The sequence below is a fragment of the Pseudomonas graminis genome, assembly GCF_900111735.1.
Taxonomy (GTDB): domain Bacteria; phylum Pseudomonadota; class Gammaproteobacteria; order Pseudomonadales; family Pseudomonadaceae; genus Aquipseudomonas; species Aquipseudomonas graminis.
Genome location: NZ_FOHW01000003.1, coordinates 129,983 through 245,325 on the forward strand (window position 1 = coordinate 129,983; position 115,343 = coordinate 245,325).

Sequence of the window (115,343 nt, forward strand, 5' to 3'; positions counted from 1 at the left end):
TGCCGACTTCGCCGCCCTCAGCACGCGATCCGACAGCTCGCCGGGGCCCAGGGCTCGGGCGAGTGCCAGCCCGCCGACCATCAATGCGATGTCCGCCAGGGTCTTGTCGGTTTCTTCAGGGCTGGCAGCGAGCTGCGCCACCATCAGTTCGACGTGTTCCGCCAGTGCGTTGCGGAAGTCGTCGGACAGACGCGCCATCTCCCCGATCGCCGTCGGCAACGGGCATGCGCGGTCTTGTGCATCGCGGTGCCTTCGCGACAGGTAGAACGCCGCCAGCAGCGCACGGCGCTCTTCACCCGGCAATCGGTCGTCGATGCTCGCCACCATCTCGCGGCGTTCGGCCAGCAACTGGCTGAACGCTTCCAGCATCAGCGCTTCCTTGCTGTCGAAATGCGCGTAGAAGCCGCCCACCGTTAGCCCGGCTGCGCCCATGATCTCGTTGACGCTGGGCTCGATCGGGCCGCGCGCGATCAATGCGGTGCTGGCAGCAGTGAGAATACGTTTGCGGGTCTGTGCTTTTTTGTCATTCATGACCGCCTCCGGGAGGATGGCGATAATATTATCTTCATCATGTGCCTTGGCAAGAACGCATCGGGCATTTGAGATGACTGACAGGCGGACGGGATGAGGGATGAACGAAGACGAGATCAACCAAGAAGGGACTGAGAACTCAAACCCCGGAAAAACAAAAGGCCATTCAATAATCGAATGACCCTTGGTCTCGCAGAGCGAGAAATCGTGGCGTCCCCTAGGGGACTCGAACCCCTGTTACCGCCGTGAAAGGGCGGTGTCCTAGGCCACTAGACGAAGGGGACGCAAAACCTTCAGTCAGGTTCGTCGTGCCGCAATGACGAACCCTGGCGAAATTGGTGGAGCTTAGCGGGATCGAACCGCTGACCTCCTGCATGCCATGCAGGCGCTCTCCCAGCTGAGCTAAAGCCCCGAATTTACGCCTCTCGGCGGAGATCAGCTTTAACAACGGCCTCACTCGGTAAAACTGGCGTCCCCTAGGGGACTCGAACCCCTGTTACCGCCGTGAAAGGGCGGTGTCCTAGGCCACTAGACGAAGGGGACGTAACCCTTGTGTACCGCATCGGTGCTGGTTCCGAAGCGGGACAAACTTCAAGGCATTGAAACTAACCTTGAAGCTTCTAATTTGGTGGAGCTTAGCGGGATCGAACCGCTGACCTCCTGCATGCCATGCAGGCGCTCTCCCAGCTGAGCTAAAGCCCCACAATACACTTACGTAGAACGCCGCGTTACCGCGTGTTTCTGCGTTGCCGTGTGGACGGGGCGCATATTAAGTGCGACCCACAAAGCTGTCAAACTCTTTTTCAAACAATTCCAAAAGAATTTTCCGGGATAACAATCACTTACCGCCTCCCGGAAAAACGCCGCACGCCGGGCCATCGGGCGATCGCTCAATGGCCCGGGCTCGCCCAGGTAGCCAATCAGCCGATGGCGCCGAGCAGCTTTTCCCACTCTTTGTTCTCTTTCTTGGACACGCCGCCCAGCATGTCCAGCGCCTGGCGCAGACGGAAACGGGTCAGGTCCGGGCCCAGAATCTCCATCGCATCGGTGACCGATACCGAGTTCGCCTGACCGGTAATGGCCGCAAACATCAGTGGCATGGCGTCACGCAGTTTCAATTCCAGGTGCTCGACCACTGCCTGAATGCAACCGGTGATCTTGTCCTTCTCCCACTGACGCAGGGATTCCAGCTTCCACAAAATCAGCTGAATGATCTGGCGCACCTGTTCCGGCGACAGCTTCTTGTGCTCGAACAGCTTGGCGTCCGGGGTCACGCCACCGGCGAAGAAGAAACCGCCCAGCGGTGCGATCTGGCTGAAGGTCTCGACCCGGCCCTGAACGTGGGGGGCGATCTTCATCATGTAGTCGCTGTTGAACGCCCACTTCTGCACACGGGTGGCGAACTCTTCCACCGGCAGTTCACGCAGCCACTGACCGTTGAGCCACGACAGTTTCTCGATGTCGAAAATCGGGCCGCCCAGGGACACGCGGGTCAGGTCGAAGTGCTCGACCATTTCGTCCAGCGAGAACTTCTCGCGCTCGTCGGGCATCGACCAGCCCATGCGACCGAGGTAATTGAGCATCGCTTCCGGCATGAAGCCCATGCGCTCGTAGAACGTCACCGAGGTCGGGTTCTTGCGCTTGGACAGCTTGCTCTTGTCCGGGTTACGCAGCAGCGGCATGTAGCACAGCGCCGGTTTTTCCCAGCCGAAGTATTCGTAGAGCAGGATCAGCTTGGGCGCCGACGGCAGCCACTCTTCGCCGCGCAACACGTGAGTGATGCCCATCAGGTGGTCGTCGACGACATTGGCCAGGAAGTAGGTCGGCAGGCCGTCGGTCTTCATCAGGACCTGCATGTCCATGCGGTCCCACGGGATTTCGACTTCGCCACGCAGGAGGTCCGGCACTACGCAGACGCCTTCGCTCGGCACCTTCATGCGGATCACATGGGGTTCACCGGCGGCCAGGCGGCGCTCGACTTCTTCTTTCGACAGCAGCAGCGCGCGGCCGTCGTAGCGCGGGGTTTCACCACGGGCGGTCTGCTCGGCGCGCATCTGGTCAAGCTCTTCAGCGGTGCAGAAGCACGGGAAGGCATGGCCGGCGTCGACCAGTTCCTGCACATACTTCTTGTAAATGTCGCCGCGCTCGCTCTGGCGATACGGACCATGGGGACCGCCGACGTCGGGGCCTTCGCTCCACTCGATGCCGAGCCAGCGCAGGGCGTCGAAAATCTGTTGTTCGGACTCGCGGGTCGAGCGCAGTTGATCGGTGTCTTCAATGCGCAGGATGAATTCGCCGCCATGCTGCTTGGCGAAGCAATAGTTGAACAGCGCGATGTAGGCCGTGCCAACGTGGGGGTCGCCGGTGGGCGATGGCGCGATGCGGGTGCGAACGGTGGTCATGGAAAATCCCGGATAGGTCGAACAAGCCGCGAATATTAACAGGCGCGGCCTGCGCGGCTCCAGCACCGGCGCTTGATGGACCGCAGAATCGTGGCGATGGCAGGACAAGCGGCCCCGCCCTCGCCGCCCGGCACACGTTGCGACGCGTGTTAAAACGAATGCCTCGCCATCAGTGGCGGTCATGATCGCGACGATGGCTAGGTGCCAGAGCCGTAACCCTGATAAATTTGCTTACATTCCAATAATCCAGAACGCCCATGCCCGCCCAACTCAAGCGCCGCCTGTTCATTTTCTTCGTGGTGGTCCTGCTGATCGCCCTCGCCTTCTTCGCCCAGTGGTACCTGAAGGGACGCTTTCACGAGTCCACCGACAACGCCTACGTGCAGGGTGAAATCACCCGGGTGTCCAGCCAGCTCGGCGCGCGGATCAACGAGGTGTTGGTGCAGGACAACCAGCACGTGGAAAAAGGCCAGTTGCTGGTGCGGCTTGAGCCGGATGATTTCCGCCTGGCCATCGACCGGGCTCAGGCGACACTGGCAACCCGCGAAGCGGAGCGTCTGCAAGCGCAGAGCCGTTTGACCCAGCAGTCGAGCCTGATCGCCGCCAGCGATGCGCAGGTGCAAGCGAATCAGGCGACCCTCGGGCGCACGCAACTGGACCTGGCGCGGCTGCAAAAACTGCGCACGCCGGGCTTCGTTTCGGAAGCCCAGGTCACGACCATGACCGCCGACAGCAACGTCGCCCGCTCCCAGGTCACCAAGGCCCAGGCCGACGCCCAGAGTCAGCGCCAGCAGGTCAACGCGCTGAACGCCGAGATCAAGCGCCTCGACGCGCAGATCGCCACCGCTCGCGCCGACCTGGCCCAGGCGCAGATCAATGTGCAGCGCACCGAAATCCACTCGCCCCTCAGCGGGCTGGTCGGCCAGCGGGCGGCGCGCAATGGCCAGTTCGTTCAGGCCGGCGCGTACCTGCTGTCGATCGTGCCTGACGAAGACATCTGGGTGCAGGCCAATTTCAAGGAAACCCAGATCGAGCACATGGAGATCGGTCAGGTCGCCCAGCTGACGTTCGACAGTTTTCCCGGCACGCCCATCGACGGCCGCGTCGACAGTCTCTTTGCCGCCTCCGGTGCCCAGTTCAGCCTGCTGCCGCCTGACAACGCCACGGGCAACTTCACCAAAGTCGTGCAGCGCATACCGGTCAAGCTGACGTTCGCGCCGGACAACCCGCTGCACGGCAAGATCCGCCCGGGCATGTCGGTGACCGTTTCAGTCGATATCCGGCCGCCGAACGACGCCCGACATGGCCAGTGACGAGCTGATCCGCCCGGTCGGCGAGCCGACCCGGCGCGACTGGATTGCCGTGATGAGTGTGATGCTCGGCGCGTTCATGGCGGTCCTCGATATCCAGATCACCAACTCGTCGCTCAAGGACATTCAGGGCGCGCTGTCGGCGACCCTGGAAGAAGGCTCGTGGATTTCCACCTCGTACCTGGTGGCGGAAATCATCATGATCCCGCTGACGGCCTGGCTGGTGCAGCTGCTCTCGGCGCGGCGCCTGGCAGTCTGGGTGTCGGTGGGGTTTCTGCTGTCGTCCCTGCTCTGCTCAATGGCCTGGAGCCTGGAGAGCATGATCGTCTTTCGCGCCATGCAGGGTTTCACTGGCGGCGCGCTGATCCCCCTGGCGTTCACCCTGACCTTGATCAAACTGCCGGAGCATCACCGGGCCAAGGGCATGGCGCTGTTTGCCATGACCGCCACCTTCGCCCCCTCCATCGGCCCGACCCTGGGCGGCTGGCTGACGGAGAACTTCGGTTGGGAGTACATTTTTTACATCAACATCCCGCCGGGGCTGGTGATGATTGGCGGCCTGCTGTACGGCCTGGAGAAAAAGGCGCCGCACTGGGAATTGCTCAAGAGCACCGACTACGCCGGCATCCTCACCCTGGGCGTCGGGCTGGGCTGCCTGCAGGTGTTTCTTGAAGAGGGGCATCGCAAGGATTGGCTGGAATCGAACCTGATCGTCGGGCTGGGCAGCATTGCGCTGGTGAGCCTGATCAGCTTTGTGATCATTCAGTTTTCCAAGGCGAAACCGCTGATCAACCTGGGCATTCTCGGCAACCGCAATTTCGGTCTGTCGAGTATTTCCAGCGTGGGCATGGGCGTCGGCTTGTATGGCTCGATCTATCTGCTGCCGCTGTATCTGGCGCAGATTCAGGGCTACAACGCCCAGCAGATCGGCGAGGTGATCATGTGGATGGGCGTGCCCCAGCTGTTTCTGATTCCGCTTGTGCCGCAACTGATGAAGGTTATTTCGCCGAAGTTGCTGTGTACGCTGGGGTTTGGTCTGTTCGGGCTGGCAAGCTTTTCGTCCGGCGTGCTCAATCCGGATTTCGCCGGGCCGCAGTTCAATCAGATTCAGCTCGTGCGAGCGCTGGGTCAGCCGCTGATCATGGTGACCATTTCCCTGATCGCCACAGCGTTCATTCAGCCCCAGGATGCGGGGTCGGCGTCGAGCCTGTTCAACATTCTACGCAATCTGGGCGGCGCCATCGGCATTGCGCTGCTGGCAACGTTGCTGGATGCGCGAACCAAGACCTACTTCGACTATTTGCGCGAATCGATCTCCCCTGCCAACCCGCAAGTCGCCGAACGCATGGCAATGCTCACCGACCGGCTGGGCAGCGAAACGGCGGCCCTGGGCAAGCTCAGCGAGATCGCCCATCAACAGGCAGCGATCATGGCCTACAACGACGCGTTTCATTTTGTCGGGATTGCCTTGGGGGTCAGCATGCTGGCGGTGCTGTTGACGCGGAAGTTGCCGTCGGGGGTCAAGAGTGGCGCGGCGCACTGACACGCGCCGCCCCTTGAATCAAACTGCCAGCAAGCGCTCTCGAAGTTTGCCGATCTCGTCCCGCATCTGTGCTGCGGCTTCGAATTCCAGGTCGCGGGCCAGTTGGTACATCTTCTCTTCCAACTGACGAATGCGCTTGGTGATTTCGCTCGGCGAGCGCAGTTCGGCTTCGTACTTGGCGTTTTCCTCGGCGGCCTTGGCCATGCCCTTGCGCTTCTTGCTGCGCGAGCCGGGCACGGTGGCGCCTTCCATGATGTCGGCGACGTCCTTGATCACGCTTTTCGGCGTGATGCCGTTGGCCAGGTTGAAGGCGATCTGCTTTTCGCGACGGCGATCGGTTTCGCCAATCGCGCGCTCCATGGAGCCGGTGATGCGGTCGGCGTACAGGATCGCACGGCCGTTGAGGTTACGCGCGGCGCGGCCGATGGTCTGGATCAGCGAGCGCTCGGAACGCAGGAAGCCTTCCTTGTCGGCATCGAGAATCGCCACCAGCGACACTTCCGGCATGTCGAGGCCCTCGCGCAGCAGGTTGATCCCCACCAGCACGTCGAAGGTGCCCAGGCGCAGGTCGCGGATGATCTCGACGCGCTCGACGGTGTCGATGTCCGAGTGCAGGTAACGCACGCGCACGCCGTGGTCGGCCAGGTAATCGGTGAGATCTTCGGACATGCGCTTGGTCAGCGTGGTCACCAGCACACGCTCCTCGATCGCCACGCGCTTGTGGATTTCCGAGAGCAAGTCGTCGACCTGGGTCAGCGCCGGACGGATTTCGATCTGCGGGTCCACCAGACCGGTCGGTCGCACCACCTGCTCGACGATGCGGCCCGCGTGCTCGGCCTCGTAGTTACCCGGCGTCGCTGACACGAAAATGGTCTGCGGGCTGACATTCTCCCACTCATCGAAACGCATCGGCCGGTTGTCCAGCGCGGACGGAAGGCGGAAACCATATTCCACCAGCGTCTCTTTACGCGAACGGTCGCCCTTATACATGGCGCCGACCTGGGGCACGCTGACGTGGGATTCGTCGATCACCAGCAGCGCATCAGCGGGCAAGTAATCGTACAGCGTCGGCGGCGGCGCGCCGGAAGGACGGCCGGACAGGTAGCGCGAGTAGTTTTCGATGCCGTTGCAGTAACCCAGTTCGAGGATCATCTCCAGGTCGAAACGGGTGCGCTGCTCCAGACGTTGCGCCTCCACCAGCTTGTTGGCGCCGCGCAGGTATTCCAGACGTTCCTGCAGCTCGACCTTGATGCCTTCCATCGCGTCCAGCAGGGTTTCCCGCGGGGTCACGTAGTGGCTCTTCGGGTAGAAGGTGAAGCGCGGCAGTTTGCGAATGACCTCGCCGGTCAGCGGGTCGAACGCCGAAAGGCTTTCGACTTCGTCATCGAACAGCTCGATGCGGATGGCTTCCAGATCAGATTCAGCCGGAAAAACGTCGATGACGTCGCCGCGCACCCGAAAGGTCGCCCGGGCGAAATCCATGTCGTTGCGGGTGTATTGCAGGTCGGCCAGACGGCGCAGCAAGGCGCGCTGGTCGAGCTTGTCGCCGCGATCCACGTGCAGAACCATGCGCAGGTAGGTTTCCGGACTGCCCAGACCGTAGATGCACGACACCGTGGTGACGATGATCGAGTCCTTGCGCTCCAGCAACGCCTTGGTCGCGGACAGGCGCATCTGCTCGATGTGGTCGTTGATCGACGCGTCCTTCTCGATGAAGGTGTCCGACGACGGTACGTAGGCTTCCGGCTGATAGTAGTCGTAGTAGGAAACGAAGTATTCGACCGAGTTGTTCGGGAAAAACGCCTTGAACTCGCCGTACAGCTGGGCGGCCAGGGTTTTGTTCGGCGCCAGCACCAGGGTCGGGCGCTGCACTTGCTGAATGACGTTGGCGATGCTGAAGGTCTTGCCCGAACCGGTCACGCCGAGCAGGGTCTGGTGCGACAGGCCGGCGTCGATGCCTTCGACCAACTGACGAATCGCCTCCGGTTGATCGCCGGCCGGCTCAAAACGGGTAACGAGCTGAAACTCGGACATAACGTACCTCTGGAGGGGCCACTGCCAGATACATCCGGCAGCAACGCAATTGAGCACGAACGGCTGATCCCGCCAGGGAAAAGACGTACATAGAAGAAAGTGATGGGACTACAAGTGGAGTCGACTGCGCCACCTTTCAAGCCACCCTCCGCAGATTAGTCCGCGGCACGGGACTAACGGTCGAAAAATTTCGCGAAAAACCCGGAAAAACCGGTCCCGGCCTGTCGCCCGCACTGGCGAGGGGCTTTATACTTGCTCCCCGTTTGTGCACCGCTCTAGTGCAATCGGCTGGAGCGACGCGACCCATTCACTCCCCACTCAGAGCCCCCGCACAATGAGCCTGTTCTCCGCTGTCGAAATGGCACCACGCGATCCTATCCTGGGCCTCAACGAAGCATTCAACGCCGATACCCGTACGACCAAGGTCAACCTGGGTGTAGGCGTCTACAGCAACGAAGAAGGGAAAATTCCGCTGCTGCGCGCCGTTGTCGAAGCGGAAGAAAACCGGGTAGCTCAACATCTGCCCCGCGGCTACCTGCCGATCGATGGCATCGCTGCCTATGACAAAGCTGTGCAAACCCTGCTGTTTGGCGCCGAGTCGCCGCTGCTGGCCTCGGGCCGGGTGATGACGGTCCAGGCGGTCGGCGGCACTGGCGCTTTGAAAATCGGCGCTGACTTCCTCAAACAGCTCTCCCCTGACGCCGTCGTGGCGATCAGCGACCCGAGCTGGGAAAACCACCGCGCGCTGTTCGAGACTGCCGGTTTCCCGGTGCAGAATTATCGTTACTACGACGCCGCCACCCATGACGTGAATCGCACGGGGATGCTGGAAGATTTGCAGAACCTGCCGTCCGGCTCGATCGTCGTGCTGCACGCCTGCTGCCACAACCCGACCGGCGTTGACCTGACCCTGGAAGACTGGAAGAAGGTCCTAGAGGTACTCAAAGCCAAGGGGCATGTGCCGTTTCTGGACATGGCCTATCAGGGCTTCGGTGACGGCATCGACGAGGACGCTGCGGCGGTACGTTTGTTCGCGCAGAGCGGCATGACGTTTTTTGCTTCCAGTTCGTTTTCGAAGTCGTTTTCGCTGTATGGCGAGCGGGTCGGTGCGTTGTCGATCGTGACCGATTCGAAAGAAGAGACGGCGCGGGTGTTGTCGCAGGTGAAGCGTGTGATCCGCACGAACTATTCGAACCCGCCGACCCATGGTGCGTCGATTGTGGCGACGGTGTTGAACAGCCCGGAGTTGCGTGCGAAGTGGGAGGCGGAGCTGGGCGAGATGCGCCTGCGGATTCGCGGGATGCGTGAGGAGATGACCCAGCGTCTGGCGAATAATGCGGCGGGGCAGGATTTCAGTTTTGTCGCGCGGCAGCGGGGGATGTTTTCGTATTCGGGTCTGACGACGCCGCAGGTTCATCGTCTGCGCAATGAGTTCGGGATTTATGCGTTGGATACCGGGCGGATTTGTGTGGCGGCGTTGAATCAGGGGAATATCGGGGCGGTTACAGCGGCGATCCTGGCCGTTATCTAAAAAGCAGCGCTGGCGCTTGGGAGATCAAGATCAAGATCAAGATCAAGATCTGGATCACAAGCGTCTGCCTGGGGGCAGACGTTTCGCCTTCGGCGAGTTACTTGGAAAAGCACCCCAAGTAACCAAGGGTGCTTGCTCCTGGTTGGGTTCCTCCTGCGTCGGAATACCCTCACTCCGACGACGCTCCGTGGGCCCGCGCCGAACGGACATCCATGTCCTGACGGCGCTCTCGCCGCATCCATGCGGCTCGGCCCACTCCGCGTCGTCTGCGTTCAGCCTGCACCCAAGTCGCGATTGGCGGTGTCTGGACTTTCTGTGTACGAAGATCAAAAGCAGATCAAAAGCAGATCAGAAGCAGATCAGCAGCAGATCGACAGCTTCCTGGTTGAAGCCGGTCCCACAGGGGTACGCGGTGTTTAGTGGGACTGGCTTTGGCCGGGAAGGCGTCGGTGGGCACGCTACGAAATTGCCGATCAGCACTTTGATCGAACCCTTGCCCTTAGTTGCCCTCGATATCTGTACGTCCCGTGAACGGGATATGACAGAAGAGGTGCATATGGCTACCCAGAACAGTGATCAAACCGTCAACCGCAACGATCCAGCGATTAATCCAGAAACGCCGGACAGTACCCTGGCGCAGAACGATGCGTTGAGGAACCAGGGCGGGTCGCAGAGCCAGTCCGAGGACGGCGCGCAGAGTCAGGAGAACGATGGCAACCTGACGGGCGAGAACAGTTTCACACCTGATTTCGAGCCTGAAGAGCATGAGTCTCCGGACACCACCAAAGAGGAACGGCAGACCGGTGAGCTGGATAAGGACATCGATACGGCGGGGGGTTGAGGTGATTCTCTGAATGCTTGCCTGATCCCACCCGAGCCGGCTTGCTGGCGAATGCCGAGTGTCAGCCGACCGTTTCATAACTGAACTGACGCGTTCGCCAGCAAGCCGGCTCCTTGTCAGGTGGAGCGCAGCCATTCCCGCACATCCACAACCTTGTGCCGTCGCCATCCGCTCACTCTCGCGGATCTTTCATTGCGTAGCACCCTAACAAAACGGCACCATCACGCCTTCGTCTGCGCCCGCAGACCTGCCTGAAGTTCATCCCCGGAGCGTTGTCGATAATGGTCCAGCCCGCCACTCAGGATGCCCCGCGCGTCGGTAATAAGCTCACGCCCCGCGAATTTCGCGGCATGGCGGCGATTCTGATGTCCATCGCCTTGGCGACCCTCGACACCGCCATCGCCAACACTGCCCTCCCCGCCATCGCGGCTGATTTGCACGCCTCGCCGGCAGCGTCGGTATGGATAATCAACGCTTACCAGCTCGCCGCCGTCGCCACGCTGTTGCCGTTCGCGGCGTTGGGGGGTGTGCTTGGCCATCGCAAGGTGTATCTGGGCGGGCTGATTCTTTTCGTGGTGTCTTCGGCACTGTGTGCGCTGTCCTGGTCATTGCCCACGCTGACCATCGCCCGCGTCCTGCAGGGCATCGGTGCCAGCGCGATCATGAGCGTCAACGCCGCGCTGATCGGCTCGATCTTCCCCCACGAACGGCTCGGCCGCGGGCTGGGCATGAATGCGCTGGTGGTGGGCACCTCGTTCTCCATCGGTCCGACGGTTGCCTCACTGGTGTTGTCGGTGGCGAGCTGGCCGTGGCTGTTCGCAATCAACCTGCCCATCGGCCTGTTTGCCCTCGTGTTCGCCTGGAATTCGCTGCCCGCCACCCGCCTTGGCAGTCTGACCTTCGACCGCTTCACTGCGGTGCTCAACGTCATCACCTTTGGCGCGCTGATCTTTGCCCTGAGTCAGGCGGCGCAACTGGGCTCCATGACCAGCGTGCTGATCGCCCTGGCGGTTTTTCTGGTGGGCGGCGCATTGATGCTCAAGCGCGAGGCCGGGCACCCTGCGCCGATGTTTCCCCTGGATTTGCTCAAGCGGCCGCTGTTTGCGCTGTCGGCACTGACGGCGTTCTGTTCGTTCGCCACCCAAGGCCTGGCCTTCGTCTCGCTGCCGTTCTTTTTTGAAAGCACCCTGAGCCGCGACCCGATCCAGACCGGGTTTCTGATGACGCCGTGGTCGGTAGTGGTGGCGATGATCGCGCCGTTCGCCGGGCGCCTGTCTGACCGTTACGCCCCTGGGCTGCTGGGCGGGATTGGCCTGGCCATGCTCTGCCTGGGAATGATTTCCCTGGCAACCATGCCCGCCGATGCCAGCGTGATGTCCATCATCGCGCGGATGATGCTGTGCGGCATCGGCTTCGGTTTCTTCCAGGCGCCGAACCAGAAAGCGTTGATGACCAGCGCGCCGAAGGAACGCTCCAGCGGCGCCAGCGGCACGATTGCAACGGCACGCCTGATCGGCCAGGCCACGGGCGGGGCGCTGGTGGCCTTGAGTTTCGGCATTTCCAGCACCCACGGCCCCGTGCTGGCCTTGAGCATCGGCGCGGGCTTTGCCGCAGTGGGGAGTGTCGCAAGCGGTTTGCGTCTGGTGACCAAAAACACCGCCAACCCGCGGGTGTGAAGTGCAGGCCTTCTGCACCTTGTAGGAGAGAGCTTGCTCGCGATCGCGGTGTGTCAGTTGATTCACCTGTAACTGGCACGCCCTGATCGCGAGCAAGCTCACTCCTACAGGATGACCGGCAGTTGCGCCGGGGCAGCGCCGGGCCAGGGCAGGATCAGGCAATCATCGCGTAGGACTGGGTGATCGGTTTGGCGCGCAGGGTTCCTACCATGGGGGACTTCAAGCATCGACCATCGATCAACGGCTTCGGCCCCGAGAGGAAACCCACAATGAGCACATCAAAAACCCTGTTCATCACCGGTGTCAGCAGCGGCTTCGGTCAAGCGCTGGCGCAACAGGCGCTGGCGGCGGGTCATACGGTGATCGGCACCCTGCGCAATGAAGACGCCGTGCAGGCATTTCAAGCCCAGGCACCCGGTCGCGCCCACGGCGTGCTGCTGGACGTCACTGATTTCGACGCCATCGACCGCGTGGTGGCCGAGGTCGACAACGCGTTCGGGCCCATCGACGTGCTGGTCAACAACGCCGGCTATGGTCACGAAGGCATTCTGGAAGAGTCGCCGCTGGAGGACTTGCGTCGGCAGTTCGACGTCAACGTGTTCGGCGCGGTGGCGATTATCAAGGCCTTCGTGCCGCTGTTCCGTCAGCGCCGCCGCGGGCACATCCTCAACGTCACCTCCATGGGCGGCTTCATCACGATGCCGGGGATTTCCTACTACCACGGCAGCAAGTTCGCCCTGGAAGGCATTTCGGAATCCCTGAGCAAAGAGCTGAAGCCTTTCAATGTGTTTGTCACGGCGGTGGCGCCGGGTTCGTTTCGCACGGACTGGGCCGGCCGCTCGATGCAGCGTACGGCGCGGCAGATTACCGAATACGACGCCAGCTTCGACCCGATCCGCAAGGCCCGCGAAGAGCGCAGTGGGAAGCAGCCGGGGGATCCGGTCAAGGCTGCCGACGCGATGCTCAAACTGATCGACAGCCCCAACCCGCCGGCGCATCTGTTGCTGGGCAGCGATGCGTTGAAGCTGGTGCGGGAGAAGCTCGCGCAGCTGGAGGCTGAGTTTGCGGAATGGGAAGAAGTGTCGCGGTCGACGGATGGGTGAGTGAGGACTCATTCGGTCGCGTGTGCTGATACGCTGATATTTCAGCCGCCACCGCAACACGTGTAGGAGCGCGCTTGCCCGCGAAATGGCCGATACACGATGCATGTGTGTCGTCTGTACCCAAGCCTTCGCGGGCAAGCGCGCTCCTACAGGGTGCGCGTCAGCCAACAAGAGTGACGTCTGGTCCGACAACAGACCTCAGCTACACCCCACCGCGGCTGAATATCCGGATCACTTCATCCAGATGCTCCGCCATCGCCTGCCTCGCGGCTTCTGCATCCCGGTTTTGCAGGGCGTCGAGGATCAGGCGGTGTTCGTGCTCGGAGCGGAACGGCATGTCGTCGGAGGTGTAGTGCGCCTGCAAGCGCTGGAACATGCTGCCGTACTGATGCCCGAGCAGGTGCTTGATCATCAGCGCATAGGCCGGATTGCCCGAGGCCTGGGCGATGCGAATGTGGAACAGGCGATCGCCGGGGTGGGTGTGGGAATGCTCGCGGTTGTCCCGGGCGTTGCGTTCGAAGGCCTCGCGGATCGCGTCGAGTTCTTCATCGCTGGCGTTTTGCGCGGCAAGCGCCGCCGCTTCCGGTTCGATCAGCCGACGCGCCTGAAGCAGGGCAAACGGCGGAATCTCCGCGCTGAAATCCACCTCGATGCCCAGCTCCGGGTCGACGTCCTTCCACTGATCCCGGGTGACCTGGGTCATCACCGGTTCATCGGACAGCTTCTGCCCCGGCGGTTCGCAGACCAGCACGCCATTACCGACGCGCACATCCACCAGCCCGATCACCTCCAGCGCGATCATCGCCTCGCGCACCGACGCCCGGCTCACCCCCAGCATCTTGGCCAGTTCACGTTCGGCCGGCAGGCGGCTGCCCGGCGGAAATTCACCGCTGTCGATCAACGCGCGCAGCTGATCGGCGATCTGGCGATAAAGTCTCTGGTTATCAATTACTTGGATTGGCATCGGGCATCGGCTCGGAAATTTTCAGCGCACTGGATCGACAAATGGCCTTGTTGCGGTCAAAGACAAGTGCTAAAAACAGGACCAATGGCCTGACCATTGGAGCGCTGCAGTGAGCGGAGCATAGCAAAACCCAACGGGGTTCGGCGTGTTTCAGACCCAACTCGATGCGCTGCACTGGTTCGATCAACAGACCTCGAAAGCCCCGTACGCAGACAGGTCGTCTCAACAATAAAAACAAGGGATCAACATGGACCTCACCGGTAAGCGAGTGCTCATCACAGCCGCCGCCCAGGGCATCGGTCAAGCCAGCGTCCAGGCGTATCTCAAAGCCGGCGCGGAAGTCTTCGCCGTCGACATCAACGGTGCAGCGCTGGACCACCTCCAAGGCGTGCAGAAACGTGTGCTCGACGTCACCGATCACGCCGCCATCGAACGGCTGGCCGCCGAAGTAGGCGCGCTGGACGTGCTGTTCAACTGCGCAGGCGTGGTGCACAGCGGCAATATCCTCGAATGCTCCGAAGACGACTGGCGCTTCGCCTTCGATCTCAACGTCACTGCGATGTACAAGATGATCCGCGCGTTTCTGCCGGCGATGCTGGCCAACGGCGGCGGCTCGATCATCAACATGTCGTCGGTCGCCTCGGCCATCAAGGGCGTGCCCAACCGCTTCGCCTACTGCGCGAGCAAGGCCGCCGTCATCGGCATCACCCGCTCGGTCGCCGCCGACTTTGTCGGGCAGAACATCCGCTGCAACTGCATATGCCCCGGCACCGTGGAATCCCCTTCCCTGCGTCAGCGCGTAGCCGATCAGGCGGCGCGCGAGGGCCGTGAGGAGGCCGAGGTGTACGCGGCGTTCGAAGCGCGCCAGCCCATGGGACGCCTGGGCACGCCCGAGGAAATTGCCCAATTGGCGCTGTACCTCGGTTCGTCCGCCAGCGGTTTTACCACCGGCACTGCGCAGATCATCGACGGTGGCTGGAGCAATTGAGCCCGCCGCCCATCCCGCGTATTCGTTACACCGAACTCTGATCAATCACCTTTAGAGGACACCCCATGAAATTGCTGCGTTACGGCGAACCCGGTCAAGAACGCCCTGGCCTGCTGGACAGCGACGGCCGCATTCGCGATCTCACCGATCTCATCGGTGACCTGTCGGGCACCGCGCTGAGCCCGGAAAGCATCGCGCACTTGCAGTCCCAAGACGTCAACAGCCTGCCGCTGGTGGAAGGCAGTCCGCGTATCGGCCCTTGCGTCGGCCAGATCGGCAAGTTCATCTGCATCGGCCTCAACTACGCCGACCACGCCGCTGAAACCGGCGCGGACATTCCTAAAGAGCCGATCATTTTCAACAAGTGGACCAGCGCCATCGTCGGCCCCAACGACAATGTGGAAATCCCGCGCAATTCGAAGAAGACCGACTGGGAAGTCGAGCTGGGCGTGGTCATCGGCAAGGGCGGTCGTTACATCGACGAGGCCGATGCGCTGGAACATGTGGCGGGTTATTGCGTGATCAATGACGTCTCCGAGCGTGAATTCCAGCTCGAACGCGGCGGCACCTGGGACAAGGGCAAGGGTTGCGACACCTTCGGGCCGATCGGTCCGTGGCTGGTGACCCGCGATGAAATCGTCGACCCGCACCAGCTCAACCTGTGGCTGGAAGTCGACGGCAAGCGCTACCAGAACGGCAACACGCGAACGATGATTTTTCAGATCCCCAAACTGGTCAGCTACCTGAGCCAGTTCATGAGCCTGCAACCGGGCGACGTGATTTCCACCGGCACGCCGCCGGGCGTGGGCCTCGGCATCAAGCCGGAGCCAGTGTTCCTGCGCGCCGGCCAGACCATGCGTCTGGGGATTGAAGGGTTGGGTGAACAGCAGCAGCTTACTGTCGACGCATGACCTATAGGAGTGACCGGTGTGGCGCTCCACCTTGCTCCTACAGGTCATCGGGTCAAAATTCGGGGCACACGCAAATCCACTGTAGGAGCAATCGGAGGTTACGACGGTCGCGAAAACTATGGGTCTGGCGCATCCGCGTTGCCTTATCCACAGCGTTCGCGAGCAAGGTGGAGCGCCACCCCGGTCACTCCTACAAGGATCTCCATCCCGCGGAGATCCATGGGGTAGCAAGTAGACAGATTTTTCCCAAGTTCCAAAGCAAACCGCGCTGCCCATAACAATGCCAAAGGGACCCGCCATGACCACCATCACCGCCTTGCGCGTTGAAGACATTCGTTTCCCCACGTCGCAATTCCTCGACGGCTCCGACGCGATGAACCCGGACCCCGATTACTCGGCGGCCTACGTCATCCTTGAAACCGATCACCCCACCCTGCAAGGCCACGGCCTGACCTTCACCATCGGGCGCGGCAACGAGATCTGTTGTGCCGCGATCAACGCACTGGCCGGCGTGATGGTCGGCTTGAAGCTGGAGTGGATAGCCGAAGACATGGGCCGTTTCTGGCGCCACGTCACCAGCGACAGCCAGTTACGCTGGATCGGCCCGGACAAGGGCGCGATTCACCTGGCGACCGGCGCCGTGGTCAATGCCACCTGGGACCTGTGGGCCAAGTCCGAGGGCAAACCGGTGTGGCAACTGGTGGCGGAAATGACCCCGGAGCAACTGGTGCGCTGCATCGATTTCCGCTACATCACCGACTGCCTGACACCGGACGAAGCCCTGGCTCTGCTGACCGAGCGCGCCGAGGGCAAGGCGCAACGGCTGCGGACGCTGCTCGCCGACGGTTACCCCTGCTACACCACCTCGGCGGGCTGGCTGGGCTACCCGGACGACAAGTTGCGCCGACTGTGTCAGGAAGCGGTCGATGGCGGTTTTTCCCACATCAAACTCAAGGTCGGTCGCGACCTGCAGGACGACATTCGCCGCGTGCGCATCGCCCGGGAAGTGCTGGGGCCGGATCGCCATCTGATGATCGACGCCAATCAGGTCTGGGAGGTCAAAGAAGCCATCGACTGGGTCCGCGAGCTGGCGTTCGCCAAGCCCTGGTTCATCGAAGAGCCGACCAGCCCCGACGACGTCGAGGGCCATCGCACGATCCGTCTTGGCGTCCACCCGGTGAAGGTAGCGACGGGTGAGATGTGCCAGAACCGCATCGTCTTCAAGCAACTGATCATGCGCGGCGCCATCGACGTGGTGCAGATCGACGCCTGCCGCCTCGGCGGGGTCAACGAGGTGCTGGCGGTGATGTTGATGGCTGCCAAATACCAGCTGCCGGTCTGTCCCCATGCCGGCGGCGTCGGCCTGTGCGAGTACGTGCAGCACCTGTCGATGATCGACTTTCTGTGCATCGCCGGCACCCATGAAGGTCGGGTGGTGGAGTACGTCGATCACCTGCATGAGCACTTTGAAGACCCGTGTGTGATTCGCGATGCGGCGTATCTGCCGCCGGCCGCACCGGGTTTCTCGATTCAGATGAAGGCCGCTTCGCGGGAGCGGTATGCGTACGTGAAATGAGCATAAATCTCTGTGGGAGCCGGCTTGCTGGCGAATGCGTGCGTTCAGACGCTGCCGGGGCGCCTGGCCCATCGTATTCGCCAGCAAGCCGGCTCCTGCAAATGCGCGCCCGCGCGTAACTTGCGCCAGGCATGAAACGGACGGAGTACAACAACAATGTCGTCCCGACACTCAAGCGTTCCGGCACCGCCCTTGCGGGTGGATGCCCACCAGCATTTCTGGACTTACGAAGCCAGGAATTACCCTTGGATTGACCAGCGCCATGCCGCGTTGCAGCGGGATTTTCTGCCGGGGGATTTGAAACCGCTGCTCGATCAGCACGGGATCGACGGCTGCATCGCGGTGCAGGCGCGGCACAGTATCGATGACACGGATGCACTCCTGTCCCATGCGGCTGAGCATCCGTGGATCTTCGGGGTGGTCGGCTGGGCGGATCTGCGCGCGGATGATCTCGACGTGCAACTCGCACGCTGGGGCGACCCTCATAAAGGCGCGCAAAAACTGGTCGGCCTCCGTCACCTGGTCCAGGACGAACCGGCGCCCTCGCTGTTTTTGCAGGACCCGGCGTTCGCCCGGGGTATGCGGCAGCTGCAAACCCTCGGGCTGACGTACGACGTGCTGATAAAAGACAAAGACCTGCACGCCGCCACTGACTTCTGCCGGCGGCACGATCAGCATCACTTGATCCTCGATCACCTCGGCAAACCCGACCTGTCCCTGGAAGATCCCATCGCCTGGGCCGATCGGCTCGCCCCGCTGGCCGCCCTGCCCCACGTCGCCTGCAAACTCTCCGGGTTGATTACCGAAGCCGACTGGCAACGCTGGCGACCGGTGGAACTGCTGCCGTATTTCTATCTGGCGCTGGAATTGTTCGGGCCGCAGCGACTGATGTTCGGTTCCGACTGGCCGGTCTGTCAGATCGCCGGCAGCTACAGCGACGTTCACCAGCTGTTTGAATCCGCCATCAGCACACTCTCCGTCGATGAGCAAAACGCGCTGCGCGGCGGTACCGCCATTCGCCTCTATGGCCTGCAAGGAAACTGCCCATGAATCTGCACCTGCAAGACAAAATCATCATCGTCACCGGCGGCGGCTCGGGGATTGGCGCGGCCATCTCGCTGGGGCTGGCCGAAGAAGGTGCGATCCCGGTGATCTTCGCCAATCAGCCGCTGCCTGCCGAATTGGCCGCCGAGCTGGACAGACGCCAGCCGCAGACCCTGTTCGTCCAGGTCGAGCTGCGCGATGAGGCCGAATGTGCGGCGGCGGTGAGCCAGGTGCTGGAGCGTTTCGGGCGCATCGACGGGCTGGTCAACAACGCCGGGGTCAATGACAACGTCGGACTGGAGGCCGGTCGCAGCGCCTTTATCGAGTCGCTGGAGAAGAACCTCATTCACTACTACGTCATGGCGCATTTGTGCGTCGACGCGCTGAAGGCCAGCAAGGGTGCCATCGTCAACATCGGCTCCAAGACCGCCCTCACCGGTCAGGGCGGCACCAGCGGCTACACCGCGTCGAAAGGTGCGCAACTCTCGCTGACCCGGGAATGGGCGGCGTCTTTGTTGAGCGATGGCGTGAGGGTGAACGCGGTGATTCCGGCCGAAGTCATGACGCCGCTGTACGAGCGCTGGATTGCCAGCTTCGACAACCCTGACGCGAAGCTGGCGAAGATCGTCGAAAAAATCCCCCTCGGCCAGCGCATGACCACGCCGACGGAGATCGCCGACAGCGTGCTGTTCTTGCTGTCCCCGCGGGCGTCCCACACCACCGGGCAATGGCTGGTGGTCGACGGCGGCTATACCCACCTCGACCGGGCACTGACATGAGTACCGGCATGGCTGCGCAGCGGTTCTGTCTGGCCCTGGACCTGGCCGATGACGAGGCGTTGATTGCCGAGTATGAGCAGTTGCATCGGCGCATCTGGCCGGAGATTGCCGGGCACCTGCGCGGCCAGGGCGTGCTGGACATGCAGATCTGGCGACTGGGCACGCGGCTGTTCATGGTCATGGACACGGCGCCGGGCTTCAGCGCGGACGCGATGGATCAGGCGTCAGCGGACAATCCCAAGGTGCAGGAATGGGAGGCGTTGATGTGGCGGTTTCAGAAGCCGACGCCGTGGACCGATCCGGGCAATAAATGGCAGCCCATGGCGCAGATTTTTAGCCTGGCGGATCAGCCGCCTTGAAGCGCCTCAATTGTGGGAGCGAGCTGGCTCGCGATTGTGCCGGCCCATTCAACATCACTGGCGGCTGATGTATTGCAATCGCGGGCAAGCGCGCTCCTACAGGTCCGTGGATTGATGCGATCTCGGCATTAACCAGGCACCTGCTTCATCACGCTGCACGCTTGAACAACAACAAAAAGGAGAGCGTTATGTTGACCAAACAAAGCAAAGTCCAGACTGGGGTGTACCGGCACGCTGAGCCGTCGGTGCGGGTGGCGTTGATGCTGGTGACCAGCCTGTTTTTTCTCTGGGGCCTGTCGTACGGGCTGCTCGACGTATTGAACAAGCACTTTCAGGAAACGCTGCACGTCAGCAAGGCTCAGTCCGGGCTGCTGCAGGCCGCCTACTTCGGCGCGTACTTCATCATCGCCCTGCCCGCCGGCTTTTTGATGGACCGCTTCGGCTATAAAGCCGGGATCCTGCTGGGCCTGTGTCTGTATGCGGCTGGCGCGTTGCTGTTCATGCCGGCGGCCAACGCGGCGAGCTTCCCGTTCTTCCTGCTTGCGCTGTTCGTCATCGCCCTGGGGCTGGGTTGTCTGGAAACGGCGGCCAATCCCTACGCCACCGTGCTGGGGGATCCGAAAGGCGCCGAGCGACGACTCAATCTGGCGCAGTCGTTCAATGGCCTTGGCCAGTTCGTCGGGCCGCTGCTGGGTGGCGCGCTGTTCTTCGGCAACAACGCCAGCAGTGACAACAGTTCGCTGCAAACCACCTACGTGGTGATCGCCGTGATCGTCCTGCTGGTGGCGGCGCTGTTTGCCCGCACGCCGATGCCCGATCTGCGCGAGCAGGAATCGAGCATTCAACGCCACGACAACAAGACCCTCTGGCAGCACCGCGAATTCGTCGGTGGCGTGGTCACGCAGTTCTTCTACGTGGCGGCGCAGGTGGGTGTCGGCGCGTTCTTCATCAACTACGTCACCGAGCACTGGGCCAGCATGACCAGCCAGAGCGCCGCGTACCTGCTGTCGGTGGCGATGATCTGCTTCATGTGCGGGCGTTTCTTCAGCACCTGGCTGATGGGTCGTATTTCGGCGCAGCGGTTGTTGATGGTGTACGCGTGGATCAACGTCGCGCTGTGCGCGGTGGTGGTCAGTGGGGTGGAAAGCCTGTCCGTGGTGGCGCTGGTCGCGGTGTTCTTCTTCATGTCGATCATGTTCCCGACCATCTTCGCCATGGGTGTGAAAAACCTCGGCCCGCACACCAAACGCGGCAGCTCGTTCCTGATCATGGCTATCGTCGGCGGCGCGCTGATGCCGTATTTCATGGGACTGGTGGCGGACCACTTCTCCACGGCGCTGGCGTACCTGCTGCCCCTGGGATGTTTTGTGGTGGTGGCGTTTTATGGGCGTGCCGGGTTGCGTGGGCGGGAGGCGTGATCTTGCTTTTGCGGTGTGACGACTGACGCTTTCCCGGCTGAAGCCGGTCCTACTATCGAGTTTCAGCCAGTCCCAATGATCGTGCCCGCGCTCTGCGTGGGTATGCATCCCGTGACGCTCCGCGTCGCCTCGCGCAAAACCCGGAATGTGCGTCGTTTCATCGACGCAGAGCGTCGGGGCCTGCATTACCACGCGGAGCGTGGGAACGATCAGACGCCTTCCCGGCTGAAGCCGGTCCCACTATCAGGTTTCAGCCAGTCCCAATCGGTGTGCGCGACGCCTTTGTGGGACCGGCTTTAGCCGGGAAGAGGCCGGTGGTATCACCCTTACTTTTGTAGCGTGACGACGGGCGCCTTCCCGGCTGAAGCCGGTCCCACAGTGTGTACGCGGTCAGTCAGGAGAGCGGGCAGTTGCCGCAGTAGTCAAGGCCGTTTACCCGGTAACGGATGCAGCACACGCGGCGTTGGCGCTTTGGTTCGTCTTGCCCTTCGACCTTGAGGTAGCGCACGGGTTGGTAGAGCGGATTGCGGCGTCCGTCGGGGAGAAGTTGCGCGTTGAGTAACTGGTGAAAATGGGTCAGATCGGCGTGGGGCATCGCAGTGGCGAGCACGCCCAACAGCCATTCGAAATAGTTGCCGGCGTTGCTCCACAGCACTTTCGGCGACAGGCGCACATGCCGGGCCAAGGCCTCGATGAACGGCCTGAGGTGATGTTCGAGCAACTCATCGAAACGCTCGAAAGCATCGGCCGGGGTGGGCCTCCAGCGCTGTCCCGCGTGAGGCAATTTGAACCCGGCAGGCAGGCTATCGTCGTTGAGGATCAGTTGTACTTGATCCAGGTGCAGTGGCAGGCGCTGGTCAAGGATCAACGACGCCGCCACCACCGGCGGAATCAGTTTGATGAAGTAGTACTTGCTCCAGATCGACGCCAGTCCGCGCGGGTCGCTGTCGGGATAGGCGCTGCCGAATCGCGTCAGCACCTCGTCCAGGTATTCGCTGGTCAGAAACGTGCGCAGGGGCACGCCGACGCGGGGATCGTCCGGCAGCACGAGCACGTCGCGGTAATGCTCGAAATCGGCAATGAACAACGGCGCCAGCGCAGGAATCATGGTCTGATTGCCTGCGCCGACGGGCTGTTCAATTGAGCGCAATCAATGGGACTGTTGCCGTGCCAGCACCCACAACCCCTGCTCCAGTGCTGGGAACAGGCTGTTGTTGAAGTTGTTCCAGCGCAGTTCGAGGATGGTCTCGTCGGGGGCGATGGGCGTGTCGAGCACGTCGAACACCACCTCACCGGAATCGATACCGGTGTCGACGTAATGGAACGACGCGCCGGTCATGTTCACCACCGGAATGTCGACCGTCTCCCGTGTGGTCCAGTCGATCACCTTCTTGCCCCGGGCGCCGTACAGCGCGTCGAGGGTGGCATAGGCGCCGCGCCGCTCATAAGGCGACTCCAGGCGCGTGATGCCCGGGTGCACGTTGAAGATGCGCCGATGGAAATCAGCGCCTTCGCGCACCAGTTCGTCGAGGATCACCAACAGCCCGTCGAGCACCACAATGTCGGCGCCCAACGCGTGCAGCCGCTCGCCCAGACGTCGCTCGAAATCCGACTTGCCGGCCGGCCGTGCGCTGTGGTCCAGGGGCAAGGCGCGGTAGCTCGACGGCACGTTTTCCAGCAGGTCATCGACCTTGCGCCCCTGCACCGTGAGGCCCGTCGGGTAGAACCAGTGGGCGCCCTGCCCCGGCTTGAAGCCGTAATCCTTGATGCTCTCGCGATCCCGGGCGGACTCGGGGTTTTCGTCGTAGATGATCGCTTCCAGCGAGTAGTGATCGCCGAGGGCGGTGTCGTTGAGCGCCTTGACCAGGTACTCCAATGGCGAAGTCATGTAACGCTGCTCGCCGTGGTAATCGACATATTGACCGGCCTTGTCTGCCGCGGCGTTACGCAACGACCAGACGTACACAAGTTTGGTTTTCTGCATGAATATCGGACTCAGGAAAGGGTGTGCAGGGTGTTGCCGCTGACGCCTTCGGCCATGGCAACCACGACTTTTCGTTCGCCGCTGAACGGCTTGCGCGAGTGCGCCGTGAGCATGTTGTCGAGCATCAGCACATCACCCGTCTGCCACGGAAAGACCACTTCGCATTCGCTCAGCACGCCACGAATTTCCGCCAGGGCGTCGGCCTCCAGCGGGCTGCCGTCGCCGTAGTAGACATTGCGCGGCAGGCCTTCTTCGCCGACGGTGTCGAGGAGGATTTCCTGCATCTCCTCGTCGAGGTTCGACAGGTGGAACAGATGCGCCTGGTTGAACCAGACCCAGTCCTTGGTGCGCGGATGCTGGGCCACGCCTTGCACCAACTGTCGGGTGTGCAGGTCGCCGTCCTCGTTCCAGTCGCAGTGGATGCCACGGGGGCGGCAGTAGGCTTCGACGTCACTGTGGCGGTCGGTGTTGAAGACCTGCTGCCAGGTCAGGTCCAGGCCATTGCCGTAGTTGCGCACGTACATCAGGCGCTTTTCTTCGAAGCGTTTGCGCAGCGCGGGGCTGATGCGCTGGAACACCCGGCGGCTGTCGGCAATCGGCGTCTCGCCTCCGCTGATGGCGGCTTTGGCGCAGTAGAAGAAGATGCGCATGGGCCATTCAGTGGTGTAGGCCTGTTCGTTGTGCAGCGGGATCGAGCGGTGCGCCGGGTATTCGGTGGAGGTGTAGACGCCTTTGCCATCGACCTGGCTGCGCGGGGTGGAGCCGAATTCGTAGTTGAGCAGCGGGTGGCCAAACGAGGCGGCGAATTGCTGGAAGCCTTCGACGCCTTCGGGGGTGAAGCCGCTGAAGAGGATGGCGCCGTCGCGCTCCAGGGAGTGGTCGACGACGCTGCGCAGGGCGTCGATTTCGGCGGCCAGGGAGACGCCGGTCTGGCCGGGCTGGACGCGCAGGGGAAAGCCGGCTTCGAGGCGCAGGCGTTCGGGGGTGAGCATGCGCATGTTCATGGGCGTTACGCTCCTGATACGTCGGAAAGAGGGGGAATCAGGCCATGGCCTTGCGCAGGCTGAGGGGGCGCATGTCGGTCCAGACGGTTTCGATGTGGTTGAGGCAGGTCTGTTTGTCGCCTTCGACGCCGACGCTTTTCCAGCCGTCCGGGATGGCTTTGTAGTCGGGCCAGATGGAGTACTGTTCTTCGTGGTTGATGACGACCCGGAACTGTGTGTTTTCGCTGTCGAAGCTCATGTGTAATCCCTCGTGGTGTTGGAACGGCGCAGGTGAGCGCGCCTTATCTGAAAGACGAACGAGGGGGCTGGATGGTTAGTGGTTTTCAGTAAAAAATCTGTTGCGCGTGAAGCTTGAAGATCAAAGTCAGGGGCGTCTGCCTGGGGGCAGACTGTTTCGCCTTCGGCGACTTACTTTTGAAAAGCACCAAAAGTAAGCAAAAGTGCCTGCTCCTGGTTCGGCCCTTCGTTCCTCAGGGTTCCTTCACTCCGGTCTCGCTCCGTGGGCCCGCCGCCATCCGCCATCCATGGCGGGGGGCGGCTCTCGCGGCATCCATGCCGCTCGGCCCACGGACCGAGACCTGCGTTCAGCCTGCACCCAAGTCGCGTTTGGCGGTGACTGGGCTTTTTGTGTACGAAGATCAAAAGCAGATCGAGGGCGAATTTGATCGTGATCGTTCCCACGCTCCGCGTGGTAATGCCGCCCAGGACGCTCCGCGTCCCTTCGGTGGGGTGACGCGGAGCGTCAGAGGATGCATGCCCACGCGGAGCGTGGGCACGATCAGTACAGGGAGGGGGTGCAATCAGCAAAAATTGTTGGCGCCTGGGCTGGCCTCTTCCCGGCTGAAGCCGGTCCCACTAATTAGACCGCGCACGACTGTAGGACGGCTTCAGCCGGGAAGCCGTTGCCGTTGCCGTTGCCGTTGATTTTGATCTTCATACGCAGAAAGTCCAGGCGACACCCATCGCGACTTGGGTGCAGGCTGAACGGAGGTCTCGCGCAGTGGGCCGAGCCGCATGGATGCGGCGAGAGCGCCGTTGCGGACATGGATGTCCGTTCGGCGCGGGCCCACGGAGCGGGACCGGAGTGAAGGAACCCGACGAAGTCGCGCCCAACCAGGAGCAGGCACTTTTGCTTACTTTTGGTGCTTTTCAAAAGTAAGTCGCCGAAGGCGAAACAGTCTGCCCCCAGGCAGACGCCTTTGATGTCAAGAGCGGGTTACCAGCGGAACGCCACAGTCCCCATCACGGTCCGCTCTTCGCCCCAATAACACCGACCCGCGTTATTGCAGCCGCTCACATATTCCTTGTCGAACAGATTCTTCGCATTCACATCCACAGACCAATGCTTATCGATGTCATACCCCACCAACGCATCCACCAGCGTCACATCACCCGTCTTCAACTTCCCGTACAACGTCGGCGCGGTATACGCGAACGTATTATCGAAATAACGCACCCCGCCGCCCACACGGAAACCGCTCATCGGGCCATCGAGGAAGCGATACGTCGCCCAGGTACTCGCCTGGTTACGCGGTATGCCGGTCAACTGATGATCCTCGTACAACGAACCCGGACTGTCCTTCGTCACCCGCGCATCGGTGTAGGTATAAGACGCCGTCAGGCTCAGGTTCTTCGTCACATCACTGTTGACCTCCAGCTCCACGCCCTTCGACTCGCTCTTGCCGATCTGACGGCTGAACCCGTTCGAGCCGGCAATCACGTCGTGGGTCTTGGTCAAGTCAAACACCGCCGCGCTGAACGTCGTGTTCCAGCCAGCCGGCTCGTACTTCAGGCCCATCTCGTACTGCTCGCTGAGGATCGGGTCCAGCAACTCGCCGTTCGGTTGCGACGACTGCTGCACCGGCGTGAACGCCGTCGAGTAACTCACGTACGGCGAAATACCGTTCTCGAACTGGTACATCAAGCCGGTCTGCCAGCTGAAACGATGGTCCCAGCCGTCCAGGTCCGATACGCCACTGATGGTGCCGGCGCGGTTGCGGTACTGGCTGTTGACGAAGTCCTGACGCCCGCCCAGCAGGTAGATCCAGTTGTCGTACTTGCTCTGAAGCTGGCCGTAAACGCCGTACATCTGCTGATCCAGCTGCGAGTTCTGAACCGTCGCGAGCATGCGCGGTTTACCCGACGGGAACACCGGGTTGAAGGCGTTGTAGGTACCGCCGTTGCCGGCCGCCCAGTCCTGGTTGTACGAAGTGCGGTCGTAGCTCGCGCCCAGCAGCACGGTGTTGTCCAGCGCGCCGGAGGTGAAGTGGCCTTCGAACTGGTTGTCCAGCGAGTAAGTGATCGACTTGTTGTCGCGATCGTACGCGGTGCTGGTCAGGGTGCTGCCAAAACCGGCGTTATTCAGGTTGTTCGGCCAGGTCTCGTGACGGTCCAGGCGCGATTCCATGAAGCGCGAGTTCTGGCGGAACTGCCAGGTGTCGTTGAACTGGTGCTTGAACTCGTAACCCAGGGTCCAGGTTTCGCGTTCGAAGTCGTCCCAGTTCGGGTTGCCGTTGAACTGGTCCTTGCCGATCTTGCCGTTGACGTTGTTCAGCAAGGTGCCTGCAGCGGGGTAGCCGAGCAGCAGCTTGGTGCGGTCGCGCTGGTAGGACGAGAGCAGGGTCAGCGCGGTGTCTTCGTCGAAGTTGAAGGTCATCGACGGCGCGATGTAGATGCGGTCGTCAGGCACCGAATCCACCTGGGTGTCGGCGTTGCGGCCGAGCATGACCACACGGCCGAGGATGCGGTTGTCGTCGGTCAGCGGGCCGGAGACGTCGAGGGACAGCTGACGGCGGTTGTTGCTGCCGTAGGAGAATTTGGCTTCACCCTGGGCGGTTTCGGTCGGGCGCTTGCTGACCAGGTTGACCAGCCCGCCCGGCGCGTTTTCGCCGTAGAGAATCGAGCTCGGGCCGCGGAACACTTCGGTGCGTTCCAGGCCATAGGGTTCGGTGGTGGTGTCGTAGCGGTTGCCTTGCAGACGCAGGCCGTCCTTGAGCAGGCCGTAACCGTAGTCGGTGGCGTTGTAGCCGCGAATGGAGAACAGGTCGCCCGCGAGGCCGTCGCCGACGGCGAATGGCGGGGCGAAGATGCCGGGGACGTAACCAAGGATGTCGGTCAGGGTTTGCGAGCCCTGATCCTGAATGCGCTGGCGTGTGACGACCGATACCGAGCGTGGGGTTTCCGACAGCGGTGTGCTGGTCTTGGTACCGGCCGTGCTGTTTTTCACCTGATAGCCAACGGTTTGCTCCCCTTCGGGCGCTTCGCCGGTGACCACCGAATTCTGCAGTTCGATAGTGGCGCCCTGCTCGGCCTTGACCGGAGCGTCCGCCGCCCATGCCGCGCCGTGGCAGGCGACCGTTGCGATCAGCGCTGCCAAGGCATTGACCTTGAATTGACCCTTGTTATTGCTCGCCATCCGAACTCCCCCTCCCTTTGATATCACACGGGGCAACGCCCCAAAATTGACCGCTTATGTCAAAAAAGCGTGAAAATGTAACAAAGAACGTTTCTCATTACCATTCTTATAATAAAAAAAGGGCGAAGGGCCATCGCGGCTCCTACGCCCTGTTTCAACGCTGTTACAACAAGGCTTTAAGGCTGTTTGACGGCCGCTGAAACGGCGGCGGCAAAGATGTCGGCGATCTGGTCGATCTGCGCGGCGGTGACGATCAGCGGCGGCAGGAAGCGGATGACCGACGAGTGCCGGCCGCCCACTTCGATGATCAGTCCCCGTTGCAGGCATTCACGCTGAATCTTCGAGGCCAGCGCGCCGCTGTGGGGAAAGTGACCGAGGGCGTCCGGGCGGCCGTCGAGATCGACCATTTCCACCCCGAGCATCAAGCCCATGCCGCGCACATCGCCCATCTGCGGAAAGTCTTTCTGCAAAGAGCGCAGGTGGCCAATCAGGCGCTCGCCCATGGCGGCGGCGTGCAGGTCCAGTTGCTGCTCGCGGACGATGCGCAGGGTGGTGGAACCGGCGACCATCGCCAGTTGGTTGCCACGGAAGGTGCCGGCGTGGGAGCCCGGTTTCCACACGTCCAGGGATTTGTTGTAGACCACCACCGCCATGGGCTGGCTGCCGCCGATGGCTTTGGACAGCACCAGCACGTCCGGCACGATACCCGCGTGTTCGAAGGCAAACGGTTTACCGGTGCGGCCGACGCCACACTGGATTTCGTCGAGAATCAGCGGCACGCCGGCGTCGCGGGTGATGCGGCGGATTTCCCGCAGCCAGTTGGCCGAGGTCGGCACCACGCCGCCCTCCCCCTGCAGGGTTTCCAGAATCATCCCGGCGGGGGGCAGGACGCCGCTTTCCGGGTCGGTCAGTTGGTTCTCGATGTAGTGCAGGCCGATGCGCTCGCCGGCCTCTCCGCCGACGCCGAACGGGCAGCGGTAGTCGTAGGGAAACGGCAGGAACTGCGCGCCACCGGCCATGCCGTCCAGATAGGTCTTCGGCCCGAGGTTGCCCATCAGCGCCAGCGCGCCCTGGGTCATACCGTGATAGGCACCGTGGTAGGCCATCAGGTTGCTGCGCCCGGTGGCGGTGCGCACCAGTTTCAGCGCCGCTTCCACCGCATCGGTGCCGGCCGGGCCGCAGAACTGGATGCGCGCGTCCTTGGCGAATTCTTTCGGCAGCAACGCGAACAGCTCGTTGATGAAATCGTCCTTGGCTTCGGTCATCAGGTCCAGGGTGTGCAGCGGACGCTGACCGTCGAGGGTGGCGCGCATGGCCTGGATCACCTCGGGGTGGTTATGCCCCAGCGCCAGGGTGCCGGCGCCGGCCAGGCAATCGATGAACCACCGCCCTTCGCTGTCCTGCACGTGAATGCCCTGGGCGCGCTTGAGTTCCAGGGGAATGCGCCGCGGGTAGCTGCGCGCATTGGATTCCACGGCGGCCTGCCGCTCCAGTCGCGGGGTTGGCGCAAAGTGGTAGTCGGCGTTGGCCACGGCGGCGTCCGGGCTGCTCGACAGCGCCTCGCTGTGGCGGGCGGCAATCGGCGTCACGTTGTGTTGGCTATGCATGTTCGTGCTCCTGGAAATCGTAGGAATGAGGGCGTTCGTTGACCTGCGCGAGGGCCTCGGCAAGTTGAGTGATGAACAGCTGATCACGGACGATCGAAAGGTGGTCGGCGTCGATCCAGGCCGAAACCTGCAAGCGAACACCCATGCCCTGCTCCAGAAGAGCCGGTGCGTTATCGTTATTTTCCGGCGAGCGCTCGGCCCACCAGGCGTAGACCGGCACGCTGAGGGCGTGGATCTGGCGGCATTGATTGGCCAACTGGCGCATGTGCCGCTCGACGCCGAGCAACTGTTGCCAGTGCGCGTCGGCTTCCAGGCCTTCATCGCCAGCGTCCAGAGCCGGGCTTTCCGGGGCGGTTTCTGGAAGGACAGGACGCGGCTGGCCAGCGCCCGGCACGTAGCCGTCGATCAGGCCGACGAACTCGACGCGCTTGCCGAGTCGGGTCAGCAGCCGGGCCATTTCCAGGACCATGGTCCCGCCCATGGACCAGCCGATCAGCCGGTAGGGGCCGGACGGCTGTTGTTCGAGCAGCGCCTTGACGTAGTCCCGGGCCATTTGCTCGATGGCACTGTCGCGCCATTGGCCGTCCAGCACTTGGCGGTTCTGAATGCCCCACACGTCCCACTGCGCAGACAGCCGACGGGCCAGCGCGTAGTAACCGACCACCGTGCCGCTGACCGGGTGCACGCAGAACACCGGCGGTTTGTCGCTGGCGCCGCTGCTCAGACGGATCAATGGATTCGGCGCGCCGTCGCGGCTGACCGGCAGGCTTTGCGGTGCAACCGGTTGCGCCGACGGCAGGCTTTCCAGCAACGCCACCAACCCGTCGCGATAGGCCGTTTGCAGGCGTTCGATGGTCTGGCGCTGATAGCGCTGACCGCTGAAGCGGAAGGTCAGCCCCAGTTGCCCGGCGAAGACCTGGCCGTTGATTTCCAGCTCGCGATTGAGCGGCGTGGACGGGTCGACGAGCGCGCCGGCCGACACCTTCGACGGCGAGAAGCGACCATCGCCCAGGTCCTGATCGAACTGACCGAGGTAGTTAAACACCACCTTGGGTTCCGGCAGCGCGGCCAGTGACTGACGCGCCGAACCGTTGCCCAGATAGCGCAGCAGGCCGAAGCCGACGCCCTTGTCCGGCAAGCCCCGCAGGCTGTCGCGCACGCTGGCGAGGGTCTGGCGGATGTCGCCGGCGGCACGCACCCGCAGCGGGAACAGACTGGTAAACCAGCCCACCGTGCGACCGACATCCAGACCTTCCGCCAAGGCTTCGCGGCCATGGCCTTCCAGCGCGATGAGGGTGTCGGACTGGCCACTCCAGCCCTTCAGCGCTTCAGCGAGCACCGCCAACAGAATTTCATCAGTGCGCGCCGCCAGTGCCGCCGGGGCTTCGCGCAGCAGACGACGGGTCAGCCCGGCGTCCAGCAGCAGCTCGCACTGTTCAAGGTCCTGTTGCGTGGCGCGGCCTTGCGGGTGGTCCACCGGCCAGACCGGCTCGGTGCTGCCGACCTGCTTCCGCCATTGCGCAACTTCGCCTTGACGCTCAGGCGCCTGTGCCGCATCAACCAGATGCCGCGCCCAGCGCTGGAAGCTGCTGGATTTCGGCCCCAGATCAACTGCACTGCCCGAAGCAATCTGGGCGTAAGCCCGCGCCAGATCCTCCAGCAACACCCGCCAAGAGACGCCGTCGACCACCAGGTGATGGGCGACCAGCAACAGCTTTTGCCCTTCCCGCATGTGCGCCAGCACCACGCGCAACAGCGGACCTTCATGCAGATCAAGGCTGCGCTGAGCCTGTTCGCACAGCGCAGTCATGGCGCGCTCGTCGGCCACGTCACGCACCCAGAGGCTGTCGGCAGCCGGTGTCGCTCGGTAGCGCTGCTGCCAGCGACCGTCGGCGTGCTGATGGAAACTCAGGTTCAGGGCATCGTGATGACCCAGCAGCGCGTCCAGCGCCTGGCTCAACAGCGGCGCGTCCAGCGGCCGCTGCACGTCCAGCAACAGCGCCTGGTTGAAGTGCGCGCGGTTGCTCATCGGCTGCTCGAAGAAATGCGCCTGAATCGGCGTCAACGGCAACTCGCCCTTCGGCGCGTCTTCAATCAACGGCGCTGCGCCGGCCTCGATGACCGTGAGGCGCGGGGCCAGATCCTTGAGCCGCGGATGGCTGAACACGTCTTTGGGCAGCAGCTTGAAACCGACCTGACGCAGACGGGTGATCACGGCCAGCGACTGAATCGAATCGCCGCCCAGTTCGAAGAAGCTGTCCTGACGGCTGATGGTTTCAACCCCCAGCAACTGCTGCCAGACCCGCGCCAGCTCGACTTCGCGCTCACTTTCCGGCGCTTCGAAGGCCTGACTGCCGACGTGGGGATCAGGCAAGGCGTTGCGGTCCAGTTTGCCGTTGGGCAACTGCGGCAGACGTTCCATGACCACGATGTGCGCCGGGACCATGTACTCCGGCAGGGTGGTTTTCAGCTGGTCCTTGAGGCTGTCTTCCGACAGGTCATTACCACCGACGTAGCCGAGCAACTGCTTGCCGTTGCCTTTGTCGCGGACGATCACCAGCGCTTCACGCACGCCCTCGCAGGCCTTGAGCGCCGCTTCGATTTCACCGGCTTCGATGCGGAAGCCACGGATCTTGATCTGATGGTCGATACGGCCGAGGTATTCCAGCAATCCTTCGCTGTTGAGGCGCACGCGGTCGCCGCTGCGATAGATGCGTTCGCCAGCGCGGAACGGGTGCGGCAGGAAACGCTCGGCGGTTGCACCGGGACGGTCCAGATAACCCCGCGCCACCGCGCCACCCAGATAGAGTTCGCCCGCAATCCCATGGGGCAGCGGATTGAGGTCCGCGTCCATCACATAACCCTGACGATCGCCCACCAGATCACCAATCGGCGCGTAGGCGGTGGTGAAATCGGCGGCCTCGGCGGAGGCCAGCCACAGGGTCGGTGTGACCACGGTTTCCGTCGGGCCGTAGCCGTTGATGATCCACAGCGGCTGCAAATTGCGGATCACGTCATGGAGCATCTCGCGGCTGAAGGCTTCACCGGCGAAGCAGTAGGTTTTCACCCCCGGCCCCTTGCCCTGCACACCGGCCCAGTCGGACAGCTGACGCAGGTAGCTCGGCGGGAACGAGGCCACGGTGATGCCTTCTCGAATCAGCGTGTCGTAGGTCTGCTCGACGCTCCACAGTTCCTGATCGCGCAAGACCACTCGAGCGCCGTAGCACAGCGGCATCATCCAGCCTTCGTGGGCGCCGTCGAAGCTGATCGAGAGGAAGTGAAACTTGCGGTCCTCCGGCGTGAAGCGGTAGCGCTCGCCGATGGTCTGGATGTGCATCGAGATATCGGCATGGGCAATGGCCGCGCCCTTTGGCTTGCCGGTCGAGCCCGAGGTGTAGATCAGGTACGCGAGTTGCTGCGGATGAATCACTACATCCGGTGCCGTAGTTGGCTCGGAAGAACAATCCAGTTCATCGATATTCAGCAGCGGCACGTCACCCACCGGCACACGATCCAGCGCTGCATCGTGGCTGATCAGCAGTTTCACGCCGCCGTCTTCCAGCATGTAGCGCAGGCGCTCGGTCGGGTAGTCCGGGTCGAGCGGGATGTAGGCGCCACCCGATTTCAGCACGGCATAAAACGCCAGCCACAGATCAATCCCCCGCTCCATCGCGATCGCCACCCGAACTTCCGTGCCGATGCCCCGGGCACGCAAGGCGTGGGCCAGTTGGTTGGCGCGACGGTCGAACTCGGCGAAGGTCAGGCGCTGCTCGCCATGGACCAGCGCGATGGCGTCAGGACGAATGAACGCGTGGTCGGCGATCAGCTCGTGAATTGGCCGATCCACGTAGGGCGAGAACGGCGGCGTGTTCCATTGATCCAGCGCGGCCAGGTCGGTCTCGCCGAGCAACGGCAGATCGCCGATGGCGGCATCGGGCTGCGCGCAAATCGCCCGCAGCAGCGTGACCAGTTGCTCGAACAAACGCGCCACGGTCGAGGCGTCGAACAGGTCGGTGGCGTAATCGAGATAGCCACTGATACTGCCGTCGCGGTGCTCGAAGGTGCCGAGGACCAAGTCGAATTGCGCGCCCTTGATGTCCCACTGGAGGGCTTCGCAGCTCAGTCCGTCGAACTGCAGCAGCGACATATCCGGCTGTTGCTGATGGTTGTAACTGACCTGGAACAGCGGGTTGACGCTGAGGCTGCGCGCCGGTTGCAGCGCTTCCACCAGTTGCTCGAACGGCAGGTCCTGATGGGCGTGGGCGCCGAGCAGGTTGTCCTTGACCTGGGCCAGCAGCGTGGTGAACGGCTGGTCGCCGCTGACCTCGGCGCGCAGCACCAGGGTGTTGACGAAGAAGCCGATCAGGCCCTGGGTCTGCACCTCGGCGCGGCCGGCCACCGGCACGCCGATGCGCAAGTCGCGCTGGCCGCTCAGGCGATACAGCAGCGTGTCGAACGAGGCCAGGAACAGCATGAACAGCGTGGCGTCGTGGGCTTTCGCCGTCTGGCGCAGCGTGTCGGCCAGATCTTGCGGCAGCACAAAGGCGTGGCGCCCGCCCTTGCCATCGCGTTCGGCCGGACGCGAACGGTCCGCCGGCAGTTCCAGCACCGGCTGTTCGTCACCCAGGGCCTCGCGCCACCAGTTCAACTGGCGCTCGCGCTCGGCGCCGCTCAGGTGTTCGCGCTGCCAAGCGGCGTAGTCAGCGTATTGGACACTGAGCTCTGTAAGTTGCAGCTCAGCCAGCTGCACGTCGCTGCCTTGGGCGAAACGCCGATACAGCGCGGCGAAGTCTTCGAGCATGACCTGCACCGACCAGCCGTCGGAGATGATGTGGTGCATGCACATCAGCAGGCGCCACTGATCGTCCGCCACCCGCGCCAGCGCCACCCGCCACGGCGCGCGCTCGGCGTCGAGGTCAAACGGCTGGTTCATGAACGCCTCGGCCAGCGCCTGGAAGGCGGCTTCCGGCGCGGCGTTGTCGCGCAGATCGTGACGGGCGATGTGCACGCTGCTGATCGGCAAAATCCGCTGCTGCGGCACCGCCTCCCCGTTTTGCATCGGGGATGGGCGGAAACAGGTGCGCAAGGTTTCGTGACGGGCCGCGAGGGCATCGAAGGTCTGCTGCAGGGCGTCGAGTTTCAGTGCGCCGCTGAGGTTGAGCACGCACGGGAGGTTGTACGCGACGCTCTCGGGCTCCAGTTGCGCGAGGAACCACAGGCGCTGCTGGGCGAAGGACTGCGGCGCGAATTCCCGGTCGGCACGACGATGCAGAGCCGGCATCGCCGTGGCGGGCGCCTGGGTGTTCAGGTAGTGAGCGAGGTCAGCCAGCACCGGCGACTCGAACAGCGCGCGCAGGGGCAGCTCAAGTTTCAGGTCGCGGCGGATCTGCGCCACCAGTTGAATGCCCATCAGCGAATGCCCGCCCAAGGCGAAGAAGTTGTCCTGACGACCGATCTGCGCGACGCCGAGCAGGTTCTGCCACAGGGCGGCCAGTCGGGTTTCGACTCCCGCCAGTGGTGCTTCGAAAGCCCGTTGCTGGATCTGTGGGTCTGGCAGGGCTTTGCGGTCGAGCTTTCCGTTGGCCGACAGCGACAGCTTTTCCAGCGTGACGAAGTGTGCCGGGACCATGTAGTCCGGCAGGCGTTGTTTCAGCTGGGTGCGCAGGTGTTCTTCGTCGAAGTCCTCGGCGACCAGATAGCCCACCAGTTGCATGCCGGTGGCCAGTTCGCGGGCGACAACCACCGCTTCGCTGACCGCTGGGTGATCCAGCAACGCCGCTTCGATCTCGCCGATCTCAACCCTCAAGCCGCGCAGCTTGATCTGGTGATCCAGACGGCCGAGGTATTCCACCACGCCGTCGGCACGCCAGCGCGCCAGGTCACCGGTGCGATACAGCCGCTCGCCGGTGCCAAACGGGCTCGCCACGAAGCGCTCGGCGGTCAGGCCGGGACGCAAGTGGTAGCCGCGCGCGAGGCCGTCGCCGCCGATGTACAACTCACCGGGTACGCCGATGGGCTGCGGGTTGAGTCGGCTGTCGAGGATGTGGATCTGCAGGTTATTTATCGGGCGCCCGATGGGCACGGAAATGCCCGGCTCATCAATGCAGGTCCAGTGAGTAACGTCGATGGCCGCTTCCGTCGGGCCATACAGGTTGAACAGGCCAGCATTTGGCAGGCGCTGCAGGGTTTCCCGGGCCAGATCGGCCGGTAAGGCTTCACCGCTGCAGACGATGCGTTTCAGAGAAGCGCAACCGGTGAGGTCGTCCTGGGCCATGAAGGCACCGAGCATCGACGGGACGAAATGCAGCGTAGTGATCTGCTGTTTTTCGATCAGCTTGTTGAGCGCAACAGGATCGCGATGATCACCTGGCTGGGCCACAACCAGACGCGCGCCCACCATCAGCGGCCAGAAGAACTCCCAGACCGAGACGTCGAAACTGAACGGTGTTTTTTGCAGTACCGCGTCGGATGCGTCAAGGGCGTAAGCGTCCTGCATCCAGGCCAGGCGGTTGAACAGTGCTGCGTGAGTGTTGCCCGCGCCCTTCGGTTTGCCGGTCGAACCGGAGGTGTAAATCATGTAGGCCAGTTGTTCAGGGTGCAGATCAACCCTGGGCGCCGTGACGGGGTAACCGGCCAGCATCAGATGATCCAGATTGGCCACCCGCATCCCTTCCACCACCGGCAAATCATCGATGACCGCATCGTGGCTCAGCAGCAAGCCGATCCCGGCGTCTTCGAGCATGTAACGCAGACGATCAGCCGGGTACTCAGGATCCAGCGGCACATACGCAGCGCCCGCTTTCAGCACGGCATACAACGCAACCACCATCTCCACCGAGCGCAACGCCGCCACGCCCACCAGCGATTCGCGGTCGACGCCCTGCTCTCGCAGGTAATGGGCCAGCTGGTTCGCACGCTGATCCAGCTCGCGATAACTCAACACCTCCTCGCCAAAACGCAAGGCTTCCCGCTCCGGATGCGCCTGCGCCAGACGCTCAAAATGACGATGCACAAACGGTTCGGTTTTAGCCCAATCCCGCGCCGTGTCATTGACCAACGCCAACCGCGCACGGTCTTCAGCATCCAGCAACTCGAAGTCGCCAATCGCCGCGTCCGGCTGCTCGATCAACTCGGCGAACAGCTTTTCAAAGCGCCCATGCAAGCGCTCGATGCTGCCGTGATCAAACAGATCCGTGGCGTAAGTCCACGACCCACCCAGCAAGCCCTCGGCGTATTCGTGGGTGTTCAGCGCCAGGTCGAACTGGCTGCTGCCATCGTCCAGCGGCAGCACGTCGGCGCGCAGGCCCGGCAGCCCGGCGAGTGATTCAAAGTTCTGCTGTTGATGGTCGTAGGCGACCTGGAACAACGGGTTGTGGCTCAGGCTGCGCGCAGGTTGCAGCGCTTCGACCAGTTGCTCGAATGGCAAGTCCTGATGGGCCTGGGCGCCGAGGGTCCGCGTCTTGGCCTGCTCCAGCACCTGACGATAGGTCAGCTCGGCAGACACCTCGGCGCGCAGCACCTGGGTGCTGACGAAGAAGCCGATCAGCCCTTCCACTTCCAGCCGCGAACGGCCGGCAATCGGCACGCCAATGCGCAGGTCGTTTTGCCCGCTCAGGCGGTGCAGCAGCACCTGATACGCCGACAGAATCGCCATGAACGGCGTGACGCCCTGCTGTTTCGCGAACTCGCGCAGGCGCTGACTGAACGCGGCATCGAAGGCGAACAGCACGCGGTCGCCGCGATAGCTCTGTTGGGGTGGACGCGGCCGGTCGGTGGGCAGCTCCAGCACCGGGTGCACGTCACCCAGTTGCTCGCGCCAGTAATTCAGCTGCCGCTCGCCCTCGCCCGCCGCCAGCCATTCGCGCTGCCAGGCGGCAAAGTCGGCGTACTGCACCGGCAATGGCGCCAGCTGCGGCGCGCGGTTTTCCACGGCCGCGCGGTACAGCTCACAGAATTCCTGCAGCAGCACGCGCACTGACCAGCCGTCCGAAATCATGTGGTGCAGGCACAGCAGCAAACGCTGTTCGTCGGCCGCGACACGCACCAGCGCCAGTCGCCAGACCGGGCTGCGCGACAGGTCGAACGGGCGCTTGACGAAGGCCTGGGCCAGGGCGTTGAAGGCGGTGTCGAGATCCCCTTCATCGCTGATATCCAGCCGCTCGATCTCCACGGCACAAGCCGGCTCGATCTGTTGCATCGGCACGCCATCGACCGCCAGGAACCGCGTGCGCAGCACTTTATGGCGCGCGGTCAGGCCGTCGAATGCCGCCTGCAATGCAACCTCGTTCAGCTCGCCGCACAAGCGAACGGCACCCGGCAGGTTGTAGGCGTGACCGCCGGGTTGCAGCTGATCGAGGAACCACAGGCGCTGCTGGGAAAACGACTGCACGGCAAGGGCCTGCTGGCGTGGGGTCAGCTCAAGCTGCTTGGGCTCGGTGTGTGCCAAACCGGCGATGCGCTGGGCGAAATCGCTGAGGCGCGGCGCGTCGAACAGCGCGCGCAGCGGCACGCTCAGTTGATGCTCATGGCGCAGACGGGAGATCAGCTGCATCGCCAGCAGCGAGTGGCCGCCCAGTTCGAAAAAGTGATCGTTGCGGCCGACGGCGTCGATGCCCAGCAACGGCTGCCACAGCGCCGCCAGTTGCTGTTCAAGTACCGTTTGCGGCGCCTGATAATCACTGGACATCACCTGTGGATCGGGCAGTGCATTGCGGTCCAGTTTGCCGTTTGGCAACTGCGGCAGACGCTCCATGACCACAATGTGCGCCGGGACCATGTATTCCGGCAGGGTGTTTTTCAGCTGCTGCTTCAGACTGTCTTCGGCCAGACCGTTGCCGCCGACATAACCCAGCAGGACCTTTCCGTTCGCGCTGTCACGGACAACCACCAGGGCTTCACGCACGCCTTCGCAGGCTTTCAGTGCCGCTTCGATCTCACCGGCCTCGATGCGGAAGCCACGAATCTTGATCTGATGGTCGATACGGCCGAGGTATTCCAGCAGCCCTTTGCTGTTGAGGCGCACGCGGTCGCCACTGCGGTAGAGGCGCTCACCGGCGCGGAATGGATGAGGCAGGAAACGCTCGGCGGTTGCGCCCGGACGGTCCAGATAACCCCTGGCCACCGCGCCACCCAAGTACAGCTCGCCGGCAATGCCCTGGGGCAGCGGGTTCAAATCCGCGTCCATCACGTAGCCCTGACGATCCCCCACCAGATCACCGATCGGCGCGTAGGCGGTGGTGAAGTCGGCAGTGTCGGCGGATGCCAGCCACAGCGTCGGCGTGACCACCGTTTCGGTCGGGCCATAGCCGTTGATGATCCACAGCGGCTGCAGATTGCGAATCACGTCGTGGAGCATTTCCCGGCTGAAGGCTTCACCGGCGAAGCAGTAGGTTTTCACGCCTGGACCCTTGCCCTGCACGCCGGCCCAGTCGGACAGCTGACGCAGGTAGCTCGGTGGGAACGACGCCACGGTGATGCCTTCGCGAATCAGCGTGTCGTAGGTCTGTTCAACGCTCCACAGTTCCTGATCGCGGAGCACGACGCGGGCGCCGTAACACAGCGGCATCATCCAGCCTTCATGGGCGCCGTCGAAGCTGATCGAGAGGAAGTGGAACTTGCGGTCCTCCGGCGTGAAGCGGTAGCGCTCACCGATGGTCTGGATGTGCATCGAGATATCGGCGTGGGCGATGGCTGCACCTTTTGGCTTGCCGGTGGAGCCCGAGGTGTAAATCAGATAGGCCAGTTGCTGCGGGTGGATCACCACATCGGGTGCCGTCACTGGCTCGGACGAGCAATCCAGTTCGTCGATGTTCAGCAACGGCACATCACCGACGGGCACGCGACCCAGCGCCGCATCGTGGCTGATCAGCAACTTCACGCCGCCGTCTTCCAGCATGTAGCGCAGGCGCTCGGTCGGGTAATCCGGGTCGAGCGGGATGTAGGCGCCGCCGGATTTCAGCACGGCGTAGAACGCCAGCCACAAATCAATCCCCCGCTCCATGGCAATTGCGACCCGAACTTCGGTGCCGATGCCCCGGGCGCGCAAGGCGTGGGCCAGTTGATTGGCGCGGCGGTCGAACTCGGCGAAGGTCAGGCGCTGTTCGCCATGGACCAGCGCGATGGCGTCAGGGCGAATACGCGCGTGGTCGGCAATCAGCTGGTGAATTGGGCGACCAACGTAAGGCGAAAACGGCGGCGTGTTCCAGGCGTGCATGGCGTCGATGTCGCCTTCGGTGAGCATCGACAGCTCACCGATGCGCGCCTCGGGGAAGCGGCAGAGGCCTTCCAATAGCGCCTGAAAATGCCCGCACAGACGCGTGATCTGTTCGGCGCTGAACACGTTGCTGTGGTAGTTGACGTGCACATGGGCGTGCTCGCCCGCCACCACCGCCAGGCTCAGCGGGTAGTGGGTCTTGTCGCTGAGTTCAACGGACCCCAGGTTGACGCCGTTGGCCTGCTTGCCCCGGAGCACCGCGTCCACCGGATAGTTCTCGAACACCAGCAGGCTGTCGAACAGATCGCGGCCGGCGTGGCCGGCGTAGCGTTGGGCCTCGAACAGCGGCGTGTGCTCATGCTCGCGCAACTCCAGGTTGTGCGCTTGCAGCTCGTTCAGCCAGTCGCCGACTTTCTGCTGCGCCTCGGGCGCCTGCACCAGCGGCAGGGTGTTGATGAACAGGCCGAGCATGCGTTCGATGCCCGGCACTTGCGCGGAGCGGCCGGACACGGTGGCGCCGAATGCCACCCGTTGCTGCCCGGTGTAGCGCTGCAACAGCAACACCCACACAGCTTGAATCAGCGTGTTGACGGTCACGCACTGACGGCGAGCGGCACTGTTCAGCAGCTCGCTGTTGAGGTCCATCGAAATAACCCGCACCTGGTTCGGCAACGGCTCGCCCGTGCTGGAGGTCGGCGCGGTCAGCGCTGCCGCCATCATCGTTGGCTGGTCGAAACCGGCCAGATGGGTCTGCCAGAAGGTCTGGCTGCCCTCGGCGTCGCGGCTCAGCAGCCACTCCACGTAGTCGCCGTAATGCCCGGCGGGCTGCGGCGTGGCGTCGGACATTGCCGCCTGAATCACTTCGCCCAGCACCGCCGCACTGCTCCAGCCGTCCAGCAGAATGTGGTGGAAGGTCCAGACCAGTTTCCACAGCGTCTCGCTCTGGCGAACCAGCAGCACGCGCATCAGCGGCGCGGCGTGGATGTCGAATGGAGTTTCCCGCTCGGCCGCCAATACGTCGGCCAGTGCCTTATCGCTGACGCCCAACTGCAATTCACGCAGGTCCAGTTCACGCACAACCAGAGCGGCATCGCGACGGATCAGTTGCACCGGCTGTTCGCTGCCGGAGACGCGCAAGAAGGCCGCACGCAGGATCGGATGCCGCTGCACCGCCGCCGCCCACGCCGATTTAAAACGGGCCACCGGCAAGTGTTCGATGTCCAGCGCCACCTGATTGATGTACAGATCCCGCGCGCTGCCCTGATCAGCGATCTCGCTGCCGCTCAGCTCGGTGTGAAACAGCAGGCCTTGCTGCATTGGCGTCAGCGGGTACAGCTGCTCGATCTCGCGGGCGGGAACCGGCAGTGCGTCGAGTTGGGCCTGAGTCAGCGACTGGTTCTGAGTCAGTGCCGGGAAGTCCGACGGGGTGACCGCAGAGTGATGGCGGCAGTGTTCGATCACCTCGTCCAGCGCTTCGCCGTAGGCATCAAGCAGCCGCTGAATCGACGCGGATTCATGGCGTTCCCCGCTGAAGCTGCAGGTCAGGCTGAACTGGCCGTCACGGATTTGCGCATCGATGGACAGCTCGCCATTGAGGGGCGCATCGGCGGCGCGCTGGGCACCGCTGCCCTCCTTGGCCAGGCGCCATAGCCCGCTGCTGTTTTGCAGCCGTCCCATGTAATTGAACAGCACGCAGCCGTCCAGCGCCGGCAAGGCTTCGCCGCGCAGATGGCGCAACAGGCCATAACCCAGGCCGCCATTAGGCACGGCGCGCAGGGTTTCCTTGATGTGTTTAAGCGCGGCGTCGAGGTCGTCGTGGGCGTGCAGGCTGACCGGGTACAGGCTGGTGAACCAGCCGACGGTGCGCGCCGGATCAACCCCGTCGAAGAGGTCTTCGCGGCCGTGGCCTTCCAGGGCGATCATCGCCTGGGCATCCCCGCTCCAGCGCTTCATCGCGCGGACCAGTGCGGTCAGCAGCAGGTCGTTGATCTGCGTGCGGTACGCCGCCGGCGCCTGGCTGATCAGTTTCTCGGTGCGCGCGGCGTCCAGTTGCAGGTGCAGTTGACGCACGTTGCTTTGCCGCGCTTCACCCTTTGGATTGGCGCAGGGCAATGCGGGTGCGGACGGCAGGTTGCGCCAGTACTCGGCTTCGGCCAGCACGGCGTCGCTGTAGGCGAAATCCAGCAAACGGTTGGCCCAGCGCTGGAACGATGCGGTCTTGTCGCCGAGGTCGATAGTGAGGTCCGCTTGTGCCTGGGTGTAGGCGTTTTGCAGGTCCTCCAGCAGGGTGCGCCACGACACGCCGTCGATGACCAGGTGATGCGCCACCAGCAACAGACGCTCGCCGCCGTCGGCCAGGGTGAAATGCACGGCGCGCAGCAGCGGGCCGTCCCTCAAATCGAGGCTGGCCTGGGCTTCGTCGCAGGCTGTGGTCAGCTCATTCAGGCTGGTGGTGCGCTGCCAGATCAGGCCGTTTTGGGCCTGCTCTTCGGATGAAAACTCTCCAGCAGAAACGCCGGCGCGATAGCGTTGCTGCCACTGGCCGTTGTCCTGCTGCACAAACCTCATGCGCAGGGCGTCGTGATGGTTAAGCACGGCGTGAAGGGCCTGGGTCAGCGCCGGAATGTCCAGGGCTTCGCTAGGGGTCAACAGCAGCGACTGGTTCCAGTGGCTGCGGTTCTTCATTGGTTGCTGGAAGAACCCGTGCTGAATCGGGGTCAGCGGGATGTCGCGGTTCAGCTCGATGCGCTCGACCGCAGGCGAATCCTGAGTGACCACCTGAGCGACCTGGGCCAGTTCGGCGATGGTCTGGCGTTCGAACATCTGCCGGGGCGACAGCACGATGCCGGCCTTGCGGGCGCGGGAGATGATTTGCAGGCTGAGGATCGAGTCGCCGCCGAGGGCGAAGAAGTTGTCCCGGCGACCGATCTGCGCGACGCCGAGCAGGTCCTGCCACAGCGCGGCCAGCTGGGTTTCGACTCCGGCCAGCGGCGCTTCGAAGTCACGTTGCTGAATTTGTGGGTCTGGCAGCGCTTTGCGGTCGAGCTTGCCGTTGGCCGACAGCGGCAGCTTTTCCAGGGTGACGAAGTGGGCCGGAACCATGTAATCCGGCAGGCGCTGTTTCAGCTGGGTGCGCAGGTGTTCTTCGTCGAAGTCCTCGGCGACTAGATAGCCCACCAGTTGCATGCCGGTGGCCAGTTCACGGGCAATGACCACCGCTTCGCTGACCGCCGGGTGATCCAGCATCGCCGCTTCGATCTCGCCGATTTCCACACGCAGACCGCGCAGCTTGATCTGGTGATCGAGACGGCCGAGGTATTCCACCACGCCGTCGGCGCGCCAACGGGCCAGGTCACCGGTGCGGTACAGCCGCTCGCCGTTGCCAAACGGGCTGGCGACGAAGCGCTCGGCGGTCAGACCGGGACGCAGGTGATAGCCGCGAGCGAGGCCGTCGCCGCCGATGTACAGCTCGCCCGGTACGCCGACGGGTTGCGGGTTGAGGCGGCTGTCGAGGATGTGGATGTGCAGATTGGCGATTGGCGCGCCGATGGGGACGGAAACGCCCGGCTCATCAACACAAGTCCAGTGAGTCACGTCGATGGCCGCTTCCGTCGGGCCATAGAGATTGAACAGGCCCGCATTCGGCAGGCGCTGCAAGGTTTCCCTGGCGAGATCGGCGGGCAACGCTTCGCCACTGCAGACGATGCGTTTCAGGGAAGCGCAGCCAGTGAGATCGTCCTGTGCCATGAAGGCACCGAGCATCGACGGGACGAAGTGCAGCGTGGTGATCTGCTGTTGTTCGATCAGTGTCTTCAACAACAGCGGATCGCGGTGATCCCCCGGTTGAGCAACGACCAAGCGTGCACCCACCATCAATGGCCAGAAAAACTCCCAGACCGACACGTCAAAACTGAACGGCGTTTTTTGCAGCACGGCGTCGGAAGCGTCCAGCCCATAAGCGTCCTGCATCCACGCCAGTCGGTTGAACAGCGCCGCGTGGGTGTTGCCGGCGCCCTTCGGTTTCCCTGTCGAGCCCGAGGTGTAGATCATGTAGGCCAGCTGCTCGGGGTGCAGATCAACCATAGGCGCTGTGACGGGGTAATCCGCCAGCGCCAGATGATCCAGATTCAGCACCCGCAGGCCTTCAACAATCGGCAGGTCATTGACCACGGCATCGTGGCTAAGCAGCAAACCAATCCCTGCATCTTCCAGCATGTAACGCAGACGATCCGCCGGATACTCGGGATCAAGCGGCACATACGCGGCGCCGGCTTTCAGCACCGCGTACATCGCAACCACCATTTCCACCGAACGCAACGCCGCCACGCCCACCAGCGATTCCCGGCTGACGCCCTGCTCTCGCAGGTAATGGGCCAATTGATTCGCACGCTGATCCAGCTCGCGATAACTCAACACCTCATCGCCAAAGCGCACAGCCTCCCACTCGGGATGTACCTGGGCCAGCCGCTCAAAATGCCGATGCACAAACGGCTCGGTATCAGACCACTCCCGCGCCGTGTCATTGACCAGCGCCAGTTGCGCGCGGTCCTCAACATCCAGCAGCTCGAAGTCGCCAATCGCAATATCCGGCCGCTCCAGCAACTCGGCAAACAACTGTTCAAAACGCCCATGCAAGCGCTCGATGCTGCCGTGATCAAATAGATCCGTGGCGTAATTCCAGTTGCCCGCCAGTTCACCCGCCGCGTTTTCCCAGGTGTGCAGCGCCAGGTCGAATTGTGCGCTGCCGTTGTCCAGGGGCATCAGCGTGGCGTTGAGACCGGGCATCAGTTGCAGCGCTTCGTCCTGGCGTTGCTGATGGTTGTAGAGCACCTGAAACAGCGGGTTGTGGCTGAGGCTGCGTTCCGGCGCCAGGGCGTCCACCAGTTGCTCGAACGGCAGGTCCTGATGGGCCTGGGCGCCTTGGGACGCCAGGCGAACGCTGTCGATGATCTGGTTGAAACTGGCGTCGGCCTGCACCTCGCCGCGCAGAATCTGGGTGTTGACGAAGAAGCCGATCAGGCCTTCGGTCTCGGAACGCTGACGGCCGGCAATGGGCACGCCGATGCGCAGATCGGTCTGGCCGCTCAGCCGCTGCAACAGCACTTGATAGGCCGCGAGCAGGACGGTGAACAAGGTCACGCCGCGCTGCCGGGCCAGTTCACGCATGCGCCCGGACAGCGCCGCGTCGAAGCTGAACGGCAGGCGCGCGCCACGGAAACTCTGGCGCGCCGGACGTGGACGGTCCGCCGGCAGTTCCAGCACCGGCGGCTCGTCGCCCAGTTGTTGCTGCCAGTAGGCGAGCTGCCGATCACCCTCGCCCGCGTCCAGGCAGGCGCGCTGCCACAGGGCGACGTCGGCATAGCTCAATGGCAACGGCTGCAGCGCTTCGCCTTCACCAGACAGCGCGGCGCGGTAGGCCTCGACGAAGTCCAGCAGCAACACTTGAATCGACCAACCGTCGGCAATGATGTGGTGCAGACAGACCAGCAGTACGTGGTCGTCTGCGGCGCGCTCGATCAGCGCCACGCGCCACAGCGGGCCCTGGGCCAGGTCGAACGGGCGTCGGGCGAAGGCATCGGCCAGGGCCTGCACTTCCTCTTCGTCCGCCGCGTGCAGACACTCGAACGGCAACCCTTGACCACCGCAAATCACCTGCTCCGGCGTACCGTCTTCAGTCGTGGCGAACACCGTGCGCAGGCTGGCATGACGCTCGGCCACGCGCTCGAAAGCCGTTCGCACGGCCCCAACATTCAGCTCGCCCTTCAGGCGCAACGCTCCCGGCAGGTGATAGGTGCTGTTGCCCGGTTCCAGCTGTTCGAGAAACCACAGCCGCTGCTGGGAAAACGACGCCGGGCTACGCTCGCCCGCAACGCCCGGCGGCACCGGCAGCGACGACGCATCGAGCCCCTGCTCGCGCAGCTTGTTCAAAAACACCCGACGCTGAGCGCTGCCAAGGCTGAGGAAACGCGTGGCCAGGGCCAGCAGTTTGCTCTGGGAAGTCATGCTCGGTTGCGACATCAGTTGCTTTCCTCCAGCTCATTCATTAACTCGTCCAGGGCATCGAGCCGGTCGAGTGTCAGGGTCTGCCCCTGCAAGGTGTCGATCAGCGCCGCCTGGGCGGCGACGGTGGTGGCTTCGAAAGCCTGGGCCAGCGGGATGCTTACCCCGAGGCGCTCGCGAATGCGCGACAGCAGCCGCGTCGCCAGCAACGAATGGCCACCCAGTTCAAAGAAGTTGTCGTGACGACCGACCTGCTCAACCTTGAGCAGGCTCCGCCAGAGTTCGGCGAGGACTTCCTCACGCTCGCCCTGGGGCGCTTCGAACACGCGTTCTTCAAGGCTCGGCGCCGGCAGCGCCTTGCGGTCGAGCTTGCCGTTGGCGTTGCGCGGCATCTGTGCCAGCACGACGACGTGCGCCGGCACCATGAACGCCGGCAGGGTCTGCGCCAGCGCGCTTTTCAGCACGTCGCTGGACAACGCCTGCTGCGCCTCGGCGACCACGTAGGCCACCAGTTGCGGGCCATGGGCCGTCGGTTGCGCGCTGACCACGGCGTCGTGCACAGAGGGTTGCGCCAACAGCAGGTTTTCGATTTCGCCCAGTTCGATGCGCTGGCCGCGGATCTTCACCTGGAAGTCCGCACGGCCGACGTATTCCAGCGCGCCGTCGGCGTTCCAGCGGGCCAGGTCGCCGCTGCGGTACAGCCGCGCACCGGTTTCGCCAAACGGATCGGGCAGGAAGCGCTCGGCGGTCAGCCCTGGCCGCGCGGCGTAGCCACGGCCGACACCGACACCGCCGATGTACAGCTCGCCCACCACACCCGGCGCGGCCAGTTGCAGGTTGGAATCCAGCACATACAGGCAGTTGTTGTCGGTGGGCCGGCCAATCGGCATGTTGGCGTTGAGGGCGGGCGCGGCGGTCAGGGTGTGCAACGCGACATCGTCGGCGCACTCCGCCGGACCGTAGGCGTTGACCAGCGGCACCTCGGGGTAGCGGGCAAACCAGCGCGCGGCGAGGTCGGTGGTCAGCGCTTCACCGGTCGGCAGCAGCCAGCGCAAGGCATCAAGCCGCTGGGGCGCGACCGCGAGCATGGCGTCGATCACCGCCGGCACGCATTCCAGCACGCTAACCTGATTGGCGGCGACTTCCTCCAGCAGGCGTTGCGGGTCCTGGACCACGGCGTCCGGCAGAATCTCCACACGCCCGCCGAACAGCGGCGCGGTGAGGAACTGCCACACGGAAATGTCGAAGCCGGTGGCGGCGGTCTGGGCAATGACATCGCCCTCGCCCAGCCGCAGATACGGCAGCTTGGACATCTGGTTGTTGAGCATGCCGCGCTGGTTGACCATCACCCCTTTCGGCTCGCCGGTGGAACCGGAGGTGTAGATGACGTAGGCCAGTTGCTCGGCGGTGGCGTAGCGGCCCGGATTTTCGTCGGCGGACTCATCGGCGGCAGTCAGCAGCTCTTCAAGCACCAGCACACGGGGCTTGCGTTCAGCCAGCGCAACGATCGCCTCGACCTGGCGCAGGCACTCGCGGGGCGTCAGCAATAGCGGCGCGGCGCTGCTCACCAGCATTCGAGCACTGCGCCCGGCCGGGTGACGATCATCCAGGGCCAGATAGCCCGCACCGGCCTTGAACGCGCCGACAATCATGCTCAACAACGGCAGACCGCGGGGTGCGAACAGCGCCACCACATCGTCGCCCTGTACGCCCGCCGCGATAAGGCCGTGACCGATGCGGTTGGCCTGACGATTGAGTTCGCGGTAGCTCAGGCTTTGACCCTGACAACGGGCCACTTCCTGGGCCGGATGGGCCAGCACCCGCGCCTCGAAACGCTCCAGGTAGCTGATGTCGTACCAGTGTTTTTGCACCGGGCCGAGCCCTTGGGCCAGCAGCTGCTCGCGCTCATTGTGCTCAAGAATCTGCAACTGACTCAGGGTCTGCTGCGGGTTGTCGATCAACTGCGTGAGCAGACGACGGAAGTGGCTGACCAGTGTGCCCATGTCGGCGTCGTTGAAGTGCCGGCTGTCGTAGGTCAACTGCAGTTGCAGGGATTCACCGGGCAGCAGCACCACGGTCAACGGGTAGTTGGTGTGGGTGCGGTTGGCCAGCGGGTTGATGCGGTATTCGTTCACGGCCTGCTGCACCTCGGCACCCAACGGAACGTTCTCGAAAACAAACAGGCTGTCGAACAGCGGCTGGCCGCGGGGGGTGTCGGCGAGCAGCTGAATGTCGGCCAGGGACAGGTGTTCGTGCTGGCGCATGTCGGCGTTCTGCCCCTGCAAGGCATTCAGCAGGTCCAGCGCCGACGCGCCCATGCCCGGCCGGCGGATGCGCAGCGGCAAGGTGTTGATGAACAGCCCCAGCGCGCCTTCGATGCCTTCCAGTTCGGTCGGACGACCGGCCACGGTGACGCCGAACAGCACTTCGTCGCGGTCGGCATGGCGCATCAGCAACAAGGCCCACGCGGCCTGCACGAAGGTGTTGGCGGTCAGACGATGCTGACGGGCTTGTTCGGCGAGTTTTACGGTCTGCTCGACGCCCAGCGCCAGGGTCACGTCGCGCATCTGCGAGTCACCCTGAGGACTGTGGCGGTACGGCAGCGGCGTAACGTCGGTGAAGCCTGCCAATGCGTTGCGCCAGTAATCGCGGCTCATCGCTTCGTCCTGCTCGGCGAGCCAGGCGAGGAAGTCGCGGTACGGCCGCGCCGGCGGCAGGCTGACCTGACGCCCATCCAGAAACGCGCGGTAATGGGCGAAGAATTCGGTGAGCATCAGGCCCCGGCACCAGGCGTCGATCAGCGCGTGGTGGTGGCTCTGAACGATGCGGAAATCCGCCTCGCCGAACTTGATCAGGCGCAGGCGCAGCAGCGGCGCCCGGGCGAAATCGAAGCCCTGTTCGCGCTCGCTGTTCAGCAGGTCATCAAGCTCGGCTTCGGCGGCATCGCGGGACAGATGGCTGAGGTCGATCAGTTGCACCGGTGACGGCACGCGACGCATCACCACCTGACGCTGCACGCCGCTTTCCAGGCCGTGAAACGCCGTGCGCAACGCCGGGTGGCGCTGCACCACTTGCTGCCAGGCGTACTTGAACGCGTCGAAATCCACGTTGGCCCCGACGTCGTACTGGTCCTGCATCAGGTAGATGCCGTTGCCCTGCTCCAGCAAGCTGTGCAGCAAAATGCCCTGCTGCATCGGCGCCAGCGGCAGGATGTCTTCGATCTCCCGCGCGGGGATGCCCAGCGCGTCGAGCTGGGCCTGATTCAGGCCGGCCAGGGGGAAGTCCGACGGCGTCAGGCCGGCATTGGTTTCGTCGCCGCAATGGGCGATCAGCTGCAGCAACTGCGCTTCGTACAGTGCGACCAGTTGCCTGATGCTGTCGCGGCTGAAGCGTTCGCGGCTGAAGGTCCAGTCCAGCTGCAACTGGCCGTCGCGGACTTGGCCGTCCACCGCCAAAGCATTGGCCAGCGGCCCTTGGGGGTCACGCAGATTGTTCGGCGTGCGGCTCGACAGTGAGAACAGCGCGCCCTCGCTGTCGTCAAAACGGCCGAGGTAATTAAAGGTCACACCCTGGCCGATCAGCTCCGGCAAATTCGCGCCAGCCAAGTGCTTCAGTAGTCCGTAGCCGAGGCCTTTCTCCGGCACGCCGCGCAGGCTTTCTTTAACAGCCTTGAGGGTAGCGACCGCGTCATCCGCTGCGTCCAGCGCCAGCGGGTACAGGCTGGTGAACCAGCCGACGCTGCGGCTCAGGTCCAGGTTGCCAGTGGCGTCCTCGCGGCCATGGCCTTCGAGGCTGATGACGTGGCGACGGCGACCGCTCCACTGCCACAGCGCCTGGGACAATGCCGCCAGCAGCAGGTCATCGATGCGTGTGCGATACGCCGCCGGGGCTTCGCTGAGCAGGCGACGGGTGTTGAGCGCGTCGAGGCTCAGGTGCAGGGTTTCGCTGTCGCCGACCCGGCTTTCCACCGACGCATCGCCGGGCAGGATGGCGTCGGCAGCGTTCAGCCCCTGCCAGTACGGCAGTTGTTGTTGCAGCTCAGGGCTGCGCGCCAGGGTGCTCAACGACTGCGACCAGGCCTGGAAGCTGGCGGTTTTGTCGGCCAATGCCACGCTCTTTCCAGCCGCCAGTTGGCGGTAAGCCAGCTGCAGATCTTCCAGCAACACCCGCCACGACACGCCGTCCACGGCCAAGTGATGGATCGCCAGCAGCAACCGCGCCTCGCCCGACGGCAGGCGCGCATGGACCACCCGCAGCAGCGGACCGGTGTCGATGTTCAGGCTGCGTTGGGCTTCGTCGTTGAGCGAATCGAGATCGTCTTCGCGGCTCAGCTCGCAGGTCCACAGCACGCGCTCGGCACTTTCGCTGTCACGGTAACGCTGCTGCCACTGGCCTGCATCGTTCTGATGGAAGCTCAGGCGCAGGCTGTCGTGGTGAGCCAGCACGGCGGCGAGGGCCTGTTGCAACCGCGCGGTGTCCAGTGCTTGGGGCACGTCGAGCAGCAGCGACTGGTTCCAGTGCTGACGCTGGGCGACCGGCAGGCTGAAGAAGCGCGCCTGAATCGGCGTCAGGGCAAACTCGCGGGGTGCAACGGCTGCCGTAACAGGCGCGGCTACAGGTTTGGCTTCGGCCACCGTGGCGACCTGGGCGAGTTCGGCGATGGTCTGTTTTTCGAACAACTGCTTGGGCGTCAGGCGAATGCCCTGACGCCGGGCACGGGCGATGATCTGCAGGCTGAGGATCGAGTCGCCGCCGAGGGTGAAGAAGTTGTCGTGACGGCCCACCGCCACAACGTTCAACGCCGCTTGCCACAGTGCGGCGAGTGCGGCTTCGACCCCTTCGTGGGGCGCTTCGAAATCTTCGGACGTTGTGGTCGGCGTCGGCAGCGCGCTGGCGTCGAGCTTGCCGTTGGCCGTCAGCGGGAAGGCATCGAGGGTCAGGATGTGGCTCGGGACCATGTAGTCCGGCAGGCTCTGGGCCAATTGCGCGCGCAGCGCCTCGCCGTCTACCGATGCGCCATTGATCACTAGTACATGGGCGATCAATTGGCCGCGATCATCGACACGGACATGGGCGTCACGCAGGCCGTCAAGCTGGCGCAGCCGCTGGGCGATTTCACCCAGGGCCACGCGGTAGCCGCGCACCTTGACCTGATCGTCGGCGCGGCCGAGGAACTGAATCTGCCCGTTGGCCAGCAAGCGCGCGCGGTCGCCACTGCGGTAGAGACGCCCACCGTTACCGCTCGGATCCGGAATAAACGCCGCAGCAGTCATGGCCGGACGCTGGTGATACCCGCGCGCCAAGCTCGGCCCGCCGATGTACAGCTCGCCGACGTCGCCCTGCACCACCGGTTGCAGCTGGTCGTTGAGAATCAGCGCCACGGCGTTAGGGAGCGGGCGGCCGACGGGCACGCTGTCGCCAGTCGACTCGCCAAAGGCCTCACTGCTCAGCACGCCCACGGTGGTTTCGGTCGGCCCATAGTGATTGATGACCCGGCAGCCAGGCTTCAGGCGCTTGATCTTTGCCACCAGCTCCCACGGCAGCGCATCGCCGCCGAGGATCAGCGCATGTTCGGGCAGCACATCGGCCGCATTCGTCGCCTGCAACAGGCCGTTCAAATGGGTCGGCACGATCTTCAGCACGCCCACACTGTGCTCGGCCATGTAAGCGGCGAACCGGTCGGCGTCATTGGTGCGGTCGGGGCTGATCAGGTGCAGCGAACGCGCCGAGCACAGCGCGCCGAACAGCACGGTGTGGCCCAGATCGGCACCGACGGTGGAGACCATGGCCATGCAGGCCTCGGGCGCCAGATCAAGACGGGCGAGCAAGCCCTGCACGTAATCAGCCAGGGCGCCGTGGCTGATGACCACCCCTTTCGGCGTGCCGCTGGTGCCGGAGGTGTAGATCAGGTACGCGGCCTGATCGGAGTGGGGTTGCAGGTTCAGGGCTTGAGCAGGCTGTGCTCGCCACGCGGCATCGGCAGCCATGGTGATGACGTCGCCATGGAAGTCACCCGGCGCCGCCACATCGCTGATCAACCCGCTTGCGCCGCTGTCCGCCAGCACAAACGCCTGACGCTCGGCCGGCCATTTCGGGTCCATCGGCACAAACGCGGCGCCGCTCTTGAGCACCGCCAGCAGGCCGACGACGAACTCCAGCGAGCGCTCCAGCAGAATGCCGACGCGGCTTTCCACGCCCACACCGGCCTGTCGCAGGTGCTGTGCCAATTGATTGGCCTGGGCGTCGACCTCGGCAAAGCGGGCGCTGCGCTGTTCGTCTTGCAGGGCCAGACGATTCGGTTGTGCGCTGACGCTGGCATTCCACAGGCTCAGGACATCGGTGGCCGGGAACGTCACGGATTCAGCAGCGATGGAGGAAAGCTCGGCGCCGATTTGCAGATCCGCCAGACTCACCTGAGGTTGGGCCACCACTTGCGCGCAGATGCGCAACAGGTCACCCGCAAGACCGGCGATACGCGGTTCGTCGAACAGGTCGCAGGCGTAGGTGAACACCGCATGAATGCCGTCAGCCTCGTCGGTGATGTCCAGCCCCAAGTCGAAATGCGCCGAGTAGTCGTCGAGCTGGTTGACGTCCATGCGCACGCCGGCCATTTCAACGTTGTGCGGCAGCGGAAACTGCTGAGTGAATTTCACCTGGCACAGCGGGTTGTGGCTGAGGTTGCGCGACACGCCGAGGGCTTCGACCAGTTGCTCGAATGGCAGGTCCTGATGGTGTTGCGCACCCAGTGCGGTATGACGAACCGCCTCGATCAGCGTGCTGAACGACTGCTGCGGCGACACCTCGCTGCGCAGCACCAGGGTGTTGACGAACAGGCCAATCAACCCTTCGGATTCAGTGCAGGTCCGCCCCGCCACCGGCACGCCGACGCGCAGGTCGGTCTGGCTGCTGTAACGCTGCAACAGGGTTTTGTAGGCGGCGAGCATGACCATGAACAGGGTCGCGCCGTGGCGACTGGCGAGATCGCGCAGGCCCTGGCTCAAGTCGCGGTCGAGGGCAATGGCGTAACGGGCGCCGCGATGGCTTTGCTGGGCGGAACGCGGACGATCGGCAGGGAGATTCAAAACGGTCTCGGCATCACCCAATTGCTCACGCCAGTAGGCCAGTTGGCGCTGCCCTTCCCCGCCGGCCAGCCGCGCGCGCTGCCAGGCGGCGAAGTCGGCGTATTGAATCGGCAGCGGCGGCAACGTCGGATCTGCACCCTGTGCGTGGGCGCTGTACAGCGCAGCGAATTCCTTGAGCATGACTTGCACCGACCAGCCATCGGCAATGATGTGGTGCAGCACCAGCACCAGTTGCTGCCGATCCGCCGCCAACCGCACATTGAGCACGCGCCACAACGGGCCGTTCTGCAGATCCATCGGCTGCTCGACGGCCGCTTTGGCGAGTTCGGCCAACGCTGCCTGCGGATCGGTGTCCTCGCTCAGGTAATGACGTTCGATCAGCACGAGGGCCGGCGCGTGAATGCGCTGCACCAGCTTTTCGTTGGCGTCGATGGCGAAGGTGGTGCGCAGGCTTTCGTGGCGGGCGGCCAGGTCGTCAAGGCTGCGTTGCAGCGCGGCGTCGTCCAGCGCGCCGTTGAGACTGAGCTGGCCGCACAGGTGATAGGCGCTGCTGTCCGGCTCCAGTTGCGCGAGGAACCACAGGCGCTGCTGGGCGAAGGATTGCTCGGGATCGCTGTCACGGGAAATGCGCGGCACGCCCGCAGAGGCTTCGGCACTGCGGCCATGGGTAGAGAGGTACGCGGCGACGTGGGCGTTGAAGGCGCCGAGGGTCGGATGCTCGAACAGGTGGGCGGGCTCAAGTTTTAGGCCCAGCTCGCTGTTCAAGCGCGACAGCACTTGCACCACGCCGACCGAATCACCGCCACGGGCGAAGAAGTGATCGGCGGCATTCAGGTCGCTTTTGCCGAGGACCTCCTGCCACGCGGCCAGGACTTCCGGCAGCAAAGGCGAAGCCTCAACCGAGACGTCCGCGCTGTCAGCATCGAGCAAACGCCCGTCCTGCCAGATCGCGAAACTGTCGAGGCTGCCGTTCTGCCAGCCACTGCGGCAGGCGGAACGTTGCAGCTTGCCGCTGGTGGTCCGCGGCAGTGCGCCCGGCTCCAGCAGCACGATGACTTTCGGCGCCACCAGAAACAGCTCGGACACGGCGTCGCGTACCGCATCGCAGATCATCGGCGGCTTCATCAGGCGGCGCACGTTGCGGCTGATTTCCAGTGCCAGGCCGACGCCTTCGACGCCCTGCTCGTCCGTCACCGGGAAGGCGGCGATGCGCCCGCGACGCAGCAGCTCCACGCTCTTCTCCAGCGCCTGTTCGATGTCCTGGGGGTACAGGTTCTGGCCGTTGAGGATGATCAAATCCTTCAAACGACCGGTGATGAACAGCTCGTTGTCGCTGGCAATGCCCAGATCGCCGCTGCGCAACCAGCGCTGGCCGTCTTCCTCGACGAAGGTCTGCGCGGTGGCTTCGGCATTCTGCCAATAGCCCTGGGCGACGCTCGGTCCGGCAATCCAGATCTCGCCGACGTGGCCGGACGCGAGTGGCTGCAGCGTCGCCGGATCGACAATGCGCAGGTCGTGATCGGGCCGGCACCAGCCGCACCCTGGCAGACGGCTGCTGGAATTCTGATTGGCGAAAACCGCCTCGGCGGCGTCCCCGGCGGCCAGTTGGCTGCCGTCAAAAGGCTTGATGCCGAACGGCCTGTCGCGCTCGGCGGCGCTGACATACAGCGTCGCTTCAGCCAGACCGTAGCTCGGGGTCAGGGCGCGGCGGTTGAAACCGGCAGGCTCAAAGTGCTCGCTGAAGGCATCCAGGGTGGCAATGCGGATCGGCTCGGAGCCGGAAAACGCCAGGCTCCAGCGATCCAGCACGAGGCCTTTCACGGCGGCGGGCTTGATCCGCTCGACGCACAGGCGATAGGCGAAGTCCGGGCCGCCTGAGAAGGTCCCGCCGTACTGACTCATCGCTTCCAGCCAGCGCGCCGGCCGGCCGAGGAAATAGTTCGGCGACATCAGCGTCAGCGTGCCGCCGTAGTACAGCGGCAACAGCAGACCGCACATCAGCCCCATGTCGTGGTACAGCGGCAGCCAGCTGACCCAGCTTTCCGACGCGGGGTCCGAGATGAAGTGCCGGGCCATGGCGATTTCGTTGGCCATGAGGTTGTCGTGGGAGACCATCACGCCTTTCGGTGCGCTGGTGGAGCCCGAGGTGTATTGCAGGAAGGCCAGCGACGCGGTGTCGATCAGCGGCGCCTGAAACCCTGGGTGGCCGTCGCTGATCTCCTCGACTGCCGCGAAACGCCCGCCAGCGGGCATGAACGGCTGCAGCAGGTGCTGAAATTTATCCAGATCTTCACGCCGCCCGAGGACCATCTGCGGCGCAGCGTCGTGGAGGATGCCGGTCAGCCGGTCAAGGTGCGTCTGCCGGTTGTATTCGGGGGCGAAGGCCGGCACGGCGATGACCTTGGCGTACAAACAGCCGAGGAACGCCGCCGCGTAATCGGCGCCGGTCGGCAGGATCAGCACGCACCGCTCGCCGCCCTGCGCACCGAGATGCTGCTGCAGGCAGGCGGCAATCGAACGCGCCTTGGCATCCAGCTGGGCGTAGGTGGTCAGCAGCGGCGGCTGGTCCTCGTGGACGATGTGTCGAAGGGCAATCCGGTCCGGCTGGGTCTGCGCATAAAAGCCCACCAGTTCGGGAAAATGCGCGGCCTGATCTCGTATGGATTTCATTCTTTCACCTGTTTGTATCGGCAAGGCTCAACCCGCAGGCAGCGCAACGGCGGCCCACAACGTTGTGAGAAAAGAGTGGGTGGCCGCTGACGACCACCGCTGTGACGGACTTTGTTTGCTGCCCGGACCTAGCGCGCCAGCTTGAGAGCCACGCGCGGTTCGGTCTGCGCCTGCAACGCCCCCTGAGCAGAGCGCGCCGAACACGGTTGCGCCTGGTCACCGAAGATCGATTCGACGACTTCCTGGGAACGGATCGCCAGCACCGACAACAGCGTGTCGCTCAAGCCATGGCTGTCTTCGCAGCAACCCTGCAGGAAGATGCCCGCTTCGCTGCCGGGGGCCAGGGGCAAACGATAGTGACGGTCGACGTTGGCGCCCTCGATGTATTGCTGAATGCCCGAGAGCAGTTCCAGGTGATAGTCGCGGCGGTAACCGGTGGCGAGCACCACGACGTCGAAGGACTCGCTGTGCATCTGGTCATGGGGCGCGTCCCGCAGGAACAGTTCGATGCCGTCGGCGGCCACTTCGGCGTGGACCACTTCGCGGTTGGTGAGCATGCGGTGACGCTCTTCGCCGCGCACCTTCTGCTGGTACATGCGCTGGAAAATCGTCTCGATCAGGTCGGTGTCGACCACCGAATAGTTGGTGTTGCGGAACTCGTCGAACAGCGCGACGCGACGTTCCTGGCTGTGATTGAAAATGGTGTCGGTGAACGACGGGTTGAAGATCTGATTGACGAAGGGGCTGTCATCGGACGGCTTCAGCGCGCTGCCGCGAATCACCAAAGTGGCCTCGACGTTGTCGAAACGCGAGGCCAGGTCTTCGAAGATTTCCGCTGCGCTCTGACCGCCGCCGACCACCGCCACGCGCACCGGGCCGGGACGGTTGGCGAGAAGTTTCTCGATGCCGCCGCGATAGCCGGCAGAGTGCAGCACGCGAGGATCTTCAAGACCGTCGAAGGCCGCCGGCGACTGGGGAATGCCGCCGATGCCGAACACCAGATTGCGCGCGCGACGACGGGAGATTTCACCGCTCGCGTCCCGGGACAGCACGTCCATGGCGACAAAGCGGCCGTCTTCGAAATGCGGTTCCACCGACATCACTTCGGCGCCGTAATGGGCCTGTTCATTGAAGTGCGACGCCGCCCAGGTCAGGTAATCGGTGTACTCCTCGCGGGTCGGAAAGAAAGTCTTCAGGTTGATGAAGTCCTGCAGACGGCCGCGCTCGTTGAGGTAGTTGACGAAGGTGAAACGGCTGGCCGGATTGCGCAGGGTCACCAGGTCCTTGAGGAAGGAAATCTGCATGGTGGAACCGTCGATCAGCATGCCTTCGTGCCAGTTGAACGCCGGCTTTTTCTCGAGGAAACACACGTGGGGCGCCAGACCGCTGCGCTGGGCATGCTCCTTGGTGGCAATGGCCAAAGCCAGGTTCGACGGGCCGAAACCGATGCCGATGAAGTCGTAGACGAGTTCCATGCTTCCCTCTCGTAAGGCGCGATGCGCGATCGACTCCGGCAGGCCGCACGACCACGTCGTTGGCGCCGGATGGCAGTTCACGCGCATCAAAAATGTTTAAGACTGATTCTCATTAACATGACGACTGAGGCTGACGGCTGTTTAGTCCCGGTCGCCGAAAATTCTTACAACGCCTCGACTGTTTTCATCTGGTAGGCGGCGCCGATCTCTTCCACCGCGTCGCGGCTGGCGTTTTCACGACGATCACCCTGCAGCTCGCTGAGCTGGCCGGCCTCCATCTTCACCAGGCGGTCGGCGAGGTCGAAGTACTGGTCGTCGTGGCTGATGGCGAACACCGTGACGCCGGCCTTTTTGAACATCGGCAGCAGCTCGCGGTAGAAAAAGCGGCGGAACAGCGGGTCCTGATCGGCGGCCCATTCGTCCAGCAGCAGAATGTCGCGCTTCTCCAGCAACGCCAGCATCAGTGCCAGGCGCTTGCGCTGCCCCTGGGAAAAACGCGTGTCGAGCAGGTGCCCGTCGGCGAGTTGCACCTTGTGCTTCATGTGCAGTTTTTCCAGCCAGTGCTCGACGTCAGCGACATCGGCGTTCTGCCCATCGGGCCCGAGCAATTGAGCGAACAGGTGGAAGTCGGTGAACACACTGGCGAACAGCTGACGGTAGGCCAGCCAGTCGTCCGAACCGATGACCTGGCCGTCGATCAGGATCGCCCCCGCTGAAGGTCGATACAGGCCGCTGAGCAAGCGCGCCAGGCTGGATTTGCCGCTGCCGTTGCCGCCCATGAGGAACACGGTTTCGCCCCGGCGCAGGGTGAGGTTGACCGGGCCGACATCAAAACCGGGCTCGTCGCCCTGGGGCGCATAGTGGTATTCGACATCACGCAGTTCGAGGGTCTGCCAGTGGCCGGCTATGTGGCTTGGGGCGACGTCAAAGCTTTCGTGGTGTTCGGCCAGCGCCAGCGACTCGACTTTATCCAGCGCCACGCGCCCGGAGATCTGCGCCGGAATCGCTGCCACCGCCAGCACCAGCGGCGTGCGCATGAACAGGACGGTCAGCGCATAGGTGGCCGCTACTTCCGTCGGCGCCCAGCCCAGGCCGTTGGCCAGGTAGAACGCCAGGCCGATGGTGCCGAGGACCATGATGTTGGCCCAGTTGCTGGCCAGGCCGTGATACCGGTCAGCCAGGGTGAAATGCTCGCGGTAGCGCCGGGCGGCGACGTCGAAGGTTTCTTCGTACAGCCGGCGCGCGCGGTCGCGGTTGAGGGTCAGCTCCTTGCGCCCGTCGATCACCCCTTGATAGCTCTGATAGAGCTTGTCTTCGGACTCACGCAATGCCCGAATGTGCGCGTTGAGTTTGCCCACCAGCAGCCAGCCCACCCCCAACGTGAACGCCATCCAGCACAGCGTGGTGATGAACAGCGACGGCGAAAGCCAGGCCAGGTAACTGAACGACGCGACGCTGAGCACCGAGCCGTAGATCAGGTCCGGCAGTTGCACGAAGGCCATGGTCACCGCGCGAATGTCGCTGGACAGGCTGGCGAAGATCTTCGCCCCGCCGATGGATTCGATCCGCTCGATGTTGGTGTCCAGCAGGCGCTTGACCATCACCCGGCGCAGGCCGTAGACGAACCGGTGGCCCAGCGCGGTCAGCGACAGCGAGGCCCCGGACGCCAGCGCCAGCAGCACGGCGAGCATCAGGCCGAACTGCCACAGCGCGGTGCCGAGGCCGTCGTGACTGCTGATCATGCGTTGGTTGACGAAGGCAATCACGCCGACGCTCAACAGCCCGCTGCTGACGCTCAGCAGCAGCACCAATGCAAGCGGCCAGCGGTATTGCTGGAAGACCAGACGAATTAATTTCATGGATGACTCCGGGCAGTGAAAACGGGGGACATGACGCGGCGATGCCTAGAGCTCGCCGAGCCGCGCGCGGCAGTGGGACAGGGTGTCGCGCAGGAGGAAGTTGACCATGGTCGGCGAGGTGCCGATGACCTTGGCCACGTCGCGCTGGGTGTAGCCATGGATCTGGCTGAGATCGAAAACGATGCGCATGCGCTTGGGCAGCTCGTTGAGCGCCCCGACCAGTTGATCCAGTGACTCGCGACCGGCCAGCACGCGTTCGGGGGACACCTCGAAACGTATCTGCTCTTCATGCTCGGCTTCGGCGCCATGGTTGCGTTCGAGACGCTGGCGGCGAAGACGGTCGATGGACAGATTGCGCACGACGCGAAACATGTAGCGTGCCGGTTCCGCCGATGCGAAGTCGCTTTCGAGCATCTTCACGAAAGCGTCCTGGACCACGTCTTCGGCCCGGGCGCGACAGCCAAGGAATTTTGCCGCCAGGCGCATCAGCGCCTCGCGGTGAGTGTTGTAGGTGCCCATCAGCGCGTCGAGGCGCGGGTCTCTCGCGCCGCGGGTGGCGCCAACACACGGTGAGCCGACCCGGGTGGGGTGGCCCATTGCAGGGCGAAAATCCATCTTGTTCGACATCCCTGGTAACAAAGGAACGCGAAGGATAACGCAAACGATTCTCATTGCAACGTAAGAAAATTTACCGATTGGTGAAACTTTCTCGACGTGACCTGAATCGTTTTGGTTCTGCAGTCTTCATTTCATCAGGCGCAGCTCCAGGTACTGCAGGAGCATGATGGTCTTGCCGTCATTGATTTCGCCGCTTTCCACCATGGCGATGGCGCGCTCGAAATCCAGCTCCAGCACCTCGATGTCTTCGCCCTCCTCTTCCAGCCCGCCGCCGTCGCTGACCCGATCGTCCGGCTGGTATTCGCCGATGAAAAAGTGAATGCGCTCGGTCACCGATCCCGGGCTCATGAAGGCGTCGAAGACTTTCTTCACCGAACGCACGACGTAGCCGGTTTCTTCCTCGGCTTCCAGGCGGATGCGCTCTTCGGGGCTGGCGTTGTCCAGCAACCCGGCTGCTGCTTCGATCAAATAACCATCGTGGCCGTTGACGAAGGCCGGCATGCGGAACTGCCGGGTCAGCACCACGGTGCGGCGTTCGAGGTTGTACAACAGAATCGTCGCGCCGTTGCCCCGGTCGTAGACCTCGCGGGTCTGGGACTGCCAACTGCCGTCACGGCGTTGCAGCTCGAAGCTGTATTTCTTGAGCACGTACCAGTTGTCTGAGAGGAGTTGTTCATCGGTGATGCGGATAGGGGTGGAAGGCATATAGCGGTCCTTGATAAATGCGTTTTTTGATATCGATTGCCAACGGTGATCCCGCTGATTCAACACGATCACCTTGTGGAGCCGGCTTGCTGGCGAATCCGTTGTGCCAGGCGATGCGGTGATGAATGGCCAACCGCGTTCGCCAGCAAGCCGGCTCCAACAGATTTGTGCTCGGCGGAGCTCTATCGTCCGCCGTGAAAACGGCGATCAAACTGGCCGTTTCCCGAGGGTAAGCCTGCGATCAGTAGTCGCGCCGCATCGCTTTTTGTGGGACCGGCTTTAGCCGGGAAGAGGCCAGTGTGAGGACCCTCATAGTGGCGGTGTCACACCCGACGCCTTCCCGGCTAAAGCCGGTCCCACTAATAGGCGTTGCGTACCCTGCAGGAGCGCGCTTGCCTGCGAAGGCGTCGGATCAGGCAACGCCGTGGCAAGGGTCAAACATGCTCGCGCCGCACAAAAACCCCGAACTATTGTTTCCATCGATTGCCAACATAGTCACGAACGCCGTTCTGTTTGCCCGTGCAAATCCGGATGATGGCGACACTGATTAACCAGACAAGGATTTGCCCGCAATGTCCATCAACATGACCATTCTGTTGGCCCTCATCGTTTCGTTCTCCATCGCCCTGGTCGGCGTGGTGCATATCTGACGACGGCGTTCGCCGTGCAGTAGGCGCTGAGGCCCGATCCGGCGCACCAGACCGGGCCATCGATCGTCGCTTTTATTCGTGAAAAGCCGCCACCGTCTCCTTGCTGCCGACAAAAAAACTGTCGGCGACGATGCGCAGCGGCTGCAGATCCAGGTCGCTTTTGCCCGTTTCGATCAGCTGCGCAAAGTGCCCGTACATAGCCGGGTACTCGCCCTCCTCCGACACGGTCTGCGCCACGCCGTCGATGCTGACCTGCGCGCCGCCCGCGTCCAGACGCATCACACCTTCGTCGGAGTGCAGCTCGATGCTCCACTGCTCGTTGACGCTGTGATCGAAATCCAGTTCGGCGATCACCCGCACGTCATCACCGGAACGCATCTGCAAGGACGCCGCAATCGGCGACTGGCAATTGCTCGGCACGCTCAGGTTCGCCGATTCTACGAACAGCGCGCGGGGCAGCAATTCGGTGACGATCGACAACGCATTGATGCCCGGATCGAACACACCCAAGCCGCCCGCCTGCCAGATCCACGCCTGGCCCGGGTGCCATTTGCGCACCTGCTCTTTCCAGTCGATCCGCACCTGCTTCAGGGTCTTGCCCTCAAGCCATTGCACCGCGTTGCGCACGCCCGGGGCGAAGCGTGAATGCCAGGCGAACAGCCCGCTGACGCCCGCTGCATTGACTTCGTCGATCAGGGCAAGGGCTTCGCCCAGGGTCGAGCACGGCGGTTTTTCCACCAGCACGTGTTTGGCGGCTTTCAGCGCTTGTTCAACCAGCGCAAAACGCCCCTGGGGCGGCGTGCAAAAGGCGATGGCGTCCACCGCCGGCCCGTCCGCCAGCAGCTCAGCCAGCGAGCTGAAGTTGGGCACGCCCGGACAGTGCTGACCCAGCGTCGCCACGGCCACCAGCTCAAACCGGTCACTGGCGTGGATTGCCGGCACGTGCTGGTCCTGGGCGATCTTGCCGTAACCCACCAGCCCTAAACGAATCGGATGCATCGATGACTCCTGTGATGTTGTCGTTGTTATGACAGACGCGCCAACAACGGGGCGCCCTAAAGCAAATCAATGAATCGGTGCCGCATCCCCCTGCTGATATTCGCGAGGGGTGCAGCCGAACTCCCGGCGGAACACGGTGTGCAGGTATTGCGCGGACTTGAAGCCGCAGTTCTGCGCGATGTCGGCGATGGCCGCGTCACCGTGTTTGAGCCCTGACGCCGCGGCCGTGAGTTTGAAGCTCAGAATCTCGTCGTGCACGCTACAACCGCGCTCCTTGCGAAAGTGCGATTCCAGCGAAGAACGGGAAATGCCGACGTAGCCCGCGACCTGGGCGGTTTTGATGCCCTGGCAGGCGTACTGGCGAATGAAGTGCAGCGCCTGCATGACGTAGGGGTTGCCCAGCGGCTGATGCAGGCTGGAGGCCTGAACGTTGATGGCCTCGGGCGGCACCAGAATCTGGCGGGCGGTCGAGGGCATACCGTGCAGCATCTGATGCAACAACTGCGCCGCCGTACGCCCCATGCTTTGCGTGCCCTGGGTCACCGAACTGAGCGGCACCCGCGTCAGGGTGCGGGTTAGCGGGTCGTTGTCGATGCCGATCAGCGCCACCTGCTCGGGCACCGCAATGCCCGCAGTCAGGCACGCCTGCAGCAACTGCCGCGCACGGGCATCGCTGACGGCGATGATACCGATGGGCTTGGGCAGGCTTTGAAGCCAGGTGATCTGCTGCTCGACGGCGCTGTCCCACAACGGCGCGCTGGTGCTCAGGCCGCGATAGACCTCGCCGTGCAAACCGTCGCGCTGCAACAGCCGGCGAAAGGCTTTCTCACGCTCCTGAGCCCAGCGATTGCTCTGGGCTTCCGGCAGGCTGAAACAGGCGAAGCGCGTCAGACCGGCCTCAATCAGGTGCTCGTAGGCCAGCTTGATCAGAGCAAAGTTGTCGGTGGCGACGTAGGGAATGTGCTTCGGATAGGCCCGCTCGTCCTCGTAGGAACCGCCCACGGCCACCACCGGCAAAGTGCTTCCGGCCAGCGCTTCGCCGATCAGCGGATCGTCGAAGTCAGCAATGATGCCGTCGCCCTGCCAGCGCTCGATGCCTTTCAGCCGGCAGAGAAAGTCCTCTTCCAGAAACAGGTCCCAGGAGGCACGGGTGCTGCTCAGGTAATTGCCGATGCCGGTGATGATGCCGCGGTCGTAGATCTTGCCGCCGTTGAACAACAGGGCGATGCGGTGAGCGGGCGGGACGGTTTTCATTATTGTTCCCCGGGCCTGTGAAGCGAGTCGGCACAGACTAGGCCTGCGCCGGGGGAATCTCAATACTCAAAATCGAACACCGAGTTGGTGATTTTCGCAATCGGGGCGGACGGGGCCATTGTTAGTATCGGGGCACAGGCACTCACACATCGCCGGTTAACGCTGGCAAGAATAAGAAGGAAACCCCGATGCCCTGCTTCCCCGATGTCGACACCATTCGCTACGAAGGCCCCGGCAGCGAGTCGCCCCTCGCCTTCCGCCATTACGACGCCAACAAGATCATCCTCGGCAAGCCCATGCGCGAACACCTGCGCATGGCCGCCTGCTACTGGCACACCTTCGTCTGGCCCGGCGCCGATATGTTCGGCGTCGGCACCTTCAAGCGTCCGTGGGTCAAGCCGGGGGAAGCCATGGAGCTGGCCCGTTTGAAAGCCGACGCTGCGTTCGAGTTCTTCTCCAAACTGGGCATCGACTACTACAGCTTCCACGACACCGACGTCGCCCCCGAAGGCGCCAGCTTGAAAGAGTACCGCCACAACTTCGCGCAGATGGTCGACGAACTCGAACGCCATCAGGAACAGAGCGGCATTCAGCTGCTGTGGGGCACTGCCAACTGCTTCAGCAACCCGCGCTTTGCGGCCGGCGCTGCGAGTAACCCGGACCCGGAAGTGTTCGCCTTCGCCGCCGCCCAGGTCTTCAGCGCGATGAACGCGACTCATCGGCTCAAGGGCTCGAACTACGTGCTGTGGGGCGGTCGTGAGGGTTATGAGACGCTGCTCAACACCGACCTCAAGCGTGAACGCGAACAACTGGGGCGCTTCATGGCCATGGTGGTCGAGCACAAACACAAGATCGGCTTTACCGGCGACTTGTTGATCGAGCCCAAACCCCAGGAGCCGACCAAGCACCAGTACGATTACGACACCGCCACGGTGTTCGGTTTTCTGCAACAGTTCGGGCTGGAGAAGGAGATCAAGGTCAATATCGAGGCCAACCACGCCACCCTCGCCGGCCACAGTTTTCACCATGAAATCGCCACGGCGGCGTCCCTCGGCATCTTTGGGAGCATCGACGCCAACCGTGGCGATCCGCAGAACGGTTGGGACACAGACCAGTTCCCCAACAGCGTCGAAGAGCTGACGCTGGCCACTTACGAGATTCTCAAGGCCGGCGGTTTCAAGAACGGCGGCTACAATTTCGATTCCAAAGTGCGCCGGCAGAGCCTGGACGAAATCGACCTGTTCTACGGCCACGTCGCGGCCATGGACGTGCTTGCGCTGTCGCTGGAGAGGGCTGCTGCGATGATTCAGGACGACAAACTGCAGGCGTTCAAGGACCAGCGCTACGCCGGCTGGGACCAACCGTTCGGGCGCGCCGTGCTGTCGGGGGAATTCAGCCTGGATGCCCTGGCGCAGCACGCGATGGACAATGAACTCAACCCGCAAGCCGTCAGCGGCCGCCAGGAAATGCTCGAAGGCGTGGTCAACCGGTTTATTTATCCCTGACAGGTGATGATCGCAAAGCTTCCCGGCTAAAGCCGGTCCCACTAAGGGCATGCGATGCTTTTCGTAGGACCGGCTTTAGCCGGGAAGAGGCCAATGCGTGCAACATCCATCTTGCGGTGTGACGCCAACAGCTTCCCGGCTAAAGCCGGTCCTACTGAGGGAATTGCGTTGGTTACATTCTCACGACAATTCCCTGCTCGCGGTGCGCGGCCAGTCTCTACAGTTCCACCGGTACATGCTCGAAAAGTGTCTCTAAACAAAAATAACAGGACGCAACCCCATGAAGAGTTTCAAGACTACCCTGCTCGCCAGTGCCCTGGCCCTGCTCAGCCTGCCCGTCATGGCCGATTCGGCCCATCCGAAAATCGGCTTCTCCATCGACGATCTGCGCCTTGAACGCTGGTCCCGGGACCGCGATTACTTCGTTGCGGCCGCAGAAAAAATGGACGCCAAGGTGTACGTGCAGTCCGCTGACGCCAACGAGCAGAAGCAGATCTCCCAGATCGAAAACCTCATCTCCCGCGGCGTCGACGTCATCGTCATCGTGCCGTTCAACGCCACCGTGTTGACCAACGCCGTCGCCGAAGCCAAAAAAGCCGGCATCAAAGTGGTGTCCTACGACCGGCTGATCCTCAACGCCGACATCGACGCCTACATCTCCTTCGATAACGAAAAAGTCGGCGAAATGCAGGCGGCCGGCGTGCTCAAGGCGGCCCCGAAAGGCAATTACTTCCTGCTCGGTGGTGCGCCCACCGACAACAACGCCAAGGTGCTGCGCGAAGGCCAGATGAAAGTGCTGCAGCCGGCCATCGACAAGGGCGACATCAAGATCGTCGGCCAGCAATGGGTCAAGGAATGGAACCCGACCGAAGCCCTGAGCATCGTCGAAAACGCCCTGACCAAAAACAGCAACAAGATCGACGGCATCGTCGCCTCCAACGACGCCACCGCCGGCGGTGCGATTCAGGCCCTCGCCGCGCAGAAACTGGCCGGTAAAGTGCCGATCTCCGGGCAAGACGCCGACCTGGCCGCGGTCAAGCGCGTGATCGACGGCACCCAGACCATGACCGTCTACAAGCCGCTGAAACTGATCGCCTCGGAAGCGGCAAAACTGTCGGTGCAACTGGCGCGCAACGAGAAGCCTACGTACAGCTCGCAGTACGACAACGGCACGAAGAAGGTCGACACCATCCTGCTGACCCCGACGCCGCTGACCAAGGACAACATCGATCTGCTGGAGAAAGACGGGTTCTACACCAAGGATCAGATCGCGGGTAAGTGATCGCCCTTTGCAGGCTGCCATAGCTGCAGTGTGAGCCCTGCACCGACACCTGTAGGAGCGTGGTTTGTCCCGCGAGCGGCGGGAACCCGTCGTAAAACCTGACACTGTGGTTTGTCTGACACAACGCGTCTGCTGAATTTACGACGGCTTCGCAGCCGGTCGCGGGACACGCCGCGTTCCTGCACGAGAACTCCGGCCTGTCCTGGAATACCGCGCCATGTCCGATTACCTGCTGCAAATGAACGGCATCGTCAAATCCTTCGGCGGCGTCAAGGCACTCAACGGCATCGACATCAAGGTGCGGGCCGGCGAATGCGTCGGCCTGTGCGGCGAGAACGGCGCCGGCAAATCGACGCTGATGAAAGTCCTTTCGGCGGTCTATCCCCACGGCACTTGGGAGGGTGAAATCGTCTGGGATGGCCAGCCGCTGAAGGCGCAATCCATCAGTGAAACCGAGGCCGCCGGGATCGTCATCATTCACCAGGAACTCACCCTCGTCCCCGACCTGTCGGTGGCGGAGAACATTTTCATGGGTCACGAACTGACCCTGCCCGGCGGGCGCATGAATTACCCGGCGATGATCCACCGCGCCGAAGCCCTGATGCGCGAACTGAAAGTGCCGGACATGAACGTTGCCCTGCCGGTTTCGCAATACGGCGGCGGCTATCAGCAACTGGTGGAGATCGCCAAGGCGCTGAACAAACAGGCGCGCCTGCTGATCCTCGACGAACCCTCTTCGGCCCTGACCCGCTCGGAAATCGAGGTCCTGCTCGGCATCATTCGTGATCTCAAAGCCAAGGGCGTCGCCTGCGTCTACATCTCCCACAAACTCGATGAAGTCGCCGCCGTTTGCGACACCATCTCGGTCATCCGCGACGGCAAGCACATCGCAACCACGGCCATGGCTGACATGGACATACCCAGCATCATCACGCAGATGGTCGGCCGCGAGATGAGCAACCTCTACCCCACCGAACCCCACACCGTCGGCGAGGTGATTTTCGAGGCGCGCAATGTCACCTGCTACGACGTCGACAATCCCAAACGCAAGCGCGTGGACGACATCTCGTTCGTGCTCAAACGCGGGGAAATCCTCGGCATCGCCGGGCTGGTCGGGGCCGGGCGCACCGAACTGGTCTCGGCGCTGTTCGGCGCCTACCCGGGCCGTTACACCGGAGAAGTGTGGCTGGACGGTAAGCCCATCGACACACGCACGCCGCTCAAATCCATCCGCGCGGGGCTGTGCATGGTTCCCGAGGACCGCAAGCGTCAGGGCATCATTCCAGACCTGGGCGTAGGTCAGAACATCACCCTCGCCGTGCTCGACACCTTCGCCCATCTGACCCGCATTGACGCCGAAGCCGAGCTGGGCAGCATCGACAAGGAAATCGCGCGCATGCACCTGAAGACCGCGAGCCCGTTCCTGCCGATCACCAGCCTCTCCGGCGGCAATCAGCAAAAAGCCGTACTGGCGAAAATGCTGCTGACCCAGCCGCGGGTATTGATTCTCGACGAGCCCACCCGCGGCGTGGATGTCGGCGCCAAATACGAGATCTACAAACTGATGGGCGCGCTGGCGGCCAGCGGCGTGTCGATCATCATGGTGTCGTCGGAGCTGGCCGAAGTGCTCGGCGTCTCCGACCGGGTGCTGGTGATCGGCGAAGGCCAGTTGCGCGGGGACTTCATCAATCAGGGCCTGACCCAGGAACAGGTGCTGGCTGCCGCACTCAGCCAGTCCGGGGACGCCCTTGCTGCGCACAACAAAAACAATAACGACCGGCCAGGTGCTGTGGGAGACGCGCGTCAATGAATCAGCTCAAGCAACTGTTTACTCGCTACAAAATGCTCGCCCTGGTGATCGCCATCGCGGTCATCTGGCTGTTCTTCAGCTGGGAAACCGACGGGGGCTTTCTGACGCCGCGCAACCTGTCCAACCTGCTGCGGCAGATGTCGATTACCGGCATTCTGGCCTGCGGCATGGTGCTGGTGATCATCAGCGGCGAGATCGATCTGTCAGTGGGCTCGTTGCTCGGACTGCTCGGCGGCGTGGCGGCGATTCTCGACGTGGTGTACCACCTGCCGCTGCCGCTGAACCTGTGCATCGTCGCCGGCTGCGGGCTGTTGATCGGCCTCGCCAACGGCTGCATGACCGCGTACCTGCGCATCCCTTCATTCATCGTCGGCCTCGGCGGCATGCTCGCGTTTCGCGGGATTCTGCTGGGGATCACCGGCGGCACCACCATCGCGCCGGTGTCCCCGGAACTGGTCTACATAGGCCAGGGTTATCTGCCGCCGCTGGTGGGGATCGTGCTTGGTGTGCTGCTCTTCGCGCTGACGCTGTTCCTGACCTGGCGTCAGCGCAGCAATCGCGCGCTGCACGGGCTGGCCGCCCATTCGCTGGTTCGGGATGTGGTGCGGGTCGTGGCCATCGGTGCCGTCCTGGCCGGCTTCGTCTACACGCTGAACAGCTACGACGGGATTCCGGTGCCGGTCCTGCTGCTGTTGGTCCTGCTTGGCGTCTTCAGCTACATCACCAGCCAGACCGTGTTCGGCCGCCGCATCTACTCGGTGGGCAGCAACATGGAAGCCACGCGCCTGTCCGGCATTAACGTGCAGGCGGTGAAATTGTGGATCTTCGGCATCATGGGCGTGATGTGCGCCCTCGCCGGCCTGGTCAACACCGCCCGCCTGGCGGCCGGTTCACCGTCGGCGGGCAACATGGGCGAACTCGACGCCATCGCCGCCTGCTTCATCGGCGGCACCTCCATGCGCGGCGGCTCGGGCACCGTCTATGGCGCCCTACTCGGCGCCCTGGTCATCACCAGCCTCGACAACGGCATGTCCATGCTCGACGTCGACAGCTACTGGCAGATGATCGTCAAGGGCAGCATTTTGGTGCTGGCGGTGTGGGTTGATGTAAGTACGCGGGCTGGGCGGCGGTGACGATGGATCAGGTCGAGCCGCTGCCTTTTCAGTGCCTGAAATACCGCCTTCGCGAGCAAGGTGGAGCGCCACCAGAGTCGCTTCCACAAGTCCTGTATGCGACACGGGGCTTGGGTTGTACACGGACTCCCTATACGAGGTTTGGAAACGGCTCAATACCTGCGTCTGATACGAAACCTGTAGGAGTGAGCTTGCTCGCGAAAAGGCCGGTACAGCCGCCGCAATTCCTGAGTCAGGAATACCGCATTCGCTAGCATCTCCCTCCAACATGTTGGCTATCTCCTGCCCCGACGCGCAGTGACGGCGTAACATACGGCCAACTACCCAATCACGAGGTTGCTATGACCGAACCATCGCCGAACCATCCGGAAGATCTGCCCAAGGCCCTCGCTGATCTCGCCATGGCCCAGGAACACGACAGGGCATTGACTGCCCAGATCGAGCAGGCGGTTAGCGAGGCCGACCAAGGCAAGTTCGCGAGTGATCAGTACGTCGCAGAAATGCGCGCACGGCGCTGGACGCGATAGTCCGTTCACCGCCCCTCCAGCAACTCCCCCGCCCGATCCAGCAACCCCAGCGGGTCGTCCGTCTTGTGAATGTCCACCGAGAGCATCTGCCGGAACTTGCGCGCGCCGGGGAAGCCGGTGCCCAGGCCCAGCACATGGCGGGTGATGTGGTGCATTGAGCCGCCTTCGCGAAGGTGCGCTTCCACATAGGGGCGCATCAGCCTGAGGGCTTCGGCGCGGGTGATCTGCGGGGCGTCGCTGCCGAACAGTTCGCGGTCAACGCCTGCCAGCAGGTACGGATTGTGGTACGCCTCGCGGCCGAGCATCACGCCGTCGAAAGTGTTCAGGTGCTCCTGGCACTGCTCCAGGGTCTTGATGCCGCCGTTGAGGATGATCTCCAGCTCGGGTAAATCCTGTTTCAGTTGCGCAGCGATGTCATAGCGCAGCGGCGGGATGTCACGGTTTTCCTTGGGCGACAGGCCTTCAAGAATGGCGATGCGGGCATGCACGGTGAAGCTGGTGCAGCCGGCGTCGCGCACGGTGCCGACGAACTCACAAAGCTGCTCGTAACTGTCGCGACCGTTGATGCCGATGCGGTGCTTGACCGTCACCGGAATCGTCACGGCGTCGCGCATGGCCTTGACGCAATCGGCCACCAACTGCGGATGCCCCATCAACACCGCGCCGATCATGTTGTTCTGCACGCGATCGCTCGGGCAACCGACGTTGAGGTTGACCTCATCGTAACCCGCTGCCTGAGCGAGACGCGCACTGGCGGCAAGGTCGGCCGGGTTGCTGCCGCCCAACTGCAACGCCAGCGGATGCTCCGTTTCGTCGTGGCGCAAGAAGCGCTCTGTGTCGCCGTGCAGCAATGCGCCGGTGGTGACCATCTCGGTGTAGAGCAACGCATTCTTCGACAGCAGACGCAGGAAGAAACGGCAGTGACGATCCGTCCAGTCCATCATGGGGGCCACGGAAAAACGCCGTGAGGGCTCGGACGGCAGGCGGTCGGTACGGGGTTCTGTGATAGGCAGCATGGGAGCAATAAGCAGATCGGGCAAAGAGGACGCGCATTCTAACAGCTCGCACGCCCGACTGAAGCTGCTCCTGCCGAAAACGCGCCCCCTCTGCAGGCCGGCCGCATACGGCAATTAATTAAGCAGCCACCCGAAACTTATTACAACTTAACCGATACGACACAGTCATAAACTTCACGACCTTCCTAAGCATTAGCACGCTAACAACCCGCTTTCAAACGCGCCTCTTAACACATCAATAGTCGCCACTTTAATTAAGTCACTTCCCGGAAGATAATTTGACGCCATAAATCCGCACCGCTGCCGCCCCACTGCTTTACAAACAAACTTATCTAAATAAAAACAGAAGTTGACGCCAACAAAATAAATGAACTTTATTTTAATCAAACACTGGCAAACTATTTTTAATGAGATATAACAAGTAACAACCTGTACCCAAGATCGTACAAACATGACAACTCTTAAAGTTATCGGCCTATGGCTGCTGCCCCTGTGCGCCGTAACCACGGCGCTTGCTCAGCCCAGCGTGAATACTTCCGCGACGGTTGAACAGCACCGCACGCTTAACCACCGTGACGTCGGAGGCATTGTGATCGGCCAGACCATGACCCTGGCAGGCCGGACGTTTTATGACAGTTTCGCCAATACCTGGCGTGAGAAAGATGAAGCGGAAACGTTCACCGTCACCATTACTGAACGACCCACTGCGCGCTTAGGCAGTCAGGTATTCGTGGATTACGGCAACCGCCGCTTGTTTCAAATGTTCCTGCCGCCCAACCGCACGCTTATTCCGGCCATTGCAGCCGACGCGGCCGGTCAGGTGTATCAGGCCATTCTTGATTATCAATTGGCACAATTCTTTGGCGACCCGGACATGGGACGAGACGAGCTATGAAAGCACTCACTATTAATCGCAGTTTGGGGGTTGTCGCCAGCCTCGCCTTGATGGCCGGCCTCTGTTCAGGCGTCCTGGCCAGCGAGTTGGCGTATGTGCCGAACAACCCGTCGTTTGGCGGCAATCCGCTGAACGGACCGGTGCTGCTCAATCAGGCCCAGGCGCAAAACCATTACGTCGAAAAGTCTTCATCGTCCGGCGCCTACGCCGGGCAGACCGCGCTGACCCAGTTCAACAGCATGTTGCAGAGCGCCATCCTCAGCCGCGTGTCGTCCGCAGTGACGTCCAGCATCGTTGGCACCAACGGCCAACTGGTGCCGGGCACCGTCGAAACCACCGACTTCCGCATCGCGATCACCAACCTGCAAGGCGGCCTGCTGCAGATCGTCACGACCGACAAGAACACCGGCCAGACCACCCAGTTTCAAGTGAATCAACCGTAAGACCCGTCGCATCCGCTACCCCGCAACACCCCACTACAACACTGAATAAGGAAGATCATCATGCAAGCACGCAAATCCTTACTGTCTCTGGCCATCCTGTTTGCGGTATCCGGTGCGGCCATGGCCGACTCGAGCACCGTCAACACCACCCAGGCAGGTTCTGACAACGGACTGAACGTCGAGCAGCGCGGCGCCACTCAGTCCAATGTCACCGTCAATCAGAACGGCGGCCGCAACGGCGCAGGCGCTATTAACCAGACTGCCACTTACAGCAGCCTGACGATCAATCAGACCGGCTACTACAACATCTCCAGCGCCAAACAGGCGGGGAACAACAATACCGGCTCGATCACTCAAAACGGTGGTGGCCCTCAGCCGCAGATCGCGAGACTGGATCAATCCGGGGGCTACAGCAAAGCGACCATTGATCAACAGGGCAACTACAGCACCAGCGCCTACGTCACCCAAGGCGGCGGCAATAACAACACCGCCAGCACCTCGCAATCCGGCAACAGCACGCGCGTCAGCGGGTCCATCACCCAGGACGGCAGCTATAACCTGGCGAGCGTCTCCCAGCAGGGCAACAACAACACCGTGACAGCTAAAGTCACCCAGGCGGGCAACAGCAATACCGGGACTGTTTCGCAACAGAATAACTACCCGCTGGTGTCCGCTACCCTGCAGCAGAACGGCAACAATAACCTGGGCTCGATTCAGCAGACGGGCACTTCCTTCACCACAGCAAGCGCTCAGCAGCGCGGCGACTTCAACACCCTCTCGATTTCCCAGACCGGCATATCGAAGAAGGCAGACGTGCAGCAGTTCGGCAACAACAACTACGCGTCCAGCACCCAGACCGGCCTCAACAACGAAGATACCCTGCTGCAAACCGGCAACAACAACCGAGCGATCTTGAGCCAGAGCGGCGCCGGGACGTATCAGTCCGTCAACCTGATCGGCGTGACTCAATCCGGCAACAACATGGTCGCCAACGTCAGCCAGACCGGCGGCAGCGGCAACGTGGCAACGATCTACCAACACTAAGATGATGTACCCCGCCAGGGTCTGGCGGGGTTTTCTTGCGGGAAGAAAAAGAATGCGCGTCCGCCCCCTCATGTTGATCGTCACCGCCGTCATGCTGCTTGCCGGCTGCACCACGTCCCGGCCTGCCGCGACCGTTTCCCCGGCCACGCTGTCGCCTGCAACCCAGAGCCTGCGTGACCTGACCCACCTGCCGCCGCCCGCGGGTCCCATCAGCGTCGCGGTGTACGGCCTGCGAGATCAGACCGGGCAGTACAAGCCGTCCCCCGACAGCTCGTTTTCCACCTCGGTGACCCAGGGCGCCGCGTCGCTGCTGATCAGCGCCCTGCGCGACTCACGCTGGTTCAAGCCGGTGGAGCGCGAGAATCTTCAGGACCTGCTCACCGAGCGCAAGATCATCCGCGCGCTGGAGCAGCCACAGGATCAGGCCCAAGTGCAACTGCCTGCGCTGCGGCCGGCGAACATGATCATCGAAGGCGCCATCGTCGCCTACGAAAGCAACGTGCGCACCGGCGGCATCGGCGTTCGATACCTAGGTGTCGGGCCGTCGGAGCTTTACCGCCAGGATCAGGTGACCGTCAACCTGAGGGCGGTGGACATCCGCACCGGTGACATCATCCAGAGCATCACCACCACCAAGACCATCTTCTCGATCCAGGTCGATTTCGGCATCTTCCGCTTCGTTTCCCTCAAGCACCTGCTGGAGGTCGAGACCGGCGTGTCGCGCAACGAACCCGTGCAGCAATGCGTGCGCGAAGCGATCGAAACGGCGCTGATCCACATGATTGCCCAAGGCGCGCGGGACGGCAGCTGGAACCTGAAAAACCCCGGTGACCTGAACAAACCGCTGCTGCAGAGCTATTTGCAGAGCTACGACGAACAGATGACTACCTTGCCGCTGGCTGATGCGGACAAGGACATCGTTGCCACAGGAGAGAAGAATGGAACGCAACGCTAAGGGATACGGCTGGCTCGCAGCCGCACTGCTGCTCACCGGCACGCTCGCCCACGCGCAGGATCTGGTGCGCGAAGCACGCTACGCCGACATCACCGTCGGCAACAGCGTCGCCACCATTTTGCAGATCGGCGCCTATAACAATGCTCGCGTTGATCAAAGCGGAACGCGACAGAATCAGGCTGTGAGTCAGACCGGCAGTCGCAACCAGGCGGTGGTCAACCAGAGCGGCGTCAACAATGCGATCACTGCACAGCAGAACGGCACGGCGAACACTGTGCAGGTCAGCCAGTCCGGCAACAGCAACCAGACCGGCGTAACACAGAACGGCACCGACAACGCCGCGAGCGTGGTTCAGACCGGCGCCTACAATCAGGCTTTCGTCGGGCAGTACGGTCAGGCCAACCAGGCCAGCGTCAGCCAGGCTGGATTCGGCGGCGCCGTCTCCATCAAGCAGTTCGGCGACCACATGAATGCCAGCGCGACCCAACGGTGATCTCGATGATGGACTTCACGCAACTGGTGGTGACGGTGGACGCCCAGCGCAGCGGCTCGACGGTGGTGATCCGCCCGCACCTTGAAAACCCCGCCCCGCTGACGCTGCAATACCGAATGACCGTCAGGCAGATCAGCGCCCAGGGCACCTCGGCTATCAATCAGCAAGGCGATCTGCAGAACGGCGTCGCGGCGAACAGCATCAGCCTGAGCCTGCCGGCCGAGGCAACGTGTCAGGTTCACCTCGAAGTCTTCGACCGGACCACTCTGATCAAATCGGTGGACAGCGACTGCAGTAACACGCCCGCCCGCTGATTCAGAAGGCGGCGGGTTTAGCAGGACTCGCCGCTCAGCGCCATCTACGCCGCCCAGTCCCTGACCGTCAGCGGATAAGATGCCAGACGCCGGGAACATCCCGGGCGGTCCGGGCTCCAACCAGTCTGGATCGAGTCTCCGCCCTCCTCGGGAACCGACAGACCATGACCCGCGCCGCCCTTTGAAAAAGCTCGGATTGTCCGGATCATGGCTGACGCGCAGGTATGCCGTTTGCGCAAATGCAAGCGTCTAAACCCGCCTGTCTGTCGCGGTTTACGCCCTTGAGTGACCGGCGGCGCTCGGGTAATGTCAGCACACCCACAGGACAGAGCACGCTCATGACTTCCAAGCTGGAACAACTCAAGCAATTCACCACCGTCGTTGCCGACACCGGCGATTTCGCTGCCATCGAAAAACTGAAACCCGTCGACGCCACCACCAACCCTTCCCTCTTGCTCAAGGCCGCTTCCAGCGACAGCAACGCTGACCGCTTGAAAGAAGCGTTCACCGGCAGCAAGGGCGACATCAACGTTGCCAGCGACCGTTTCGCCGTCGCCATCGGCCGTGAAATTCTGAAAGTGGTCCCGGGCCGCGTTTCCACCGAAGTGGACGCACGCCTGTCGTTCGACACCCAGGCTTGCATCGAACGCGCCGACCGCATTGTTGGTTTGTACGAAGATTTCGGCATCGGCCGCGACCGTATCCTGATCAAGCTGGCGTCGACCTGGGAAGGCATCAAGGCCGCTGAAGTGCTGGAAAAGAAAGGCATCCAGTGCAACCTGACCCTGCTGTTCTCCTTCGCCCAGGCCCAGGCTTGTGCGGACGCCGGCGTGTTCCTGATCTCGCCATTCGTGGGTCGCATCTACGACTGGTACAAGAAAGCCGAAGGCAAAGACTACGTCGGTGCAGAAGATCCGGGCGTGCAGTCGGTGACCCGTATCTACAACTACTACAAAGCCAACGACTACAAGACCGTGGTCATGGGCGCCAGCTTCCGTAACCTCAGCCAGATCGAAGAACTGGCCGGCTGCGACCGTCTGACCATCAGCCCTGACCTGCTGCAGAAACTGGCAGAAGACAACGGCACGCTGGCTCAGAAGCTCAAGCCGGGCAACGGCGGCGAGCCCCGCGTGACCCTCAACGAAAGCCAGTTCCGCTGGGCTTCCAACGAGGACGCCATGGCCACCGAGAAACTGGCCGAAGGCATTCGCCAGTTCGCCCGTGACCAGGTAGCCCTGGAAAAGATGCTGTCGAACAAAGCGTAACGTTTCAGGCATGTAAAAAGGGCGGCACCTTCACAGGTGCCGCCCTTTTTTAATGCCTCGGTTCAGGACCGGGGCGTGTTACAGGTGTTGGTCATGGTCTACTGGTGTTCGAGCGCATTGACCAAATCACGGAAGGCTTCGCGGTTCGAGTCGTTCAAGCCCATCAGGATCTTGTGGGCCTCAAGCACCTTGGCCTTGACCACCTCTTCGCACTGATCCTGGCTCGGCAGGTCGCTCAGGGCTTCAGGCCGGGGAATCGGCCGACCGACGATGTTGAACACCTGATCGAAGCCCATGGACTGCAACAGCCGCGTGATGTCTTCGTGGGTAGTGACGACCGTCGGCAACAACCCGGCCTTCTGGCGCGAGAGGATCGACAGCTTGGCCAGCAGACCGAGGGTGGTGCTGTCGATGCTGCGGGTTTCGGTCAGATCGATGACCACCGTCGAGAAATTCATCGAGGTGAAGATCCGTTCAATTGTCGCATCCAACGCCGAGCACAGCGTCAGACGCACTTCACCCACAAACTTGAGGACGAATGTGCCGTCTTGCTCGGCGAACTGGATTCTACCGGTACTCATTAAAGGTTCCTGCTCAACACTAACAAGGCGATATCATCCGGCATCTCCCCTAGCGTGGCCAATCCAAACGTCTGGCGCAGACCATCCAGGCTGCCCCCCGCCGCCTTGACCAGTTCGGGCAAGTTGGCTTCTTTCTCTTTGAGTGTATCACCTGGCAGAAGGTCCAGAATGCCGTCGGACAGCAGCGTCAGACTAAAGGACTCAGGCAGATCGATGACGTGATCCGTGTAAGTCGCTTCATTGAACAGCCCGACGGGCAGACCACGGCCCTCAAGGTAATGCGTGTCACTCGGGGTGTAGAACACCGGCAGCGGCAAATGGCCGCCGACGCTGTAGGTCAACTGCCCGGTTTCCTCGTCGATCACACCGCCCACCATCGTCACGTGCTTGCCCAGCTTGCAGCTGATGAGCCCGCGATTGATGTGGCCCAGCACGTCGGACGGCTTGAATTCCGGCAAACTGCCGCCGCGCTTGGATTCGAACAGCAGGCGCGTGGTCATGAATTTCAACAGCACGGTGATGAACGCAGACGATGCACCGTGGCCGGACACGTCCGCCAGATAGAACGCAACACGGCGCTCATCCACCCGGAAATAATCAACGAAATCGCCCGACAGGTACAGGGACGGGATGATCTCATGTTCGAATTCGAACGCGTCGATCGCCCAGGGGCTGGTGGGCAGCATGTTCATCTGCACCTGACGGCCCGCGTCCTGGTCTTCCTGCAGCAAGTGCAGGCTGGCCTCGAGTTCGCGGTTGGCGGTCTCCAGCTTCTGTCGGTACTCCTGGTTTTCGTGGAGGAGGCGTGCCCGATCCAGCGCACGTCGGACCGAGTGCTCAAGCACGGCGAGGTCTTCGAGGGGTTTGATCAGGTAATCGGCCGCGCCAAGGCGCAGTGCTTCGACGGCATCGCTCATCACGCCTGCGCCGGACACCACGATGACCGGCGTTTCCGGCGCAAGGCTGGTGACCTGACGAATCAGCTCGAGACCGCCCACCTGCGGCATGCGCAGATCGCAGATCAGCAGATCGGGCTTTTCCTGCTCGAAAGTCTGGAGACCCTGCAGGCCATTACCGGCTTGCAGAACGCTGAACCCACTGTCTTCCAAATAGGCCGCGAGACTCGCGCGCACTACTTCGTCGTCATCGATGATCAGCAGCGTGGCACTGGTTTTTTGCATGTGGGCAAACGGCGCCAGATTAGGTTGGCGTAGGCGGCTGGTTGCAGTCAGCCCGCGTACTGGATTCGCTTCTAGCCTCTCTGGCTCAGGTAGCGGACTTTTGGTCAAACGCTTCACATGACAGAGCTGCCCTTCAAGGCGCAGACGGTACTCCCATCCGCCTGGCGTTTCAAGCATGGCCCGGCTGCCGAGCGGCGTCTTTACATCGCAAATCACCCGGAGTTATAAGAACCGTTAAATCAGCAATCAAATCAAAGGATGTGACATGGGCCAGCTCGATCGCGATTACGAAGAAAAACGGGATTACATCCGCATGCGTGTGGATGCGGACATCAGCCTGATCTACGCCGGCCAGATTATCCCGGCGGTCTGCGTGGATTTATCCAGCTCCGGCATGCAAATACAGGCGCCCCGCTCGTTTCAGGTGGGCGACAAGATCAGCGTGACCATCGATTCCGAGCACGCTGCGCTCAAGGGCCTGGAGGCCGATACCGAGGTGGTCTGGATTGCGGACATGGACGGCGGCGAGCAGAAACTGGGCCTGACAATCCTGGCAATGAAGTGACGGCAGCGCGGAACTCCGTCACATTTTCGAAAAAGAGTGAAAATAAAAAGGCGACCATCTGGTCGCCTTTTTAGCATCGTTTTGCAGACCGGATGGATCAGAAATCGTCGACAACTTTGCCGTCTTTGACCTTGAACTCGCGGTTCTGCAAGTAAGCGTTGCGGATGAAGATGTACTTGTCGCCATTGATCAGCTTTTCAGCCGACAGCAGGCTGGCGCGGGTATCGACCAGGCTCACGCCCAGCGCGGTGTTGCGCGTCGGCACGTGGTCGATGTAGCGCCACGGCTGGGTGTAGGTGTCAGGGTATTTGGCGAATGCGTCACGCACGGTGCTAGGACCGAACAAGGGCAGCATCACGAACGGACCGCTGGCAACGCCCCAGTGACCAAGGGTCTGACCGAAGTCTTCGTCGTTGCGTTGCAGGCCCATTTTGGTGCCGACGTCGAAGAAGCCGAGCAGGCCGAACGTGGTGTTGAAGATCAGGCGAGCGGTGTCGACGCCGGCCGCTGCGGGCTTGGCCTGAAGCACGTCGTTGGCAAAGTTGGTCACTTCGCCAACGTTTTTGAACATGTTGTGGATGCCGTCTTCAAGAAACTGCGGCGTGATGAACTCATAGCCCTGAGCGATGGGTTTCAGCGCGTAGGTGTCGACGGTGTCGTTGAAACGGAAAATTGCACGATTGACGCCTTCCCACGGATCTTCTTCCGCGGCGTTTGCAGCCATCGGCGCCACGGCCAGGCTGGCCCACACGCACGTTCGAACCAGACGATTGATAAAGCCAGCACCGTTCTCGGGCATAGCTGAGACTCCCAGTCAAAGTAATGAAGCGGGCGCTACGCCCCAAACCAAAGGCGAGAGTATAAAGACTTCTGTGACTATTTACGTCGCCGAAATGGTCGGTGTTTTGTAGGGCAATAAACATCCCGGATCACTGTCATCGTTCGGTCATCGATTTGTCATGGCAATCCCTTAGCGTCAACGGCTTTGAGAGGGAATGCCATGCTCGCCCCGGTTGCCGTCGCTGCTCCGTCGTTCACCGCTGTATTGTTCGGACTCAGCGGATGCCTCGTCGACTTCGGCGCCCAGACGCGCACACTGCTTGCCAGCGACGGCAAGTCTCTCCGTTCCCAGGATGCTCAACCCTTTGCAGCACTGGCTCCCGGCGCGATCAACGCACTGAAGCATCTCAAGCAGCACGGCATCCCTTGCGCCTGGATCGATGAATACCCCTCCTCCATCACCGATCAGCTGTCTGCGCCACTGAACACCCTGATTTTGCCCACGCCCACGCCGACCAACCGCTGGCCTGCACCCGATGCGTGCTGGCAGGCGCTGATGACCCTTGGCGTTAATCAACTGGACGGCTGCGTGCTGGTCAGCGGCGATCCGCGCCTGCTCATGGCCGGAATGAATGCCGGGCTGTGGACGGTCGGGCTGGCGTCCTGTGGGCCGCTGTGCGGCTTGTCACCCGAACAATGGGAGGCGTTGAGCGATCTGGATCGCGAGCGCCGTCGGGGCCGAGCCACCCTCGAGCTGTATGCGGCCGGCGCACATTCAGTCATCGATCACTTGGGCGAGCTTGAGTCGTGTCTGGCGGATATCGCGCTACGCCGGCAGAAGTCGGAAAAGCCTTGATGTGACGGGCGTCATGCACAACGGGCTGGAGTGGATTAGTCTAAGGCGGTCAGGACCTTTGCTTGCGCATTGCGGTCCATCGTGAGACCCATCACATTAAGGAAGACCCCATGTCCGTCAGTGACTTGCAACTACAACTCAACACGTTGCGCGAGCAACTTGAGCAGAATCCACAGCTGACTCTGGAGGAGCGCGGGAATCTGACCGAGGTCATGGAGCAGATCCAGGCGCAGATCGAACTCGAGACGGTGTCCCAGGACCCGAGCATTTCCGACGGCGTCAATCTGGCCGTCGAGCGATTTGAAGTCGACCACCCCACCATCGCCGGCACCCTGCGCAATGTGCTGGTAACGCTCGGCAGCATGGGGATCTGATTCAGGCGTCCGCTGGCCCACCTCATTGAAGCAGGCCGGCTCCTGCAGATTTTGTGTGCGCTGAAGATTGCCTGTGTTGCCGAGAGCCACTGTAGGAGCGCGCTTGCCCGCGAATGTGGTGGGTCAGTCGACATCTTCGTTTCAGACCCGCCGCGTTCGCCAGCAAGCCGGCTCCTGCACATGGGGCATCCTTGCTTCACTGCCGTGCGAGACGCCCGTTCTCAAGCGTCAGTGTTTCCGTGCTGCGGTACGGATTAATGTCCAGCCCGCCGCGGCGCACGTAGCGCGCATACACCGTCAGTTTCTCCGGCTTCAGCAAACGCTGCAGGTCCATGAAAATGCGTTCCACGCACTGCTCGTGGAAATCCGAATGCTGGCGGAAGCTGACGATGTACGCCAGAAAACTTGCGTGATCCAGCGCCGCGCCACGGTACTCCACCGCTACGCTGCCCCAGTCCGGCTGGCTGGTCACCGGGCAGTTGGATTTGAGCAGATGGCTGTGCAGCGCATCGTCCACCACTCGCGACTCATCGCAGCGCAGCAGTTCGGGTTGAGGGCGGTCGTAGCTTGAAATGCTCACGTCGAGGTCATCCACGCACACGCCCGGTACCGCGACGATACCTTCGGCCTCGATGTCCCTCAGGCTGCGAATGCGCACCCCAACCGCCTTGCCCGCAGCGGTCGACAGGTCTTTCTCCAGCGTGGCAATCAGCTCGGCCTCAGACGCAAACGCGGTCTGATTGAGCGAGTTCAGGTAGAGCTTGAACGATTTGGATTCGATGATATTGGCCGAGTCCGCCGGAATGCTGAACTCACCGATGGCCACCACGGGCTTGCCCGACGGCAGCAGCCACGACAGCTCATAACAATTCCAGAAATCGACACCCTGGTAAGGCAGCGTCTCGGCGGTCAGACCCAGTTCCGCCCACTTGGCAGCGCGTGGAATCGGGAATAGCAGAGACGGGGTGTACGTAGCGATGTATTCGCTGGACTTGCCCAGCGGCGAGTGTTCGGCTGCGGGATGCATGGCGGGACCTGAACCTGAAAAAAGCGGCTGTTAAAAACCAAGGCCGCGAAGTTTATCGGGTTCAGCCCGGGTTTTCAGCGTTTACTGACTGATCGCCACCTTGCCGACCATGCCCGCCTGGTAATGCCCGGGAATATTGCAAGCGAACTCAAGGCCAGTGGCGTCAGCGAACGTCCAGGTCAGTTCGGCGGTTTTACCCGGTTCCACCAGCACGCTGTTGGGATCGTCGTGCTTCATGCCCCCGGCGCCATGCTCCGTGGCTTGCTCCCCGCCGTGGGCCATCCCGTGATCCATGCCGGCCATATCGTGCTTCATGCCAGTCGGGGTGAGCATGCCGCTGGCCGTCATTTTCAGCATTTCCTGCTGGTGCGCCGCATGCATCGCCGCATCACCGAGGTTGAACTCATGCAGCAACCGGCCCTTGTTGGCCAGCACGAACCGCACGGTTTCGCCCTTTTTCACGTCCAGCGATTTTGGCTCGAAGTAGATATCACCCAGCGTCACTTCAACCGTCCGCGTTGCCTGTGCGGCATCGGCCGGGTGACCGAACGCGAAATGCTCGCCGGGTGACCCTTGGGCCGAGAGGCTTGCACCCAGCAGCAGGGCACCAGCGAAATGACGGGGCGACATCGGCCTCTCCTACTCGTAGCGCAAGGCGTGGGCCGGCTGGATCTGCGCGGCGCGGTAGGCCGGGTAGATCGTTGCCAGAAAGCTGAGGATGAACCCGGCACTGCAGATCAGCGCCACATCACTGCCCTCGAGTTTCGACGGGAGATTGCTGATGAAGTAAACATCCGAGGTGAAGATGTGCTGGCCCGTCACCCGCTCGACCCAGCCGACGATCTGGCTGACGTTGATCGCGGCGATCACACCCAGCACACCGCCGATGACAGTGCCGACGATGCCGATGACGGTGCCCTGCACCATGAAAATGGACATGATCTGCCCAGGGGTGGCGCCAATGGTGCGCAGGATGGCGATGTCGGCGCCCTTGTCGTTCACCACCATGATCAGCGTGGCGATGATGTTGAAGGCCGCCACAGCGACGATCATCAGCAACAGCAGACCGATCATGGTCTTTTCCATCTTCATGGCGCTGAACAGGCTGCCCTGGCTGTGGGTCCAGTCATCGGCCTTGTAATCCGCACCGAGCCCTGCGGCAATCGCCGTTGACACCTGCGGCGCGGCATACAGGTCCGTAAGCGCCAGACGCACGCCTTGTACCTGATTAGGCTGCCAGCGCTGGATAACCGCGGCATCCGCGACGTTGACCAGCGCCATGGAACCGTCCAGTTCAGCGCCGACCTTGAACACGCCCACCACCGTCAAACGCTGCAAGCGCGGAGTAATGCCACCTGGGGCGCTGCTGATTTCCGGGACGATCAGCGTCAGTTTGTCGCCGACGTTCAGACGAAAGCGCCGGGCCGTGATCTCGCCGATCACCACACCAAACTCGCCCGCTTTCAAATCCTGCAACCGGCCCTGCACGATGTGCTGGGTGACGATGGAGACCTTGGATTCCAGTGCCGGGTCGACGCCGTTGATTTGAATCGGCTGCATCGAGCCCTTGTACGACAGCATGCCGTCCATTTCAGTGAACGGCACAGCGGCCGTCACTTGCGGATCCTTTAACGATGCTTTGGCAGCCGGCTGCCAGTCGTCCAGGGGCTTCACACCGGAGATCACCGCGTGGGGGACCATGCCGAGGATCCGCGAACTCATTTCCTGCTGGAAACCGTTCATCACGGACAGCACCACGATCATCGCCAGCACACCCAGCGCCAGCCCGATCATCGAGGTCATGGAAATGAACGAGATGAAGTGGTTGCGACGCTTGGCCCGCGTGTAGCGCGTACCGATAAAGATGGATAACGGTCTGAACATTCGTGGAGCACCGTAACTAAGCAGCTGAAAGTAAAAAGCCGATGCCCGGAAGACATCGGTTGTGCGGGTCAGGCTTCGACCAGACGGCCTTCTTCAAGACGCCACACGCGGTCCATCTGCCGGGCCAGCGTCATGTCGTGGGTCACCACCAGAAACGCGGTGCGCGACGACGTGCTGAGTTCCAGCATCAGGTCCTGAATGCCTTGTGCGGTATGCGAATCGAGGTTGCCGGTGGGCTCGTCGAGCATCACCAGCCCCGGCTGGTTGACCAACGCGCGGGCAATGGCCACCCGTTGACGTTCGCCGCCGGACAACTCCGACGGCTTGTGCGCCAGTCGATGCTTGAGCCCCACCCGCTCCAGCAGCGCGGTTGCACGCTGACGCGCTTCCGGAATCGGCGTCTTGCCGATCAGCAGCGGCATGCAGACGTTTTCCAGCGCGGTGAACTCGGCCAGCAAGTGGTGGAACTGATAGACGAAGCCCAGGGCACGATTGCGCAGCAGGCCGCGGGCTTTCTCGTTCAGCGCCGAAAGCTCTTCGCCCGCCAGCCAGACACTGCCTTCGGTGGGCGTGTCGAGGCCGCCGAGCAAGTTGAGCAAGGTACTTTTGCCCGACCCCGAACTGCCGACGATCGCCACGCGCTCGCCCGGGTGCAACTCCAGTTGCAGGCCCGACAGGACGACGACCGATTCCGGACCTTCCTCGTAGGATTTGCCCAGGTTGCGGCAGCTCAGTACAGCTTTATCACTCATGCCCGACTCACTCATAACGTAGCGCCTCCGCCGGCTGGGTGCGCGCAGCACGCCAGGCTGGATACAGGGTGGCGAGGAAACTCAGGACCAGCGCCGCGCCGCATACCAGCAGCACGTCCTGGGCCATCAATTGCGAAGGCAGATAGTCGATGAAGTAGACATCCGCATTGAGAAACTTGTGACCGATCAGGCCTTCCAGTGCGGAAATCGCCGAACTGACGTTGAGCGCCGCGAGAATCCCGACACCGGCGCCGATCAGTGTTCCGACCACACCGATGACCGTGCCCTGGACCATGAAGATGGCCATGATCTGGCCCGGCGTCGCGCCCAGCGTGCGCAGAATCGCGATGTCACCGCGCTTGTCGTTGACCACCATGACCAGCGTGGAAATGATGTTGAACGCCGCGACCGCCACAATCAGCAACAGCAGCAGGCCGATGATGGATTTCTCCATGCCGATCGCCTGATACAGGTTGCCGTGGGTGCGGGTCCAGTCGCGGGAGTAATACTGATGCTCGCCGAGATTCTGGGCGATGTCGTACGCCGTGCGCGGCGCTTTGAACAGATCGGTGAACTTCAGGCGCAAGCCCTGCACCTGGTCAGGCTTCCAGCGGTGCAGCCGCGCCAGATCCTGCAGGTTGGTGACGCCCAGGTAGCCGTCCAACTCGCCGGCGCCGACGTGAAAGATGCCGACCACGGTGAAGCGCTTCATGCGAGGGAACATGCCGGCCGGGGTCACGGTGACTTCAGGGGACACGAAAGTGACTTTGTCGCCCATGCCGACACCGAGCTTGGTCGCGGCCTTGTCGCCGATCACCACGCCGAAACCACCCGCGACCAGATCGTCGAGGCTGCCCTGCTTCATGAAGCCGTCGATGATCGAGACCTTGCGCTCCTGCGCCGGGTCGATGGCGTTGAGCAGGATCTTCTGCACGTTGCCGTTGTTGGTCAGCAGGCCTTGCATCTGGGTGAATGGCGCAACGGCTTCGACCTGTTTGTTCTGTTTGACGCGGGCGGCCAAGGCCTGCCAGTCATTGATCGGCTCGCCGGACTCGATGGTGGCGTGGGGCACCATGCCCAGCACGCGGGTGCGCATCTCATGGTCGAAGCCATTCATGACCGAAAGCACGACGATCATCACGACCACGCCCAGGGCGAGCCCGATCATCGACGTCAGGGAAATGAAGGAGACAAAATGATTACGACGTTTTGCACGGGTGTAGCGCGTGCCGATGAATACAAAAAGAGGTCTGAACATTTAGGGGCTTGTTCGGAGGAATGGGAACGTCCTTGTGGCGGGCCTGGGCAAGCGGCTTTACACTCGAATCACAGCCGAATCATGCTCGCAAAGCTGAGCTATGATTTTGAGCAATCACTCTGACAACCGCCGCTACCATGGGTTCGCCATGCCGACACTAGATGAAGAAGAACGCCGCGAATACTACCGTATCGAGGACAGCGTCGCACTGGAAATTAACCGCATCGCCGGCCCCGGCACGGGAGATGATCCTGGCCATCACGACACTTCAACGCTCTTCGATCTGCTGAGCGAATTGCACGTCGCCGAGTTCGAATCCCAGCACCTACTGCGCCAGCTGGATGATCGCGACCGCACCACCAACAGCTTCCTGCGGGCCATGAGCAAGCGCATCGACCTGCTCGGCCAAGTGGTTGCGCACACTGCGTTGGGCAGGCTGGGCGCCCCGCAGCGCGTGATCATGTCCGAGGGCGGCCTGCAATTCGAGACCCCTCAACCCTTCCCGCCCGGCACCCTGTTGTCGGTGAAAATGGTGCTGATGCCCCAGGCTTCAGGGATGCTGCTGCGCGCCCGGGTCACGCAATGCCATGCATTGACGGTCGGTGACTTTGACGTGGGCATGGAGTGGATCGACCTTACCGACGCTCAACGCCAACTGCTTGCCCGACACATCCTGCAACGACAAGCCGCGCAGCGACGCCTGGCCCGCGAGCAGACCGATCCCGATGTAAATCAGAACTGAGCCCGACTTATCCAGCGCTATGCGTACCAAGGAGTGATTGTGACCATTATTTACGGCCACCGCGGCGCCAAGGGCGAAGCACCGGAAAACACCCTGACCAGCTTTCAGGAATGTTTCAAACACGGCGTCAAACGCTGCGAACTGGATCTGCATCTGTCCCGCGACGGCGAGCTGATGGTGATCCACGACCCGACGCTCAAACGCACCACCGACCGTCGCGGCAAGGTCGTCGAACACGATGCCGCCGACCTGGTGACTTACGACGCGCGCAAGGGCGGCCCTGGTTGGGTGCAGCCCTGCCCTATTCCTCGCCTGGAAGAGCTGTTTGAAAAATGCCCCTTCGATCACTGGCAGCTTGAAGTCAAAAGCGCGTCACGCACCCGCGCGGCGACGACCGTGCTGGCCATCCGCGAAATGGCGCAGCGCCACGGACTGCTGGATAAAGTGACGATCACGTCGAGCTCTCGGGAAGTGCTGCGTGCAGCCCTGGAGCTGACGCCGGACATTTCACGCGGTCTGGTGGCCGAATACGCCTGGCTTGACCCGCTGAAAGTGGCTCAAGGGTATGGCTGCGAGATACTCGCGCTGAACTGGACGCTGTGCACGCCAGAGCGCCTGAAGAAAGCCCAGAATCAGGGCCTGCATGTGTCGGTCTGGACGGTCAATGAGCCCGCGCTCATGCGCAGGCTCGCTGACTTCGGCGTTGACAGCCTGATTACAGACTTTCCCGGTTTGGCCAGCGCCACCCTTGGGAAGTACTGAAATCGGTCTCCCCGGCCGGCTCAGGCCACCGGCCGGAGCCGCTCAAAAAAGCCGGTTGAGGCCGTCGTATGCGGCTACCCGATAGGCCTCGGCCATGGTCGGGTAGTTGAACGTGGTGTTGACGAAGTACTTGAGGGTGTTCGCCTCGCCCGGCTGATTCATGATCGCCTGACCGATGTGCACGATCTCCGATGCCTGGTCGCCGAAGCAGTGCACGCCAAGGATTTGCAGGGTTTCCCGGTGGAACAGGATTTTCAGCATGCCGACCGGCTCGTTGGAAATCTGCGCACGGGCCATGCTCTTGAAGAACGCCTTGCCCACTTCGTACGGTACTTTTGCGATGGTCAGGTCATGCTCGTTCTGACCGATCGAGCTGATCTCGGGGATGGTGTAGATCCCGGTCGGCACGTCGTTGACGAAGCGCCATGCGCCGTTGTCGACCGCGCTGCCCGACGCCGAACGACCCTGGTCATAAGCCGCGCTCGCCAGACTCGGCCAGCCGATCACGTCGCCGGCGCCATAAATGTTCGGCTGGCTGGTGCGGTAGGCTTCATCGACATCGATCTGCCCGCGACCGTTGGCCTTGATGCCGACGTTCTCCAGACCCAGCTTGTCGGTGTTGCCGGTACGGCCGTTACACCACAGCAAGGCGTCCGCCTTGACCTTCTTGCCGGACTTGAGGTGCAGGATCACACCGTTGTCCAGCCCTTCAACACGCTCGTATTCCTCGTTGTGGCGAACCATCACGTTGTTGTTGCTGAAGTGATAGCTCAGGCCCCGCGAGATTTCCGAGTCAAGGAAGCTCAGCAACTGGTCACGGTTGTCGATCAGTTCGATCTCGACCCCCAGGCCGCTGAAAATCGACGCGTATTCGCAGCCGATAACCCCGGCGCCATAAATGATCAGTTTGCGCGGGGTGTGACCGAGGCTGAGGATGGTGTCGCTGTCATAGATGCGCTTGTGGGAAAAGTCGATATCGGCCGGGCGATAAGGCCGCGAGCCGGTGGCGATGATGATCTGGTTGGCGACCAGTTTCTCCACGATTCCGGTGTTGCACACCACATCAATGCTGCGCTCATCGGCAAAGCTGCCGGTGCCGAAGAATACGTCGACACGATTGCGCGCGTAATACCCGGTGCGCGACGCCACTTGCTTGTTGATGACCCTCTCGGCGTTCTTCAAAACGTCCGGAAACGAAAACCAGCGCGGCTCGCCAATGGCGCGGAACATCGGGTTGGTGTTGAACTGGATGATCTGTTTGACCGAGTGACGCAGGGCCTTCGACGGGATCGTGCCCAAGTGGGTGCAGTTGCCGCCGACCTGCCGACGGCTGTCGACCATTGCCACCTTGCGCCCGGCCTTGGCGGCGTTCATCGCCGCGCCTTCACCCGCCGGGCCCGAACCCAACACCACCACGTCATAGTTGTAGACAGCCATGCGTACTCCTCAGAACTGGCCGAGGCACCACTCTGGTGCCTCCGGCTGAATCATGCCGCCGCGGGCAGCATGAAGGATCGAAACTCGCGGCGCAGTCTAGTCTCATCGAAGGGAAACGACCATTAACCCTTGGTCGCGCCCCTCGGCAGATTTGACTGCAACGCCGCAGGTCGAGTGCTGGAAACCTGACTCGGCTGCGCAATTGCTGCGGATGATAAATCCCTTGGGTGACGAATCCAAAAAAATCGCACCGCCCGGGCATCTGCCTTGCGCAACAGCTCCAGAAATTTACTCAGCCAGATGCAGGAACAAGCGCTGCGCCAGCTCTTTGCCAATGGTGCTGCGATAAATGCTCACCACTTCTTTGTTGTCCCTGGCAGCCTTGAGCAGAGCCCGGTAACCCAACAGACGCTGCTCGGGAAGCTTCAGATGTGCCGCGGTGAACGCATCGGCGGCGGCGTCCTCGCTGGCGTAGTGAAAATGCGCCCACCACAACAGGCGGTCGTCCTTGTCGCGAATCGCATATTCCTGGACGAAATCGTTACGGCGGGCGCCCGACATGTTTTTCCGTCCGTCATAACGGGAGATGTTCACCTCTCGCTGCCGGTCCAGATAGCTAATGCGACTGGCCGTCGGCGGTTGACGCTTAATCATCTCGATGCGCAGTTGACGGCCTTGCTCACGGAGCCGGGCCTCCCCCGCCCGCAGTTCCGCGAGCAGTTCATCCGGCGCTTGAGCACTGCTCTCGCCGGCATGGGGTTCGTTCCCATAGACCTGCAGCTTCTGCGCAATCTCTCGAAGCTTGTCGGCTTTTTGCCCAAGAATGTCTTCCATGTCCTCGGGCTCGTTGGCGCGCCGCGATTGGCGTATGGCACTGGCGATGTCCGGTTCGACACGTTCCAGCAGAGCCTGTGAGCGCCGCACAAGCTCGGTCAGCGGCACAATACTGTCTCGACTGACAGCCTTGGGTCGCTGCGCCTCCAGTTCGACCCATTCGCCTTCGGCGTGCTGGTGATACGCGCCGATGACACGGTCACCGGTGGCGGCCTTGACTTCGACGACCTCTCCCAGTGCAGGCTCATCACCCTCGCGAAGACGACCGATCAACGTGCGCTGGCCTTGGGTCTTGATCACACGCTTGCGCGCCTGCTTCACCCTGGGGACATACTCGGGCAGTGTCTCTGCGGGCTCCTCGCTCTCGCGAATGAGATCCGAAAGCCGGTGCTCGGCGCGATCGGAAATGGCTGACAGATCATCGAAGAACCGCTGGAAATGTTCGGTGATCATGGTCTCCGGCTCGCTTTCAAAAGCAGCAAGCGCAACCATCGACGCGCGGTCGTACTCGCGCAACGAACTTTCCAGCACGCAGATCTGCTCGGCGATCGGATAATCGTGCGGCTTCTCCAGTTCGGCCTGGGAGGTCAGCGCCCCGTGCAGGTCGTCGTCGTTGAGCAGGCGCTTGAAGGTGACCGCCTTATGGCCATCGATGATGGTTTCGGGCTTGAAGCACAACTCGAGGGACGACCACATACGGCTGGCCCGCCAGTCAATCACGGCAAACATGCGGTTGTTGTAGAACTCCAGCGCTTCAGTGCGCCAATAGCCTTCGCCGACTTTCGGAACGGCCCGCAGCCTGTGCCACAGGCCTTCCCTGACCAGTGACCATTTCACGCCGATCTCCTGCAGCACCAGCGACTTCTCGAACAGCGCCAGATAAAGCCCGACATTGTCGGCGGTGACCAGGTTCGCCAAAGCACGCATTTGCGCCAGGTCTGCCTTGGCCAGGGTCAGCATGTCACTCAACAGCACCCCCTCAAGCAGACAAATGCGCCGCGCAATGCCTTGCAGGTCTTTTGCGTAGACCTTGTCGCTGGTCCGGTCGGCCGGCCTGAGTTGCTGGTCGAGTTCGTTCTTGCGATCAATGATATCGATCACTTCGCGGATGTCGGTCTCCAGTGCTGAAATAACATCCTGATGCTGGTCGATCGGCAGACTGTCGAACCGGTTGTCGTTACTCACGATCCTGGTGTAAAGGTCATGCTGGCGCTTGAGCAGCTCGGCTTTTTGCGCATTGACACGCGTAAGACGGGCGGCGTTTTCCAGGGCCAGTTGCCGAGCGCTGCGTTTCGGGCCGCCCCCCTTGAGGCGCAGGGCGAGGTCCAGGCGCCAGCGCTCGCCGTCCCGAACAAGCCGAGGCCCTGGGCGGTCAACGTGCTGCGGGTCGATGATCAGCACTTCGTCGCCGACGCTTACCCGATAAACCGCGTTTTCCACCTGCGCGTACCAGACGCCGTCCGCCTCATAGAGGCCCCGGGTGCCGGGAGCGCTTGAAGGCTCACGCAGCGCGGGCTTCGGCACGATTTCGAAGGTCTGCAGCGCGGTCCTTTGCCTCATGCTCAGGTTCAGATCGGGCCGCGACCAGGAAAATTCGAGCTGCGCAGGGAGTCTTTCCGGCGCAGCGGAGACCCTGCGTGCGATCTCGGGAGCCGACGTCGGCGACACTGCGAGGAGTTCAGCCAGATTCGGCCGGTCGAACTGCGGCACGTGACGAGGGCGTGGCGGCACACGACGGCCGATCACGTTGTGCAACAGCAGCATCGCTACGGTCAGCAGCATGTTGGCCGTGGACACTGCCCCATCGCTGGCGCGGGCGGCGCTGCCGGCGGACACCTGCGCTTGCGCCTCAGCCATCAGTTGCACCAGCCACAGCGCGGTACCGGCCGTCCCGGAAACGAAGGGCATGACCATGTCCAGCGCCAGCCAGCCGCCACGCTTGAGCAACGTCCAACGGCTCTCGGCATTGGAGGTCGACTGCCTGTCCGCCAGCTCGATCAACGCTGACGCATTGCCTTGGTAAAGCGCCACCAGCGGATCACCGGTCACCTCGTCCGCGGTGAGTTGCGCAGGCGCTGGTGTTTCCAGGGGCGCGAACTCCGAGCCTTGTCCGAAACGCAGAATATGCGGCTGATCGAATCCGCCGTTGGCATAGACCCGACGGGCGCGGTCGGTCATCCAGGTCAGCACTTCGTCACTCAGTTCGCCCGGTTCGACGAGGGCGGCGCGCAAGGCCGCCATTGAGCTGAATTCGGTCAGCGATTGCCGTGAAAGCGGTCGATAAAGCACCACCGGCCCCTTGGCCGGGTCCTGGTCACCGATGACGAACATGTTCGTCACGACATCGGCCGACGCCCCGCTTTCGGCGCGAAATCCCAGCGGGCGCAACGTGGTGTCACGCAGTGCCGGTGGCCGTTGCTGCCGGGGCAGCATGAGCGCGGCGACGAGGCCATACGCCGTGGCGCAGAAATGCGCAGCGCTGCAAATCTTCTGCTCCAAAGCCTGAAGCGGCAATTGAGCGCGCAGTTGATCGATGTAAAGCGCCTGACGCCGGGCTGACTCTCGCGTGTCGCTTATCAGCACACGCTCCACCAGCGCAGGGTAATAGCGCCCGATGTCGACCTGGCACACCAGCAATCTGAGGTAGTCGGCAGTGAACCACCCGGGCATTGGCTTGCCGTCCCGATGCACCACGTGCAAGGCACCGGCCGGCTGGCCCGAAAGATTCTCCAGCGCGAATTCGGCGACGCTCATGCGCATCGGTTCGACAGAGCCGGAGGTGACGACTTCTCCACCGTGTGGTATGGCCACAGCGATCACCTGGCTGATCACCACCTCCAGATCGGCGACCAACACATCAGTGGCCTCTGGATGGTCGGCCAGCAGTGCTTGCTGCAGTTGCTGGCGCGCGTAGTCCAGCAGCGGTGGCAAGCCCTCGTTGAAGGTCTTGCCACCGGACCTCGCCTGGGCGCCGGCCAACGCAATCATCCGGCGGCTGAAATCCAGGCGATCGTCGACACTGGCGTTGCGCAGCCACTGCGGAAGCTTTTCCGTGCTTTGCGGGCCGGGAACCAAGGGCAGCAGGACGGTCGAGACGTCGGTGCTCGCGGCCACGCGACGTTCCATCTCGGCAAAATCCTGCGCGGTAGCATGATCCAGGCCGGCCAGGTCCCACAGCTGTTGCTCCAACACGGCGCCGGACAATGCATCGAATATGTCCTCGCCGGGCTCGCGCAGCACCCAGTCCACAGGATCATCCGCTGATTCGGGCCTGTCGAAGCTGGACAGGAGATCAGCCAGGGAAGCATGCCTGATGATGACGCCCGGCGACTGCCAGCTGAAAAACACTTCAGCGCCGCGCCATACACCGGTCGCCGCCAGCACGGGCAGGCCGACCTCCTGCAGCGAATCATCAGGCCGGCGATAGGGGATGCAGGCGTGAATCACGTCATCCGGCCAGGTGTTGTCAATGTGCAGCATGAAATCGCGCTGAGTCTTGTCGGCAAAACCTGCAATGCCGCGCAGAAATTCCCGCTCATCTTCCTTCAGGGTCTGACTGTTCGCCACAGCTGTCGAAAAGTCCTGCCTGAGCGCATCGGACAAACGCGCCCAAGGGCTCTGACCGCCTGCCACTGGCGCTCCCCAAAAGGCGACCAGCGCTTTCTGGAACGCCTCGTCCAGCCCCAGTGCGACGGTGTCCACCAGAACGTTCAGTGTGTCGAAATCGATTGGCGTGGCCGGCGCACCCGAAACCTCGGGGTGCAGTACAAGCGTGTGGGCCGCTGACGTCCAGCGCGGGGTCTTGCCGGTCAGGAAGGCCTGCTGAACGTTTCTGAGCAGGGTGTCGGCGCGCTGACCGTCGTCAGGGGTTGTGCGAGTGATGACGGCTGTCCGAGGGTCGATTTGAAGGTCGGGGAAATGCAGTTGCAGCGCGGCGCGCAGTTGAGCAAGGGTTACATCGGCCAACGTTGGACGTCGGGAAAAAACTTCGATCAGGTCAATATTCAGGCGCATATGCCAGTTAACTCGTGCAATTGGATGAGAAACACTCAACGACCCTTAGGGCATTGAGCGCATTTGCGGCGAGTTAAATCGGGAACGGGCCCATCGGTGGGATACATAGATATTGTTTTTACACGGCCGCAGCGGGAAGTTGGTGGTCAATGCGCAGGGTGTTCTGATTGCCAACCGCCAGCTTTACACATATCGTTACAAAACTGCTGCGCCTTGGGTCAAGCGCGGGCGCCGCAGCAGAGGACGCATAAATACTACGGATCCCCCCAGCTAGACAGCTTAAGTGAGTAATTCCTGATGGCCTCCAACACGGGCAAAGGCAAGGCGATATTTCGCGTTGTCAGCGGCAACTTCCTTGAAATGTTTGACTTCATGGTCTATGGCTTCTACGCCACTGCCATCGCCAAAACCTTCTTCCCTGCCGACAGTGAATTCGCATCGTTGATGCTGTCGCTGGCGACCTTCGGGGCCGGCTTCCTTATGCGCCCGCTGGGTGCAATCTTCCTCGGCGCCTACATCGACCATCACGGCCGGAAAAAAGGCCTGGTCATCACCTTGGCGATGATGGCCATGGGCACGGTGCTGATTGCCTGCGTGCCGGGTTACGCGACCCTGGGCGTTGCCGCACCCATCCTGGTGTTGGTTGGCCGCCTGCTGCAAGGCTTCTCGGCCGGCGTTGAACTGGGCGGTGTCTCGGTGTATCTGGCGGAGATTTCAACGCCAGGCCGCAAGGGTTTCTTCGTCAGCTGGCAGTCGGCTAGCCAACAGGCCGCGGTGGTTTTCGCCGGCCTGCTGGGCGTCGGTCTGAACCATTGGTTGAGCCCGGAAGACATGGGCCAATGGGGCTGGCGTGTGCCGTTCCTGATTGGCTGTCTGATCGTTCCGGCGATCTTCGTGATCCGCCGTTCGCTTGAAGAAACCCCCGAGTTCGAAGCCCGCGCGCAGCATCACCGCCCAAGCCTGGGCGAAGTGGTCAAGTCGATCGGTCAGAACTTCGGCCTTGTCATCGCCGGCATGGCGCTGGTGGTCATGACCACCGTGTCGTTCTACCTGATCACCGCCTACACCCCGACCTTCGGCAAAAACGAGCTGCACCTGTCTGATCTGGACAGCTTGCTGGTGACCGTCTGCGTCGGTATTTCGAACTTCATCTGGCTGCCAGTGATGGGCGCGCTGTCGGACCGGATCGGCCGCAAACCGCTGCTGCTGGCGGCGACCATTCTGGCAATCATCACGGCGTACCCTGCCCTGTCCTGGCTGACCGCCAACCCGAGCTTCGGCAATCTGCTGATGGTCGAGCTGTGGTTGTCGTTCCTGTACGGTTCGTACAACGGCGCGATGGTGGTTTCCCTGACCGAAATCATGCCGGTCGAAGTGCGCACTACCGGCTTCTCCCTGGCCTATAGCCTGGCGACCGCGACGTTCGGCGGCTTCACGCCGGCGGCCTGTACCTACCTGATCCACGTGCTGGACAACAAAGCGGCACCGGGCATCTGGCTGAGCGGCGCTGCGGTGATGGGCCTGATCGCCACGCTGGTGCTGTTCCGCAAGGGTCAGACGCGGATTGAGGGCGTGACGGCGGTGAGCTGATCGCAGAGAGCTGCAAGCTGCAAGCTGCAAGTAAAAACAGAGACGCCCCGACTGGTTCGGGGCGTCTTTGTTTCGGCAGGGCATCGACGCCAACTGTAGGAGCGCGCTTGCCCGCGATGGCGGTGGGTCAGTCAAAGTATCCAGCGGCTGACACGCCCCGATCGCGGGCAAGCGCGCTCCTACAGGTGATCGGTGCTGAATCCGGAAGCCGCGTCAGGTCAGGACCTACAAGGAGCCGGCTTGCTGGCGAATGCGTCGGGGCAGCGCGAGCAATAGTGGATGACACTCCGCCCTCGCCAGCAAGCCGGCTCCCACAGGATGACCGCCCATTGCCAGGTCTTACGCCTGGCAGAAAGACCAACAAAAACGCCCCGAACCAGTCGGGGCGTTTCTTTTTGCTTCGCGGTTCAGCTTGCGGCTTGCGGCTTACCGCTGCTTTCAACCTACTTCGGGAAGGCTGGCGGGTTGACCCCGGTCATTTCTTCCATCACGCGAACGACCTGGCAGCTGTAGCCGAACTCGTTGTCGTACCAGACGTACAACACAACGCGGTTGTCCATGGCGATGGTCGCTTCGGCATCCACCACGCCGGCGTAACGCGAGCCAACGAAGTCGGTGGAGACCACTTCCAGAGAGTTCACGAAGTCGATCTGTTTGTGCAGATCCGAATACAGCGCAGTGTGGCGCAGGTATTCGTTCATCTCTTCGCGGGTGGTTGCGGTGCCCAGGTTCAGGTTGAGGATGGCCATGGACACGTTTGGCGTTGGAACGCGGATCGCGTTACCGGTCAGCTTGCCGGCCAGCTCGGGCAATGCCTTCGCCGCTGCAGTGGCCGCGCCGGTTTCGGTGATGACCATGTTCAGCGCGGCGCTGCGGCCACGGCGATCGCCCTTGTGGAAGTTGTCGATCAGGTTCTGGTCGTTGGTGTACGAGTGAACCGTTTCAACGTGACCATTGACGATGCCGAACTTGTCATTGACCGCCTTGAGCACCGGCACGATGGCGTTGGTGGTGCAGGACGCCGCCGAGATGATCTTGTCATCAGCGGTGATCTGCTGATGGTTGATGCCGTGAACGATGTTCTTCAGTTTGCCCTTGCCCGGCGCGGTCAGAACCACGCGGTCGATGCCTGGGCATTGCAGGTGCTGGCCCAGGCCCTCGGCATCGCGCCACACACCGGTGTTGTCGACCAGCAGCGCGTCGTTGATACCGTACTGGGTGTAATCCACCTCGGCCGGGTTCTTGGCGTAGATCACCTGAATCAGGTTGCCGTTGGCGCAAATGGTGTTGTTGGCTTCATCAATGGTGATGGTGCCGTCGAAAGGACCGTGGACCGAGTCACGGCGCAGCAGGCTCGCGCGCTTGACCAGATCGTTTTCAGCGCCTTTGCGGACCACGATGGCGCGCAGACGCAGGCCGTCGCCGCCACCGGTTTTTTCGATCAGGATGCGCGCCAGCAGACGACCGATGCGACCGAAGCCATACAGTACGACGTCAGTGCCCTTGCGCTCGCCGGAGTTCTGCTGGCCGATGACTTCGGCCATTTCTTCGCGGACGAACTCTTCGGCGGTGCGGCCATTGCCTTCGGCCTTGAACTTAACGGCCAGCTTGCCCAGGTCCACCGAAGCGGCGCCCAGTTTGAGCTCGCTCATGGCTTTGACGAGGGGGAACGTCTCGTGTACGGACAACTCGCTGGCGTCAGCCTGGCGGTGACGCGCAAAGCGGTGTGCTTTGAGAATCGCAATGACTGAACGATTGATCAGGCTGCGGCCATAGATCGAACTCACCACATTATTATTGCGGTAGAGCTGACCGATAAGCGGGATCATCGCCTCGGCGAGGGCTTCACGATCGATCCATTCACCAAGACACTGGTCGGGCTTCTGAGTCACGGGAACCTTCCACATGTAGGGGCTGAAAAAAGGGACTACATTATGCACAGGCCTTTGTTTATGAGCAATCCAGACTTTTCACGACCTGGAGCACTACATAATTTCCGGCGCACAAAACTGACAGCGTCTCTGCGGATTAGTTACACTCCCCGGCTTTGCCGCAACGCCTGGAGCTTTAACTTCCGTGCCCGTTCTGCGCCTTCCGATTCTGCCTGCTGCAGCAGGCAAACAACATTGGGGTAACCTCCCCGGTGCCGCCCTGAGTCTCGCCATCGCCGAGGCTGCCAGCGCCGCGAAACGCTTCACCCTGCTGCTTACCGCAGACAGCCAGAGCGCCGAGCGACTGGAACAGGAACTGAAGTTTTTTGCCCCTGATCTCCCGGTCTTGCATTTCCCCGATTGGGAAACCCTGCCCTACGATCTGTTCTCGCCCCATCAGGACATCATCTCCCAACGCATTGCCAGCCTTTACCGGCTGCCGGAGCTGGTGCACGGCGTGCTGGTGGTGCCGATCACCACCGCCCTGCACCGCTTGGCGCCGACCAGTTTCCTGCTGGGCAGCAGCCTGGTGCTCGACGTCGGCCAGAAGCTCGATGTCGACGCCATGCGCACCCGCCTTGAAGCCAGCGGCTATCGCTATGTCGACACGGTGTATGAGCATGGCGAGTTCACCGTCCGTGGCGCGCTGATCGACCTGTTCCCGATGGGCAGCAAACTGCCTTACCGCATCGACCTGTTCGATGACGAGATCGAAACCCTGCGCACCTTCGAGCCGGAAACCCAGCGCTCCATCGACAAGGTCGATTCGGTGCGTCTGTTGCCGGCGAAGGAATTCCCGCTGCAGAAGGAAGCGGTGACGCGCTTCAAGGCGCGCTTCCGCGAACGCTTCGACGTCGACTTCCGCCGCAGCCCGATTTTCCAGGACTTGAACAGCGGCATCACGCCGGCCGGGATCGAGTACTACATTCCGTTGTTCTTCGAAGAAACCTCAACGCTGTTCGACTACCTGCCCCAGGACACCCAGGTGTTCTCGATGCCAGGGATCGAAGCGGCGGCCGAGACGTTCTGGAAGGACGTGCGTAACCGCTACGAAGAACGCCGTGTCGACCCGGAGCGCCCGCTGCTGCCACCGGCCGAGCTGTTCCTGCCGGTCGACGACTGTTTCGCCCGCCTGAAGAACTGGCCCCGCGTGGTTGCCAGCCAGGACGACGTCGAAAGCGGCGTTGGCCGTGAGCGGTTCCCGGCGCAGGTGCTGCCGGATCTGGCCATCGAATCCAAAGCGAGCCAGCCGCTGGCGGCGCTGTCGAAGTTCCTCGGCGAGTTTCCCGGACGCGTGCTGTTTACTGCTGAGTCGGCCGGTCGCCGCGAAGTGCTGCTGGAACTGCTCGAACGCCTGAAGCTGCGCCCGAAAACCCTGGACAGCTGGCAAGAGTTCGTCGACAGCAAGGAGCGCCTGGCGATCACCATCGCGCCGCTGGATGAAGGCCTGGTGCTGGAAGATCCGGCGTTGGCGCTGGTGGCGGAAAGCCCGCTGTTCGGTCAGCGGGTCATGCAGCGTCGTCGCCGCGACAAGCGCGCCGACAGCCACGCCAGCGACGCGGTGATCAAGAACCTGGCCGAGCTGCGTGAAGGCGCGCCGGTGGTGCACATCGATCACGGTGTCGGCCGTTATCTCGGGCTGGCAACGCTGGAAGTCGAGAATCAGGTCGCCGAGTTCCTCATGCTGGCCTACGCCGAAGAGGCCAAGCTCTACGTGCCAGTGGCCAACCTGCACCTGATCGCCCGCTACACTGGCAGCGATGACGAGCTCGCGCCTCTGCACCGTCTGGGTTCCGAAGCCTGGCAGAAAGCCAAGCGCAAGGCTGCCGAACAGGTGCGCGATGTGGCCGCCGAGCTGCTCGACATCTATGCCCGCCGCGCGGCCCGCGAAGGGTATGCCTTCGCCGATCCGAAACTGGACTACGACACCTTCAGCGCCGGCTTCCCGTTCGAAGAAACCCCGGACCAGCAGACCACCATCGAAGCCGTGCGCGCCGACATGCTCGCGCCCAAGCCCATGGACCGTCTGGTCTGTGGCGACGTCGGTTTCGGCAAGACCGAAGTGGCCATGCGCGCGGCATTCATCGCTGTACACGGCGGTCGCCAAGTGGCGATTCTGGTGCCGACCACCCTCCTCGCTCAGCAGCACTACAACAGTTTCCGCGACCGCTTCGCTGACTGGCCGGTGACGGTTGAGGTGATGAGCCGCTTCAAATCGGCAAAAGAGATCAACGCCGCCGTGGCCGATCTGGCCGAGGGCAAGATCGACATCGTCATCGGCACCCACAAGTTGCTGCAGGACGACGTCAAGGTCAAAAACCTGGGGCTGGTGATCATCGACGAAGAGCACCGCTTCGGTGTGCGTCAGAAGGAACAGCTCAAGGCCCTGCGCAGCGAGGTCGACATCCTGACCCTCACCGCGACGCCGATCCCGCGGACCCTGAACATGGCCGTGGCGGGCATGCGTGACTTGTCGATCATCGCCACGCCGCCAGCCCGTCGTCTGTCGGTACGCACCTTCGTCATGGAGCAGAACAAGCCGACGGTCAAAGAGGCGTTGCTGCGTGAATTGCTGCGCGGCGGTCAGGTGTACTACCTGCACAACGATGTGAAGACCATCGAGAAATGCGCGGCGGACCTGGCCGAACTGGTGCCGGAAGCGCGCATCGGCATCGGCCACGGACAGATGCACGAACGTGATCTCGAACAGGTGATGAGCGACTTCTACCACAAGCGCTTCAACGTGCTGATCGCCTCGACCATCATCGAGACCGGCATCGACGTGCCGAGCGCCAACACCATCATCATCGAGCGCGCCGACAAATTCGGTCTGGCCCAGCTGCACCAGTTGCGCGGCCGGGTCGGGCGCAGTCACCACCAGGCCTACGCCTACCTGCTGACGCCGCCACGCAAGCAGATTACCCCCGATGCCGAGAAGCGTCTGGAGGCGATCGCCAACACCCAAGACCTCGGTGCGGGCTTCGTGCTCGCCACCAATGACCTCGAAATCCGTGGCGCCGGCGAGCTGCTCGGCGATGGCCAGAGCGGGCAGATCCAGGCGGTGGGTTTCACCCTGTACATGGAAATGCTCGAACGCGCGGTGAAGTCGATCCGCAAGGGCGAGCAGCCTAACCTCGACCAGCCGCTGGGTGGCGGTCCCGAGGTGAATCTGCGGGTGCCGGGGCTGATTCCGGAAGCCTATCTGCCGGACGTTCATACGCGCCTGATTCTGTACAAGCGCATTGCCAACGCCGCCGACGAAGAGGGTCTGAAGGACCTGCAGGTCGAAATGATCGATCGCTTCGGTCTGTTGCCCGAGCCCACCAAGAATCTGGTGCGCCTGACTTCGCTGAAGCTGAAGGCCGAGCAACTGGGCATCAAGAAAGTCGACGCCGGCCCCCAGGGTGGACGCATCGAATTCGCGGCGGAGACTCCGGTTGACCCGCTGACGCTGATCAAGCTGATCCAGAGCCAGCCCAAACGCTACAAGTTCGAAGGCGCCACGCTGTTCAAATTCATGGTGCCGATGGAGCGCCCCGAGGAACGCTTCGCCACGCTGGAGGCGCTGTTCGAGCGCTTGACCCCACCGCCTTCCAAAAAATCGGCTTAAGGATTCACCATGGGTTTGATCCGCTCCTTCACCCTGCTGCTGGTGCTGTTCGCGCCAGCGGCCTTCGCCGATGGCGCCTATCAGGTGGAACTGATCCTTTTCCGCCAGAACGGCGAGCCGGCGGCGACCAATCAACCCGCTCCGGAAGACTGGGCCGCCGGGGCGCAACAGCTGGGCGCGGACAGCCAGACGCCGACAGCGCTGGACGGTCTGGCGAACAAGCTCGAATCAGGCGACGGCTATAAAGTGCTGCTGCACAAAGCCTGGCAACAGGACCTCAGCGCCACACCGAGCAAGGTGGCGATCAGTGACGGCCAGGAGCAGTTCGGCCACTTCCCCATCGAGGGCACGGTGAGCCTGGGGCTGGCGCGCTTTACCGACATCGACGCGAACTTCTGGGTCAACCAGCTGGACAGCCACGGCGTGCTGGTGACCAGCGAGCGAATGCGTCAGGCGACCCGGGTCAGAAACGGAGAACTTACTTACATGGACAACGGAAGCCTCGCCATGCTGATCAAGGTTTCTCCCGTCCAGCCACCCCGTTGACGCAGGCCTAGACGTGGCGTCCAACCTGGAAAAAGCCCTCGCCCTGCCGTGGGAACCGCTGTTCAAAACGCAATCCGTCGAGCGGGGTCTGGAGTACGCGCGGCAGCAGCGCGTGATGCTCGAACACTTGAGCGGAGATGTCGTGCGCACGGTTTGCCGGGGCTCAAGCCTGGAGGTCTACACCCAGACGCTGTTGTTCAAGGACCCGGAGCGCACGCGCAACTTCATTGTCGGCAAATGCACCTGCCCGGTCAGAAACAACTGCAAGCACTGTGCGGCGGCGCTGTTCTTTTTGCAGGACCCGGAAAACAGCCCCGGCATTCTCGCTGCGGTCGACGGCGAATCGGTTGCCCGCAGGCCGAAAGTCGTCGAGCAAAAACCCAAGTTGCCCGAGCGCCTGGAAAAGAACATCAAACCCGAGCCACGGCTGATACTCGCCAGCTTCGAATACAGCGCCTACGAGCCCCGTAACGGCAAGATGCAGCGGCACATCCAGCACCGCGCGGCCCTGGCGTTCCGCTACCGGGAATCCTATGTGTCCGGTGTGCCCGCCCCCGGCCGTGGCGGCGACATCCTCTGGCACCTGCCGGACGAAATATTGCGCACGCGCCGCCATCCGGAGCGTGAAGGCGAGTACCGCAAGCAGCTGCAGGAGCTGGGCTTTCGCATCGCCACCCGGCAGAGCAAGGCGCTGCCGGACAGTGCCGGCGAGATGTTCGAACTGGCCACCGACAAGGCCTGGCTGAGCTTCATTCTCGACGAGTTGCCCCGGCTGCGCGCCGAAGGCTGGCAGATCGAAATGAGCGAAGACTTCGGCTTCGACGTCACGCCGGTGGACGACTGGTATGCCGTGGTCGACGACGAGCCTGAGCGGGACTGGTTCGATCTGGAGCTGGGGATCATCGTCAACGGCGAGCGGCTGAGCCTGCTGCCGATCCTGATCAACCTGCTGCGCACGCACCCGGAATTGATGACCGCCAGCGGCATCGCCAAGCGTCGGGACGACGAGCAGTTGCTGGTTCAGCTCAACCATTTCACCCAGCGCGGCGGCGTGCCGATTCAGGTGGCGCTGCCTTATGGGCGGCTGAAACCGGTGCTGGCGACCCTGGGCGATTTCTACTGGCGCGAGGACGGCAACAACGCCATTCGCCTGAACACCGCCGATGCTGCACGGCTGCGGCAGCTGGATGACCTGCCGCTGGTGTGGCAGGGCGGCGACCGGCTGCGGCAGTTCTCCGAACGACTGGTGAACATCAAGGATGTGCGCGGCGAGGTGCCGGTAGGCCTGAATGCGACGTTGCGGCCTTATCAGCTGGAAGGCCTGAGCTGGATGCAAGCGTTGCGCGAGCTGGAGGTCGGCGGCGTGCTCGCCGATGACATGGGCCTGGGCAAGACCCTGCAAACCCTGGCGCACCTGCTGCTGGAGAAACAGGCCGGGCGTCTCGACCGGCCGGCGCTGGTGGTGATGCCCACCAGCCTGATCCCCAACTGGGTGGATGAGGCGAAGCACTTCACGCCGCAACTGAAGGTGCTGGCGTTGTTTGGCACCCAGCGGCATCAGGATTTCAAGCGCCTGCAGGATTACGACCTGATCCTGACCACCTACGCCCTGCTGCCCCGTGATGTCGAGGTGCTCAGCCAGCAACTGCTGCATGTGCTGGTGCTCGATGAAGCGCAATACATCAAGAACCCCAACAGCAAAGCGGCGCAGGCCGCGCGTCAGTTGAATGCCCGCCAGCGTCTGTGCCTGAGCGGCACGCCGCTGGAAAACCACCTGGGCGAGCTGTGGTCGCTGTTCCATTTCCTGATGCCCGGCTGGCTGGGGGATGCCAAGCAGTTCAACAGCAATTACCGCACGCCGATCGAGAAGTTCGGCAATGAGCAGCGCCTGGAGCACCTCAACGCGCGGATCAAGCCGTTCCTGCTGCGCCGGACCAAGGAACAGGTTGCCACCGAGCTGCCGCCGAAGACCGAGATCGTCCATTGGGTCGAACTCAACGACACCCAGCGCGATGTGTACGAGACCATGCGTCTGGCGATGGACAAGAAGGTGCGCGACGAGATCACCCGCAAAGGCGTGGGGCGCAGTCAGATCATCATTCTTGAAGCGTTGCTCAAGCTGCGTCAGGTTTGCTGTGATCTGCGGCTGGTGAACAGTGCGCCGGTCAATCCGCGGCAGTCGAGTTCGGCCAAGCTCGACAGTCTGATGGAGATGCTGGAGGAGTTGTTTGCGGAGAATCGCAAAATTCTGTTGTTCTCGCAGTTCACGTCGATGCTGGAGTTGATCGAGGCGGAGTTGAAGCAGCGCGGGATCGCGTATTCGCTGTTGACGGGGAAGACCAAGGATCGGCGGGTGCCGGTGCAGGATTTCCAGAGCGGCAAGCATTCGATTTTTCTGATCAGTTTGAAGGCAGGCGGCACGGGGTTGAATCTGACGGCGGCCGATACGGTGATTCACTACGATCCGTGGTGGAACCCTGCGGCGGAGAATCAGGCGACGGATCGAGCGTATCGGATTGGTCAGGATAAGCCGGTGTTCGTTTACAAGATGATTGCTCGGGGGACGGTGGAGGAGAAGATTCAGCATTTGCAGCAGGAGAAGGCGGCGCTGGCGGCGGGTGTGCTGGATGGGCGCAAGGCCGGGGACTGGAAGTTGCAGGATGAGGATATTGCGGCGTTGTTTGCGCCGTTGCCGGTGGTGGCCAAAAAGGTGAAGCGATAAGGCGGGTTTGTTTTTAGGATCAAGATCAAGATCCTTAAGATCACAAGCGTCTGCCTGGGGGCAGACTGTTTCGCCTTCGGCGAGTTACTTGGAAAAGCACCCCAAGTAACCAAGGGTGCTTGCTCCTGGTTTGGCCCGACTTCGTCGGGTTCCCTCACTCCGACGACGCTCCGTGGGCCCGCGCCGAACGGACATCCATGTCCTAACGGCGCTCTCGCCGCATCCATGCGGCTCGGCCCACTCCGCGTCGTCTGCGTTCGGCCTGCACCCAAGTCGCGATTGGCGGTGTCTGAACTTTTTGTGTTTGAAGAGCAAAAGCAGAGCAAAAGCAGAGCAAAAGCTTCCCGGCTGAAGCCGGTCCTACAGGGGATACCGGGTGCTGATAGTGGGACCGGCTTTAACCGGGAAGGGGCCGGTGCAGGCGCCATCAATTCTCTGATCGTGCCCACGCTCCGCGTGGGTATGCATCCCGGGACGCTCCGCGTCCATTCCCGGCTGAAGCCGGTCCTACTGGTGTTTAAAGGGGACTGATTTATTTACACCGCTTCACCGTAAATTAATCTGTCCCCGCGTCAGCCAATCCCAGCTCACCCCACCGCCCGCACTTCTTCTTCTTCTTCTTCTTCTTCCGCCCATTTCACATAGCACACCACCACCGGCATTTCGTGTTCGGCGCAGAAGTCGATCCAGCGCAGTTGGTTGTCTTGCAGGCGATCGCCGGGGCCTTTGACTTCGATCATTCGGTAGCGGCGTTGTTCGGGGTAGAACTGGATGAGGTCGGGCATGCCGGTGCGGTTGGCTTTGATGTCTTGCAGCAGGCGTCGGAACCAGCGTTTGAGGTGCTGCGCCGGCAGGCAGTGGAGCGCTTGATCCAGCAGCTCCGGGGTCAGGGTGCCCCAGAAAACGAAGGGCGATTGCAGGCCGAATTTGCTGGCGTAGGTGTCGCGAATCACCGCTTCGTAGCGCTGGTCATCGAGCTGCGCCAGGCATTCGTCGAACAGGGTTGCGCGGCGCTGGTAGAAGTCCGGGCTGTAGAGGTCGCTCGGTGCGCTGTGGAAGGGGTGGAAAAACGCCCCCGGCAGCGGCGCAAAGATCGCCCGCCAGCACAGCAGGCCGAACAGCGAATTGACCAGGGCGTTTTCGACGTAATGCACCTCGCTGCCCTCTTCCGCCAAGTGCTGCTGAATCAGCCGTTCGACGCTGTGATCGGGCAGTGGCAGCACGCTCAGGTCGAGCCGGCTAACCGTCCGTTTCATCCTCTTCTGCACGCTGCCCTCGCCCAGCTTGCGCTTGAGACGCGGCTGGATGCGCACCAGGTGTTGGGTTTCTTCATCGTTTTCCGGCGCCGATTGCGCTTCCAGCAACAACGTCATGGCTTCGAGGAATTGCTCGCTACGTTCGAGCACGCGAATCCTGCGCACACGGGCGCCGGGGTAGCTGGACTGCGCGTAGACGCTCAATGCCAGCGGCCAGTCCTGTTCGCGTTCGGCCTGCTGACCGATCTTGAACAACAACTTGGCGCGACGCATGGCCAGCCAGGGATTATCGGTCTCGACGGCCAGCGCCTGCGGCGCCAGGTCGGCCAGTGCCATGCCGTCGTCCAGCGCCTGTCGGCAGGTGTGCAGGTGCAGGCAGATGTCGATGTCGGCGCGCTGGTTGATGCCACGGGATTCGACGGAAAATTCGACTTTTTCATAGCGATAGATGCCCAGGTCCGCCAGCACGAACTCCGACCACTCCTGGTACAGGTTGCCGAAGTACAACAAGCGAAGCCGGTCGCACAACGGCATCACCTGGAGGGCGAAGATCACTTCTTCGAACCCGGCAAACCAGTGTTCCAGCCGCTGGGGCGATTCGTATATCGGCAGCAGGCGCTGCAAGAGGTCGGATTTTTTCTCCGCAATTTTGACGCCGTGGGCCTTGAAACACTGGCCCAGCTCGTCCTTGCGCAGCAACGCGAACAGCGCGTGAAGGTCCAGATGGGGCTGGCCGTCCACCCAGCCTGATTCCAGCAGCGGCGCGGCAGCCAACCGGACATCGCCAATTTCTGCGTAATCCAGCTTGCTGGCGCGAAACAGCGTGCCCTTGCGCATGACCATGCGCACCAGTAAGGCCTGTGCAGGTTGCGGCAGTTGGGCAAAGTCGTCGATAAAACGCCGCTCGTCTTCATCGAGCAGGTCGTCGTAGCGCTGGGCGATCCAGTTCAGCACCTGGCGGAAGTTTTCCAGGTAATAAAACGGATTGTCGAGGGGGGAAAGGCTCACGGCGAGGTCACGTAAAGGCTGACGGGAGAGCGTGAGGATACTGGTTATCCGTACAGATTCCAGCCCTGACTGCTGTAGGATGGCGGCGGCCCGATCAACGGCGCGGACCAAAGGGCGCTGCGCACCCGCTACACTCCCTCCACGCACTTTCAAGGAGATCGCCATGCCTTCCGCCGGCAAACCCCTCGTTTATCTCGCGGGGTTCGACGTGTTTCGCGCCGACGCTATCGATCACGGCCGCGCGTTGAAAGCCCTTTGCGATCAGCACGGTCTCGAGGGGCTGTACCCTTTTGACAACGAAGTGCCGCAAGGGCTGATGCCTGAAGAAGCCGCCGCCGTCATTTGCAACGCCAATATCGAGATGATCAAAGCCTGCGACGCGGTGCTGGCCAATCTCAATCCGTTTCGCGGCGCCGAGCCGGATTCAGGTACGGCCTTCGAAGTGGGCATGGCCGTTGCGCTGGGCAAGCCGGTATGGGCGTATTTCGCGGCGAATGGCTCGTTGCGCGAGCAGATCGCCCATGACGCGGCGGGCTTCGACGCGCAGGGGTTTCAGGTGGAAGATTTCGGCCTGCCGCGCAATTTGATGCTGGCGTGTACCTGGGCCGGCAGCAGCGAGACGGCCGAAGAAGCGATTGAGTCGCTGGCTGCGCATCTCGCTGACTGAACCCATACCCCGGTCGCTCCTGCAGGTTATCTGACGGCAGATCCATCTGCAGTGTCGTCATCAAGGTCAGCGATCGCCAACGCCCTCGCCTATTCCAGATTCGACGAACTGATGTCCAGCTTGTCAGCGTCGGCAAACCCGTCCAGGTCCAGGTCGCTCAGATCAAGCTCCGCCTCCGGGTCGCGATCCTCGTCGGAATCGGCATCGTTGAGGGGCGACTGATCGCCGCCAAAATGCTCGCCCTCATGGGCAAACCAGGCCATTGCATGGGTGTCCGGCTGGCTTGTCTGTACCTGCATCAGTAGCTGCATCGTTGACGCTCCGTGATTGAATGTCGTTAAGCAGGCTAACCCACCCGGCGGGGTAAAGCACAGGTCAGGACAAATTGAGGAAAGACCCGCCGTCATCGCGCAGCATCTGCACCATGGCGTGGGCGGCTGGGGACAGATAGCCCTCGCGGCGCAGCATGACGCAAAGGGTCCGCGTCATCGTGGTCTGTTCCAGTTGCACCTCGCGCAGGTCCTGCATGTTTTTGCCGAACTCCAGCGTCTCCCGGGCGATGAAACTCAGCAGGCTGGTCTGGGCGATCAGTCGCGGCAAGAGGGAAATCGAGTTGGACTCGATCTGCACGTCCGGCAGCGGCAGGTCGTGGCGGGCGAAGGCGTCGTCGACCCAGATGCGCGAAGACACCCCGGACGGCGGCAGCACCCAGCGATAGCGACACAAGTCGCGCATCTGGAATGGCGCTTTGAAAATCGGATGATTGCGGCTGGCGATCACCACCGCTTCGTCGGTAAGGATCGGGTAAAAGGTGAACTCCTCTTCGGCACCGCGCTGGGCGCAAATGATCATGTCCAGGTGCCCGGAGCGCAGCTGCTCGCGCAGCATGTCGTCCTGACCGATCACCAGCTTGAGCGTCACCTGCGGCGAGCGTTTGAGCAGCGCGCTGGTCAGTTCGGGCAGCAGGTACTCGGCCATGGTCGCCGCACAGCCCAGGCGGATATCCCCTACCGCGCCGCTGGCGAAATCACGCACCTCGCGCTGGGTCTGGGCGATGCTTTGCTGCAACACCTTGCCCCGCGCCTGGAGCAGTTCGCCGACCGGCGTGAGCTTGATTCTGCGACCGTCGCGCTGGAACAGCTTGGTGCCGAAGGACTCCTCCAGCCGCTGGATGCTTTTGGTCAGCGCCGGCTGACTGCGATTAAGCTTTTCCGCCGCGCGCCCCAGATGACCGAGCTCGGCGATGGTTTCGAAGTAGGTCAGGTCACGCAGGTCCATATATCAACCAAAGTTATCAATTCATGATTATTAGAAAATAGACTTGATCGATTGCGCTGTCGATACTGGGCGTCATTGGAAGACACCTATCAGGAAAGCCAATGCTCTGGAGATCCGCGTTGCCCCGTCCCGCCTCGTTCGCCCTCGCCCACCAGCACCCGCTGACCCAATGGTTGCTGCTCATCCTCATGGCTGGTAGCGCCGGCCAACTGTTCAAATACTTCCACATCCCCGCGGCACTGTTTCTCGGTCCCATGCTGGTGGCCATCGGCTTCGGGGTCGCCGGTGCCAGCGTTCGCCTGAACAAGCAGGTGTTCCGCCTGGGTCAGGGCACGGTCGGCGTGCTGGTCGCCCACTCCATGACCGTCGGCGTGTTGCTCGCGGCGATGCAGTCGTGGCACGTGATGGTCTTCGCCACCCTGCTCACGGTCGCGTTGAGCGCGGTGGTCGGCATCGCCATGGCGCGCTGGGGTGGCATTCAGAGCAGCACGGCGGCGTGGGGGACCTCACCGGGGGCGGCCTCGGCGATGGTTGCGATGTCCGAAGATTACGGCGCCGACTCCCGGGTGGTTGCCACCATGCAATACGTGCGAGTGGTCTGCGTGGTAATGGTTGGTGCGCTGGTCAGTCGGCTGATCGGCGCCGATGCCGGGGGTTCCGATGCCCACAGTACGGACGCGCTGCTGCACGGGATGAATCTGCTCAATCTGGGGCTGAGCCTGCTGGTGATCGGGGTCGGCGTGATGCTCGGCAGTCGCTTGCCGGCCGGGGCATTGCTGGTGCCTTTGCTGCTAGGCGGCGCGTTGCAATTGAGCGGCGTGCTGCAGATCACCCTGCCCACCTGGGTGCTGGCGATTGCCTACGGCGCGATCGGCAGTTACATCGGTTTGCGCTTCGACCGCGTGACCATCGCCTACGTCTGGCGGCGGCTGCCCGCGATGATTGCCGGGGCGCTGGTGCTGATTCTGCTCTGCGCGCTGTCGGCCTGGGGCATCTCTGAAATCATGGGCAAGGATTTTCTCTCGGTGTACCTGGCCACCAGCCCCGGGGGCCTTGATGCGATGGCGATCATTGCCATCGATACCCATTCGGACGTCGGCTTCGTGTTGGCGATGCAGACGCTGCGATTGTTCGCTGTGATTGTGACCGGCGCGTACATCGCCCGGCAGGTGATTCGCGTCTCGCACCGCTTTGCCTGAATCGGAGAAGCCGGCTGATCGTAGCGAAAGGCAGCGGCGCGCACGCCGATGGAATCTTCAGCGATCCGGCGACCTCCAACGCTTCACACTCACTGGAGGCGGACGCCATGGCCACGCTGAAAATCGCCACGTTCAACATCAACGGCATCCGCGCACGTTTGCCCATTCTGTTGCAGTGGCTGGAAAAGGAAGCGCCCGACATCGTCTGCCTGCAGGAACTGAAGGCCGCCGACACGGCCTTCCCCGCCGATGACATCCGCAATGCCGGCTACGGGGTGATCTGGCAGGGCGAGCCCTCGTGGAACGGCGTGGCGATTCTGTCCCGGGACAGTGAGCCGCTGGAGATTCGCCGGGGTCTGCCGGGCAACGAAAAGGACAGCCACAGCCGCTATCTGGAGGCGGCCGTTCAGGGCGTGATCGTCGGCTGCCTGTACCTGCCCAACGGCAACCCACAGCCGGGGCCGAAGTTCGAGTACAAGCTGGACTGGTTCGAGCATTTCATCAAACACGCCGACTCGCTGTTCAAGAGCGAGCATCCGGTGGTGCTGGCCGGGGACTACAACGTCATCCCCACCGATGACGACATCTACAACACCCGCTCATGGCTGAAGGATGCCTTGCTGCAACCGGAAAGCCGCGCGTGCTTTGAGCGCCTGCTGGACCAGGGCTGGACCGACGCCTTGCGCGCGAAATTCCCGGACGAGCGCATTTACACGTTCTGGGATTATTTCCGCAATCACTGGAAGACCAACTCCGGCCTGCGCATTGACCACTTGCTGTTGAGCAAAGACCTGGCGCACAAGCTGAAAAACGCGGGGGTGGATCGCTGGGTCAGGGACCTTCCCCACGCCAGTGATCATGCACCGACATGGATTGAGTTAAAGGTTTGATGGAACAGTCTTCACGCTGCCACACGGTGGGCTGATTCGGATGTCGGCCGGTTCGATGAATCTGTGGAACGACAGCGCCGGTAAAAATTGGATAGCCGCAAGCGTCCCGCGGCAGCCCAAAAAAAAACCCACCAAAGGGTGGGCTTTTTTTCAACGTTACCGCATGCCGTTAAACGTTAAATACCGTAACCAACTTGGTATTCAGGTACGCCTCGATCGCTTCGGTGCCGCCTTCGGACCCGTAGCCGGAGTCCTTGATGCCGCCAAACGGCACTTCAACCAGACCGATGCCCTGATGGTTGATCGACAGCATGCCGGCTTCGATGCGGGTGCTGAGGATGTGGGTGGTTTTCATCGATGAGGTGAACGCGTAGGACGCCAGGCCGAACGGCACCCGGTTGGACTCCTTCACCGCATCTTCCACCGTGTCGAACGGCACCAGCAGCGCCACCGGGCCGAACGGTTCTTCGTTCATGATGCGCATCTCAGTGGTCAGACCGCTGATGACGGTGGGCTGGAAGAAGTAGCCTGGCCCTTCGATGGCGTTACCGCCGACGTGGACCTTGGCGCCCTTGTCGCTGGCGTCCTTGATCAACGCGCTCAACGCCGGAATGCGTCGCTCGTTGGCCAACGGGCCCATGGTCACGCCCTGCTCCAGCCCGTTGCCGACTTTCAGCTCGTGGGTGTGGCCGACGAACTTCTCGACGAATGCATCGAACACACCACGCTGGACCAGAATGCGCGTCGGTGACACGCAGACCTGCCCGGCGTTGCGGAACTTGGTGCCGGCCAGCGTGCGTGCGGCCAGGTCGATATCCGCGTCGTCGAATACCAGCGCCGGGGCATGGCCGCCGAGTTCCATGGTCGCGCGCTTCATGTGCTGCCCGGCCAGCGCGGCGAGCTGTTTACCGACCGGGGTCGAGCCGGTGAAGGTGACTTTCTTGATGGTCGGGTGCGCGATCAGGTAGCTGGAGATCTGCGCCGGGTCGCCAAAAACGAGGCCGATGACGCCCGCCGGAACGCCGGCATCGACGAAGGCACGCACCAGTTCGGCTGGCGACGCCGGGGTCTCTTCCGGGGCCTTGACGATGATTGAGCAGCCGGCCGCGAGCGCCGAGGACAGCTTGCGCACCACTTGGTTGATCGGGAAGTTCCACGGCGTGAAGGCCGCCACCGGACCGACCGGTTCCTTGATGACTTTCTGTTCGACCGAGACGTTGCGCGATGGCACGAGGCGGCCATAGGCACGGCGGCCTTCTTCGGCCAGCCAGTCGATGATGTCGGCAGCGGACAGGGTTTCCATGCGCGCTTCGGCCAGGGGTTTGCCCTGCTCGCGGGTCATGATGTTGGCAATGTGATCGACGCGGTCGCGCAGCAGGTTGGCGGCTTTCTGCATGATTTTGTAGCGGTCGTAGGCCGGGGTGCTGCGCCAGGTTTCGAAGCCGCGCTCGGCCGCTGCCAGCGCCTGGTCCAGGTCGGTGATGTCGGCGTGGGCCACGGTGCCGAGGGTTTCGCCATTGGCCGGGTTGATGACGTTGAGGGTGCGGCCGTCTGCGCTGGCACGCCATTGACCGTCGATGAGCAGTTGAACGTCTGGGTACATGGGGAACTCCGGATGCGCCTCGCGGGGAGGCGGAGGGAAGAAAGGCGCGCCGGCCCCTCAGGGATGCGCGCGGCTCGCGATCGGGTCGGATCGGTTGCGGACATCCAGAGAGATAGGGGCGGCCAGGGTGATTTTCAATGGGGCTGAGGACGATCAAGGGCGTCTGCCTGGGGGCAGACTGTTTCGCCTTCGGCGACTTACTTTTGAAAAGCACCAAAAGTAAGCAAAAGTGCCTGCTCCTGGTTTGGCCCTTCCTTCGTCAGGGTTCCTTCACTCCGGTCTCGCTCCGTGGGCCCGCGCCGAACGGACATCCATGTCCTGACGGCGCTCTCGCCGCATCCATGCGGCTCGGCCCACTCCACGAGACCTTCGTTCAGCCTGCACCCAAGTCGCGATTGGCGGTGACTGAGCTTTCTGCGCACGAAGATCAAAAGCAGATCAGAAGCCAAGCAAAAGCTTCCCGGCTGAAGCCGGTCCCACTGACGGCATGCGGTGCTGTTAGTGGGACCGGCTTTAGCCGGGAAGGGGCCGGTTTGGTTACCCCAGATGTTGATTGTTCCCACGCTCCGCGCAGTAACACGGACCCGGGTGCTTTGTTGATTGTTCCCACGCTCCGCATGGTAACAGCGCCCCGGACGCTCCGCGTCCTTCAGACCACGCGGAGCGCGCTAGATCTGCATCAACTGCCGGGCGTAGGCGTGCAGCACATCGCGCTGGATCATGAAGCTGGCGTATTTGCCTTCGCGCAGGGTGGCAATCAGGCCAGCGCGTTCGAGCTCTTTGGTGTGGTGGGAAACGGTGGCGGCGCTGACCGGATGGACCTTCAGCACCTCGGCGCATGGCAGCGCCTTTTCGCTTTCGCCGATCTGAACCAGAATCCGGAAGCGGCGGCTGTCCGCCAGCGCCCGGGCTATCAATGCGATTTGTGACTCACTCAACGGAAACTGCTGTGCCGTGCTCATGATCATCGTGAAGCCTCAGTAAAAACCTCCTTGTCCAGAGATACTGCAGAACCAACTCGACAGGCTAATGACGGTCACTGCGTGTGGCGGCCATCACTATGGAGGCTCTTCGCAGAGGATGGTTCAGCGCCGGCAGAATTTGCCTGCGAACCACCCGAGGCTGCCCGCTGACCTGAGTGGTGTTTTCTGGCATCCTGCGCGCACTTTTTCCCATGACCGACTGCCATGCCAGCACCCACTGACCTGATTTACGGGCTCGATGACCGGCCCCATTTCACCGCCGCGATCTTCGCGGCGTTGCAGCACGTGCTGGCCAGTTTCGTCGGCATCATCACCCCTACCCTTATCGTCGGCAGCGTGCTGGGGCTCGACAGCGAAGTGCCGTACCTGATCAGCATGGCGCTGTTCGTCTCCGGACTGGGCACCTTCGTTCAGGCCAAACGCTTCGGCCCGATCGGCTCGGGCCTGCTGTGTCTGCAGGGCACCAGTTTCTCGTTTCTCAGCGTGATTCTGAGCGCCGGCTTTCTGGTCAAGAGTCGCGGCGGCGGCACGGACGAAATTCTCTCGACGATCTTCGGCGTGTGCTTCTGCGCAGCGTTCGTCGAGGTCGTCCTCAGCCAGTTCATCGGCAGATTGCGCAAGCTGATCACCCCGGTGGTTACCGGCACGATCATTACCCTGATGGGCCTGTCGCTGTTGAAAGTGGCGATGACCGACATGGCCGGCGGCTTCGGCGCCAGCGACCTGGGTTCGGCTGCGAACATGGGCCTGGCAGGGCTAGTGCTGATCACCATTGTGGTACTCAACCGGTTCAACATCCCGTTACTGCGCCTGAGTGCGATCATCATCGCCTTGGCCCTGGGCTTCGCCGTCGCCTGGTTCATGGGGCGGGTGGATTTCGCGCAGATGCCCCAAGTGCCAATGATGAGCCTGCCGGTGCCCTTCAAATACGGCTTTTCCTTCGATCTGCTGGCATTCATCCCGATCGCGGTGATCTTTCTCGTGTCGCCGCTGGAGGCCGCCGGGGACCTTACCGCCAACTCGATGATCTCCCAGCAGCCGGTAAGCGGGCCGGTGTACATCCGCCGGATCAAGTCGGGGCTGCTGGCCGATGGGCTGAACTCGGCACTGGCCGCGACGTTCAACAGCCTGCCCATGGTGACGTTCGCGCAGAACAACGGGGTCATTCAGCTGACCGGTGTGGCCAGCCGCTACGTAGCGTTTTTCATCGCCGGGATTCTGGTCCTGCTGGGCCTGTTCCCGATCATCGGCGCCGTGCTGCAACTGATGCCCAAGCCAGTGCTGGGCGGCGCGACGCTGATCATGTTCGGCACCGTCGCGGTGGCCGGCATCAAGATCCTCTCGGAGGCCGGCCTGCATCGCCGCAACATGCTGATCGTGGCGATTTCCCTGGGCATGGGCCTGGGCGTCGCGGCCGTTCCGGAGGTCCTGCGCGAGCTGCCCAAGGCGCTGCACAACATTTTCGAATCGCCCATCACCGTCGGCGCGTTCTGCGCGATCATCCTCAATATCTTCCTGCCGGAGGAATATCAGGAGCCCGAGCTCACCGAATTCGACCCGGAAGCCGCGACGTTGAAGGTGCTGCAAGACCCGCCCCTCCAGCCCTGAAGCAGAACCTCTTCGGGCGCGCGAGGTCGCACACTTGAATCGTCAGGACGTTTGAAGGGGCGTGTTGCGCCCCAGCCGCCTGCCACGGGAGTCACCGATGCCGCTACGCCTGCTCCGCACCCTCCTCGCCGGCCTGACCATGGTGCTCGCACTGAGTGCCTGCGCGCTGTTTCCCAACCGCGATCCGCTGAACATCAACGTGGTCGGCATCGATCCTCTGCCCGGTCAGGATCTGGAAATCCGCTTTGCCGTGAAGCTGCGCTTGCAGAATCCCAACGACACTGACATCCAGTACGACGGCGTGGCCCTGAATCTGGACGTCAACGGCCGCTTGCTGGCGTCCGGCGTGAGCGATCAAAAAGGCACGATCGGCCGTTTCTCCGAGGGCGTACTGACGGTGCCGGTCACCGTTTCTGCCTTTGCCGCCCTGCGCCAAGCGGTGGGCCTCGCTGATCAGCAGCGGCTGGACAACCTGCCCTATGAGCTGCACGGCAAGCTGGCCGGCGGACTGTTTGGCACCATGCGCTTTGAGGACAGCGGCACACTGAGCCTGCCGAAACCGGCTAACGGCAGCTGGTAATGGCGCGCTGAATGACCTTCTTTGCGCGGTTGGTGGGAACGGCCTTAGCCGGGAAAGCGTGAGGCGCCACACCGCAAACATGGGCAAAAATGAAGTCGCCACGGCGGGCCTCTTCCCGGCTAAAGCCGGTCCCACAATGGGTGGGATTGACTGCCTCAGCCCCGCGCAGCCGCCACCAGACGATTGACTTCGGCGCGGACCATGTTGGCGTACTCCGGCGGCGACATGGCGTCGAGTTCGCCGCGCACCCACTCCGACCATTTGCCCTTGCGCTTGGCCCGTTCGCCCATCAGCCGGGCGGCGTCAGCCTTGGCCTTGCCCAGATTGCTCTGCCACAGATCGAACAGGCGAGACTTTTCGTCCTCGATGGCAGCGCGTTCCGGAAGGGTTTTATTGGCCAGGTTGTAGCTCATGATATGTACCTCGATGTGCAAAACGAAACGCATAAACGGAGCCGGTGACTGGCTCGAAAAGCGTCAGCATCTTACACCTGCCGACGATGAATCCCGACCCCATTCGTTGTACTTTTTGGCCGCCGGCGCAATTGGGCTGCAACTTTTCAGGCGCTCAAAACTCCATTGCACACTGCCATAACCACTGAAAGGAAATTAGCCATGGCTCGTAAAACTGCTGCCCAAAACGCCGCTGTAGAACAGATCAAGGATCAAGCGTTCAGCGAACTGGCCGCCCTCATCGAAGAGTCCGACAAGCTGCTCAAGGACAGCGCCTCACTGGTAGGCGAAGAAGCCGACACCATGCGTGCTCAACTGAGCCAGAAGCTCAAGCAGGCGCTGGAATCCGTGGGCAGCGTGCGCGAACGCGCCAAGCCAGCCGTTGATGCCACCGAAAACTACATCGGCGGCCACCCATGGCAGACCGTAGCGGTCTCTGCGGGCTTCGGTCTAGTGGTAGGTTTGTTGCTGGGCCGTCGTTGATTAAACGTTTGACGCCGTAGCAAGATTGGATTTGGCCGGGAGATTTCGCGCGTTAGACCCTGACATTGTGAGTGGTTGCGCTGGCCTCTTCCCGGCTGAAGCCGGTCCTACTTGAACGGTGGAACCGCCTTCAGCGCGGATCACCTTGGAAATTATTGTGACCGCGGCGCGATCACTTCCAACTGCGACAAGCGATGCCCCTTGACCATCGCGGCGTCGATCTCCGTTTTGGCTTTCTCGGCGTCTGCCCGGGATTCGAACGGCCCGATCATCACCACTTCCCTGCCATCGACCTTCACCACGTAAGACGGGTAATGGTGCTCGACCAGCCAATAGGTCATGTCGCTCAGCGCTTCTTTCAAATGGACACGAATGGTCCATTTCTGCGAAGCGGGCGTCGGCGCTTCTGCGGTCGAATCAGTGCTCGGAACCTGGGCGGGCGTTGCGGGCTTGCCGCCATCACAACCCGCCAGCATCAACACCGCCACCATCATTGCCATCTTGCGCACGTCTGTCGCTCCTCGTTTGAAGTGGCGGGAGTCTACCACCGCAGGCGAGTGCGAGTTGAGCGTCCAGCCGGTACACTGCTCGGCGACAGCCATGAACGCGTTTTCACCCCTCGCCAGTGACAGAGCCCCTCGAAGATTGCTGCCGGGCCTGAAA

Annotated in this window: 77 protein-coding genes and 4 tRNA genes; 40 read left to right on the forward strand and 41 right to left on the reverse strand. The window is 62.4% G+C overall.

All coding sequences use genetic code 11. From position 1 onward, the window contains the following. From BMY98_RS04065 to gltX, 6 genes are all read right to left on the reverse strand, one after another. The coding region (locus BMY98_RS04065; RefSeq protein ID WP_074885050.1) for a TetR/AcrR family transcriptional regulator at window positions 1–531 on the reverse strand (531 nt) is incomplete at its 3' end. Window positions 532–739: 208 nt separating this feature from the next. Beyond that, a tRNA-Glu gene (locus BMY98_RS04070) sits at window positions 740–815 on the reverse strand. Between the two features lie 52 nt (window positions 816–867). Continuing rightward, window positions 868–943 (reverse strand) — tRNA-Ala (locus BMY98_RS04075). Between the two features lie 55 nt (window positions 944–998). After that, window positions 999–1,074 (reverse strand) — tRNA-Glu (locus BMY98_RS04080). An 83-nt stretch (window positions 1,075–1,157) separates the two neighbouring features. Then, window positions 1,158–1,233, reverse strand: a tRNA-Ala gene (locus BMY98_RS04085). 218 nt (window positions 1,234–1,451) lie between these two features. Next, window positions 1,452–2,933 carry a glutamate--tRNA ligase gene (gltX, locus tag BMY98_RS04090; RefSeq protein WP_074885052.1) on the reverse strand — a complete coding sequence of 494 codons (1,482 nt, stop codon included), beginning with the start codon at window positions 2,931–2,933 and terminating at the stop codon, window positions 1,452–1,454. A 257-nt stretch (window positions 2,934–3,190) separates the two neighbouring features. Between gltX and BMY98_RS04095 the strand changes: the two genes are divergently transcribed. After that, on the forward strand, window positions 3,191–4,246 hold the full coding sequence (locus tag BMY98_RS04095; protein ID WP_074885055.1) for an HlyD family secretion protein: 1,056 nt from the start codon (window positions 3,191–3,193) through the stop codon (window positions 4,244–4,246). Then, window positions 4,236–5,786: an MDR family MFS transporter gene (locus tag BMY98_RS04100; RefSeq protein WP_074885060.1), complete on the forward strand. Its 1,551-nt coding sequence runs from the start codon at window positions 4,236–4,238 to the stop codon at window positions 5,784–5,786. Before BMY98_RS04095 ends, BMY98_RS04100 begins: the two co-directional genes overlap by 11 nt. Before the next feature lie 18 nt (window positions 5,787–5,804). Here the strand turns inward: BMY98_RS04100 and uvrB are convergent, their stop codons facing one another. Next, on the reverse strand, window positions 5,805–7,820 hold the full coding sequence (uvrB, locus tag BMY98_RS04105) for an excinuclease ABC subunit UvrB (RefSeq protein ID WP_074885065.1): 2,016 nt from the start codon (window positions 7,818–7,820) through the stop codon (window positions 5,805–5,807). A gap of 334 nt (window positions 7,821–8,154) precedes the next feature. Between uvrB and BMY98_RS04110 the strand changes: the two genes are divergently transcribed. The 4 genes from BMY98_RS04110 (at window position 8,155) to BMY98_RS04125 (ending at window position 12,971) form a co-directional block, all read left to right on the forward strand. Continuing rightward, window positions 8,155–9,351, forward strand: a complete 1,197-nt coding sequence (locus BMY98_RS04110; protein WP_074885068.1) for an amino acid aminotransferase — start codon at window positions 8,155–8,157, stop codon at window positions 9,349–9,351. A gap of 556 nt (window positions 9,352–9,907) precedes the next feature. Next, on the forward strand, window positions 9,908–10,192 hold the full coding sequence (locus tag BMY98_RS04115) for a hypothetical protein (protein ID WP_074885071.1): 285 nt from the start codon (window positions 9,908–9,910) through the stop codon (window positions 10,190–10,192). 350 nt (window positions 10,193–10,542) lie between these two features. After that, entirely contained in the window at window positions 10,543–11,868 is a 1,326-nt protein-coding gene (locus BMY98_RS04120; protein WP_074885347.1) for an MFS transporter, read from the forward strand. Window positions 11,869–12,137: 269 nt separating this feature from the next. Next, window positions 12,138–12,971, forward strand: coding sequence for an oxidoreductase (locus BMY98_RS04125; protein ID WP_074885074.1), 834 nt, complete (start codon window positions 12,138–12,140; stop codon window positions 12,969–12,971). Window positions 12,972–13,173: 202 nt separating this feature from the next. On the opposite strand, the gene BMY98_RS04130 is transcribed toward BMY98_RS04125, so the two are convergent. Next, entirely contained in the window at window positions 13,174–13,935 is a 762-nt protein-coding gene (locus tag BMY98_RS04130; protein WP_074885077.1) for a FadR/GntR family transcriptional regulator, read from the reverse strand. 247 nt (window positions 13,936–14,182) lie between these two features. Here BMY98_RS04130 and BMY98_RS04135 point away from each other — a divergent pair, with 247 nt between their 5' ends. The 7 genes from BMY98_RS04135 (at window position 14,183) to BMY98_RS04165 (ending at window position 21,010) form a co-directional block, all read left to right on the forward strand. Beyond that, window positions 14,183–14,923, forward strand: a complete 741-nt coding sequence (locus BMY98_RS04135) for an SDR family oxidoreductase (RefSeq protein WP_074885079.1) — start codon at window positions 14,183–14,185, stop codon at window positions 14,921–14,923. Window positions 14,924–14,988: 65 nt separating this feature from the next. Next, window positions 14,989–15,834, forward strand: a complete 846-nt coding sequence (locus BMY98_RS04140; protein WP_074885081.1) for a fumarylacetoacetate hydrolase family protein — start codon at window positions 14,989–14,991, stop codon at window positions 15,832–15,834. A gap of 298 nt (window positions 15,835–16,132) precedes the next feature. Beyond that, window positions 16,133–17,410: an L-fuconate dehydratase gene (locus tag BMY98_RS04145; RefSeq protein ID WP_074885084.1), complete on the forward strand. Its 1,278-nt coding sequence runs from the start codon at window positions 16,133–16,135 to the stop codon at window positions 17,408–17,410. Window positions 17,411–17,566: 156 nt separating this feature from the next. Continuing rightward, window positions 17,567–18,460, forward strand: coding sequence for an amidohydrolase family protein (locus BMY98_RS04150; RefSeq protein WP_074885086.1), 894 nt, complete (start codon window positions 17,567–17,569; stop codon window positions 18,458–18,460). Then, window positions 18,457–19,233: an L-fucose dehydrogenase gene (locus BMY98_RS04155; protein WP_074885089.1), complete on the forward strand. Its 777-nt coding sequence runs from the start codon at window positions 18,457–18,459 to the stop codon at window positions 19,231–19,233. Before BMY98_RS04150 ends, BMY98_RS04155 begins: the two co-directional genes overlap by 4 nt. Before the next feature lie 8 nt (window positions 19,234–19,241). Further along, entirely contained in the window at window positions 19,242–19,592 is a 351-nt protein-coding gene (locus tag BMY98_RS04160) for an L-rhamnose mutarotase (protein ID WP_074885092.1), read from the forward strand. 188 nt (window positions 19,593–19,780) lie between these two features. Beyond that, window positions 19,781–21,010 carry a sugar MFS transporter gene (locus BMY98_RS04165; RefSeq protein ID WP_074885095.1) on the forward strand — a complete coding sequence of 410 codons (1,230 nt, stop codon included), beginning with the start codon at window positions 19,781–19,783 and terminating at the stop codon, window positions 21,008–21,010. A 394-nt stretch (window positions 21,011–21,404) separates the two neighbouring features. On the opposite strand, the gene fhuF is transcribed toward BMY98_RS04165, so the two are convergent. The 14 genes from fhuF to BMY98_RS04235 form a co-directional block, all read right to left on the reverse strand. Then, complete coding sequence (gene fhuF, locus BMY98_RS04170; protein WP_074885098.1) at window positions 21,405–22,118, reverse strand: siderophore-iron reductase FhuF; 714 nt, start codon at window positions 22,116–22,118, stop codon at window positions 21,405–21,407. A 42-nt stretch (window positions 22,119–22,160) separates the two neighbouring features. Further along, a complete protein-coding gene (locus BMY98_RS04175; RefSeq protein ID WP_074885099.1) occupies window positions 22,161–22,994 on the reverse strand; it encodes a formyl transferase in 834 nt (277 codons plus the stop codon). An 11-nt stretch (window positions 22,995–23,005) separates the two neighbouring features. Then, window positions 23,006–23,998, reverse strand: a complete 993-nt coding sequence (locus BMY98_RS04180) for a TauD/TfdA family dioxygenase (RefSeq protein ID WP_074885102.1) — start codon at window positions 23,996–23,998, stop codon at window positions 23,006–23,008. Between the two features lie 37 nt (window positions 23,999–24,035). Further along, window positions 24,036–24,236: an MbtH family protein gene (locus tag BMY98_RS04185; RefSeq protein WP_074885105.1), complete on the reverse strand. Its 201-nt coding sequence runs from the start codon at window positions 24,234–24,236 to the stop codon at window positions 24,036–24,038. A gap of 978 nt (window positions 24,237–25,214) precedes the next feature. Continuing rightward, on the reverse strand, window positions 25,215–27,413 hold the full coding sequence (locus tag BMY98_RS04190) for a TonB-dependent siderophore receptor (protein WP_083398711.1): 2,199 nt from the start codon (window positions 27,411–27,413) through the stop codon (window positions 25,215–25,217). A 176-nt stretch (window positions 27,414–27,589) separates the two neighbouring features. Beyond that, window positions 27,590–29,020, reverse strand: coding sequence for an aspartate aminotransferase family protein (locus tag BMY98_RS04195; protein WP_074885108.1), 1,431 nt, complete (start codon window positions 29,018–29,020; stop codon window positions 27,590–27,592). Next, window positions 29,013–45,251 carry a non-ribosomal peptide synthase/polyketide synthase gene (locus BMY98_RS04200; protein WP_245760015.1) on the reverse strand — a complete coding sequence of 5,413 codons (16,239 nt, stop codon included), beginning with the start codon at window positions 45,249–45,251 and terminating at the stop codon, window positions 29,013–29,015. Before BMY98_RS04200 ends, BMY98_RS04195 begins: the two co-directional genes overlap by 8 nt. Next, the gene (locus tag BMY98_RS04205; RefSeq protein WP_245760016.1) at window positions 45,251–54,985 is read right to left on the reverse strand and encodes a non-ribosomal peptide synthetase; all 9,735 of its coding nucleotides are present in this window, start codon (window positions 54,983–54,985) and stop codon (window positions 45,251–45,253) included. The genes BMY98_RS04200 and BMY98_RS04205 overlap by 1 nt, the downstream gene beginning before the upstream one ends. Window positions 54,986–55,113: 128 nt before the next feature. Next, on the reverse strand, window positions 55,114–56,460 hold the full coding sequence (locus tag BMY98_RS04210) for a lysine N(6)-hydroxylase/L-ornithine N(5)-oxygenase family protein (RefSeq protein ID WP_074885111.1): 1,347 nt from the start codon (window positions 56,458–56,460) through the stop codon (window positions 55,114–55,116). A gap of 164 nt (window positions 56,461–56,624) precedes the next feature. Next, the gene (locus BMY98_RS04215; RefSeq protein ID WP_074885114.1) at window positions 56,625–58,319 is read right to left on the reverse strand and encodes a multidrug ABC transporter permease/ATP-binding protein; all 1,695 of its coding nucleotides are present in this window, start codon (window positions 58,317–58,319) and stop codon (window positions 56,625–56,627) included. 45 nt (window positions 58,320–58,364) lie between these two features. Further along, on the reverse strand, window positions 58,365–58,934 hold the full coding sequence (locus BMY98_RS04220) for a sigma-70 family RNA polymerase sigma factor (protein WP_175514142.1): 570 nt from the start codon (window positions 58,932–58,934) through the stop codon (window positions 58,365–58,367). A gap of 129 nt (window positions 58,935–59,063) precedes the next feature. After that, the gene (gene nudK, locus BMY98_RS04225) at window positions 59,064–59,642 is read right to left on the reverse strand and encodes a GDP-mannose pyrophosphatase NudK (protein WP_074885118.1); all 579 of its coding nucleotides are present in this window, start codon (window positions 59,640–59,642) and stop codon (window positions 59,064–59,066) included. Between the two features lie 722 nt (window positions 59,643–60,364). Next, window positions 60,365–61,291: a Gfo/Idh/MocA family protein gene (locus BMY98_RS04230; RefSeq protein ID WP_074885121.1), complete on the reverse strand. Its 927-nt coding sequence runs from the start codon at window positions 61,289–61,291 to the stop codon at window positions 60,365–60,367. A gap of 66 nt (window positions 61,292–61,357) precedes the next feature. Further along, a complete protein-coding gene (locus BMY98_RS04235) occupies window positions 61,358–62,545 on the reverse strand; it encodes a XylR family transcriptional regulator (protein WP_074885124.1) in 1,188 nt (395 codons plus the stop codon). Between the two features lie 188 nt (window positions 62,546–62,733). Here BMY98_RS04235 and xylA point away from each other — a divergent pair, with 188 nt between their 5' ends. The 5 genes from xylA to BMY98_RS04260 all read left to right on the forward strand — a co-directional run bounded on the left by xylA (window position 62,734) and on the right by BMY98_RS04260 (window position 68,802). Beyond that, on the forward strand, window positions 62,734–64,050 hold the full coding sequence (xylA, locus tag BMY98_RS04240; RefSeq protein ID WP_074885129.1) for a xylose isomerase: 1,317 nt from the start codon (window positions 62,734–62,736) through the stop codon (window positions 64,048–64,050). 280 nt (window positions 64,051–64,330) lie between these two features. Next, window positions 64,331–65,332, forward strand: coding sequence for a D-xylose ABC transporter substrate-binding protein (gene xylF / locus BMY98_RS04245; protein ID WP_074885132.1), 1,002 nt, complete (start codon window positions 64,331–64,333; stop codon window positions 65,330–65,332). Between the two features lie 217 nt (window positions 65,333–65,549). After that, window positions 65,550–67,142 carry a D-xylose ABC transporter ATP-binding protein gene (gene xylG / locus BMY98_RS04250; protein WP_074885134.1) on the forward strand — a complete coding sequence of 531 codons (1,593 nt, stop codon included), beginning with the start codon at window positions 65,550–65,552 and terminating at the stop codon, window positions 67,140–67,142. Continuing rightward, a complete protein-coding gene (locus tag BMY98_RS04255; protein ID WP_074885137.1) occupies window positions 67,139–68,275 on the forward strand; it encodes a sugar ABC transporter permease in 1,137 nt (378 codons plus the stop codon). Before xylG ends, BMY98_RS04255 begins: the two co-directional genes overlap by 4 nt. Window positions 68,276–68,616: 341 nt before the next feature. Then, complete coding sequence (locus tag BMY98_RS04260) at window positions 68,617–68,802, forward strand: hypothetical protein (RefSeq protein ID WP_074885140.1); 186 nt, start codon at window positions 68,617–68,619, stop codon at window positions 68,800–68,802. A 5-nt stretch (window positions 68,803–68,807) separates the two neighbouring features. Here BMY98_RS04260 and dusA read toward each other — a convergent pair whose 3' ends face one another. Next, a complete protein-coding gene (gene dusA / locus BMY98_RS04265) occupies window positions 68,808–69,818 on the reverse strand; it encodes a tRNA dihydrouridine(20/20a) synthase DusA (protein WP_074885143.1) in 1,011 nt (336 codons plus the stop codon). A gap of 451 nt (window positions 69,819–70,269) precedes the next feature. Here dusA and BMY98_RS04270 point away from each other — a divergent pair, with 451 nt between their 5' ends. From BMY98_RS04270 to tal, 7 genes are all read left to right on the forward strand, one after another. Further along, window positions 70,270–70,713, forward strand: a complete 444-nt coding sequence (locus BMY98_RS04270) for a CsgE family curli-type amyloid fiber assembly protein (RefSeq protein ID WP_074885146.1) — start codon at window positions 70,270–70,272, stop codon at window positions 70,711–70,713. Beyond that, the gene (locus tag BMY98_RS04275; RefSeq protein WP_074885149.1) at window positions 70,710–71,156 is read left to right on the forward strand and encodes a curli assembly protein CsgF; all 447 of its coding nucleotides are present in this window, start codon (window positions 70,710–70,712) and stop codon (window positions 71,154–71,156) included. Before BMY98_RS04270 ends, BMY98_RS04275 begins: the two co-directional genes overlap by 4 nt. A 60-nt stretch (window positions 71,157–71,216) precedes the next feature. Further along, on the forward strand, window positions 71,217–72,200 hold the full coding sequence (locus tag BMY98_RS04280; protein ID WP_074885152.1) for a hypothetical protein: 984 nt from the start codon (window positions 71,217–71,219) through the stop codon (window positions 72,198–72,200). A 52-nt stretch (window positions 72,201–72,252) separates the two neighbouring features. Then, window positions 72,253–73,155, forward strand: a complete 903-nt coding sequence (locus BMY98_RS04285; protein ID WP_074885155.1) for a CsgG/HfaB family protein — start codon at window positions 72,253–72,255, stop codon at window positions 73,153–73,155. Next, window positions 73,139–73,648, forward strand: a complete 510-nt coding sequence (locus BMY98_RS04290; protein WP_074885157.1) for a curlin-associated protein — start codon at window positions 73,139–73,141, stop codon at window positions 73,646–73,648. The genes BMY98_RS04285 and BMY98_RS04290 overlap by 17 nt, the downstream gene beginning before the upstream one ends. A 5-nt stretch (window positions 73,649–73,653) precedes the next feature. Beyond that, window positions 73,654–73,962 carry a hypothetical protein gene (locus BMY98_RS04295; protein ID WP_074885362.1) on the forward strand — a complete coding sequence of 103 codons (309 nt, stop codon included), beginning with the start codon at window positions 73,654–73,656 and terminating at the stop codon, window positions 73,960–73,962. Window positions 73,963–74,300: 338 nt separating this feature from the next. After that, entirely contained in the window at window positions 74,301–75,227 is a 927-nt protein-coding gene (gene tal, locus BMY98_RS04300) for a transaldolase (protein ID WP_074885160.1), read from the forward strand. Window positions 75,228–75,325: 98 nt separating this feature from the next. On the opposite strand, the gene rssC is transcribed toward tal, so the two are convergent. Next, entirely contained in the window at window positions 75,326–75,808 is a 483-nt protein-coding gene (gene rssC, locus BMY98_RS04305; RefSeq protein WP_074885163.1) for an anti-sigma factor antagonist RssC, read from the reverse strand. Continuing rightward, the gene (rssB, locus tag BMY98_RS04310) at window positions 75,808–76,989 is read right to left on the reverse strand and encodes a two-component system response regulator RssB (RefSeq protein ID WP_074885166.1); all 1,182 of its coding nucleotides are present in this window, start codon (window positions 76,987–76,989) and stop codon (window positions 75,808–75,810) included. The genes rssC and rssB overlap by 1 nt, the downstream gene beginning before the upstream one ends. Before the next feature lie 265 nt (window positions 76,990–77,254). On the opposite strand from rssB, the gene BMY98_RS04315 reads away from it, so the two are divergent. Continuing rightward, complete coding sequence (locus BMY98_RS04315; RefSeq protein ID WP_074885169.1) at window positions 77,255–77,554, forward strand: PilZ domain-containing protein; 300 nt, start codon at window positions 77,255–77,257, stop codon at window positions 77,552–77,554. A 97-nt stretch (window positions 77,555–77,651) separates the two neighbouring features. On the opposite strand, the gene BMY98_RS04320 is transcribed toward BMY98_RS04315, so the two are convergent. Further along, complete coding sequence (locus tag BMY98_RS04320; RefSeq protein WP_074885172.1) at window positions 77,652–78,353, reverse strand: MlaA family lipoprotein; 702 nt, start codon at window positions 78,351–78,353, stop codon at window positions 77,652–77,654. A gap of 201 nt (window positions 78,354–78,554) precedes the next feature. Here BMY98_RS04320 and pcrP point away from each other — a divergent pair, with 201 nt between their 5' ends. Both pcrP and BMY98_RS04330 read left to right on the forward strand, forming a co-directional pair. Then, the gene (gene pcrP, locus BMY98_RS04325; RefSeq protein WP_074885175.1) at window positions 78,555–79,190 is read left to right on the forward strand and encodes an HAD superfamily inactivated hydrolase PcrP; all 636 of its coding nucleotides are present in this window, start codon (window positions 78,555–78,557) and stop codon (window positions 79,188–79,190) included. 110 nt (window positions 79,191–79,300) lie between these two features. After that, the gene (locus BMY98_RS04330) at window positions 79,301–79,564 is read left to right on the forward strand and encodes a DUF4404 family protein (protein ID WP_074885178.1); all 264 of its coding nucleotides are present in this window, start codon (window positions 79,301–79,303) and stop codon (window positions 79,562–79,564) included. A 196-nt stretch (window positions 79,565–79,760) separates the two neighbouring features. Here BMY98_RS04330 and queF read toward each other — a convergent pair whose 3' ends face one another. From queF to BMY98_RS04355, 5 genes are all read right to left on the reverse strand, one after another. Continuing rightward, window positions 79,761–80,591, reverse strand: a complete 831-nt coding sequence (queF, locus tag BMY98_RS04335) for an NADPH-dependent 7-cyano-7-deazaguanine reductase QueF (protein ID WP_074885181.1) — start codon at window positions 80,589–80,591, stop codon at window positions 79,761–79,763. 81 nt (window positions 80,592–80,672) lie between these two features. Then, window positions 80,673–81,221 (reverse strand): copper-resistant cuproprotein CopI, encoded by a 549-nt coding sequence (gene copI, locus BMY98_RS04340; protein WP_074885184.1) that lies wholly within the window; start codon window positions 81,219–81,221, stop codon window positions 80,673–80,675. A 9-nt stretch (window positions 81,222–81,230) separates the two neighbouring features. Beyond that, window positions 81,231–82,475: a lipoprotein-releasing ABC transporter permease subunit gene (locus BMY98_RS04345; RefSeq protein ID WP_074885188.1), complete on the reverse strand. Its 1,245-nt coding sequence runs from the start codon at window positions 82,473–82,475 to the stop codon at window positions 81,231–81,233. Window positions 82,476–82,543: 68 nt separating this feature from the next. After that, window positions 82,544–83,227 (reverse strand): lipoprotein-releasing ABC transporter ATP-binding protein LolD, encoded by a 684-nt coding sequence (gene lolD / locus BMY98_RS04350; protein ID WP_167355799.1) that lies wholly within the window; start codon window positions 83,225–83,227, stop codon window positions 82,544–82,546. A gap of 7 nt (window positions 83,228–83,234) precedes the next feature. Further along, complete coding sequence (locus BMY98_RS04355; protein ID WP_065989603.1) at window positions 83,235–84,485, reverse strand: lipoprotein-releasing ABC transporter permease subunit; 1,251 nt, start codon at window positions 84,483–84,485, stop codon at window positions 83,235–83,237. A 148-nt stretch (window positions 84,486–84,633) separates the two neighbouring features. Between BMY98_RS04355 and BMY98_RS04360 the strand changes: the two genes are divergently transcribed. Next, window positions 84,634–85,227: a PilZ domain-containing protein gene (locus tag BMY98_RS04360; RefSeq protein ID WP_074885365.1), complete on the forward strand. Its 594-nt coding sequence runs from the start codon at window positions 84,634–84,636 to the stop codon at window positions 85,225–85,227. Window positions 85,228–85,266: 39 nt separating this feature from the next. Continuing rightward, window positions 85,267–85,989, forward strand: a complete 723-nt coding sequence (locus tag BMY98_RS04365) for a glycerophosphodiester phosphodiesterase (RefSeq protein WP_074885189.1) — start codon at window positions 85,267–85,269, stop codon at window positions 85,987–85,989. Window positions 85,990–86,031: 42 nt separating this feature from the next. On the opposite strand, the gene sthA is transcribed toward BMY98_RS04365, so the two are convergent. Together sthA and BMY98_RS04375 are read right to left on the reverse strand one after the other, a co-directional pair. Next, window positions 86,032–87,426, reverse strand: coding sequence for a Si-specific NAD(P)(+) transhydrogenase (gene sthA / locus BMY98_RS04370; RefSeq protein ID WP_074885192.1), 1,395 nt, complete (start codon window positions 87,424–87,426; stop codon window positions 86,032–86,034). Between the two features lie 288 nt (window positions 87,427–87,714). Next, window positions 87,715–92,274, reverse strand: coding sequence for a dermonecrotic toxin domain-containing protein (locus BMY98_RS04375; RefSeq protein WP_074885195.1), 4,560 nt, complete (start codon window positions 92,272–92,274; stop codon window positions 87,715–87,717). A gap of 297 nt (window positions 92,275–92,571) precedes the next feature. On the opposite strand from BMY98_RS04375, the gene tcuC reads away from it, so the two are divergent. Beyond that, window positions 92,572–93,864 (forward strand): MFS transporter, encoded by a 1,293-nt coding sequence (gene tcuC, locus BMY98_RS04380; protein WP_074885198.1) that lies wholly within the window; start codon window positions 92,572–92,574, stop codon window positions 93,862–93,864. Between the two features lie 443 nt (window positions 93,865–94,307). On the opposite strand, the gene BMY98_RS04385 is transcribed toward tcuC, so the two are convergent. Next, window positions 94,308–95,771 carry a glyceraldehyde-3-phosphate dehydrogenase gene (locus BMY98_RS04385; protein ID WP_074885202.1) on the reverse strand — a complete coding sequence of 488 codons (1,464 nt, stop codon included), beginning with the start codon at window positions 95,769–95,771 and terminating at the stop codon, window positions 94,308–94,310. A gap of 169 nt (window positions 95,772–95,940) precedes the next feature. On the opposite strand from BMY98_RS04385, the gene mfd reads away from it, so the two are divergent. Genes mfd through BMY98_RS04400 form a run of 3 tightly spaced genes read left to right on the forward strand, consistent with a single transcriptional unit; the run spans window position 95,941 to window position 102,673 of the window. Further along, window positions 95,941–99,405, forward strand: coding sequence for a transcription-repair coupling factor (gene mfd / locus BMY98_RS04390; RefSeq protein ID WP_074885204.1), 3,465 nt, complete (start codon window positions 95,941–95,943; stop codon window positions 99,403–99,405). Between the two features lie 9 nt (window positions 99,406–99,414). Beyond that, the gene (locus BMY98_RS04395; protein ID WP_074885206.1) at window positions 99,415–99,951 is read left to right on the forward strand and encodes a peptidoglycan binding protein CsiV; all 537 of its coding nucleotides are present in this window, start codon (window positions 99,415–99,417) and stop codon (window positions 99,949–99,951) included. A gap of 13 nt (window positions 99,952–99,964) precedes the next feature. Further along, window positions 99,965–102,673 (forward strand): DEAD/DEAH box helicase, encoded by a 2,709-nt coding sequence (locus tag BMY98_RS04400; RefSeq protein ID WP_074885208.1) that lies wholly within the window; start codon window positions 99,965–99,967, stop codon window positions 102,671–102,673. A 587-nt stretch (window positions 102,674–103,260) separates the two neighbouring features. On the opposite strand, the gene BMY98_RS04410 is transcribed toward BMY98_RS04400, so the two are convergent. Next, a complete protein-coding gene (locus BMY98_RS04410) occupies window positions 103,261–104,937 on the reverse strand; it encodes a VRR-NUC domain-containing protein (protein ID WP_074885212.1) in 1,677 nt (558 codons plus the stop codon). Between the two features lie 163 nt (window positions 104,938–105,100). Between BMY98_RS04410 and BMY98_RS04415 the strand changes: the two genes are divergently transcribed. Next, window positions 105,101–105,604, forward strand: a complete 504-nt coding sequence (locus BMY98_RS04415) for a nucleoside 2-deoxyribosyltransferase (protein ID WP_074885215.1) — start codon at window positions 105,101–105,103, stop codon at window positions 105,602–105,604. Window positions 105,605–105,693: 89 nt separating this feature from the next. On the opposite strand, the gene BMY98_RS04420 is transcribed toward BMY98_RS04415, so the two are convergent. Both BMY98_RS04420 and BMY98_RS04425 read right to left on the reverse strand, forming a co-directional pair. Continuing rightward, complete coding sequence (locus BMY98_RS04420) at window positions 105,694–105,915, reverse strand: hypothetical protein (RefSeq protein WP_074885218.1); 222 nt, start codon at window positions 105,913–105,915, stop codon at window positions 105,694–105,696. 64 nt (window positions 105,916–105,979) lie between these two features. Next, a complete protein-coding gene (locus BMY98_RS04425; protein ID WP_074885221.1) occupies window positions 105,980–106,882 on the reverse strand; it encodes a LysR substrate-binding domain-containing protein in 903 nt (300 codons plus the stop codon). 101 nt (window positions 106,883–106,983) lie between these two features. Between BMY98_RS04425 and BMY98_RS04430 the strand changes: the two genes are divergently transcribed. Then, a complete protein-coding gene (locus tag BMY98_RS04430) occupies window positions 106,984–108,081 on the forward strand; it encodes an AbrB family transcriptional regulator (protein WP_074885225.1) in 1,098 nt (365 codons plus the stop codon). 107 nt (window positions 108,082–108,188) lie between these two features. Continuing rightward, window positions 108,189–108,971 (forward strand): exodeoxyribonuclease III, encoded by a 783-nt coding sequence (locus tag BMY98_RS04435; RefSeq protein WP_074885228.1) that lies wholly within the window; start codon window positions 108,189–108,191, stop codon window positions 108,969–108,971. 169 nt (window positions 108,972–109,140) lie between these two features. On the opposite strand, the gene BMY98_RS04440 is transcribed toward BMY98_RS04435, so the two are convergent. Next, window positions 109,141–110,574, reverse strand: coding sequence for an NAD-dependent succinate-semialdehyde dehydrogenase (locus BMY98_RS04440; protein WP_074885231.1), 1,434 nt, complete (start codon window positions 110,572–110,574; stop codon window positions 109,141–109,143). A gap of 668 nt (window positions 110,575–111,242) precedes the next feature. Beyond that, entirely contained in the window at window positions 111,243–111,536 is a 294-nt protein-coding gene (locus BMY98_RS04445; protein WP_074885369.1) for an ArsR/SmtB family transcription factor, read from the reverse strand. 225 nt (window positions 111,537–111,761) lie between these two features. On the opposite strand from BMY98_RS04445, the gene BMY98_RS04450 reads away from it, so the two are divergent. Continuing rightward, window positions 111,762–113,165, forward strand: a complete 1,404-nt coding sequence (locus tag BMY98_RS04450; RefSeq protein ID WP_074885235.1) for a nucleobase:cation symporter-2 family protein — start codon at window positions 111,762–111,764, stop codon at window positions 113,163–113,165. 97 nt (window positions 113,166–113,262) lie between these two features. After that, complete coding sequence (locus tag BMY98_RS04455; RefSeq protein ID WP_074885238.1) at window positions 113,263–113,745, forward strand: LEA/WHy family protein; 483 nt, start codon at window positions 113,263–113,265, stop codon at window positions 113,743–113,745. A 155-nt stretch (window positions 113,746–113,900) separates the two neighbouring features. Here BMY98_RS04455 and BMY98_RS04460 read toward each other — a convergent pair whose 3' ends face one another. Further along, window positions 113,901–114,158, reverse strand: coding sequence for a hypothetical protein (locus BMY98_RS04460; RefSeq protein WP_074885371.1), 258 nt, complete (start codon window positions 114,156–114,158; stop codon window positions 113,901–113,903). 201 nt (window positions 114,159–114,359) lie between these two features. On the opposite strand from BMY98_RS04460, the gene BMY98_RS04465 reads away from it, so the two are divergent. Then, complete coding sequence (locus BMY98_RS04465; RefSeq protein WP_074885241.1) at window positions 114,360–114,680, forward strand: ElaB/YgaM/YqjD family protein; 321 nt, start codon at window positions 114,360–114,362, stop codon at window positions 114,678–114,680. A 152-nt stretch (window positions 114,681–114,832) separates the two neighbouring features. On the opposite strand, the gene BMY98_RS04470 is transcribed toward BMY98_RS04465, so the two are convergent. Next, on the reverse strand, window positions 114,833–115,189 hold the full coding sequence (locus BMY98_RS04470) for an SPOR domain-containing protein (protein ID WP_074885243.1): 357 nt from the start codon (window positions 115,187–115,189) through the stop codon (window positions 114,833–114,835). Window positions 115,190–115,343 lie beyond the last annotated feature (154 nt).

Excerpts from the sequence above, each read along its gene's own strand:
- gltX (WP_074885052.1), bottom strand. The coding sequence starts at position 2,933 with ATGACCACCGTTCGCACCCGCATCGCGCCATCGCCCACCGGCGACCCC.
- BMY98_RS04095 (WP_074885055.1), top strand. The coding sequence starts at position 3,191 with ATGCCCGCCCAACTCAAGCGCCGCCTGTTCATTTTCTTCGTGGTGGTC.
- BMY98_RS04100 (WP_074885060.1), top strand. The coding sequence starts at position 4,236 with ATGGCCAGTGACGAGCTGATCCGCCCGGTCGGCGAGCCGACCCGGCGC.
- uvrB (WP_074885065.1), bottom strand. The coding sequence starts at position 7,820 with ATGTCCGAGTTTCAGCTCGTTACCCGTTTTGAGCCGGCCGGCGATCAA.
- BMY98_RS04110 (WP_074885068.1), top strand. The coding sequence starts at position 8,155 with ATGAGCCTGTTCTCCGCTGTCGAAATGGCACCACGCGATCCTATCCTG.
- BMY98_RS04115 (WP_074885071.1), top strand. The coding sequence starts at position 9,908 with ATGGCTACCCAGAACAGTGATCAAACCGTCAACCGCAACGATCCAGCG.
- BMY98_RS04120 (WP_074885347.1), top strand. The coding sequence starts at position 10,543 with ATGGCGGCGATTCTGATGTCCATCGCCTTGGCGACCCTCGACACCGCC.
- BMY98_RS04125 (WP_074885074.1), top strand. The coding sequence starts at position 12,138 with ATGAGCACATCAAAAACCCTGTTCATCACCGGTGTCAGCAGCGGCTTC.
- BMY98_RS04130 (WP_074885077.1), bottom strand. The coding sequence starts at position 13,935 with ATGCCAATCCAAGTAATTGATAACCAGAGACTTTATCGCCAGATCGCC.
- BMY98_RS04135 (WP_074885079.1), top strand. The coding sequence starts at position 14,183 with ATGGACCTCACCGGTAAGCGAGTGCTCATCACAGCCGCCGCCCAGGGC.
- BMY98_RS04140 (WP_074885081.1), top strand. The coding sequence starts at position 14,989 with ATGAAATTGCTGCGTTACGGCGAACCCGGTCAAGAACGCCCTGGCCTG.
- BMY98_RS04145 (WP_074885084.1), top strand. The coding sequence starts at position 16,133 with ATGACCACCATCACCGCCTTGCGCGTTGAAGACATTCGTTTCCCCACG.
- BMY98_RS04150 (WP_074885086.1), top strand. The coding sequence starts at position 17,567 with ATGTCGTCCCGACACTCAAGCGTTCCGGCACCGCCCTTGCGGGTGGAT.
- BMY98_RS04155 (WP_074885089.1), top strand. The coding sequence starts at position 18,457 with ATGAATCTGCACCTGCAAGACAAAATCATCATCGTCACCGGCGGCGGC.
- BMY98_RS04160 (WP_074885092.1), top strand. The coding sequence starts at position 19,242 with ATGGCTGCGCAGCGGTTCTGTCTGGCCCTGGACCTGGCCGATGACGAG.
- BMY98_RS04165 (WP_074885095.1), top strand. The coding sequence starts at position 19,781 with ATGTTGACCAAACAAAGCAAAGTCCAGACTGGGGTGTACCGGCACGCT.
- fhuF (WP_074885098.1), bottom strand. The coding sequence starts at position 22,118 with ATGATTCCTGCGCTGGCGCCGTTGTTCATTGCCGATTTCGAGCATTAC.
- BMY98_RS04175 (WP_074885099.1), bottom strand. The coding sequence starts at position 22,994 with ATGCAGAAAACCAAACTTGTGTACGTCTGGTCGTTGCGTAACGCCGCG.
- BMY98_RS04180 (WP_074885102.1), bottom strand. The coding sequence starts at position 23,998 with ATGAACATGCGCATGCTCACCCCCGAACGCCTGCGCCTCGAAGCCGGC.
- BMY98_RS04185 (WP_074885105.1), bottom strand. The coding sequence starts at position 24,236 with ATGAGCTTCGACAGCGAAAACACACAGTTCCGGGTCGTCATCAACCAC.
- BMY98_RS04190 (WP_083398711.1), bottom strand. The coding sequence starts at position 27,413 with ATGGCGAGCAATAACAAGGGTCAATTCAAGGTCAATGCCTTGGCAGCG.
- BMY98_RS04195 (WP_074885108.1), bottom strand. The coding sequence starts at position 29,020 with ATGCATAGCCAACACAACGTGACGCCGATTGCCGCCCGCCACAGCGAG.
- BMY98_RS04200 (WP_245760015.1), bottom strand. The coding sequence starts at position 45,251 with ATGTCGCAACCGAGCATGACTTCCCAGAGCAAACTGCTGGCCCTGGCC.
- BMY98_RS04205 (WP_245760016.1), bottom strand. The coding sequence starts at position 54,985 with ATGAAATCCATACGAGATCAGGCCGCGCATTTTCCCGAACTGGTGGGC.
- BMY98_RS04210 (WP_074885111.1), bottom strand. The coding sequence starts at position 56,460 with ATGGAACTCGTCTACGACTTCATCGGCATCGGTTTCGGCCCGTCGAAC.
- BMY98_RS04215 (WP_074885114.1), bottom strand. The coding sequence starts at position 58,319 with ATGAAATTAATTCGTCTGGTCTTCCAGCAATACCGCTGGCCGCTTGCA.
- BMY98_RS04220 (WP_175514142.1), bottom strand. The coding sequence starts at position 58,934 with ATGGATTTTCGCCCTGCAATGGGCCACCCCACCCGGGTCGGCTCACCG.
- nudK (WP_074885118.1), bottom strand. The coding sequence starts at position 59,642 with ATGCCTTCCACCCCTATCCGCATCACCGATGAACAACTCCTCTCAGAC.
- BMY98_RS04230 (WP_074885121.1), bottom strand. The coding sequence starts at position 61,291 with ATGCATCCGATTCGTTTAGGGCTGGTGGGTTACGGCAAGATCGCCCAG.
- BMY98_RS04235 (WP_074885124.1), bottom strand. The coding sequence starts at position 62,545 with ATGAAAACCGTCCCGCCCGCTCACCGCATCGCCCTGTTGTTCAACGGC.
- xylA (WP_074885129.1), top strand. The coding sequence starts at position 62,734 with ATGCCCTGCTTCCCCGATGTCGACACCATTCGCTACGAAGGCCCCGGC.
- xylF (WP_074885132.1), top strand. The coding sequence starts at position 64,331 with ATGAAGAGTTTCAAGACTACCCTGCTCGCCAGTGCCCTGGCCCTGCTC.
- xylG (WP_074885134.1), top strand. The coding sequence starts at position 65,550 with ATGTCCGATTACCTGCTGCAAATGAACGGCATCGTCAAATCCTTCGGC.
- BMY98_RS04255 (WP_074885137.1), top strand. The coding sequence starts at position 67,139 with ATGAATCAGCTCAAGCAACTGTTTACTCGCTACAAAATGCTCGCCCTG.
- BMY98_RS04260 (WP_074885140.1), top strand. The coding sequence starts at position 68,617 with ATGACCGAACCATCGCCGAACCATCCGGAAGATCTGCCCAAGGCCCTC.
- dusA (WP_074885143.1), bottom strand. The coding sequence starts at position 69,818 with ATGCTGCCTATCACAGAACCCCGTACCGACCGCCTGCCGTCCGAGCCC.
- BMY98_RS04270 (WP_074885146.1), top strand. The coding sequence starts at position 70,270 with ATGACAACTCTTAAAGTTATCGGCCTATGGCTGCTGCCCCTGTGCGCC.
- BMY98_RS04275 (WP_074885149.1), top strand. The coding sequence starts at position 70,710 with ATGAAAGCACTCACTATTAATCGCAGTTTGGGGGTTGTCGCCAGCCTC.
- BMY98_RS04280 (WP_074885152.1), top strand. The coding sequence starts at position 71,217 with ATGCAAGCACGCAAATCCTTACTGTCTCTGGCCATCCTGTTTGCGGTA.
- BMY98_RS04285 (WP_074885155.1), top strand. The coding sequence starts at position 72,253 with ATGCGCGTCCGCCCCCTCATGTTGATCGTCACCGCCGTCATGCTGCTT.
- BMY98_RS04290 (WP_074885157.1), top strand. The coding sequence starts at position 73,139 with ATGGAACGCAACGCTAAGGGATACGGCTGGCTCGCAGCCGCACTGCTG.
- BMY98_RS04295 (WP_074885362.1), top strand. The coding sequence starts at position 73,654 with ATGATGGACTTCACGCAACTGGTGGTGACGGTGGACGCCCAGCGCAGC.
- tal (WP_074885160.1), top strand. The coding sequence starts at position 74,301 with ATGACTTCCAAGCTGGAACAACTCAAGCAATTCACCACCGTCGTTGCC.
- rssC (WP_074885163.1), bottom strand. The coding sequence starts at position 75,808 with ATGAGTACCGGTAGAATCCAGTTCGCCGAGCAAGACGGCACATTCGTC.
- rssB (WP_074885166.1), bottom strand. The coding sequence starts at position 76,989 with ATGCAAAAAACCAGTGCCACGCTGCTGATCATCGATGACGACGAAGTA.
- BMY98_RS04315 (WP_074885169.1), top strand. The coding sequence starts at position 77,255 with ATGGGCCAGCTCGATCGCGATTACGAAGAAAAACGGGATTACATCCGC.
- BMY98_RS04320 (WP_074885172.1), bottom strand. The coding sequence starts at position 78,353 with ATGCCCGAGAACGGTGCTGGCTTTATCAATCGTCTGGTTCGAACGTGC.
- pcrP (WP_074885175.1), top strand. The coding sequence starts at position 78,555 with ATGCTCGCCCCGGTTGCCGTCGCTGCTCCGTCGTTCACCGCTGTATTG.
- BMY98_RS04330 (WP_074885178.1), top strand. The coding sequence starts at position 79,301 with ATGTCCGTCAGTGACTTGCAACTACAACTCAACACGTTGCGCGAGCAA.
- queF (WP_074885181.1), bottom strand. The coding sequence starts at position 80,591 with ATGCATCCCGCAGCCGAACACTCGCCGCTGGGCAAGTCCAGCGAATAC.
- copI (WP_074885184.1), bottom strand. The coding sequence starts at position 81,221 with ATGTCGCCCCGTCATTTCGCTGGTGCCCTGCTGCTGGGTGCAAGCCTC.
- BMY98_RS04345 (WP_074885188.1), bottom strand. The coding sequence starts at position 82,475 with ATGTTCAGACCGTTATCCATCTTTATCGGTACGCGCTACACGCGGGCC.
- lolD (WP_167355799.1), bottom strand. The coding sequence starts at position 83,227 with ATGAGTGATAAAGCTGTACTGAGCTGCCGCAACCTGGGCAAATCCTAC.
- BMY98_RS04355 (WP_065989603.1), bottom strand. The coding sequence starts at position 84,485 with ATGTTCAGACCTCTTTTTGTATTCATCGGCACGCGCTACACCCGTGCA.
- BMY98_RS04360 (WP_074885365.1), top strand. The coding sequence starts at position 84,634 with ATGCCGACACTAGATGAAGAAGAACGCCGCGAATACTACCGTATCGAG.
- sthA (WP_074885192.1), bottom strand. The coding sequence starts at position 87,426 with ATGGCTGTCTACAACTATGACGTGGTGGTGTTGGGTTCGGGCCCGGCG.
- BMY98_RS04375 (WP_074885195.1), bottom strand. The coding sequence starts at position 92,274 with ATGCGCCTGAATATTGACCTGATCGAAGTTTTTTCCCGACGTCCAACG.
- tcuC (WP_074885198.1), top strand. The coding sequence starts at position 92,572 with ATGGCCTCCAACACGGGCAAAGGCAAGGCGATATTTCGCGTTGTCAGC.
- BMY98_RS04385 (WP_074885202.1), bottom strand. The coding sequence starts at position 95,771 with ATGTGGAAGGTTCCCGTGACTCAGAAGCCCGACCAGTGTCTTGGTGAA.
- BMY98_RS04395 (WP_074885206.1), top strand. The coding sequence starts at position 99,415 with ATGGGTTTGATCCGCTCCTTCACCCTGCTGCTGGTGCTGTTCGCGCCA.
- BMY98_RS04415 (WP_074885215.1), top strand. The coding sequence starts at position 105,101 with ATGCCTTCCGCCGGCAAACCCCTCGTTTATCTCGCGGGGTTCGACGTG.
- BMY98_RS04420 (WP_074885218.1), bottom strand. The coding sequence starts at position 105,915 with ATGCAGCTACTGATGCAGGTACAGACAAGCCAGCCGGACACCCATGCA.
- BMY98_RS04425 (WP_074885221.1), bottom strand. The coding sequence starts at position 106,882 with ATGGACCTGCGTGACCTGACCTACTTCGAAACCATCGCCGAGCTCGGT.
- BMY98_RS04430 (WP_074885225.1), top strand. The coding sequence starts at position 106,984 with ATGCTCTGGAGATCCGCGTTGCCCCGTCCCGCCTCGTTCGCCCTCGCC.
- BMY98_RS04435 (WP_074885228.1), top strand. The coding sequence starts at position 108,189 with ATGGCCACGCTGAAAATCGCCACGTTCAACATCAACGGCATCCGCGCA.
- BMY98_RS04440 (WP_074885231.1), bottom strand. The coding sequence starts at position 110,574 with ATGTACCCAGACGTTCAACTGCTCATCGACGGTCAATGGCGTGCCAGC.
- BMY98_RS04445 (WP_074885369.1), bottom strand. The coding sequence starts at position 111,536 with ATGAGCACGGCACAGCAGTTTCCGTTGAGTGAGTCACAAATCGCATTG.
- BMY98_RS04450 (WP_074885235.1), top strand. The coding sequence starts at position 111,762 with ATGCCAGCACCCACTGACCTGATTTACGGGCTCGATGACCGGCCCCAT.
- BMY98_RS04455 (WP_074885238.1), top strand. The coding sequence starts at position 113,263 with ATGCCGCTACGCCTGCTCCGCACCCTCCTCGCCGGCCTGACCATGGTG.
- BMY98_RS04460 (WP_074885371.1), bottom strand. The coding sequence starts at position 114,158 with ATGAGCTACAACCTGGCCAATAAAACCCTTCCGGAACGCGCTGCCATC.
- BMY98_RS04465 (WP_074885241.1), top strand. The coding sequence starts at position 114,360 with ATGGCTCGTAAAACTGCTGCCCAAAACGCCGCTGTAGAACAGATCAAG.